Genomic DNA, 115,343 nt, shown 5'->3' with positions numbered 1-115,343 from the left:
GCACTCTGAAAAGGGGTCGACTGAGTATAGGCAACCGTGCGCCATCCGCCTGGCCGACTACAGTTGGCTGCGCAGCGGCTGTTTACACGGGTGGACCGCGAACGACAGTAGCGCGAACACAGCATTTGCACATTAAATTGTGTACTGTTTTTAGAATTATCTGGAACAACCTGTGTGTTTCTTGAGAACATCCTGTTCTTCTACATGACCAGACCTTTAAAAATGGTCGTGGAACGACGTGATTAGTCTGATTTTCACATCTGCAATTGATCATGTAGTATGCCTCGGCGAGCACTACATAATTCGTAACACGGTTCGCCAAAGCGTCTGCAATACCCCGTACAACCCCGCAAGCATGAGCCACGCGGTGTTTTGAGAAGCGCTCCAGGCTTTAAATAAAAATGAGTGAGGCAAGCAATGACTGAACACGTTCACGTCGGTGGCCTGCAGGTCGCCAAAGTCCTGTTCGACTTCGTAAACAACGAAGCTATCCCCGGTACCGGTCTGAATGCCGACCAGTTCTGGGCCGGTGCCGACAAGGTTATTCACGACCTGGCACCCAAGAACAAAGCACTGCTCGCCAAACGCGATGATTTGCAGGCGCGCATCGACGCCTGGCACCAGGCTCAGGCCGGCAAGGCCCATGACGCCGTGGCTTATAAAGCCTTCCTCCAAGACATTGGGTATCTGCAGCCAGAAGCCGCGGATTTCCAGGCAACGACGCAAAACGTCGATGACGAAATCGCTCGCATGGCCGGCCCGCAGTTGGTGGTGCCCGTGATGAATGCGCGCTTTGCCCTCAACGCGTCGAACGCCCGCTGGGGTTCACTGTATGACGCGCTGTACGGCACCGATGCCATCAGCGAAGCCGATGGCGCCGAAAAGGGCAAAGGCTACAACAAGGTACGTGGCGACAAGGTGATTGCCTTCGCCCGCGCCTTCCTCGACGAAGCCGCACCGCTGGCCAACGGCTCCCACGTGGACTCGCTGGGTTACGCGGTGGTCAATGGCGCACTGCGCGTGGCCCTCAAGGGCGGTGCCAGCAGCGGCCTGCGCGACGCGGCGCAACTGATTGGCTACCACGGCGAAGCCGCCGCACCGACCGCCGTGCTGCTCAAGCACAACGGCCTGCACTTTGAAATCCAGATCGACGCCTCAAGCCCCGTCGGCCAGACCGATGCCGCGGGCGTCAAAGACGTGCTGATGGAAGCCGCGCTGACCACCATCATGGACTGCGAAGACTCCGTGGCCGCCGTCGATGCCGACGACAAAGTGGTGATCTACCGCAACTGGCTGGGCCTGATGAAAGGCGACCTCAGCGAGCAAGTGTCCAAGGGCGGCCAGACCTTCACCCGCACCATGAACCCGGACCGCGAGTACACCGCCCCCAACGGCGGCACCGTGAACCTGCATGGCCGCTCGCTGTTGTTCGTGCGCAACGTGGGTCACTTGATGACCATCGACGCGATCCTCGACAAAGACGGCAACGAAGTGCCAGAAGGCATCCTCGACGGCCTGATCACCAGCCTCGCGGCGATCCACAGCCTCAACGGCAACACCTCGCGCAGCAACAGCCGCACCGGTTCGGTTTACATCGTGAAACCCAAAATGCACGGTGCCGAAGAAGCCGCGTTCACCAACGAGCTGTTCGGCCGTATCGAAGAAGTCCTGAACCTGCCGCGCAACACCCTCAAAGTCGGGATCATGGACGAGGAGCGCCGCACCACGGTCAACCTCAAGGCCTGCATCAAGGCTGCCAGCGAGCGCGTGGTGTTCATCAACACCGGCTTCCTGGACCGCACTGGCGACGAAATTCATACCTCGATGGAAGCCGGCCCGGTCGTGCGCAAGGCCGACATGAAAGCCGAGAAGTGGATCTCGGCCTACGAGAACAACAACGTCGATGTCGGCTTGAGCACAGGCCTGCAAGGCCGCGCCCAAATCGGTAAAGGCATGTGGGCCATGCCGGACCTGATGGCCGCCATGCTGGAACAGAAAATCGCTCACCCGCTGGCAGGCGCCAACACCGCCTGGGTGCCGTCGCCCACGGCCGCGGCCCTGCACGCGCTGCACTATCACAAGGTCGACGTGTTCGCCCGCCAGGCCGAACTGGCCAAGCGCGCCAAAGCGTCGGTGGACGACATTCTGACCATCCCGCTGGCCGTGAACCCGCAGTGGACGCCCGAGCAGATCCAGAACGAACTGGACAACAACTCGCAGGGCATCCTGGGTTACGTGGTGCGCTGGATCGACCAGGGCGTGGGGTGTTCGAAGGTGCCGGACATCAATGACATCGGCCTGATGGAAGACCGCGCCACGCTGCGTATTTCAAGCCAGCACATCGCCAACTGGCTGCGTCATGGCATTGTCAACGAAGCGCAAGTGATGGCCAGCCTCAAGCGCATGGCGCCGGTGGTTGACCGTCAGAACGCCAACGACCCGCTGTACCGCCCGCTGGCCCCGAACTTCGACAGCAACATCGCCTTCCAGGCGGCGGTCGAACTGGTGATCGAAGGCACTAAACAGCCGAACGGTTACACCGAGCCGGTGCTGCACCGTCGCCGTCGCGAGTTCAAGGCCAAACAGGGTCTGTGAGTCAGCGTTAACGGCGCGTCATCAAAAACCCCGGCCACGTGCCGGGGTTTTTGTGGGCGTTCATTCGATGCGCAACTCGCGCTTGATCAGTTTGAGCAACTGATCGGTATCAATGGGTTTGAGCAGAAAATCCACCACGCTCAAATGCATCGCGGCGATGGTGTCGCGCACCTCGGCATCGCCCGACATGATGATCACCGGCAAATTGGCCCATTGCGAACTGCGCACCTTGCGAATCAGGTGCAAACCGTCGCGCTCGGGCATGCGTAAATCGGTGAGGATCAAGCCAATGGTTTTTTCCGTCATCAACGCGCGAATGGCTTGTCGGGCACTGGCCGCCTTGATGGAGGGGATGCCATGCATCTGCAGCAATTCACTGAGCAGATCGCGTGCAAACTGATCGTCTTCGACAATCAATACACACTGCACAGGCTGTACCGGAGCAGGCGCTTTCATCACCTCACTCAGGGCCTCCCGCTCGGCGTCACTCAAGATGTCGTGTTCGGTCATACGGTTCTCAAACGGCGTGGTTGAGTCAAATATCCCACCGGTGCAGTCAGCTTTCCCTAAGCTCTACGCCCAATGTGCACTCGCAAAGCTGCATTTCCAAGTCTTGCAACACAATAAACGGACCTGTTTTCTGTGAGGTGATTCAAAAATATCAATAGGCCATTACCCCTGTAAGGCCTGCCATAGACTTACGTCCAATGGGCACGTGGGCGCAGACAACCGAGCATGAAGCGCATCAAGACGACAGGGGGCACGACCCCGCCATAACAACAACGGTCAGACGTGCGGTAACGGTCAATGAGTAAATCGGATGCGTTTCTCCAGGCAGGAAAAACCGCGGTGTTGCAAAACATTCACGGCACCATGCAGTTTTTGCAGCGATTCCCGCCCTTCAACCAAATGGAAAACACTCACCTGGCGTTTCTGGTCGAGCAGTGCCAACTGCGCTTCTATGGCCCCGGTGAAAGCATCATTCGACCCGCCGATGGCCCGGTCGAACACTTCTACATCGTCAAGCAGGGTCGCGTGGTGGGCGAACGTACCCATGTGGGGCGTCAAGAGGCCGAGACCACGTTTGAAATCACGGCCGGCGAATGTTTCCCCCTCGCCGCGTTGCTGGGCGAGCGCGCCACGCGCACCGAACATCGCGCGGCCGAAGACACGTTTTGTCTTCAATTAAACAAGCCTGCGTTTATCAAGTTATTCGCCCTGTCCGAAGAGTTCCGTGACTTCGCCCTGCGCGGGGTCAGCAGCCTGCTCGACAAGGTCAATCAGCAAGTTCAGCAAAAGGCCGTCGAAACCCTCGGCACGCAATACTCGCTCAACACCCGCCTGGGCGAACTGGCCATGCGCCATCCGGTGACCTGCCTGCCCGGCACGGCCCTGCGCGAAGCCGTGCGGCTGATGCACGAACAACAGGTGGGCAGCATCGTGGTGGTGGACGAGGACAAAGCGCCGCTGGGGATTTTCACCCTGCGCGATTTGCGCCAAGTGGTGGCCGACGGCACGCAGGATTTTGAGCAAGCCATCGAACAGCACATGACGCCCGGCCCGTTCTACTTGTCCCCCGACCACAGCGCGTTCGATGCCGCCATCGCCATGACCGAACGCCACATTGCCCACGTGTGCCTGGTCAAGGAACACCGCTTGTGCGGCGTGGTGTCCGAACGCGACCTGTTCTCCCTGCAACGGGTCGACCTGGTGCACCTGGCGCGCACCATTCGCCATGCCCCGCGACTGGACAACCTGATCAACCTGCGCGGCGAAATCGGTCAACTGGTGGAGCGCATGCTGGCCCACGGTGCGTCATCGACCCAAATCACCCACATCATCACCCTGCTCAACGACCACACCGTGTGCCGCGTCATCGAGCTGGTGCTGGCCGAAAAAGGCGACCCCGGCGTGCCCTTTACCTGGCTGTGCTTCGGCAGCGAAGGGCGACGGGAGCAGACACTGCACACCGATCAGGACAACGGCATCCTGTTCGAAGCGACCGATGCGGCGCAGGCGGCCGAGATACGTCAGCGCTTGCTGCCCATCGCCCAGCTCATCAACACGCACCTGGCGGCCTGCGGTTTTACCCTGTGCAAAGGCAACATCATGGCTGGCAACCCCGACCTGTGTTTATCCCGAGCCGAATGGGCGCGCCGCTTCGCCGCGTTTATCCGCGAAGCCACGCCCGAAAACCTGCTGGCATCGAGCATCTATTTCGACCTGCGCGTGGTGTGGGGCGACGAAAGCGGCTGCCGGCAACTGCGGCGCGGCATCCTTGAGCAGGTGGCTGACAATCGCCTGTTCCAGCGCATGATGGCCGACAACGCCTTGCGCCATCGCCCGCCCGTGGGGCGCTTCCGCGAATTTGTGCTGGAGCGCAAAGGCAGCGACAAAGCCACCCTCGACCTGAAAGTGCAGGGCCTGACGCCCTTTGTGGACGGTGCCCGACTACTGGCGCTGGCCCATGGCGTCGAGGCCATTAATACGCTGGAGCGTTTGCGCCAGCTGGTGACGCTTGGCGTGATCGAAACACTGGACGGCGCGGCCTACGAAGAGGCGTATCACTTCATTCAGCAAACGCGCATGCAACAGCACCAATTGCAAACGCGGGAAAACCGCCCGTACTCCAACCGGGTCGACCCGGACAACCTCAACCAGCTTGACCGACGCATCCTGCGCGAAGCGCTGCGTCAGGCCCAGCGTCTGCAAAGCAGTCTGGCGCTGCGGTATCAGCTATGAGCCTGTTTTCCTGGTTGCTGCCACGCAAGACCCCGGTCTTGAGCCTTGAACAGCAACAGCGCCTGCTGCAACTGCCGCCCGCGCCGGGGCTGGGTGAGGCGTCATTGCGCAGCCAGCGTTGGGTGGTGGTGGATCTGGAGACCAGCGGGCTGAACCTCAATCGCGACCAAGTGCTGTCGATTGGCGCCATGGTGATTGAGGATGGCGCAATTGATCTGGGCCAAGCGTTTGAGCGCACCTTGCTGCGCACCCACAACCCGCTGAACCCCAGCGTGTTACTGCATGGCCTGGGCCCCGAGGCGATTGCCGCCGGGTGCGACCCCGCTGATGCCTTGCTCGACTTCATGACGTTTGTGGGCGACAGCCCGCTGCTGGCATTCCATGCCCCGTTTGACCAGCACATGCTGGGGCGGGCCTTGAAAGACAGCCTGGGTTATCGCTTGCAGCACCCGTTCATGGACGTGGCGGCCCTGGCGCCCCTGTTGTGCCCGCACGCCGACATGCGGGATGCGGGGCTGGACCACTGGGTTCGGCACTTCAACTTGCAGGTTGAAGACCGTCATAACGCCAGTGCCGATGCACTGGCCACCGCCGAGCTGGCGCTGATCCTGTTCAGCCGCGCCCGCGCTCAACACCTCGACAGCCCCTTGGCCCTGCAACAGCGGCTCAATCAGTGGCAGCGGCGCAAGCAGATGCACAGCTTCTAACCCCCCTTCCCCAGCCTGATGTCGGGGGCGCTTGCACTGACGCCGCCTCTCTTCTTTCCCGTTGCGCGAAGGTCAGCGTGAGGGCGTTCATCCGATGAGCGTCAATTGCGCATGGCTTTTGGCTCTGACACAATCGCGAATAATTATCGTTAGTTAAAACTTGCATTCGGTGATGCCTTTGTCGTCAGTCCAAAATCCCCACAGTGAGCTGGTTGGATCGCTTTATCGCGACCATCGCAGCTGGCTGCTGGCGTGGTTGCGGCGCAATGTCGCCTGCCCGCAGCGGGCTGAAGACTTGAGCCAGGACACCTTTGTGCGCCTGCTGGGCCGACCCCAATTGCAAGCCCCCCGCGAACCGCGCGCCTTTTTGGCGGCCATCGCCAAAGGCCTGCTGTTCGATTACTTCCGGCGCGCCGCACTGGAACAGGCCTACCTCAACGAATTGATGCTGATTCCCGAAGCCGAGCAGCCTTCGCCTGAAGAACAGCAATTGATCCTCGAAGACCTCAAGGCCATTGATCGCTTGCTGGGCAAGCTGTCGAGCAAGTCCCGCGCGGCCTTCTTGTACAGCCGCCTCGACGGCCTGACCCACGCCGACATCGCTGAGCGCCTGGGCGTATCGGTGCCCAGGGTGCGCCAGTACCTGGCCCAAGGCATTCGCCAGTGCTACATCGCGCTGTATGGCGAACCGACATGAGCCAGGCCAACAGCAAACCGGTGTCCGCTCGCGTGCTCGACGCCGCCATTGCCTGGCAGTTATGCCTGGACTGCGGCAACGGCAGTGAGGTTGAACAGGCCGAATTCGCCAAGTGGTACGCCGCCAGTGAAGAACACGCCCGCGCATGGCTGCAGTTGGGCATGCTCGACCACCGTTTCAGCACCGCCAGCGTCCCGGCGCGCAATGCCTTGCTCAAGGCCCGTGACAGCGCCCACCACCGGATGCGCAAAATCGGCAGCGGGCTGGCCAGCCTTGCGCTGGTGGTCGGGTTGACCTTACTGGTGGGCAAAAACCACCTGCCGATTGATTACTGGATGGCCGATCAACGCACCGCCACGGGCGAGCAACGCGTGGTCACACTCGCCGACGGCACCCGGCTCAACCTCAACACCCACAGCGCGGTGGACGTGCGGTTTGACGAAACCACGCGCCTGATCGTGCTGTACGAGGGTGAAATCATGGTGCAAACCGGCCACAACGACGCCCGCCCGTTTATCGTCAAAACCCGCGACGGCAGCCTGCGCGCCCTGGGCACCCGGTTTATGGTCAAGCGCGAAGACGACGGCACCCGCCTCAGCGTCCTGCAATCGCGAGTGGCTGCGCACCCCGAACACAGCGCCGACGAAACAGTCTACGCCGAAGGCCAGCAAGTGGTGATGCACCGCGACGGTCTGGGCCAGCGGCTGGCGCTCAACCCCGGCGCAGACGCCTGGACCCGCGGCATGCTGGTGCTCGACAACGTGCGCCTGAGCGACATGGTCAGCGAGCTCAACCGCTACCGGCGCGGCCACCTGGGGGTTGACCCGGACGTCGCTGACCTGCGCATCACCGGCAGCTTCCCGTTAAACAACATTGAACTGGCACTCAACGCACTGCTGCCGACCCTGCCGGTGCAAATCACCCAACGCACCCCGTGGTGGGTCACGGTCAGCGGCAAACCGGAAGCCCGGTGATCGGGTAACGGCTACCGGCTATCGCCCCAAGGCCACGCGTTAGAGCAGGTTTCGCCTCTGCGGCTAAGCTCGTGCGCGCTGTGTATTCGCAGCGCTAACGTTCAATAGCCGAGGAAGGATCCATGCCGCTATTACCTGAAATCAGCAGTCGACCCATCGTCTTTTTGTACCCCGGCCAAGGCGGGAGCCCACAAGGGAGCTTGCAAGCGTTATATGGCCTGAGTGAGGACATCCGACACACCATCGACGACGTGCTGACAGCCGTCGACAGCGTGGTCGAAGAACGCCAGCAACAGGGCCACGCCCTTGCTCCCGGCATGGTGCGCACGCTGTTGCTCACCCCGGACACCGGCACGGCGCTGCCTTACGGGCTCAAGCAACTGGGCCTCTACACCAGCGCCGTGGCCGTGAGCCAAGTGTTGCGCCGCGCAGGGATTGAACCGGATGCCGCGCTCGGGGAGAGCTTCGGTGAAATCGCCGCCCGCGAATGTGCAGGCAACATAACGATCATCAATGGCGCCCGAACGGCGTGTGCGTTGAACGACGCGTACCGCGCGGTGCTGGATCAAGGCGACATGCTGCTGGTCAGCGCCAGCGAAGAGCAGACCCGCGCCGTGCTGCGTGAAATCAACCACCCGCAGCTGATGCTGGCCACCGTCAACTCACCGACCCACACCGTGGTCAGCGGCCCCCATGACGCGTTGCAAGCCATGATCGACGCCACCCCGGCGGGCGTGCCGCCCCCGCGCGAGCTCAACATCGGCTATGCCGCCCACCATCCGCAGCACTTAGCCATCAAACAGGCTGCGTTGCGCACCATGCCCGGCATTCCCCAAGTGCCGCTCAAACTCACGCTCTACTCCACCGTGCAACAACGGGCCTACACCCCGCAGGATGACTTGGTCGAAGGGATGACCGACAACACGATCAAACCCTGCCACCTGCCCAACACCCTGAGCGTCCTGAGCCGTGCCATCCACAATCCGTTATTCATCGATTTGGGCGGCAACGGCTACATGGCTCGCTGCGTCAGCAAAATCCTGCCCGGTGCGCGGACCTATGCGCCTCTGACCCAAAACGCCCTTGACCTGCGGGCCGACCTCGCGCTTAAACCATAGGCACATCCGCTGGCGCAGGTGCTGTACTGCCTGCGCCAGCGTTTGCGGCTGCGCACGACCCCCCTGCACATTTATTTCGCTTAGCCCTATCACTTTTCCAGACTCGTTCGGCATACAGGCATTGAGAAACATTTCCATTCAGGAATCTGCCGAATGTCCCGTACCCTCGACACGTTGTTGCGCCCCAGCCTGCTAGCCGTCGCCATTGCGTTCAGCGTCCCGTTGACCAGCAGCGTGCTGATGGCCGCCGAACACAGCACAACCGCCCGCAGCTATAACCTGCCCGCCGGCCCACTGGCCTCGACCCTGAACCAGATCGCCAGTCAGGCGGGGATCACGCTGGCCATCGACTCGTCCTTGCTGGCAGGCAAAACCTCGGCGCCGGTCAACGGCCAGTTCGAGCCGACCACCGCACTGCGCGAGGCGTTACAAGGCAGCGGTTTGCAGTTGCAACAAAGTGGCAGCGGCACCTACACCCTGCTGCCCATCGAAACAGGCGCCCTGACGCTGGGTGATGTGAACATCAACGCCACCGCCGCGGCCGAAGGCTCCGAGGCGGCGGGCTATGTCAGTGAAAACGTCAACAATGTCGGCGCGCTGGGCGGGATGAAACTGCAAGACGCGCCCTACTCGATGAGCGTGACCTCACAGGCCTTTCTGAAAAACACGCAGGCCACCTCACTGGATGACGTGTTTAAACGTAACCCCTTCACCCAGGTGTTTTCCCCCACGGGCGCGGGATACGCCAGCGCGGTGAACATTCGGGGGTTTAGCGCACCGGGCAACTTGAGCATTGCCAACGACGGCCTGCGGTTTTCGACCCTGGCCGACGCCGGTAACTTCCTCGAAGAAACCGAACAACTGGAAGTCGTCACCGGCCTCACCGGGTTTCTGTATGGGCCTGCGTCACCCGGCGGTCTGGTCAACTACGTGCTCAAGCGCCCCACCTACCAGACGTACCGCAGCGTGACGCTGGGCAATGCGGGCGGGGATAACTATTACCTGCACGGCGATTTTGGCGGCAAGCTCGACGACGAAGGCCAGTTTGCCTATCGCTTGAACCTGCTCACTCAAGATGGCGAAACCGCCATCGACATGCAGAAACGCCGCCGCGAACTGATCAGCCTGGCGGTCGACTGGAACGTCAGCGACGACCTGCAAATCCAGTTCGACGCCTCGCACAAAAAAACCCAAGTGCGCGGGTTGACCAGTTATTGGTACTTCAGCGACCAAGCGCTGCGCCCTCGGGCTTCAGTGCTGGATAACGACAAACTGTACAGCCAGCGCTGGTCGTTCTCGGACAACGAAACCGACAAGGGCGGCGTTCGCGCCAAATGGCGCTTGAACGACACCTTCACCCTGCGAGCCGCCTTCGCCGCGCAAACATTCACCGAAGAAAACACCTACACCGGGCCGACCGTGTCCAGCGCCGGTGTTTACACCCAGCCGCTGTACGCATTTGCGCCCATCGAGCATCAGGAAAACTCCGGGTATCTGTTCCTCGACGCCGCCTTCAACACGGGCGCTATCGGCCACCAGATGACCCTCGGCTATCAGGGCAACAACTCGCGCGTGCGCATGTACGAGGATCACATTCCTTATCCAGGCCCCCAATACGATGATGTAGGACCAGGAAATTTACCGTTCGGAACAAGTCAGCAAGTCGGTAAACCTAGCTATTCAATCGGACACGGCAACCAACGTCTGGCCAACACTAGCGAAGCAAACAATTTCCTGATCGGCGACATCATCACCTTCAACGATCAATGGTCGAGCATCCTCGGTGTGACCCACACTCAGATCAAGACCTACGCTAACGAGTTCGTCTACGCCAAGGCTTTCGGAACACCTGAGACTGAAACGAGTTACAACGAAAGTAAAACCTCACCCAGTGTTTCGTTGATCTACAAACCCGTGCCCTGGCTGACCACCTACGCCACGTACATCGAAGGGTTACAGGCGGGCGGAACAGCGCCGAATGAAGCCATAAACCGAGGCGAAATCTTCGCGCCGCAAGTCAGCAAACAATACGAAGTGGGCGCCAAAGCGACCGTGGGCGAAACCTTGCTCACCCTTGCGCTGTTCAACATTGAAAAGCCTAACGGCTTCACCAACGGCGATAGGGTCTACAGCGAAAGCGGCAAACAGGTGAACAACGGCCTGGAGTTCAGCGTGACGGGTAAGGTCACGCCCGAACTGACCGTGGTCGGCGGTTTCACCCTGCTGGACCCGAAAATCAAAGACGCCAACGTCAAGTCCAACGACGGCAATGCCCCGGTCGATGTGGCCAAACAACTGGCCAAGGTCTACGCCGAATACGACATCAACGCGGTGCCCGGCCTGGCGCTGACCGGTGGTGCGTTCTACACCGGCAAGCAATACACCGACGAAGCCAATGACTACCAATTGCCCTCGTTCACCACGTTTGACGCCGGTGCGCGCTACCGCATGAAGGTGTCGCAGAACGACCTGACCTTGCGCATGAACGTCAGCAACCTGGCCAACAAAGACTACTGGCTCAACAGCCACTACCTGGGTGATCCGCGTACTGTACAGTTCTCGGCGCAGTTGGAGTTCTAATCACCCCGCCCGCCCTCACCGGGCTGAAGTCTCGATAAACGGGCCGCCAGGCGGCCCCTCGCAGCCTGCGTCATTTTTGGAATGTCATGAAAAGCAAAACCATCCGTCGCTGGTCCTTTATCCACACGTGGACCAGCCTGATTTGCACCGCGTTTTTGCTGTTGCTGGCGCTGACCGGTTTGCCGCTGATTTTTCATCATGAAATCGATCACCTGCTGGGCGACAGCCCGCAGCTTCGGGAAATGCCCGCCGATACCCCGCGCCTGAACCTGCAACAACTGGTCAAGGCCGCCGAGGCACACCGGCCCGGCGAGGTCATGCAGTACTTCGGCAGTGAAGACGACGAACCCAACGCGGTGATCGCCATCATGGCCCCCACGGCGGGCACCGAGCCTAATGCCTCGCACACGTTCATGCTCGACGCCCGTACCGGCGAAGCCCTGGAAATGCCGTCGGCCAATGGCGGCCTGATGATGGTGATGTTGCGCCTGCACGTGGACATGTTCGCCGGGCTGCCGGGCAAGCTGTTGCTGGCCTTCATGGGCATTCTGTTCGTGCTGGCGATTGTCTCGGGCGCGGTGTTGTACCTGCCGTTCATGCGCCGACACACCTTCGCCACCGTACGCACTGACAAATCCACACGCCTGCGCTGGCTCGACCTGCACAACCTGATTGGCGTCGTGACGCTGACCTGGGCCTTGGTGGTCGGCGTCACGGGCGTGATCAGCGCGTGCGCCGACTTGATCATTGCCGCATGGCGCACCGACAGCCTCACGGCCATGGTCGAGCCCTACCGCAACGCACCCCCGTTGACCCAACTGGCCCCGGCCACGCACCTGCTGGACATCGCTGCCTCCGCCGCCCCCGGCATGCGCCCGGACTTCATCGCCTTCCCCGGCACGCGTTTTTCCAGCGAGCACCATTACGCGGTGTTCATGAAAGGCAGCACGCACCTGACCTCACACTTGCTCACGCCGGTGTTGATCGACGCCAGCACCCTGCAGGTAACGGCCGTGGGCACGCGACCGTGGTACATGGACGCCATGGGCATGTCCCAGCCTTTGCACTTCGGTGACTACGGCGGCATGCCGATGAAAATCCTCTGGGCAGCGCTCGACGTGTTGACCGTCATCGTGCTCGGCAGCGGCCTGTATTTATGGTGGGTACGACGCACCGCCGCGAAGGAGCACACGCGATGAAACCGCGTCAGTCGAGTTTCTGGAAAGTCTTCTCCATCCCGCTGACCATCGGCCTGCTCAGCGCCATGGGCCTGTTCAGCGCATTGCTGGACGACGGCGCGTGGGATGTCCTGAGCTGGATCGGCCTGGGCATACCGGTGTGGCTCAGCGTGCGCGGGTTGCTTAAGCGTTGACCGGTGCGCTACCCCTATCGCTTGGCGACCAACGGCACACAAACCTAGCCGTTCTATCAGTACCGCTCACGGCATTTAGCCGCTAACACTGCCTGTTCATTGAGCAAGCAATACGGTAAATGCCATGTCAGCGCAAAAGCCCCTGCAACTGCACCAGTACGCCTTTGACCCGCTAGACCGTCATGTGAGTACCGGCACTGCTGAAGACCCAGCCACTCACCTGTTTTATTGTCGTGAACGTGTGGCCACTGAAATCAGAGGCGATACCCGTGCGCAAGTCTTTGAGTGTGAAGAGGCGGTACTGGCTTATAGAGTCCATCAGGGTGAGGGACTCACGACGTCACTGATCGCCGGGGACACTAAACGTTCAACACTGTCGGTTCTGAACCACAGCCAACAGGCATCAGTGACTTTTACACCATATGGGCATCAGCCCTTAACGCCCGGCACACACAGGGTGCCCGGCTTTAATGGTGAACGCCCGGACCCGCTGACTGGGCATTACTTGCTGGGCAGCGGCTACCGGGCGTTTAACCCGATATTGATGCGCTTTAACAGCCCCGACCGTTGGAGCCCGTTTGGCAAAGGCGGGATTAATGCGTATGCGTATTGCTTGGGCGACCCTATAAACCGTATCGATCCCGACGGTAATATCAGCGCACTGATGCTGAGCCGGGCGTTTACGATTATTACGGATGGTTTAGCAAAGAAACCGCCCCGCACGTGGGCATTTGCCAACAGCCTGGATGCTATTCCAGAGAACGAAGCAGTGACATCTTTCACCACCAGGATTGATAAAAGCCAACTTGAACTGACAAAAGACCTGAGGATTTTTCCGCGAAGCCAAAAACAAAATTTAAAACTTCATACGTTTATCAGGAAAAACAAACCACTACTGGTTGAGTTTGTCGAGTCCAATAATTTAGATAGAAAAAGAGAAATCGTTCTTCAGCTCACCGCTAAAAAATCAAAAAAAGAACGAAAATTGACCCTAAATATCCGACCTTCGCCTGACAATCCCACCGTTAAAACAGAGGGCCTAGCGTCGAGCATTCGCCAGTAATGCTCGACATCGGTTTAACAGTCCGGCTTATCGGCCGTGTAGCGACGGGCCGGGTTGACCGCCGCGCCAAATTCCCTGAGTGCCTTGGCGCCGATCAACAGCGGGTAGTTGAAACTGCTGCGGTCGGTCAGGTTGACCTCCACGGTGCGCTTGACACTACCCAGGCACATTTCAAGGTCAACCACCGGGCGCTTGGCGCTCGCGGGCTCTTCCTTGTCGTCGTCTTCATCGGCGCGGTTTTTGATTTTGCTGATGCGCGCCACTTTGTGCTCGTACACCTTGTCGCTCGCGCCTTTGGTCGCGAGCTGGAAACGCACCCAGGGCTCGCCATCGCGGGTGAAGGTTTCGATGTTCTTGGCCGACAACGACGCCGTCAGCGCGCCCGTGTCCATCTTGGCCTGCAAGGTTTCACCGATTTCCGGGAGCTTGATGTATTCATAACGCCCGTACAGCGTGGGCTCGGCCGCCATCACCGGCAAAGCCAGAACGGACAACAAAACGAAAACGGATTTCATGGTGGCAGTTTCCTGTAGAGGTTGCGGGTTAGACCCCGGTTTGCGCCTAGGTTCCCGCGGGCAAAGGGCAACCGGTCGTTGGGCGTGGTCGCTGGCGATCGCACGCAGCGCGTTTGGGCGGCACGTGTTCGGGTGTGCGCGCAGCCTAGTTCATCGCCTGTGAAACATTTGTCCACACTCCCGTTTGGCGTTCTGTGACGTGCTGCTTATCATTGGCGACCCTCACATCGTCAAGAGTCGCTTATGCGCCGCCTGCTCACCGGCTGTTTGGTCACGTTTTTGCTGCTGTGCAACACCCTGGTTTTATTTGGTCCGCTGATGCTGTTTGCCCTGCTCAAGCTGATCTCGCCGGGGCGTCTGCGCGATTACAACTCGCGGGCGGTCATGTGGATCGCTGAAACGTGGTCCGACATCGACAAGCGCATTTTCGCCCTGTGCCTGCCAACGCAATGGGACATCCGCGGCGCCGAGGGCTTGAGCCGCGACACCTCTTATCTGGTCATCAGCAATCACCAATCGTGGGTCGACATCCCGGCGTTGATGCAGGGCCTGAATCGCCGCACGCCGTTCTTCAAATTCTTTTTAAAGAAGGAACTGATCTGGGTGCCGTTTCTCGGGCTGGCCTGGTGGGCGCTCGATTACCCGTTCATGAAGCGCTATTCCAAAGCGTTCCTGGCCAAGCACCCCGAGGTCAAAGGGCAAGACCTGAAAATCACCCGCGCCGCCTGCGAATTGTTCAAGCGCCAGCCAGTGACGGTGGTCAACTACCTGGAAGGCACGCGCTTCACCCCGGCCAAAAGCGCGCTGCAACACTCGCCCTACACCTACCTGCTCAAGCCCAAGGCGGGCGGCGTGGCGTTTGTGCTGGCGGCGATGGGTGAACAACTGGATGCCGTACTCGACGTGACCGTGGTGTACCCGCAGGCCAGGATTCCGGGGTTTTGGGAGTTGATCAGCGGGCAGGTGCCCAAAGTGATTGTCGACATCCAGACCCGTGAGCTGGACCCGGCGTTGTGGCAGGGAGATTACGAAAACGACCCGGTGTTTCGTGAGGTTGTCCAGAGCTGGGTCAACCAGCTCTGGATCAAGAAGGACCAGCGCATCAGCACCTTGCGTGCCGAGCGCAACTGACCTTTAAGCGCCCCACAGCGTACTCAACGTGGTCAACAGCGGGCTGGCTACGCCCTGTTGGCCCAAGTACTGAGTGATCAACGGCGCGAACTCCTGAATCAGGCTGCTGTTCATGCCCAGCGCTTCGAACGCGCTGTTGAGCTGCGACTGATTCGTCACGTTGCTCACCGCCACTTTGGCATCTTTACCGACCGGGTTCTGCCCGACGATGTCCTTAAGCTGCGGGTTCTTGGCGCTGAACTGGCGCAGTTGGGTCAAGGCACCGGCCCCGGTGACTTTGGTGATGCCCGGCACTTGCTGCGTCAAGGCCGCATAATCATTGGTGGTGAGCTGGTTTTTGGCCAGGCTCAACATCGCGCCCACGCCACCGGCTGCCTGCTCAGGCTTAACACCCATCTGTTGGGCTTTATTCAGCAGGGCCAAGGCCTGAACGGTCTGGTCGGACTTCGCGCTGTTGCCGCCCTGAACCTGATTCAAAATGCCTGCGGCATCGTTCAGGCTAAAGCCCCCTGCAAACACCGGGCTCGCGGCCACGGTCATCCATGTTGCCAGTGCTACGGCGTTCAACTTCTTCATTGCGTCCACCTCTTAAAAGCCAAAGACCACTCCCGGCGGAGCAGTGAAACTGTGTGTAAGACCTGCCGCCCCGGCCGTTGTTCCCAACGCCCGTCGCCGGTCCAACGGCCGGCAAGCTTAATGCAAAAGCGCCACGGCCTACAGCAATTGAGGTTTGCCGGTTGCGGGCCAGCGGCTTATAGTCCGCCGGTCGTCCTCATGACGACCGGGTTTGGCGACCTGACTACCACCATGCGAAAACTCTTGTTTAATTGCAGGACTTTTTGCACCCGCAAAGCTGCTTTATGGCAGCTGCGCGTGGGAGACCTTCGGGTCTGCCGGTGGTGTGTTTCCGGTTCGCCAACCTGCGCGCAGCTGCCACCTATTCGTTTGGCGACGGCTAGGTGGGAGTTTTATCAAACACACAAAGAGCACTGACCATGAACCACTACATCCCGCTGACCGCCATCGACTGCTTGATCCCCAGCCTGCTGATAGACACCCAAAGCCCGCCCGACGTGCTGCATGCCAACGCGGCGGCGCGCATTCTGGCCGTGACCCAGGCGCTCGAAAGCCTTGACCGGCTCGAACTCAACGACGCTGACAGCGTCGACCTCAAACACCTCACCCACGCCTGCGCCATCTTGCTGCGCGACGGCTGCGACCTGCTGGACGTACTGGGCCGGCGTTTGCACGTGTCAACCTGAGTCAAGACAGGCCGTGACTCAGGCAGTGCCCGGCAACGGGCGCTGCTGACCTATCACTTCTGTCAGCTATACACCCCCCGAATACGTGTGGATGCTTGGATCGTATCCAACCTCTGATTCGGTATTGACCATGAAAAAGGCCCCTCCCACGCTTCAAGACAATTACCAATACGACGCACTGGACCGCCTGACCACCCGCAACGCCACGCATCGGTTTTATCAAAACGATCGCATTGCCACCGAGGTTGAAGGGGCCAACACCCGCCGCTTCATCGCGTTCGACGCACAACCTTTAGCCGTGCAAGAAGGGCAGGCCACTAGCCTGTTGGCCACCGACCGGCAAACCTCGGTGCTGCAGCAGGTCAGCGAAGCGGGCACACAGGCCTGTGCCTATACCCCCTATGGCCATCACCCGGCCGAAGATGGCATCACCCCGCTACTGGCTTTCAATGGCGAGCACCCGGAAGCCGTCACCGGGCATTATTTATTGGGTCAAGGTTATCGGGCTTATAACCCGGTGTTAATGCGCTTTAATAGCCCGGACAGTTGGAGCCCGTTTGGGGAGGGGGGGATTAATGCGTATGCGTACAGTCATAAGCCGCTGGACGAAGTGGACCCCTCTGGACACTTCTCATTTAAACCGCTGTTAAGGTCGTTGGGCCTCATGGAAAAATCAAAATTCAAAACCAACAGACTATTGGAACAGTATAAAAATAACTGGGCAGAGATAAAGGTGTTAGAAAATAAAGGCGTAGAACAGTTACCCCTACATCCAGAGCTTCCCCAAAACATTAGTAGCGGTAACGATAGAGCAATAAAATACTATCAAAAGCAAGTGAACATCACTTCAAGACAGATACTCAACTGGAGGCTCGCCAGACCCGAGATAAAAGGCCCCTACACTAAGAACTACGCATATGATGGTATAACACTAAAGCAACAAGCAGAACTCGACCAATACTATAACAACCACAACACCCAATGGAAGAAGCTTGAGGCACGGGCTGAAAGTTCTATCAGCAGACTGGAGAGCGATAACCTATATTACAGACAAAAACTAGACATGGAATATACACGCGTACTAACGCTCCGACTTAGAAGAAAAGGCTTCAATCCTACAATAACGGTTCAAGCTCTCAAGAAAATCAGAAACTCACACTAGCGATCATTAAACAAACTCATTCCTCACCCTCGACCAGCAAGCGCTGAACGACGAATAGCCCAGACGATGTTTATAACTGCCACAGCCGACAGGGGTGGCCGCACGGGCAATAAGGGATGTCTGCTGCTCGCCCGAACGGGAGCAGCACACTCGCCTACAGCACTTGAGCCCGCCCGTGTGGCTCATACCTATCACTTTTGCCAGCTATACATCCCCCGAATACGTATGGATGCTCAAAGCGTATCCAACCACTGATTCGGTATTCAGCATGAAAAAGTCCCCCGCCACGCTTCAAGACAATTACCAATACGACGCACTGGACCGCCTGACCACCCGCAACGCCACGCATCGGTTTTATCAAAACGATCGCATTGCCACCGAGGTTGAAGGGGCCAACACCCGCCGCTTCATGGAATTCGACGCACAACCTTTAGCCGTGCAAGAAGGGCAGGCCACTAGCCTGCTGGCCACCGACCTGCAAACCTCGGTGCTGCAACACGCCAGCGCGGCAGGCACACAGGCGTATGCCTATACCCCTTATGGCCATCACTCGGCAGAAAGTGGCGTCACCCGGCTCCTGGCTTTCAATGGCGAGCACCCGGAAGCCGTCACCGGGCATTATTTGTTGGGCCAGGGTTATCGGGCTTATAACCCGGTGTTAATGCGCTTTAATAGCCCGGACAGTTGGAGCCCGTTTGGGGAGGGGGAGATTAATGCGTATGCGTATCCTACAAACCCTTTAATGATGCAAGATCCAACTGGGCATGTATGGCAATGGATAAGACGCTTATTTGGACGAGGTAACGTATCAAATGAAAAGGTCTCCCAACTATACGTCTCAGCGGTGACAGGAGTAAAAAAGATTAACCCATCACTTGCCGAGCCCAATCTTAATCCAACACCCAGCACATTACCTGAAACCACGTTAATAAGTAACGCCAAGACCTACATCAAGCAAGGCAACATAGTAGCTAAAAAAGCCAGTAAAAAGTTGGCAAAAGTTGGCACCCAAACATCCGACAGAAATTTTATGAGCCCACCCAATCTAAAAAAAGCAAGAGGAACGGAACAAAATCCAATCGACCGGATGTATACAAACAACCAAAGAAATATAGATACAAGCCTAAGGAGTATCGGGAACAGAGAGAAAAACAACGCACTCAATTTATTTTTAAAAGCAAAAGATAATTTAGAGCTCGTCATATCCAATCGCGCAAGGCTTGCTAATGAAGCTGACGCCATAAGAAAGGCGAACAATTAAATCCCCTAACGTCTATCAACCCCCAGGGCTACCGTTGCTGGCCCTGGGGGGGTTCAATCAAATCCCCTTCAACACCCCATGCGGATCAATCACAAACTTCTTCGGCACGCCCGCATCAAACTCCCCGTAGCCGCGAGGTGCCTCATCGAGGCTGATGACTTCGACCCCGACAATGTCGGCAATTTTGATCCGGTCCCACATGATCGCTTGCATCAATTGGCGGTTGTATTTCATCACCGGGGTTTGCCCGGTATGAAAGCTGTGGGATTTGGCCCAGCCCAGTCCAAAGCGGATGCTCAGGCTGCCCATTTTGGCGGCGGCATCCACAGCGCCGGGGTCTTCGGTCACGTACAACCCCGGAATGCCGATTTTGCCCGCCACCCGCACCACGCCCATCAGTGAGTTCAGCACCGTGGCCGGGGCTTCATGTTTCACGCCGTCGTGCCCGTGGCCTCGGGCTTCAAAGCCCACGGCATCGACGGCACAGTCCACTTCAGGCTCACCCAGCAAGTCAGCGATTTGTTCATGCAGCGGGGTGTCTTTGGACAGGTCGGCAATTTCAAAGCCCTGCGCCTTGGCGTGGGCCAAGCGAATCGGGTTCACGTCCCCCACGATCACCACGGCGGCGCCCAGCAAACGCGCGGACGCCGCCGCCGCAAGCCCCACCGGCCCGGCGCCCGCAATGTAGACCGTGCTGCCGGGGCCAACGCCCGCCGTGACGGCGCCGTGGTAACCGGTGGGCAGGATGTCAGAGAGGCAAGTCAGGTCGCGGATTTTCTCCATCGCGGCGTCGCGGTTCGGGAGTTTGAGCAGGTTGAAATCCGCATAAGGGACCAATACATATTCCGCCTGACCGCCTACCCAGTCGCCCATGTCCACGTAACCATAAGCACCGCCGGGACGGGCCGGGTTGACGGTCAGGCACACGCCGGTGTTTTGCTCTTTGCAACTGCGGCACCGCCCACAGGCCACGTTGAACGGCACCGATACCAAATCCCCGACCTTCAAATGCTCCACGTCACGCCCGGCCTCGATCACCTCGCCGGTAATTTCGTGCCCCAGTACGAGCCCGGTTTGCGCCGTGGTACGGCCGCGCACCATGTGCTGGTCTGAGCCGCAAATATTGGTCGACACCACGCGCAAGATCACCCCGTGGTGGATGGGCTTGCCTTGAGGGTTTTGCATCTTGGGAAACGGAATGCTCTGCACTTCAACCTGGCCGTTGCCCAGGTACACCACACCGCGATTGTCCGCCATTGAGTTCACCCTTGTTGTTATGGAGCAGGATGACCGGCCAGCCGCCCGCCGATCTGCTTGCAGCTTAGTGCGCGCTGGCGTGTCACAGCACCACGGTACGACCTCCATTTAGGAAAACGCGCCGCTCTATGTGATAACCCACACCCCGGGCCAATGTCTGGGCTTCAATGTCGCGGCCTCTGGCAATCAAGTCTTCGGGGTAGTAACTGTGGTCCACGACCTCGACGCCCTGAGCGATGATCGGCCCTTCGTCGAGGTCGTTGTTGATGTAGTGCGCCGTGGCGCCCACCAGTTTCACGCCTTTCTCGTAGGCCTGGTGATACGGCTTGGCGCCTTTGAAGCCGGGCAGTAACGAGTGATGAATGTTGATCGCCTTGCCATCGAGCTTGCGGCACAACTCAGGTGAGAGCACTTGCATGTAACGGGCAAGGATCACCAGTTCGGCACCGGTGTCTTCGATCACGCGCCAGACCCGCGCCTCTTGCGCGGGTTTGTCGTTGGGGTCGAGGGCGAAGTGGTGATAGGCGATACCGTGCCACTGCGCCAGCGGCTCCAGGTCCGGGTGATTGGAGACCACGGCCACCACGTCCATCGACAACTGCCCGATGCGCTGGCGATACAGCAAATCGTTCAGGCAGTGGTCGGACTTGGACACCATGATCAGCACTTTGGGCCGGTAATGCGGCGGGGTGAGTTCGAAGGCCATGCCGAAGGATTGACCGCGCTCGCTGAGCCCGCGGCGAAAGGCCGGTTCGTCAAAACCTTGTGGCTGACGAAATTCGACCCGGATAAAGAACCGGCCGGAACGTTGATCGTCGAAGGAATGGTGCTCAGTGACATAGCACTGGTGTTCAAACAGGTGACGCGTCACGGCGTCGACCGTGCCCAGCCTGCTGGGGCAATCGGCGGTGAGAATCCAGGTGTCCGGGGCGCGGCTCATGAAGGGCTCCTTTTAGTGTTCTGATGTGAAAAGCAAAAGCCCCTCACCCTAACCCTTTCCCACAGGGAGAGGCTTAGGGTGAGGGCCAGCCGCGACTCAGGCCTCAACACTTAACCCATATTGCGCCGCCGCATCCTGCAACCAGAGCCACCAATAATCCGAGAAGCTGCGGCGGATCAGCAGTTCCCACGTGTCTTCGGCCGTATGCCGGATCACCAGCTGCGATTTCGCAAACACCGTGCCCACCGCTTTGCCCACCGGGAAGTTGTCAGGGTGGACGTCGTAGCTGGTGGATTTCATCAGCACCTCGCGCACGTTCGGCCCGCGCAGCTCCAGCAGTTGTTGCCCGCCGCTGACGTTCACCACGGCAATGTGCTGACCCGCCAACGCCTCGCGCAACGCCTGTTCCACCTTGAACTCTTCACCGCCCGGCACGATCAGGAGCCATTCGTCCGGGCCCATCCATTGCAAGGACGTTTCGCCGCTGGCCACCAGGCTCAGCGCCACCGGCAGTTCGAGGCCCAGGGACTGGTGTACGCCTTCGCTGAACGCCGGATCGCGCGCGTCGCCACGCAAGGTCAGGTGGCCCAGCAGTTTTTTCTCACGCACCGTGACGCCGGGGTTTTGCCGACCCTGGCCGATGAGCGCCGACAACCGGGCGTGGTGCAAGGATGACTCAGCTTTGGCGCCCGACTCCGGACGCTGTTGGTATACGTTTGCGCTCGTCATGTGATCACCCATCAAATGTTCTGCCGTTCGCCTTTGGGGTCGAAAAACACCGAAGACACGATTTCCGCTTCGATCACGCTGCCATCGGCCAACGGGGCGAATACCCGTTCACCCATACGCTTGAGACCGTCCTTGACCACGCCCATGGCGAATGAATACCCCAGCGAGCCGCAGGTGTAACTGGAGGTCACATGGCCGACCATGCTCATGGGGATCGCCTGCTTGGGGTCGAACACCAGTTGTGCACCTTCCGGCAGCCATTGAGTCGGGTTCACCGGCTTGAGCCCCACCAGTTGTTTGCGCGCCTCGCGCACGCAGTCTTCGCGGTTCATGCCGCGCCAGCCAATCCATGAAAAAGGCTTGTTGCGGCCCACGCACCAGCCCATGTTCAGGTCATCCGGGGTCATGGAGCCGTCGGTGTCCTGGCCGACGATGATGAACCCCTTCTCGGCCCGCAACACGTGCATGGTCTCGGTGCCGTAGGGGGTCAGGTTGTAGGCTTTGCCGGCCTCGACGATGGCTTCCAGCACGCCCATGGCGTAGTCGGCCTGGATGTTGACCTCGTACGACAATTCGCCGGTAAACGAGATGCGGAACACCCGCGCCGGCACGCCGGCCACCCGGCCTTCTTTCCAGCTCATGAACGGGAAGGCGTCGCGGTCCAGGTCGATGTCGGTCACTTCGCTCAGCAGTTTGCGGCTGTTAGGGCCGGACAAGGTCAGGGTCGCGTAGTGGTCGGTGACCGAGGTGAAGTACACCTTCAGCTCCGGCCATTCGGTCTGCTGGTACAGCTCCAGCCATTGCAGCACCCGCGCCGCGCCGCCCGTGGTGGTGGTCATCACGAAATGGTTGTCGGCCAGGCAGGCGGTCACGCCGTCGTCGAAGACCATGCCGTCTTCTTTGCACATCAGCCCGTAGCGCGCCTTGCCCACGTCCAGTTTGGTCCAGGCGTTGGTGTAGATGCGGTTGAGGAATTCCCGCGCGTCCGGCCCCTGAATGTCAATTTTGCCCAGGGTCGAGGCATCCAGCATGCCGACGCTGTCACGCACGGCCTGGCACTCGCGCTTGACCGCTGCGTGCAGGTCTTCACCGGGACGCGGGAAGTACCACGGCCGCTTCCACTGCCCGACGTCTTCAAACGCTGCGCCCTGTTTGACGTGCCACGCCTGCAATGCGGTGTAGCGCACGGGCTCGAAAATGTGCCCGCAATGACGCCCCGCCACCGCGCCAAAGGTCACGGGCGTGTAGTTGGGGCGGAACATGGTGGTGCCCATTTGCGGGATGCTGACGTTCAACGAACGCGCCGCAATGGCCAGCCCGTTGACGTTGCCGAGCTTGCCCTGATCGGTGCCAAACCCCAGCGCGGTGTAGCGTTTGACGTGTTCGACCGACTCAAACCCTTCGCGGGTGGCCAGTTCGATGGCGGCCGCCGTGACGTCGTTTTGCAGGTCGACAAATTGTTTCGGCGCCCGTGCCGTGCCTTTTTCGTGGGGCACGTGAAACAGCGCCAGCGTGGGTTCCTGGTGATGATTGAGGGCTTTGGGCAACACGCCTTCCACGGCGTTGAACCCGGCTTCACAGGCCGCACGCACGCCGCCTTCAAAGCCGTCCGCCAGGCAGTCGCCCAAGCGATAGACGCCATTGATCCCGCCCACGCACACACGTTTTTGCGGTGCGTCACCGGGCACAAACCCGAGGATGTCTTCGCGCCAGACCGGTTTGCCGCCCAAGTGCGACGCCAAGTGCACCACCGGGCTGTAGCCCCCCGAGGTGGCAATCAGGTCGCAATCGAGCAGTTCGCCGGGGCTGGTGACGCGGTGGGTGTTGAGGTCGATCGCCGCCACCCGGGCACCGGTCACGTGTTTGCTGCCACGGGCTTCAATCACGGCGCTGCCGGTCAGAATGCGGATGCCCTTGGCGCGGGCTTCTTCCACCAGCGCACCCCGCGGGTTGCTGCGGGCATCGGCAATGGCCACCACTGGCAGGCTGGCGTCGAGCCAGTCCAGCGCCACGCGATAGGCATGGTCGTTATTGGTGCTCAGCAGCAACGTGCGCCCCGGCGCCACGCCGTAACGCCGCACATAGGTGGACACGGCACCGGCCAGCATGTTGCCCGGTACGTCGTTGTTGCCATACACCAATGGCCGTTCGCAGGCGCCCGTGGCCAGCACCACACGTTTGGCACGCACCCGGTGGATGCGTTGACGCACCAGGCCAATCGGTGCGCGGTCGCCCAGGTGGTCGGTCAGGCGTTCGTGAATCGTCAGAAAGTTGTGGTCGTGATAACCGTTGACGGTGGCCCGTGGCAGCAACACCACGTCCGGCATGCCGCGCAGCTCGGCCACCACGCTGGCGACCCAGTCCATGGCCGGTTTGCCGTCCAGGCTTTCGCGGCTGTCGAGCAGGCTGCCGCCGAACTCTTCCTGTTCATCGGCCACGATCACCCGGGCGCCACTGCGCGCCGCCGCCAGCGCTGCCGCCAGCCCGGCAGGCCCGGCGCCGACAATCAGTACGTCACAGTGACGGTTCATGTAGTCGTAGGTGTCGGGGTCGTTTTGCGTCGGTGAACGGCCCAACCCGGCCGCCTTGCGGATGTACTTCTCGTAGGTCATCCAGAACGACTTCGGGTACATGAAGGTTTTGTAGTAGAACCCCGGCGGCATCAGCTTGCCGCCCACCTTGCCCAAGATGCCCATCATGTCGGTGTTGACGTTGGGCCAGCCGTTGGTGCTGGTGGCCACCAGCCCTTGGTACAGCGCTTGTTGTGTGGCGCGCACGTTAGGGATTTGCGTGGCCTCGGTCGCCCCGATTTGCAGCACGGCATTGGGCTCTTCGGCGCCTGCGGCATAGATGCCCCGTGGCCGGGAATATTTGAAACTGCGGCCGATGATGTGTACGCCATTGGCCAACAACGCGGCCGCCAGGCTGTCGCCTTCGTAACCGGTGTAGGTGTGCCCGTTGAAGGTGAAGGTCAGCACGCGCGTGCGATCAACACGGCCGCCATGGGCCAAGCGATGGGTCTGGCTCATACCTTTTCTCCCAGCTCGCGGGGGGCCGTTGTCGGGGCTGGCGCAGGCGACTGTTCAGTGAACTGCGGCTGGCTGCCGATGCGGTAGGTCTCAAGAATTTCGTACGTCACGGTGTTGCGGGTCGCGTTGAAAAACTGACGGCACCCGGCCACGTGGTTCCACAACTCGTGGTGCAGGCCGCGCGGGTTGTCGCGAAAGAACAGGTAATCGCCCCACTCGGCATCGGTGCAGCTATTGGGGTCCAGCGGGCGCGGGATGTGTGCTTGCCCTGAGGCGTGGAACTCTTCTTCAGAGCGCAACTCGCCGCAGTGGGGACAGAAGATATGCAACATAGGTCTTTCTCCTGTTAGTGAGCGACGGCAGCAGCGCCGTGTTCGTCGATCAGCGCGCCGTTGTGGAAGCGCTCAAGGGAAAACGGGGCGGCCAGCGGGTGCATCTCGCCCTTGGCCAGACTGGCGGCAAACACGTTGCCCGAGCCTGGGGTAGCCTTGAAGCCGCCCGTGCCCCAGCCGCAGTTGAAAAACAGGTTGGGCACCGGGGTTTTGGAGATGATCGGGCACGCGTCGGGCGTGGTGTCGACGATGCCGCCCCACTGGCGGTTCATGCGCACGCGGGACAACACCGGGAACATTTCCACAATCGCCTGGATCGTGTGCTCGATCACCGGGTAGGAGCCGCGCTGGCCGTAGCCGACCCAGCCGTCAATCCCCGCACCGATCACCAGGTCGCCTTTGTCGGACTGGCTGATATAGCCGTGGACGGCGTTGGACATGATGACGCTGTCGATGATCGGCTTGATCGGCTCGGACACCAGCGCTTGCAGCGGGTGCGACTCGATGGGCAGGCGGAACCCGGCCTGACGCGCCATGTGCCCCGAATTGCCCGCCGTGACCACGCCCACGCGCTTGGCGCCGATAAAGCCTTTGCTGGTTTCGACGCCGATGCACACGCCGTTTTCCTTGCGAAAGCCCATCACTTCGGTTTGTTGAATCAAGTCCACGCCCAACGCATCGGCTGCCCGGGCAAAGCCCCAGGCCACGGCGTCGTGACGCGCCACGCCGCCGCGACGTTGCACGGTGGCGCCCAGGACCGGGTAGCGGGTGTTTTTTGAGCAATCCAGGTACGGGATTTCATCGGCCACCTGCTGCGTGTTGAGCAGTTCGCCGTCCACGCCGTTGAGGCGGTTGGCGCTGACCCGGCGTTCAGAGTCGCGCATGTCTTGCAGGGTATGGCACAGGTTGTAGACGCCGCGCTGGGAGAACATGACGTTGTAATTGAGGTCCTGGGACAGGCCTTCCCAGAGTTTCATCGCGTGTTCATACAAGTGCGCCGATTCGTCCCACAAATAGTTGGAACGCACGATGGTGGTGTTACGTGCTGTATTGCCGCCTCCCAGCCAGCCTTTCTCGACCACGGCCACATTGGTGATGCCGTGTGCCTTGGCCAAGTAATACGCAGTGGCCAACCCGTGCCCGCCGCCCCCGACGATGACCACGTCGTAGACCTTTTTCGGCGTCGGTGTGCGCCACATCTTTTGCCAGTTTTCGTGGTGGCTGAGGGAGTGCTTGAAGAGGCCGAAGCCTGAATACCGTTGCATAGGATCTACTCCAAAACCGCGCTCAGCGATAAACCGGGAAGTCTTTGCACAGCGCCGTCACTTGCCGCGCTACGTCCGCCTCAATGTCGGCATCGCCGAGGTGATCGAGGATGTCGCAGATCCAGCCAGCCAGCTCGGTGCATTGCGCCACTTTGAAACCGCGGGTGGTGACCGCCGGGGTGCCGATGCGCAACCCCGAGGTCACGAACGGCGACTGCGGGTCATTGGGCACTGCGTTCTTGTTGACGGTGATGTGGGCGCGGCCCAGCGCGGCATCGGCGTCTTTGCCGGTCAAGCCCTGACGGATCAGGCTGACCAGAAACAAATGGTTGTCCGTACCACCGGACACCACGTCATAGCCGCGTTTGATAAACACCTCGGCCATCGCCTGAGCGTTGTCGATCACGTGCTGTTGATAGGTGGTGAACGCAGGCTCCAGAGCTTCCTTGAAGCACACGGCCTTGGCCGCAATTACGTGCATCAGCGGCCCGCCCTGCCCGCCGGGGAACACGGCGGCATTGAGTTTTTTCTCCAGGGCTTCATTGCCACGGGCCAGAATCAGCCCGCCCCGTGGCCCGCGCAGGGTTTTGTGGGTGGTGGTGGTCACCACGTCGGCGTACGGCACCGGGTTGGGATATAAGCCTGCGGCCACCAGCCCGGCGACGTGGGCCATGTCGACAAACAGGTACGCGCCCACCTTGTCCGCAATCTCACGAAAGCGTGGGAAATCCAGGGTTTTGGAGTAAGCCGAAAAACCGGCAATGATCATTTTGGGCTGGTGCTCGACGGCCAGCCGCTCCACGTCGTCGTAGTCAATCAACCCGGTCGCGGTGTCGATGCCGTACTGCACGGCGTGATAGAGCTTGCCGGAAAAACTCACACTGGCGCCGTGGGTCAAGTGGCCACCATGGGCCAGACTCATGCCCAGCACGGTGTCACCGGCATTGAGCAAGGCCAGGTAGACCGCAGCGTTGGCCTGGCTGCCCGAGTGCGGCTGAACGTTGGCGTAATCGGCGCCGAACAGTTGCTTGGCGCGGTCGATGGCCAATTGCTCGACTTTATCCACATGCTGGCAGCCACCGTAGTACCGCTTGCCCGGATAGCCCTCGGCATACTTGTTGGTCAGGCCGCTGCCTTGGGCCTGCATGACGCGCTGGCTGGTGTAGTTTTCGGACGCGATGAGTTCGATGTGATCTTCCTGACGCTGATCTTCGGCATTCATGGCCGCTAACAAGGCGTCGTCGTACCCCTGTATCTGATCCTGCTTGCTGAACATCGCGTTCTCCCGGCGCCAGCGCGCCATTGGTCTGGATGAGGGCTTGCCCTGTGAGACCGATGGTAGGGCCGGCGCGGGGCGATCAAATGCCCACGCGCGCCACGCAGTGGTGCGTTTACGACATGCCGGTGAGATTGCCTGGCGAACCCGCGACGCACCGTGCAAGGCAGGCGTGCTCCTACAAGCCAGACCGGTCATTCGCCGGTTTGGGCGTAAGAGATTTCCGCGACTTAAGCAGTGCCTGTGCACCCGCAGATTTCTTGGCTAAAGTGCACGACAACTTTGACCATGGAACCGGAAAATGACTGACAAGAGCCAACAATTCGCCAGCGACAACTACTCCGGTATCTGCCCCGAAGTCTGGTCTGCGATGGAAAAGGCCAATCACGGCCACCAGCGTTCCTATGGCGATGACCAATGGACCCTGCGCGCGGCGGACGACTTTCGCAAACTGTTCGAAACCGACTGCGAGGTGTACTTCGCCTTCAACGGCACGGCGGCCAACTCGCTGGCGCTGTCGGCGTTGTGCCAAAGTTTCCACAGCGTCATCTGCTCCGAAACGGCCCACGTCGAAACTGACGAATGCGGCGCCCCGGAGTTCTTCTCCAACGGCTCCAAACTGCTGATCGCCCGCACTGAAAACGGCAAGATCACCCCCGAATCCATCCGCGAGATCGCCCTCAAGCGCAAAGACATCCACTACCCCAAGCCTCGCGTGGTGACCATCACCCAGGCCACTGAAGTGGGCAGTGTCTACAGCCCGGAAGAAATCCGCGCCATCAGCGCCACCTGCAAAGAACTCGGCCTGTTGCTGCACATGGACGGCGCGCGTTTCTCCAATGCCTGCGCCTACCTGGGCTGCACCCCGGCCGAGCTGTCGTGGAAAGCGGGCGTGGACGTGCTGTGTTTTGGCGGGACCAAAAACGGCATGGCGGTGGGCGAAGCGATCCTGTTTTTCGACCACGACCTGGCGGTGGACTTCGATTACCGCTGCAAACAGGCCGGGCAACTGGCTTCGAAGATGCGCTTTTTGTCGGCGCCGTGGGTCGGCTTGCTGGAAAACGGCGCCTGGCTCAAACACGCCAAACACGCCAACCACTGCGCGCAATTGCTCAGTGAACTGGTGAGTGACATTGACGGGGTTGAACTGATGTTCCCGGTGCAGGCCAATGGCGTGTTCCTGCAACTGTCGGAACCGGCGGTAGCGGCACTGACCGCCAAGGGCTGGCGCTTCTATACCTTCATCGGCAAAGGCGGCGCCCGCTTCATGTGCTCGTGGGACACCGAAGAAGCCCGCGTACGGGAGCTGGCGGCGGATATTCGGGAAGTGATGGCGGGATAAGCGCCGCGGCTGCGGCGCAATCGATCGCAGCCTCGTGTCTCGGGACGGCTACAGGATCAAGTCATGCCTGTGGTCGTGGACGAGTGCCGCGAGGCTGCGTTCAGCGACGTAACCCTCACCTGCATGCTCAGGGGTTACGCGCGCTGTGCACAACATGGCGAATCATCAGGATTGCCCGAGTGTTCGCTCTATCACGTCGACCGTGGCGCTGACTTGCTCTTGATAACGGTCGAGCTCCTGTTTGTGGCTCAGTTGCAGTTCGATCTGTTGCGAACACAGATTCAAGGCTGCCAGCACCAACAGTTTGTCCCCGATCAGGCTCGGGTACTTGCGTTTCGTTTCGGCCAGGGCGGCTTTCAACATCACGGTGGCGGCCATCAGGGTTTGTTGTTCCCCTTCAGGTGCCTTGATCGTGTAGTCGTTACCCAGAATCGAGACGACATTTACACCGTCTCTGTCCACGCTCATGCGTTGACAGGGCTCACGCTCGCGCGCTCAACCAGTGCCTGAATGCGTGCTGCGGTGGCACCTTGCTTCTCTTCCTGTTCCATCAGGCTCAGTTGCAGGCTTTCGTTTTCGTCTTTGGCCTGGGCCAGTTCAGCCGTCAGCTGAGAGTTGGCGTCCAGCAGTTCTTGCTTTTGCTGAACCAGGTCGCTGACCAGTTGTTCAAGTTTGCTAAGGGATGACTCAATCATGGGGAAGATCTCAAGCAGTTTCAGAGGGCGCGTACGATAAAGAAAAGTCACCTTCTAAGCCAGGGTTATTCAGGCCCAAAGGCCCGATTTAGCTAGGGGCGCCGTTCATTTAGCCCCCTAAAGACTGTGGCAGGCCAACTAGGTTCCCGCCCCCGGTCGGCAAAGCCTGCGGCGCAACAATTTCGCGGACGGCATTCAAGACTTTAGTCTTATGACCGATAGGTCATATACACCTCGCATTGACGTCGCACGGAACGCGCCTCATCCCTCAGGAAACATCATGTCTTTACGCAATATGAATATCGCTCCGCGCGCCTTTTTAGGCTTTGCGCTGATCGGCACACTGATGCTGATTCTGGGGGCTGGCGCACTGCTCCAGATGGGCCAGATCCGCTCTGCGGCCGAGGACATCAGCACCACGAGCGTGCCGAGCATCCAGAACCTGGATGAGTTCACCCAACTGGCGTTGCGCCTGCGCGTGCTGTCGTACCGCTTGCTGATTAACCGTGAGCCCGACGTTCAGCAAAAAACCATGGAACTGCTGGACCTGCGCAATCAAGAGATCCGTACGGCCGAAACGCAATACGAGAAGTACATCAGCAGCCCTCAAGAGCAAGCGGTGTACGATCGTTACAAACAACTGATGGGTCAATACGGGCAACTGCAAGACCGCATGCGCAACTACTCGCGCAATGACCAGGTCGATCAATTGCGCGAACTGCTCAACACCGAACTGCTGGAAAACTCCGAAGCGATCAACAAAGAACTCAACAACCTGATGCGCATTAATGGCCAGCAAATCACTGAAGCCAATCAGCGTGCCAGCGACATGTATTCGGCGGCGATCAAGCTGGTGGTGTTCTTGCTGTTACTGGCCACTGCGCTGACCATCGCCTGCGCCCTGCTCCTGACCCGCAGCATCACCCAGCCCATTGCGCAGGCGCTTGAGGCGGCCGAAGCGATTGCCGAAGGCAACCTCACTCGCCCGATCAAGGTCGATGGCAGCGATGAAGCGGGCCGTCTGTTGCAGGCCATGGCCAAGATGCAAGGCAAGCTGCGTGACACCCTGCAACGCATTTCGGGCTCGGCCACGCAATTGGCGTCTGCGGCTGAAGAGCTAAACTGCGTCACGGACGAAAGCGCCAAAGGCCTGACCCAGCAGAACAACGAGATCGAGCAAGCCGCAACGGCCGTCAACGAAATGACCAGCGCCGTGGAAGAAGTGGCACGTAACGCTGTCAGCACCTCCGAAGCCTCGAAAAACGCGACCGCATCGGCCGGTGATGGCCGCGACCTGGTACTCGAAACCGTCAGCGCCATCGAACGCATGAGTGGCGATGTGCAGAGCACCGCGACCCTGATTGGCAACCTGGCCGCTGAGTCGCGGGACATTGGCAAAGTACTGGACGTGATTCGCGGCCTGGCCGATCAGACCAACCTGCTGGCCTTGAACGCAGCCATCGAAGCGGCGCGTGCCGGTGAAGCGGGCCGCGGGTTTGCGGTCGTGGCGGACGAAGTGCGGGCACTGGCACATCGCACGCAGCAGTCGACCAGCGAAATTGAACGCATGATTGGCAGCATTCAGGGCGGCACTGAACAGGCCGTGGACTCGATGCGCAACAGCACCGAGCGCGCCGAATCGACGCTCAACATAGCCAAAGGCGCGGGCCTGGCGCTGGACACCATCAACACGGCGATTGTGGAAATCAACGAGCGCAACCTGGTGATTGCCAGCGCCGCCGAAGAACAGGCCCAAGTGGCCCGCGAAGTGGACCGCAACCTGGTCAACATCCGCGACTTGTCGGTGCAATCAGCGACGGGTGCCAGCCAGACCAGCTCGGCGAGCAATGAGCTGTCGCGCTTGGCGGTAGACCTGAACAGCATGGTTTCGCGCTTCAGCTTGTAAGCCAGACGTCAAAAGCCCCTCACCCAAAGGGAGAGGGGCCTAGCCACCCTAAAACTCGATCCGCACATCCCCCTTCGGCACACTGCAACACGACAGGATGTAGCCTTCGGCCACGTCTTCATCGGTAATGCCGCCGTTGTGCTCCATCTCCACGTTCCCGCCCAGCTTCAACACTTTGCACGTCCCGCAGATCCCCATCCCGCATGCCTTGGGAATCATCAGCCCCAACTTGGCCGCCGCCGCATGCACGGTTTCCGCCGGGCCCACGCGGATGCTCTTGCCCGACGCCGTGAACTCCACCTGATTAAGCTCGGACGCGTCCAGTTCGGGGGCATCGGCCGCCTGCTCGGCCTGCTCTTGCGCATCGGCCCGCACGCCGGGCGGCGTCGCGCCGAATGACTCTTCGTGGTAACGGCTCATGTCAAACCCGCTGGCTTCGAGCAACCGTTTGACCGCCGTCATGTACGGTGTGGGGCCGCAGCAGAACACTTCGCGCTCCAGAAAATCAGGGGCCATCAGTTCCAGCATTTTGTGATTCAAATACCCGCGATACCCCGCCCAGGGTTCGCCCAGGCCGTGCTTTTCGCAGATCAGGTGCAGGCTGAAGTTGTCGATGCGCGAGGCCATGTGCTCCAGCTCGCGGTGGTAAATGATGTCTTTGGGGGACCGGGCGCTGTGGATAAACACCATGTCGACATTGGCATTGGTGTCGTAAAACCAGCGCGCCATCGACATCACCGGGGTAATGCCCACCCCGCCACTGAGGTACAGCACTTTGGGGCTCGGCGCATCGATGGCGTTGAACAGACCCACCGGGCCATGCACGGCCAGCTCCTGACCTTCCTGCAAGGTGTCATGCAGCCAGTTGGACACCCGCCCGCCGGGGACGCGCTTGATGGTGACGGAAAAACTGTACGGCACCGAGGGTGAGCTGGAGATGGTGTACGAGCGCATCACTTGCTCGCCGTCGATGTCCAGTTCCAGTGTCACGAACTGCCCCGGCTTGAAAAAGAACAGGATCGGCTGGTCGGCCATAAAACAGAACGTGCGCACGTCCCAGGTTTCCTGAATCACTTTCACGCAGCGAACGGTGTGGCGGCCGTTGGCCCAGGTCTGGGTGGTTACCGGGTTCAGAAAGCTGTTGGACATGCGCTTCTCCACGGCCGACTGCCGGCCTCTTGCTGGCGATTTTGCGCATGCGCCGTGAGCGCCATTTATCTATTCGCGACATTCACATGCTTATCGCGACCAGCCCCTGAAAACGGGCGCCCGGGCGTCGGGAACAGATTGGGCCATGTCGCTCACAGACAGGGCCGCCGCGCGCTTGAAACGCACACTCAGCGCCATTGGCTTCACCTTGCGTCGCACCCTTGACCCGCCACTTGAAGGCCGCCTCCCATGGCCATGAGGACCACACGATGGACGTCACCGCAACCCTGAGCCTGGGCGATCCACTGGAACCCGCACGCAAGGCCACCGCCGAAATGTTGCACACCCGCGAACGGACGTTTTCCCTGCCCCAGCCGTTCTACAACGATGAGCGGTTATTCGCCATCGACATGCAGGAGATTTTTCAGAAGGAATGGCTGATCGCAGGCATGACCTGCGAGATCCCGAGCAAGGGCAACTTCCTGACCCTGCAAGTGGGCAACAACCCGATCATCGTGATTCGCGGCGCCGAAGGCCAGGTGCATGCCTTTCATAACGTGTGCCGCCACCGGGGGTCCAGGCTGTGTACCAGCGAGAAAGGCAAAGTCGCCAAGCTGGTGTGCCATTACCACCAGTGGACCTACGAGCTGGATGGGCGCCTGCTGTTTGCCGGCACTGAAATGGGCGCTGACTTCGACATGAAGCAGTACGGCCTCAAACCGGTGAACGTGAAAACCGCGGGCGGTTACGTCTTTATCAGCCTGGCCGAGCACCCGCCGGCCATTGATGAGTTCCTCGCCACGCTCGATCACTACATGGAACCCTACGACATGGAAAACACCAAAGTGGCGATCCAGACCACGCTGGTGGAGAAAGCCAACTGGAAACTGGTGCTGGAAAACAACCGCGAGTGTTACCACTGCAACGCCTCGCACCCGGAACTGCTCAAAACCTTGCTGGAATGGGACGACGTCACCGACCCGCGCGCCGATCAGGCGTTCAAGGACCACGTTGCCGCCTCGGCCGCTGCGTGGGATGCCGAACACATCCCCTATGCCCACCAAAGCTTTGGCCTGCGCAACCGCATCGTGCGCATGCCCCTGCTCAAGGGCACGGTGTCGATGACGCTGGATGGCAAACAAGGCTGTGCAAAACTCATGGGCCGCATCAAAAACCCGGACTTGGGTTCAATGCGCATCCTGCACCTGCCGCATTCGTGGAACCACTGCATGGGCGACCACATCATTGTGTTCACGGTCTGGCCGATCAGCGCGCAGGAGACCGTGGTCACCACCAAATGGCTGGTGCACAAGGAGGCCGTCGAAGGTGTGGACTACGACGTGCAGCGCATGCGCACCGTGTGGGACGCCACCAACGATCAGGACCGGCGACTGGCCGAAGAAAATCAGCGCGGGATCAACTCCACCGCTTATCAGCCGGGGCCATACTCCAAAACGTACGAATTTGGCGTGATCAACTTCGTGGACTGGTACAGCGAGCGCATGCTCAGCAACCTCGGTGCCGCGCCTGCGCCCTACCTTAAAGAAGTGAGCGCGCCCTGACGCCCGCCGTCGATCGCCTCGGCGCACGTGTCGCTGAGGCGATCGACCCGGCCCAAGCCAGCGTTACCGGGTCACGGGCCTGCTCATCAGATAGGCCTGCCCGGTCACGCGAAACAGCGGATGAGGGGTGATCTGGCAGGTTTTGACAATGTGAAAGCCGTGGCGCTCATAAAATCGTCGAGCCCCGGTATTGGCGGCGTAATCGATCAGGCTCAGGCCATCGAGCCCCAGTGCGTCACAACGCGCCTGGGCCGCTTGGAGAAAGGTCGTCCCCAACCCCTGATTGCGCCAGCCCTCGTCCAGCGCCAGGCTTGAAATGTAGAGCGTGTCCGGTATTTCCATGTCGGCATAGGGCGCCAACACCGGGTCAGTCACCGGCTCGGCGTGCGGGTCGTGGCGCATCACGTAGCTGTGCATCATGCCGATCACGCGCCCTTGGTGCTCCGCGATCAGGCAGTTCTCATACGAAAAATTCACCCCCTCACGGGCGTAACGCGCCGCCCCCACCTCCAGCAAGTCCTCGCCGGGTTGTGCAATCAGGCTCCAGATGTAATCCGCCCCGCCTTCCGAGGTGATCTGGAAGAAACGTGCAATCTCGCGGGCGTCGCCACGCTGAGCCGGTCTGAATAAAACAGTCATGGGTGCCTCTTACGCCGGGATGGATAGGCTTTTTAGCCCGCGACGGGGGCTGTCACAACGCCTGCTTGCAGGCTATGTATAACGAGGTATTTCCATCCAGTGATCATTATTTGATCAAGCGCACGCACCCCGTGCCTACAAAGGCGCGTAGCCAAGCACGAACACGTTATCCACAGGCACACCCACAGCAATTGTGGGGAAGTTGACACCTCATCCACCCAGCGCCCACTGATCAATTTTTGTACAAAACCCTGCACGCCACGTCCTGCGTGGCCTACAGCGGAAAGCGAACACGTTATCCACACATCCGCCAACAGAGAATGTGCGCAACTTATGCACGGTGCCTGCCGCTGTGGAAAAGCCCTTGAAAGCGCCACGATTCAAGGCTTTAGCGAGCGAGCCGTGGATAAAACCGGTATTTGGCTATTTTTTGATCAAAACCCTGCAAGCCACGTTCTGCATGGCTTGCAGCGGATAGCGAACATGTTATCCACACAAGCGCTAACAGACTTTGTGGGCAAGTCTCACCGCACCACCCCTTCTTCGATCAGCAACGTCAAAATCGCTTGCGCGCCTTCTTCAGCACTCACCCCGCTGAGGACGCGTCCGCTGCCGCCTGCGGCCTTGGCTGTCGCGGCTTTCATGCGGTCGGCGCCGCTCTTGGCCTTGATCACCTTGAGGCGTTTGGGTCGGGGCTTGGCAGGGGATAACGTGGCTGCTGTGGATAACTGATCGTCAACCACCTCAACGTCTTGCGCGTGGATCTCCCCCCGCATGGCCGGGCCATAAGCGCTTTGTCGGCCAATGGGCGCGGCGTTATCCACAGTGGCCAGAAAGGGCAAGCGCACGTGCAGGCGTCGACGCTGCCCACGGGGCAAGGCTTGCAACACACTGGCCACGCCGTCGTGGACAGACTCGATCTGCGCCACCCCTGCCACCAGCGGCCAGCCCAGTTGCTCGGCCAGCAGGTAGGGGAGCATGCCGGAGCCCTCGCCGGTTTCTGCCTGATTGCCGGTGAGCACCAACTGCACACCCGCCTCACGCAGATAGTCGCGCAGCACGGGCACGGCATCGGCCTGTGGGGGTTGTTCGAGCACCTGCAACTGCGCCAGCCCCATGCCCAGATACGCGCGCAATGCGGGCTCATGGGGGTTGCCCGCGTGCAGCACGTGCAGGTCATCGCCGGCCAGTTGCAGGCCCATTTCTACCGCGCGGGCATCTTGTTCGGCGCGGCGTGGGCGCTGTGAGGCGGGGTGGATACCGATGGATACCAATACGACGGTGGGGATGGTCATGAATCACGCTCCAAATCAAAAGCCCTCACCCTGGCCCGCTCGCAGAGGGAGAGGGTTGGGGGTGTGGGCGCGGTTAAGCTGCATCCCGCACGTTGTCTTGCCGCCACTTATCCACAGCCGCCAGCAACGCCTCAAGCACTAACGCCGCATCCCCAATCACCGACAAGTCGGCGCGTTTGATCATGTCGCACGCCGGATCGAGGTTGATCGCCACGACTTTGTCGCACGCCCCCATGCCTTGCAGGTGCTGAATGGCGCCACTGATCCCGACCGCCACATACACGCGGGCGGTCACCCAGGTGCCGCTGGCGCCAACTTGCCGCTCACGCGCCATAAAGCCTGCGTCCACGGCCACCCGGGATGCACCTTCAGTGGCGCCCAACGCCGCAGCGGTCCTGTGGAAAAGCCCCCAGTCTTTGACCCCATTGCCGCCACTGAGAATGAACGGCGCTTCAGCCATCGGGATCACCGACGGATCGACTTCAACCGGCCCTAGGTCTTGTATGCGCGGCACGTTGGCGACAACGGGTGTGGATAACTCAACGGCCAACGCTTGGTGGCGGGTCTCGCTCACCGCATCGGCGCATTCGGCCGCCGCCAAAATCAACCGAGGCACGGGTTGTTGCAGGTCTTGCACACCCGCGCCCGCACGGCCGATGCACAGACCGTCCTTGACCTGCCATACCCGTGTTGCAGGGCGCTCACCGATGCGCGCGGCAAACCGCCGACCCCGCTCACCGCCCCCTTCGCGGCTGTCGGGCAACACCCAATGCCGGGGGGAAAATTGGTTATCCACAGCCTGAAGCCCCAACACCTGCTGCTCCGGTGCATAACCTTGATGGTCGAGCATCAGCAATCGATCCACCCCGGCCTCTGCAAAAGCACGCTCCTTATGCTCACCGAATACCACGGCCAACACCGCGCCTTCGCTGCCTGCCAAGACATGCGCCAAGCCAAGCACGTCGCGATCGTGAGCACTCAACCGGCCTCCAGGCAGGTCGGGCACGACGGCGATGTAGAACGCAGGGCTCGGCACCTGATGCAGCGGCCGTTGAGCCTGCACACTGACCGCACGCCGGGTCGACCCGCCTTGCTGGCCGCCACTGCGGTCAATGCGCTTAAGCCCCTGCGGGCCGATAAACCCCACGCCGTGGACATTTTTGCGCAGCACGCCGTTGGGCCCCATCCAGCGTTCAAGCCGCGGTTGCAAGGCCGCATGCAGCGGGTGCAGACGATTACGGGCAATCCACTCGGCACGCGGGTCACGACGAAGCACGTCACTCATGCGACCACCTCCTGGGGGTTGTGCTTCGCGAGGCCGGGCGCTGTGGCTCGCTCCACCAATGCATCGGCCACCAGTTCGGCCAGGTCTTTGATCTGCGGGCGCGGCGCGACCACGCCTTCGAGCATGGCCGTGCATTGCGGGCAGCCCACGGCCACCCGTTCGACGCCGGTTTCGCGGATGTCGGCCATGCGCATGTCGGGGATGCGCTGTGAGCCGGGGATGTCGGTAATCGGCGCCCCGCCCCCGCCGCCGCAACAGCGGGAACGGAACCCCGAACGTTGCATTTCCTGAACCTCAAGCCCCAGTGCACGCAGCACCTGACGCGGGGCCTCGTATTCGCCGTTGTAGCGGCCCAGGTAACACGGGTCGTGGTAGGTCACGCGGCCTCCGGTGTCCGGTTTAAGCTCAAGCAGCCCGCCCTCGATCAACTCGGCCATGTAGGTGCTGTGGTGCTGCACCCGGTAATCACCGCCCAAGGCGCCGTATTCGTTTTTCAACACGTGAAAGCTGTGGGGGTCGCAGGTGACGATGCGGCTGAAGGCGTATTGCGCCAGGGTCTGGATATTGCGCGTGGCCAACGCTTGAAACGTGGCTTCGTCGCCCAGACGCCGGGCCACGTCGCCACTGTCGCGTTCTTCAAGCCCCAGGACGGCGAAATCAACACCCGCCGCCTTCAGGACGCTGACAAAAGCGCGCAGGGTGCGTTGATTGCGCATGTCGAACGCGCCGTCACCGACCCAAAACAGCACGTGCGCCGAACGCTTGTCGCGCATCAGCGGCAGGTTCAAATCGGCGGCCCAGTTCATGCGCCCGCCCGGTGCGAACCCGCCGGGGTTGTCCGTGGCGATCAGGTTGTCCAGCACCTGCGCACCGGTATTGGGCGTGGCGCCTTTCTCCAGCGTGAGAAAGCGCCGCATGTCGACGATGGCGTCCACGTGCTCGATCATCATCGGGCACTCTTCGACACAGGCTCGGCACGTGGTGCAAGACCACAACGTGTCAGCGTCCACCAGGCCGTTGACGATGGGCTGATGCGCAGTGCCCCCGTGCTCACCGAGGGGCTTGCCGGGGTAAGGGCTGCCCGCAAAGTGAGCATCGGTGCCCCCCGCCATGCCCACCACCATGTCTTGAATCAACTTCTTCGGGTTCAGCGGCTGGCCTGCCGCAAAGGCCGGGCACGCGGCTTCGCACTTGCCGCATTGCACACAGGCGTCAAACCCCAGGAGCTGGTTCCAGGTGAAGTCTTCAGGTTTTTCTACGCCCAAAGGGGCGCGGCGATCGGTCAGGTCCAGGGCTTTCAAACCGGTGGAGCGCCCGCCGCCAAATCGCTCGGGGCGGCGGTGCCAGGCCAGGTGCAAGGCGCCAGCAAACGCATGCTTCATTGGCCCGCCCCAGGTCATGCCGAAGAACAATTCGCCCACGCCCCAGACCACGCCCACAACCAACAGCGCGGCCAGCGACCAGCCCCCAAAGCCTTCAGGCAACACCCCCGCCACGGGCAGGGTCAGGATGAAAAAACTCGCGGCAAACACCAGCAGGCTTTTCGGCAGGCGCATCCACGGGCCTTTGGACAGACGGCTCGGCGGGTTGAGGCGACGTTTGAAGACAAACAGCGCCCCCACCCCCATCAGCGCCGTGGCACACAGCAAGGCGTAGGCGAGGACGCGCTGATGCACGCCCACCCCATGAACCAGAATCGCCAGCACCGCCACCAGCACAAAGCCGCCCGCCGTGGCCACGTGGGTGTTGGCCATGTAGCGGTCGCGGGCCACGACGTGGTGCAGGTCGTTCATGTAGCGCTTGGGCATGGCCAGCAGGCCGCCCAGCAGATCGACGCGGGACGGGCGGCCCTGACGCCAGAGGTGGATTCGCCGAAACGCGCCGATGAGGGTCAGGCCCAGTGCCGCGAAGATCAGGATGGGAAGAACAATAGTCAGCATGGGTGGCTCCCCTCTACAGTCGGTTTAAACACAGGCCCTCACCCCAGCCCTCTCCCGCCGGGAAAGGCGGCGGTACGGTGTATGGCCGCTATGCCGGGGTTTACCTCAGAAGTCCTTGCACAACCTGAGCGCGTCATAGATCGCCGCATGCACATTGCGTTGCGCCACGCAGTCACCAATGCGGAACAACAAGTACCCGTCACCCGCCTCGCTCAGGCACGGCTGCGGCTGTATCGCGAACAACGCTTCTACGTCTATCTGCCCTTTATTGCGCGAAGCGGGCTTGAGCGCGTAGTACAACGCTTCGTCCGGGCGCACGCCGTTTTCCACCACCACCTGGTCCAGCACGCGCTCTTCCCGAGCCCCGGTGTATTCGTTTTCCAGCACGGCAATCAGCGTGTCGCCTTCGCGGTACACCTGCTCCAGCATCATGTCGCCCGTCATGATGACTTCTTTGGGGTACAGGCTGCGGTAGTAGGTGGGGAACGAGGTGCCGCCAATCGCCACGCCGGGTTTGATGTCGTCGGTGACGATCTCGACCTGCGCGCCTTTCTCGGCCAAGAAGTCGGCCACCGACATGCCCGTGAATTCGCAAATGGTGTCGTACACCAGCACGTTTTTACCCGGCGCCACCTTGCCGTCCAGGACGTCCCAACTGCTGACCACCAACCCTTGGGCGGCGCCCCAGTGTTCGTTCTGTTCCACATACGCGTGCCCGCCCACGGCCAGCACCACGATGTCAGGGCGCAGGTCTAAAATCGTGGCCTCATCGGCCGCCGTTCCGAGCCGCACGTCTACGTTCAGGCGCGCCAGTTCCAGCTGAAACCAACGCGTGATGCCGGCCATCTGGTCACGCTGCGGGGCTTTGGCGGCCAGGCTGATTTGCCCGCCCATGGCCTCGCGCTTTTCAAACAGGGTCACGTGGTGCCCGCGTTCGGCCGCCACCCGCGCCGCTTCCATGCCCGCAGGGCCAGCGCCCACAATCACCACGCTGCGTTTGGGGCCGGTGGACTTCTGGATGAGGTGCGGCACGCCCATGTATTCACGGGAGGTGGCGGCGTTCTGGATGCACAGCACGTCCAGCCCCTGGTACTGACGGTCGATGCAGTAGTTGGCACCCACGCATTGTTTGATCTGATCGACCTGGCCCATTTTGATTTTGGCGATCAGGTGCGGGTCAGCGATGTGGGCACGGGTCATGCCGACCATGTCCACATAACCGCCTTCCAGGATGCGCGTGGCCTGGGTCGGGTCTTTGATGTTTTGTGCGTGCAGCACCGGCGCCTTGACCACCTCCTTGATGCCCGCCGCCAGGTGCAGGAACGGCTCAGGCGGGTAGCTCATGTTCGGGATGACGTTGGCCAGCGTGTTGTGAGTGTCGCAGCCCGAGCCGACCACGCCGATGAAATCCAGCATGCCGGTGTCGTCGTAATACTTTGCAATCTGCTTCATGTCCTCATGGCTCAGGCCATCGGGGTGAAACTCGTCGCCGCACAGGCGAATGCCCACACAAAAATCCGGGCCGACTTCGGCACGCACCGCTTTGAGCACTTCAAGGCCAAAACGCATGCGGTTTTCAAAACTGCCGCCCCATTCGTCGGTGCGTTTGTTGACGCGCGGGCTCCAGAACTGGTCGATCATGTGCTGGTGCACCGCCGACAGTTCCACGCCGTCCAGCCCACCTGCCTTGGCCCGGCCCGCGGCGCTGGCGTAGTTACCGATGATGCGCCAGATTTCTTCGGGTTCGATGGTTTTGCAGGTGGCGCGGTGCACCGGTTCGCGCACGCCTGAGGGCGACATCAGGGTCGGCCAGTTAAAACCGTCCCACCGCGAGCGACGGCCCATGTGGGTGATCTGGATCATGATTTTGGCGCCGTGCTTATGCATCGCATCGGCCAGGTTCTGAAAGTGCGGGATGATGCGGTCGGTGCTCAGGTTGACCGAACTCCACCACTCTTGCGGGCTGTCGATGGCCACCACCGATGAACCGCCACAAATAGCCAGCCCGATACCGCCCTTGGCCTTTTCTTCGTAGTACTGCACGTAGCGCTCGGTGGTCATGCCGCCGTCGGTGGCATACACCTCGGCATGGGCCGTGCTGAGCACACGGTTACGGATGGTCAACTTGCCGATTTGAATCGGCTCAAACATCGCTTCGAACGCCATATCCCGATCCTCGACTTACAACGGCTTGACGGTAAACAGGCCGTGGTCGTGGCCTTCTTGCGATCCGCTGTAGACCTGCTCGGCCACGGTGCGTAACTGACTGCCCCGCGCGTGCAGAATCTGGTCCATCGCCCCGGCAAACCAACCGGTGAACATGTAGTCGACCTTGCGCCCGACCTTGCCGTACACGTACACGAAGCACGAGTGTTGGAGCGTGACCGTGGCCGTCCCCGCGTCGAGGTCAATGGCCTGGATGTTGAACAGCCCCCAGCCGCGCTGCGACAGGCGTTTCATGTAGTGCTCGAACACCGCGACGCCTTCAAGGCCGTGGCATTGGGCTTCTTTTTCGCACCAATGCCAGGCGGATGTGTAACCGGCCTTGTAGAGAATCTCGGCGTACGCATCGGCCCCCAGCACGTCCTCGATGCCCCGGTGGTTGTTGACGAAAAAGTGGCGCGGCACGTACAGCATCGGCAAGGCGTCGGAGGTCCAGACGCCGGTTTCGCTGTCGACTTCGATGGGCAGTTGCGGGGCGATTTTAGCCATGGGTACCACTCCAGAAATTGATTCACAGTGTTGCGTGGCGCTGGCGCCTTACCGGTGAGCGCAGCAGGTGTGAGCGCGCGTCACTCGCCCCACACGTCCTTGAGCACGTTGACCCAGTTTTCCCCCATGATCTTGCGCACCAGGCGTTCGCTGTGGCCGCGCTTGAGCAGTGTTTCGGTGAGGTTGGGGAACTCGCCCACGGTGCGGATGCCCAGCGGGTTGATGATTTCGCCGAAGCGGGTCAGGCGCCGGGCGTAGCCTTTGTCGTGGGTCAGCATTTCGAAAAAATCCTGCCCATGGCCCTGGGTAAAGTCGGTGCCAATCCCGATGGCGTCTTCGCCCACGAGGTTGAGGGTGTATTCGATGGCCTCGGCGTAATCGTCGATGGTCGAATCGATGCCCTTGGCCAAAAACGGCGCGAACATGGTCACGCCGACAAAGCCGCCATGGTCGGCAATGAACTTGAGTTCTGCGTCGGATTTATTGCGCGGGTGTTCTTTAAGACCGGACGGCAAGCAGTGCGAATAGCAGACCGGTTTGGTGGAGGCCAGGATCACCTCTTCAGAGGTTTTGGCGCCCACATGGGACAGGTCGCACAGGATGCCGGCGCGGTTCATTTCGGCCACCACTTCATGCCCGAACCCCGACAGCCCGCCATCGCGTTCGTAGCAACCGGTGCCCACCAGGTTCTGCGTGTTGTAGCACAGCTGCACCACGCCGACGCCGAGCTGCTTGAAGATCTCGATATAGCCCAGTTGGTCTTCGAACGCATGGGCGTTCTGGAAGCCGAAAATGATCCCGGTCTTGCCCTGCTCCTTGGCGCGGCGGATGTCGGCCGTGGTCTTGACCGGGATGACCAGGTCACTGTTCTCGCGGATCAGCGTCTGGCTGGCGACGATGTTATTGATCGTCGCCTGAAACCCTTCCCACACGGACACGGTGCAGTTGGCCGCCGTCAGGCCCCCCTTGCGCATGTCTTCGAACAGGTCGCGGCTCCATTTGGCAATGATCAGCCCGTCGATAACGATGCTGTCGGCGTGCAACTCGGCTGGGCTCATCAGGCGTCCCCTTGGTGGCGATTGCGGCGCCGAATCGTCTGCCGGCGCTGTGGGGCCAGCATAGGCCGGGGGTTAAAAGCGGCCGGGTGCAAAAGCGACAGCGCGATTGCCGAAAGCGTCAATCCACGACAAAGCGCATCGCCGCCGCTTGATGGCCTATGCTGCCTGACTGTTATTTGGGGGGCGGTTCAGCCAGAATCGGTCCCAACTCTGGATTAGGAAGGCGCAATGAAATCGATTCTCCTGGCCTTGGCGTTGATCACAAGCGGCGCATACGCGGCCGATGATGCCGACTTCAACCCCTGTGACGCGGTCGAAAACGACCAGCAAACCCTGGCGTGTTCGGTGTTCAGCCGCAACGCTGCCGAGCAGTTGCTGACCGATAACTACGAAGCCCTGCAAGCCCGCATGACCTCGTTGTATGGCAGCAACCCGACCCAACTCAACAACATCACCAGCAAAATCAAAACCGCCCAATCGTTGTGGTTGCACCAGCGCGACGCCGATTGCGCGGTTGCCGTGTTCCCGGCCACGGCAGGCACCGAGGCGTTCAACATTGCGCAGAACGACTGCATTGCCCGCGTCAGCGATGACCGCTCGGAGTTTTTGGAATCGATTGGGCAGGAATGAATGCGACAGCTACCGCCTTGGCTGGCGCGTAAAGGCGGGGGGCTGTCGCGAGCACCTTAATCAACAATCTTGATGCTCAGTGCATCTGAAGTGCCTTGGTCGGTCGTGTACGTCACAGTTGCCGTTTGACCTGAAAATTGGCTGTACCAGCCTGATTCCAGACGTAGCCTCAGTGGCGTTGTGCCGCTCGTGGTGCCACTCACATGCCGATCATGGGTGCCGACCTTGAAGTTGGCGGTCAACTTGGTGTTGTCGGGCAGGCCAGAGACGACCACATTCACGTGGGTTCCATTGCCTTTTATGGAAATTTCCTTCAGTTCAATATTTTGAGAGTTTTGAACGGTAGGCGCTGGCAGATTTTGTTTTTTAGCACTCATGTCAATACATCCTTTGTGTTGAGTTAATACATCGGGGAGTACAACGTGCACGCTGACACTCACGCACTGCCCAGCACTTATCCGTGAATACGGCCCCCTAAAATACTGTCAGAAATAACAGACTCGACGACTGGTTCACGTCACTCACTCAACACAGGTTTTTTATGACTATTTGCGGCATTGATATCAAAGGCAGTGAAGCCATTTTCGCCGTGGCCACCCAAGGCGCCCACGGTCTGGAGCACGTGGCCATTGCCACTAAAAAGATTGCCCTGGACGACGATGAAAACGCCGCTCATGTCAAAGCGTTTGCTGCCTCGATCGCGGCCTTTGTGGACACCCACGCCATCACGCGCATTGCCATCAAAAAAAGGAGTAAAAAAGGCGAGTTTGCCGGTGGCCCGACCACGTTCAAGATCGAGGGCATCATCCAGTTGCTGGACCACTGCGACGTGCAATTGCTCTCGCCGCAAACCCTGACCGCGCAATTCAAAAAACACGCGTTCGACCTGCCTGCGTCGCTCAACAAATACCAACATGACGCTTACAAAACAGCGTGCGCCGCCTTGTTAAAAGCCTGAAAACGACCTGCTTTTAGGCAAACCAGACATCCGGTCAACGTGCGCTTGCCCATCGCCACGAGCACGACCAGACTCACTTCACGTTCATGCCCTGCAGAAGGATAAAACTATGATGCACGCAGACTTGATTGATGAAGTGGACCTGGTCAACCAGTTGCGCTCGCTGGGCTTTGAGGTGTCGGGCAGCGCGGAGCAGGCCTGCAAGAGCGCGGTGTGCGGTTTGAGTGAAACCGGCGCGCAGGCACTCAAACAGATGGTCGAAAAACTCTACACCGGCAACGCCACACTCTTGCCAGCGGTGCGCCAAGCCATCGACCAACAACTGCTACCGGGGCTGGTGCGTTTCAAACGCACCTGATTGCCCCCGACCCAGGCGTGCGGTTACAGCCGCACGCTGGCAAACGTCGATTCATTGCGCGCTTGGTTCAACGCCGACAGCGGCCCCGCCAGCGGGCTGAGCAGCAACGACTGCGGGATCGGCACCAACGTGGTCTGTTGCGCGGTGTTGGAGCCTACGCGCTCATCGCGCGGCGGAATGCCAAAATACTCGCGGTAACATTTCGAAAAGTGCGGCGTTGACACAAACCCGCACACCGCCGCCACTTCGATGATCGACATCGGCGTTTGCTTGAGCAGTTGCCGGGCCCGGACCAGCCGCAGCTTGAGGTAATAACGCGACGGCGAACAATGCAGGTATTTCTGGAACAGCCGCTCCAGTTGGCGACGCGACACCGTCACGTACTCGGCCAGCTCGTCAAGGTCGATGGGCTCCTCAAGGTTGGCCTCCATCAACGCCACGATTTCCTGCAACTTGGGCTGATTGGTGCCGAGCATGTGCTTGAGCGGCACGCGCTGGTGGTCTTGCTCGTTGCGAATACGCTCGTAGACAAACATCTCGGAAATCGCCGCCGACAACTCGCGGCCATGATCGCGGCTGATCAGGTGCAGCATCATGTCCAGCGGCGCCGTGCCGCCCGAGCTGGTAAACCGGCAACGGTCCAAGGTGAACAAACGGGTGCTCATCGACACCCGCGGGAAGGCTTCCTGCATCGACGCCAGGCACTCCCAATGCACGCTGCAATCAAACCCGTCGAGCAAACCGGCGTACGCCAGCGCCCAACTGCCGGTGCACACCGCGCCCAACCGGCGGGACTGACGCGCCTGACTTTGCAACCATGAAACGTGTTCGCGGGTAACAGTGCGTTGAATACCGATACCGCCGCACACAATCACCATGTCCAGCGCCGGGGCCTTGTGCATGCTGGCATCGGGCGTGACTTGCAGGCCGTCACTGGCCCACACCTGACTGCCATCGGCGGTGAGCGTGGACCAGCGATACAACTCGCGGCCGGACAACTGATTGGCCATGCGCAAGGGCTCTATCGCGGAGGCCAGGGAAATGAGCGTGAAATTGTCCAGCAGCAAAAAGCCGATGGATTGAGGCGCACGGTTCTGGGGTTGAGCCCCGGAGTTGAACGACGTCATCGCAGTATCTCCTCACACAATGCAGAGAATGGCCCAGGCGCAGGCTCTTGTTATTGCCCACTTGGCTGGGGGCTTGGCGAAGACAACGCAAATGCCATGCCTAAACTTGAATAGGCATTCAATAAAGCCTGAAAACGACGTCGCAATGGGGCTGGGTGGGAGGCCGAGCCAGTGGGGTTATCGCCTGATCAACTGGCACGTCACCGTGCTTGCACCAACATTGCGCACATCGGTAGCACTTAGGGCAAATCCTGGGAACAACCCCGACAGGCAGTGTCACCGACCTCACAGGTTTCCTTTAATGCTCTCAAAAGAGTCAGTACGCACTGGAAAGAAGCGCCATGCCCGCGCCTCAAGAGTCTCTAATAGGGTTGAAACTAACGGGTTCATAGCCAAGAAACTTCCACCGAGAATCAAGAACTTGCTCTTTCGTTTTGACCAGCACCTCTTTTCTCGGTACAAAAAAACTGTCATCCCAGACAACGTCCTTGCCTTCAAGCTGCCTAAAACTTTTTATTAATCTTTTGGGGCCATAAAAATCATGTACCGGTCCTATGTACCCTTTAACTGGCAACCCCGTAATATTAGATAATTTTTGCCCAAGTGAGGTTGCCCCCCCATCAGCAGAATGGCAAGACAGCAGCCTGATTGATGAGTAACCTTTATAGCCCGCCTCATCCAGAAGCTTGGCTATGCTGTTGGCCCCATGTAATATCGAATTTTTTGCAGCAATATACCCAGCACCACCATGCGCATGTATCGTCAGTCGAGAAGTTCCACCCTTTCTCGTTTCTTTCGCTGCCGCGACACCAGGAGCAATTTCCTTAAGTTCATAAAATTCGGTAAATTTTTTTGAATCTGGAATTTTTTTTGAAAAAAAGCCTTTTCCAATTGGTGTAAACCCTTTGCTCAGTTTCACCATAAAAGAAATATGCCCACTTCGATCCTCTCGGCCAACTGGATCCCCATCACAATACCCATAACTATTAATCCCGCCCCGCCCAAATGGGCTCCAACTGTCAGGACTATTAAACCGCATCAATACCGGATTAAACGCCCGATACCCATTGCCCAATAAATAATGCCCGGTCACGGGGTCAGCACGCTCGCCATTAAACCCCAATAGACTGATTAATCCATTTTCTGCCGGGCGATGGCCGTAAGCGTTATAAGCCATCGAGTGATGTTTATCGGCACCCACTGCGTGCAACACCGATTGCTGTAAATCCGTGCCCAATAAGTGGCACTCATCTTTCGTACGGTCACGTCGCCTTTGAGCCAATAACCGCCCGTCCTGTTGGAACACGCTATAACTCTGCGTGCCCTCAAGCTCCGTCGTCATTCGCGATTGATTGTAGAAGCGTTGAATACCCGCCGTTTGGATCAATCGGTCGAGGGGGTCGTAGTGATAATGGTAGGTTGCCATCGGCTTAGGCTCGGCTCAGGGATACCGTCAAATTGCGCTCGCTCGCCCACGTTGACTACTGGCAATTATGTCAGGTGGGCGCTGGAAACATCCCAGCCTGACACGGGTCGGCAGCCATCAGGTTTAATCGATCGCCACTGTCTTCGGCATACAGCAAGGGCGCTGTATTGAGCACATATCGTTAAGTACCCACTCACTCCTCGTTTTTTTTAAAAAGGTGCTTCCGCTGATCTTGGGAGAATCAAACGACCGGCACCCTCTCCACGCCTAATTAATATTGCATTAGCGATATGGGGTCTCAAAAGCGTTTGAGTGGTGTATTCCTTATCTATGCCTTTGTGAATAGTTGTGACGTAATCAACCTCGGGCTTCATGCGTGAAAAGCTTTCTACAAAAACATTAAAAACCGTCGCATTACCGCCAGATTCTCTCGCGGTTAATTCAGCATACCCTTTTGCCAAAACAGGATCCTGGGTTATATAAAACCCTTTCCCCAGTTGATTTTTTCCTATGCTTAAATCCGTATCTATTCCTTTAAAAAGGTTTTTTTGATGCTTATCCGTAGAACCGTGGTAACCCACAAAATCAAGATTGTCTCTCGTGACTCTCTGCGGTGTAAAAGAAGACTGTCGCTGCAACGCCCTATGAGTCATAGGCCTGCCCACTACAATCCGTTCAAAATTACTGACAGTCTTGCGTTTAATAAAACTTCTTACTAACGACCCCAAGCCCTGAAAAAAAGAGAGCACACCATGCGCATCAGGATCGTAATTATTAACCGGATCATCGCTACAATAGCCATAATTATTAATGCCGCCTCGTTCAAATGGGCTCAAACTGTCAGGACTATTAAACCGCATCAATACCGGATTAAAGGCACGATACCCATTACCCAATAAATAATGCCCGGTCACGGGATCAGCACGCTCACCATTAAATCCCAATAAACTGATCAAGCCATTTTCTACCGGGCGATGGCCGTAAGCGTTATAAGCCATCGAGTAATGCTTATCGGCACTCACTGCGTGCAACACCGATTGCTGTAAATCCGTGCCCAATAAGTGGCACTCATCTTTCGTACGGTCACGTCGCCTTTGAGCCAATAAACGCCCGTCCTGTTGGAACACGCTATAACTCTGCGTGCCCTCAAGCTCCGTCGTCATTCGCGATTGATTGTAGAAGCGTTGAATACCCGCCGTTTGGATCAGGCGATCAAGGGGGTCGTAGTGATAATGGTAGGTTGCCATCGGCTTAGGCTCGGCTCAGGGATACCATCAAATTGCGCTCGCTCGCTGTCAGGTGGGCGCTGGAAACATCCCAGCCTGACACGGGTCGGCGGCCATCAGGTTTAATCGATCGCCACTGTCTTCGGCATACAGCAAGTGCGCTGTATTGAGCACATCGTTAGCACGTTCGTGAAGCAGGCAAGAAGTAACCGTATCACCCAACGTGCAGATGAGAAATGTAAACTGAAAGAGAGCGGGGTACGCTGTAAAAGCGCTGCCCTAATATTCACATTACCCCCATCACTTTCAATCACCATCCCTCTTCATCAAGCCATCCGTCTTGATCAAACCATCTTGACCGATGTCTTTTTTGCACTTTACCCGACGGAAAATATTTCTTCTTCGTGACGTTTTTTCGCAGAACACTTACTTGATCCGTAATAGCCAAGTCTCTGCCCATTTGTTGTCTGAAAGCAAGCGCAATCTGACGCGGCGCAGTACCACTCCATACGCCCCCTTCATAACCTTTAACACGACGTTTGGTGAGTTTGGCAAACATATAAGCAAAGGACCTAAACCCCATATCACCTGAATGACAGCTGATCAGGCGAACCGTATCAAACTCCCCAAAACCGCTTTTTTTAACGGCCTCATACACCCTTTCAGGAAAAATATTTTTATTGCCGCTTTTCATCATGCCCCCAATGCCTTGCGTATAACTTCCGTGCGCATGAATATTGAGCCTCCTTCCAGCAGAATTATAATCACCTGCAATATATATATCAGGCATGATCTCTTGTATCGAATCAAAGGTTTTAATAACTGAGCGATGTCCACTTATCACTTTCGGATCAAGAGACTTCCGTGCACGCCTTAGAAATTTTTCAGTGTTCAACCCTTGTAAAATACGCCCGCCTAAAAATGCAAAAGGTGCATGCCCATCAGTATCGATCAGATTGACAGGATCGTCCAAACCATAGGCATATCTATTAGCCCCCCCTCGTTCAAATGGGCTCCAACTGTCCGGACTATTAAACCGCATCAATACCGGATTAAAGGCCCGATACCCATTACCCAATAAATAATGCCCGGTCACGGGATCAGCACGCTCACCATTAAACCCCAATAAACTGATCAAGCCATTTTCTACCGGACGATGGCCGTAAGCGTTATAAGCCATCGAGTGATGTTTATCGGCACCCACTGCATGCAACACCGATTGCTGTAAATCCGTGCCCAATAAGTGGCACTCATCTTTCGTACGGTCACGTCGCCGTTGAGCCAATAACTGACCGTCATGTTGGAACACGCTATAACTCTGCGTACCCTCAATCTCCGTCGTTATGCGCGATTGATTGTAGAAGCGTTGAATACCCGCCGTTTGGATCAATCGGTCGAGGGGGTCGTAGTGATAATGGTAGGTTGCCATCGGCTTAGGCTCGGCTCAGGGATACCATCAGATTGCGCTCGCTCGCCCACGTTGACTACTGGCAACGTTGACAGGTTGGCGGGGGTTGCTGGCGGGTGAAATCAGGCGATTCGTACGACGCCTCCCTTTCATTCCGAGGAAACTTCCGAGAAAATCCCGCTCGCTTGCGCCGCTCACATTCGGGGTCTAGTCTCGCCCCGTCGCTGCCAAATCAGCGACCGGGTTTAGTAGCCTGAATATCACACGGCGCAATGCGCCACCTCCGCGAGGCGCTTTTTTTCGGCCTCCGCTTTATGGTGGCCGTGCGCAGGGCGCCTTCGGGCGCGCCGGTTTCCGTGTGCTCCGGTCTACTAACCTGCGTACGGCTGCCACCCATTCGTTTAGTAGCGAACGGTGACAGCTCCACTAATGCACACGGAGTTGTTCATGAAAAAAATTGTTCCCGATCCGCCCGCTTTCACCCTGCCGGATGCGGCTGAGTGCACGCCCGAGTCACTGGACCGTGCGGCCGCCAATCGCGCGCTCGACTACTACCTCACCGACCATCGGCCTGTTCGTATTGCGGGCAGTTGCACGTATGCCATCCCCAACAGCGTCAATTTAGAAGCGGCTTTGGCCCAAGCGTCAGACTTGTTGCGCTGCATGGGGGCAACGGCGAACGAGGCGGGGAATGGTTTGCACGGGGCGCAGCGCGATGTGGTGCTGTCGATTGTGCACCTGGCGGAGCTGGCCAGAGCGTATGTCGATAAATCGCTGGATTGTCTGGTGACGCACTAAGCCGCACGCGCCTGCTTGGCGACAGGCGCGTCAAACCGTCCTTGGCCCCGCCGCCGGGGCATTCAGCACTCCACGGCACTCACCGCCAGCCCGCCGCGTGAGGTTTCTTTGTATTTGTCGTGCATGTCGGCGCCGGTGTCGCGCATCGTGCGGATCACCCGGTCCAGTGAAATAAAGTGCTGGCCATCCCCACGCAAGGCCATTTGCGCCGCATTGATGGCTTTCACCGCCGCGATGGCATTGCGCTCGATGCACGGCACTTGCACCAACCCGCCCACCGGGTCGCAGGTCAGGCCCAGGTTGTGTTCCAGGCCAATTTCTGCGGCATTGCACAGTTGCTCGGGCGTCGCGCCGAGGATCTGCGCCAGCCCCGCCGCTGCCATGGCGCAGGCCGAACCGACCTCCCCCTGGCAGCCCACTTCGGCGCCGGAGATCGAGGCGTTCTTTTTGCACAAAATGCCGATGGCCGCCGCGCTTAATAAATAGTCGACCACGTGGGCTTCGCTGACGTCCTCGCTGAATTTCATGAAGTAGTGCAGCACTGCGGGGATGATGCCCGCCGCGCCGTTGGTGGGTGCCGTGACCATGCGCCCGCCTGCGGCGTTTTCTTCGTTGACCGCCAGTGCAAACAGGTTGACCCATTCCATCGCGCTGAGGGTTGAGCCGATGACATTAGGTTTGCCCAGCTCCAGCAGGCTGCGGTGCAACCGCGCGGCGCGGCGGCGCACGTTTAACCCGCCGGGCAGGATGCCTTCGTGGGTGAGGCCCTGTTCGACACAGTCTTGCATGGCGCGCCAGAGGGTCATGAGCCCGCAGCGGATGTCGTCTTCGCTGCGCCATGTGCGTTCGTTGGCCATCATTAGGGCGGCCACGCTCAGGTGGTGCGTGCGGCACAGCTCAAGCAACGCCACGGCGCTGTCAAAGTCATAGGGCAATTGGCTGCGGTCGGCATCGGCCAGGCCGCTGGCGGCTTGCGCTGCGTCCACCACAAAGCCGCCGCCCACCGAGTAATAGGTGTCGCGGTGCAGTTCGCCGTGGTGGGTAGACGCGATCAGGGTCAAGGCGTTGGGGTGAAACGGCAGGTTCTGCTCGATCAAGCGCATGTCCCGCGTCCATTCAAAGGCAATGGGCAGGTCGCCGTTGAGCAACAGGGTGTTGCAATCGCGCACGTGCGCGATGCGCGGAGCGATGCAGGCCGGGTCTATGGTGTCCGGCCATTCGCCCATCAGCCCCATGATGACGGCATTGTCGCTGCCATGGCCCACGCCGGTGGCGGCCAACGAGCCGTACAACTGCACTTCGACGCGTTGCACCTGTTGCAGTTGATCGCGCTCGCGCAACCCTTGCACGAACAACGCCGCCGCCCGCATCGGCCCTACGGTGTGGGAGCTGGAGGGGCCAATGCCAATTTTGAACAGGTCAAACACGCTGATAGCCATGTGCACAAACCTCGGGGGATGAGTGCGCCCATCATCAGCCCTCTTGCGCCGCGCAAAACGCCCACCTGCGACCCACGGTTGCCCGCCAGCGCCTTCGCCGTTTTAAACGCGGGCGCGACGCTAAACACGCGGTTTTCAGGCGATAAATTTCCAGATACGACCTCGCAGGCATCAGATACGACCCTCCCTGTACTGGATGCGACGCTCCCTGTAGGCGTTTGAATTTGACTGTTACATGATCGTTCTTGACTCGATTGCACGATGCCCGGTCAGCCCGGCATTGCCCAACCGCAACTGATACGTACGGTTTCACGCTCGAAACCGCCCCACGAACGCCAGGAGTCGAACCATGAACCACACCCGATCAGTGTTGTTGGCTGCACTGTTGAGTCTGCCGGTCATCACCCACGCCGCCGAACCTGCGCAATGCGCCACAGTGAACTTCTCGGATGTCGGCTGGACAGACATCACCGTCACCACCGCCGTCGCCAGCACGTTGCTGGACGCACTCGGTTACACGACTAAAACCACCATGATTTCGGTGCCGGTCACCTACAAGTCGCTGGCGGACGGCAAGAACATGGACGTGTTTTTGGGCAACTGGATGCCGACCATGGAGAACGACATCAAGCCGTATCGCGACGCCGGGACGGTGGAGACCGTGCGCGCCAACCTGGAGAACGCCAAGTACACGCTTGCCGTCCCTGAAGCGCTCTACAACAAGGGCTTGAAGGACTTTGCCGACTTGCCGAAGTTCAAGCAGGAACTGGGCGCGAAGATCTATGGCATCGAGCCCGGCAATGACGGCAATCGCATGATCCAGACCATGATCGACAAGAACGCGTTCGGCTTGAAAGACGCCGGGTTCAAAGTGGTGGAATCCAGCGAGGCGGGGATGCTGTCGCAGGTCGACCGCGCGCAGCGCCGTGGCACTGACGTGGTGTTTCTGGGCTGGGAACCGCACCCGATGAACACCCGTTTCAAAATGAAATACCTCACCGGCGGTGACGATTTCTTTGGCCCCAATTATGGGCAGGCCACCATCTACACCAATACCCGCAAGGGCTATTCCGAGGAGTGCAGCAACGTGGGTCAGTTGCTGAAAAACCTGGTGTTCAGCCTGGACATGGAAAGCACCTTGATGGGCGAGGTGCTGGATAAAAAGATCAAGCCAAACGTGGCCGCCAAGGCGTGGCTCAAACAGAACCCGCAGGTGCTCGACACGTGGTTAGCGGGCGTGACAACGCTGGATGGCAAACCGGGTCTGGAGGCCGTGAAAGCCAGCCTTGCGCAGTAATTGCGGGCGCCGGGCAACGGGTTTGCCGGGCGCCGTTTCCATTCCCCCTGCATGCGGACGTTCACTACCATGCTGATCGATCAAAAAATCCCTTTAGGCCAGTACATTGCGGGCTTTGTCGACTGGTTGACGCAACACGGCGCCAGCACGTTCGATGCCATCGCGACGTCGCTGGAAACGATGATCCACGGCGTGACGTTTGCGCTGACCTGGTTCAACCCTTTTGTCTTTATCGGGCTGATCGCCCTGCTGGCGCATGTCATCCAGCGCAAATGGGCGCTGACGGTGTTTGTGGCGCTGTCGTTTCTGCTGATCCTGAACCTGGGCTATTGGCAGGAAACCATGGAGACCCTGGCGCAGGTGCTGTTTGCCACGTTCGTGTGCGTGATTATCGGGGTCCCGCTGGGGATTCTCGCGGCGCACAAACCCATGTTCTACACTTTTATGCGACCGGTACTGGATCTGATGCAGACCGTTCCTACGTTCGTTTACTTGATCCCCACCTTGACCCTGTTTGGGCTCGGGGTAGTGCCGGGGTTGATTTCAACCGTTGTGTTCGCCATTGCGGCGCCGATCCGCCTGACCTATCTGGGCATTCGCGACGTGCCACACGAACTGCTGGATGCGGGCAAGGCGTTTGGCTGCTCGCGACGCCAACTGCTGACCCGCATCGAACTGCCCCATGCCATGCCGAGCATCGCGGCGGGCATCACGCAATGCATCATGTTGTCGTTGTCGATGGTGGTCATCGCCGCGCTGGTCGGGGCTGACGGCCTGGGCAAGCCGGTGGTCAACGCGCTCAACACCGCTGACATCGCGCTGGGCTTTGAAGCCGGGCTGGCGATTGTGTTGTTGGCCATCATGCTCGACCGGATCTGCAAGCAGCCGGACGCCAAGAAAGGAGCCGACGCATGAGCATTATTCGCTTCGATAACGTAGACGTGATTTTCGCCAAAGACCCGCGTGAGGCGCTGGGTTTGCTGGATCAGGGGATGACCCGTGACCAGATCCTGAAAAAAACCGGTCAGATTGTGGGCGTCGAAAAGGCCAGCCTGGACATCGACAAGGGTGAAATTTGCGTATTGATGGGCTTGTCCGGCTCGGGCAAATCCAGCTTGCTGCGCTGTATCAATGGCCTGAACACCGTCAGCCGTGGCCATTTGTACGTGGAGCATGAAGGCAAGCAAATCGACATCGCCTCGTGCAGCCCGGCCGAGCTGAAGATGATGCGCACTCAACGGATTGCCATGGTGTTTCAGAAGTTCGCGTTGATGCCGTGGCTGACCGTGCGCGAGAACATCAGTTTTGGGCTTGAGATGCAGGGTCGACCGGAGAAAGAGCGGCGCACGCTGGTGGATGAAAAACTGGAGCTGGTGGGCCTGACCCAATGGCGCAATAAAAAACCGGATGAGCTGAGTGGCGGCATGCAGCAGCGGGTCGGGCTGGCGCGCGCCTTGGCGATGGACGCCGACATTTTGCTGATGGATGAGCCGTTTTCAGCGCTCGACCCGTTGATCCGCCAGGGGTTGCAGGACGAACTGCTGGAGCTGCAACGCAAGCTGAGCAAGACCATTGTGTTTGTCAGCCATGACCTGGATGAAGCGCTGAAGCTGGGCAGCCGCATCGCGATCATGAAAGACGGGCGCATCATCCAGTACAGCAAACCTGAAGAGATCGTCCTCAACCCGGCGGATGATTACGTGCGCACCTTTGTCGCCCACACCAACCCACTGAACGTGTTGTGCGGGCGCAGCCTGATGCGTTCGCTGGACAACTGCAAACGGGTCAATGGTTCGGTGTGCATTGATCCGGGGGATGATTCCTGGATTGACCTGGCGCAGGGCAACACCATCAAGGGTGTACGCCAGGGGGCGACGTCACTGAATTTGCAGCAGTGGCAGCACGGGCAGGCCGTGGAAGGACTGGGCCGCGGCCCGACGCTGGTGGACAGCAACATTGGCATGCGTGATGCGTTGCAGATTCGTTACCAGACGGGCAACAAACTGGTGCTGCATGACAATCAGCAAGTGGTGGGGATTTTGGGGGATACGGAGCTGTATCACGCGTTGTTAGGCAAGAATTTAGGTTAGACGCCGGCCTTCGCCCCAGCCCTCTCCCACAGAGAAAGGGTTGGGGTGGCCAGACGATTTAACTGAATGAACGGGCTCTCGCTAACGCCTCAATCAGCCCCCTCTCCCTGCGGGAGAGGGTTGGGGTGAGGGCAAGGGCCAACACGGCCGACCCTGCCTTGCACCCCGCTCCACTCAGCTATACACCCGGCCAAGGAGTTGGCGATGGCTTTCGAACTGGTCGAGCACGTCACGGGTGATCTGGTCATCCGTGAAGCCCATCAAGTCGTACTCCTGGCTGCCGTTGTGCAAATACACTTCGGCACGGTAGTAACGGCTGCGCACTTCTTCGCTGCTCGCCGCGTTTTGCTCCGACTCGCTTGGAGCCGCCAGGTAGCCGTCCAGGCTGACTTCGTAAACGAACGGGTTGCCCTCGTCCATTTCAACCCGCACACCCATGCAACGCTTGGCTTTGCCCAGCAGGGTTTGTACGTCCAGGCCCTGACTGCGCAAATGCACGGCCGCTTCTTCCAGCGCGGGCGTCACGTGTTTGTCCATGAAGCGCTGAACCACCGCTTGGGTCGGTTGAAGCTCTTGGGCGGTCAAGCGCTCGCTGAAGAAACCACGACGTCCACGCGCCGCCAGTTCGGCCTGTTCCAGTTCCATTTGGGCGTCCTGACGCATCGCTTTGTGCAGGCCGAACATGAACAGGATCAGCACCACCGAGAACGGCAGGCCCGCCAACACCACCATGGTTTGCATCGCCGCAAAGTTACCGGCGAACAACAGACCGATGGTCACCAGCGTAATCACCACCGACCAGAAGATTCGCAGCCAGTGCGGGGCGTCTTCGTCGACGTCGCCGCCTTTGCAGGACAGGTTGGCCATCATCACGGCGCCCGAGTCGGCGGGTGTCAGGAACAACACAAAGCCAACAAAGATCGACACGCCGATCACGATTTTCGACGCCGGGTAGTGCTCAAGCAGTTGGTAAATCGCCATCGACGGCTGTTCCAGCGCGGTTTTGCCCAGTTCCACCGCGCCCTGGTTGACCACCAGATCCAGCGCCGAGTTACCGAAGATCGACAGCCATGCCAGGGTGAAGCCCAGCGGGATCAGCAGCACGCCCGCCACCAGCTCACGCACGGTGCGGCCACGGGAAATACGCGCGATGAACATGCCGACAAACGGGGCCCAGGAAATCCACCAGGCCCAGTAGAACAGGGTCCACAGGCCCAGCCAGCCTTCGGTTTTGCCGGTGTCGCCTGCATACACGTACAGGTCGAAGGTTTTCATGATCAAGCCGTTGAGGTAGTCACCGGTGTTCTGCACAAAGCCGTTGAGCAGGTGCAGGGTCGGGCCGAACAACAACACAAAAATCAGCAAGCCACTGAACAGCACGATGTTCAGGTTGGACAGGCGACGAATGCCGTTTTCAACACCGGAGACCGCCGCGATGGTGGCCACGGTGCTCATCACGATGATGACGATCAGCAGGTTGGTATTGCTGTGTTCCATGCCGAACAGGTTTTCCAGCCCGGAGGACACTTGCATCGCACCAATGCCCAGGTTGGTCACCAGGCCGAGCAAGGTGACGAACATGCCGAAACCGTCCACCGCGTGGCCCGCAGCGCCTTTGACCCAACGCTCGCCCATCAGCGGGTACAGCGCCGAACGCAAGGCCAGCGGCTGGTTGTGACGGTACGCAAAGTACGCCACGGCCAACCCGACCAACGCGTAGATCGCCCAGCCGTGCAGGCCCCAGTGCAGGAAGGTCAGTTGCAGCGCCTGACGCGCCGCTTCATGGCTGCCCGACACGCCTTCAGGCGGGTTGAAGTAGTGGTCCAGCGGCTCGGAGGCGCCGAAGTACAGCAAGGAGATGCCGATGCCCGAGGAGAACAGCATCCCGGCCCAGGCGCCGTAGCTGAAATCCGGGGTGTCTTGCTTGGTCCCCAGTTTCAGTTTGCCGTACGAGGAGAACGCCAGCCCGACCACAAAAATCAGGTAAGCGGCGATCACCACCATGTAGTACCAACCGAAGGTCCGCGACAGCCACTCTTGGGCAACGCCCAACACGCGGCCGGCTTCTTCGGGAGCGGCGATCAAGATGGCAGTCAACAACAGTATCAAGGCAGTGGAGGTGTAAAACACCCAACCGTTGACCGTCACCTTTTGCGGTGGGGTCTTTATAAGAGAGGCAGAACTCATTGCACGGATGCTCCAGGCAGTGCGAGAGAAGAACGATCAGCAACGCACCACCCGACTATTCGCTTAGATAGCGACCAACGGTCGGGTGATATAAAGACACCGCAAAAAAAACGGCCCCTGTGAACGCAACCTTTGTCGCAGCACGCAGGCTGGCGAAAATCCCAAGAGCGCCGCGCCTGTGCCTCTGGCGCGTCTATCGGTCATGACCTTCGCGAGCCGGTGTGCTCCTGCAAAATCAGGGGGTTTGGTGATGTTTGCCGTGCCGAATTGCGCCATTCATGCGTAGGAAACCGGCATCAATCGCGACGAATTGTCGCAGATAGTATTCTTTGTTGATTGAACGTTCAATCAAAACAAAATAGACTGGCCGCCGTTCAGTGAGCTTCCCTGCACTGTCCGCCGGCCCAAGGAGATGAGCAAAAATGCCCAAGGTCGGTATGCAACCCATACGCCGTCAGCAGTTGATTGAAGCCACGTTACAGGCCGTCGATCAGGTTGGTATGGCGGATGCCAGCATTGCGCTGATTGCCCGTTTGGCCGGCGTGTCGAACGGCATCATCAGCCACTACTTTCGAGACAAGAACGGTCTGATTGCCGCCACCATGCGGTACTTGATGAACGTCTTGATCGACAACGTCACCGAGCGCCGCCAAGCGTTGGGTGACGACAGCCCCAGGGCGCACTTGCAGGTCATCGTTGAAGGCAACTTCGACGCCAGCCAGGTCAGTGGCCCGGCAATGAAAACCTGGCTGGCCTTTTGGGCCGCCAGCATGCATCAGCCGTCGTTGCACAGATTGCAGCGGATCAACGATCACCGCCTGTATTCCAATCTGTGCTGCCAGTTCCGTCGTGTATTGCCGTTGGCCGAAGCCCGCTCGGCAGCCCGCGGACTGGCGGCTCTCATCGATGGTCTTTGGTTGCGGGGTGCCCTGTCGGGAGACGCTTTCGACACCGAGCAGGCGCAACGCATCTGCTACGAATACATGGATCTACAACTGGCGAAACAGGTGAGTTAGGCCTCAATGACTGCTTAACCCCTGAACTGTCGTGAATCTGAGTTGCCCCAGTCAGATGGCATCCAGTGACACGATCAACGCCAACCACTTATGCACTTGCGAGGATTTTATGGCCCGTTTCGAACTGCAAAAACTTTACATCGACGGCGGCTACACCGACGCCAGCAGCGATGCAACCTTCGATGCCATCAACCCGGCTAACGGCGAAGTCCTCGCCCAAGTGCAGCGTGCGACCAAAGAAGACGTCGAACGCGCCGTTGTCAGCGCTGAAAAAGGCCAGAAGATCTGGGCCGCCATGACCTCCATGGAGCGTTCGCGCATCCTGCGCCGTGCCGTGGACATCCTGCGCGAGCGCAACGATGAACTGGCCGCACTGGAAACCCTGGACACCGGCAAGTCGTACTCCGAAACCCGTTACGTCGACATCGTGACCGGCGCCGACGTACTGGAATACTACGCGGGCCTGGCCCCGGCCATTGAAGGCGAGCAAATCCCGCTGCGTGACACCTCGTTCGTCTACACCCGTCGCGAGCCGCTGGGCGTTGTGGCCGGTATCGGCGCGTGGAACTACCCGATCCAGATCGCCCTGTGGAAATCGGCTCCGGCATTGGCCGCGGGCAACGCGATGATTTTCAAGCCAAGCGAAGTGACGTCGCTGACCACCCTGAAACTGGCTGAAATCTTCACCGAAGCCGGCCTGCCGAACGGTGTGTTCAACGTTCTGACCGGCAGCGGCCGCGAAGTCGGCACCTGGCTGACCGAGCACCCGCGCATCGAGAAGATCTCGTTCACCGGCGGCACCGACACCGGCAAAAAAGTAACGTCCAGCGCCACCAGCTCTTCCTTGAAGGAAGTGACCATGGAACTGGGCGGCAAGTCGCCGCTGATCATTTTCGACGACGCCGATCTGGACCGCGCTGCCGATACCGCAATGATGGCCAACTTCTACAGCTCGGGTCAGGTCTGCACCAACGGCACTCGCGTGTTCGTACCGACGTCGCTCAAAGCCGCCTTCGAAGCCAAAATCCTGGAGCGCGTTGCGCGCATCCGCATCGGTAACCCGGAAGACGAGAACATCAACTTCGGCCCGCTGGTCAGCTTTGCTCACATGGAAAGCGTGCTGGGCTACATCGCCAAGGGTAAAGAAGAAGGCGCCCGTCTGCTGTGCGGCGGCGAACGTCTGACCGAAGGCGCACTGGGCAAAGGCGCCTACGTGGCCCCGACCGTGTTCACCGATTGCACCGACGAGATGACCATCGTTAAAGAAGAAATCTTCGGCCCGGTGATGAGCATCCTGACGTACGACACCGAAGAGGAAGTCATCCGTCGCGCCAACGACACCGAGTTCGGTCTGGCCGCCGGTCTGGTGACCAAGGACCTGAACCGCGCGCACCGCGTGATTCATCAGCTGCAAGCCGGTATTTGCTGGATCAACGCCTGGGGCGAGTCCGACGCAAAAATGCCAGTAGGCGGCTACAAGCAGTCGGGCATTGGCCGCGAAAACGGCATCAGCTCGCTGGCGCAGTACACACAGATCAAATCGGTACAGGTCGAGCTGGGCGATTACGTTTCGGTGTTCTAAGCCTGGCACAAGGCTGCGAGCACGCCTGTACGGCCTCTGCAAAAACGGGTTGGCGCACAACCCTTCGCAGCCTTGGGCAGCGACTTCGGTTTATCTATTTCAAAGAGGGTGCATTTTATGTCCCAAGAATTCGACTACATCATTATTGGTGCCGGCTCTGCCGGTAACACCCTGGCGACCCGTCTGACTGAAGACCAGGGCGTCACCGTGCTGCTGCTTGAAGCGGGCGGCCCGGACTACCGTTTCGACTTCCGTACCCAGATGCCTGCGGCACTGGCGTACCCGCTGCAAGGCCGTCGCTATAACTGGGCGTTCGAAACCGATCCAGAGCCGCACATGGACGGTCGCCGCATGGAATGTGGCCGTGGCAAGGGCCTGGGCGGCTCATCGCTGATCAACGGCATGTGCTACATCCGTGGCAACGCGATGGACTACGACGGCTGGGCGAAAAACCCGGGCCTGGAAGACTGGAGCTACCTGGATTGCCTGCCGTATTTCCGCAAGGCAGAAACCCGTGACATCGGCCCGAACGACTACCACGGTGGCGACGGCCCGGTGAGCGTGACCACGCCAAAAGCCGGTAATAACGTGCTGTTCCACGCCATGGTTGAAGCCGGTGTGCAAGCGGGCTACCCGCGCACCGAAGACTTGAACGGCTACCAGCAGGAAGGTTTCGGCCCGATGGACCGTACTGTGACGCCGAACGGCCGTCGCGCCAGCACCGCACGCGGCTACCTGGACACGGCCAAACAGCGTTCGACGCTGAAAATCGTCACCCATGCCCTGACCGACAAAATCCTGTTCGAAGGCAAGCGCGCAGTGGGCGTGGCGTACATGGTGGGCGACAGCGATACGCGCATTGAAGCCAAGGCACGCAAAGAAGTCCTGCTGTGCAGCGGCGCCATAGGTTCCCCAACCGTGTTGCAACGTTCCGGTGTGGGCCCCGCCGAGCTGTTGAACAGCCTCGACATTCCCGTGGTGCATGACCTGCCGGGCGTTGGCCGCAACCTGCAAGACCACCTTGAGCTGTACCTGCAATACGCGTGCACGCAGCCGGTTTCGCTGTACCCGTCACTGTTGTGGTGGAACCAGCCGGCGATCGGTGCCGAGTGGCTGTTCATGGGCAAAGGCATTGGCGCGAGCAACCAGTTCGAAGCCGGTGGTTTTATCCGCACCCGTGAACATTTCGAATGGCCGAACATTCAGTACCACTTCCTGCCGGTCGCGATTAACTACAACGGCAGCAATGGCGTGAAAGAACACGGTTTCCAGGCACACATGGGTTCCATGCGTTCGCCAAGCCGTGGCCGGATCAACGTGAAGTCCAAGGACCCGCGTGAGTACCCGAGCATCCTGTTTAACTACATGTCCACCGAGCAGGACTGGCAGGAGTTCCGCGACGGCATCCGCCTGACCCGTGAAATCATGCAGCAGCCGGCTCTGGACGCGTACCGTGGCCGCGAAATCAGCCCCGGTATCGACAAGCAGACGGACGAAGAGCTGGACACGTTCATCCGCGAACACGCCGAGACCGCGTTCCACCCGTCGTGCTCGTGCAAGATGGGCACCGACGAGATGGCGGTTGTAGACGGCGAAGGCCGCGTGCATGGCATGCAAGGTCTGCGTGTGGTCGATGCCTCGATCATGCCGCTGATCACCACCGGCAACCTGAACGCGCCAACGATCATGATCGCCGAGAAAATCGCCGACAAGATCCGTGGCCGCGCACCGTTGCCACGCAGCACCGCCGATTACTACGTGGCAGGCGACGCACCAGTGCGTGGCAAGCCGCTGCGTGATGTGAGCCGTACGGCGCAGTAAGCAAGCCTGAACCTGCAACCGCTGGCGCAACCTGTGCCAGCGTTTGCAGGTTTTTTCCCGCATGTGTTTCATCCTCCCCCGCTTGCCCCGGCCTCAACGCAGGCCTACTCTAATGCCTCGTTTCGCGCCACACCCCCCCGCCCCACCCGACATGCCAGCACCTGCCTGGCCACGAGGTTTTCTATGTTTGATGTTGTTTCTTCGAGCAAATGGCCAACCGGCTTCCTGATTAATCCAAACGCAGAACCTCTCGATCCGAAGTGGCTGACCGAGTTCAGCAAAATCCCTGCCGCCGCCGTGAGCGACTGCCTGGGCCGCAATGTCGGCGGCCTGGGCCTCAAGTCTTTCCACGGCAACCGCCCGATGCTGGGCAGCGCGTTGACGGTGCGCGTGCGCCCCGGCGACAACCTGATGATCCTCAAGGCCATGCAAATGGCGCGTCCCGGCGATGTGCTGGTGATCGACGGCAGCGCTGACCTGACCCGCGCCGTGTTCGGCGGCATCATGCGCGCCATGGCACTCAAGGCTGGCATCGTCGGGGTGGTCATCAACGGCGCCCTGCGTGACCTGGACGAGTGGCAAACCGGCGAGTTGCCCGCCTACGCCATCGGCGGCGTACACCGTGGCCCGAGCACCGACGGCGGCGGCGAAATCAACGTGCCGATCTCTTGTGCCGGGATGCTGGTGATGCCTGGCGACCTGATGATTGGCGATGGCGACGGTGTGGTTGCCGCGTCGCGCAGCGAACTGCCTGAACTGCTGATCCGCTGCCATGACCTGCTGGCGCGTGAGCAAGCCACGCTCAAAGCCATCGAAGAAGGCACCCTGGACCCGGACCGTTTCGACGCCATCCTGCGCGCCAAGGGCTGCCCGGTTTAAAACGCTACGCTGCGTTGTCCTGACCCTCGCCGGCGCGAGAGGGTCAGGGTGAAGGCCGGTTCGCTCTCAGTCAGGAGTTCTGTGCATGTTCGATTTCTACCCTCAGCTCAAGCGATGCTTTGCCGCGTTGCACACCCGGGCCGAGTTCCATTCGTTGCGGTATGTGCGCGAATCCGGGCAATTTCTGTCGGTGCGCAAGAATGTCGCAGAACCTCCTTACTTCAGTCAGGACCAGGGCGTGATGCTCACGGCGCGGGTCAACGGGGTCGAGGCCTATGCGGCCACTCATGACTTGACGCCCGCCGGTTTGCAGGCAGCGCTCGAACGCGCCGAGCAACTGGCGCGCCTGATCGCCAGCCACGCCTTGCTCGATTTGACGCAGGAGCCGGTTTCCAGCGAGTGCGCCGATTACTGCTCGCCCGACCTCCATCAGCCCTTCCCTTCCCTGAGCGATTGCTACGCGCTGCTGGGCGCCGAGTCCGCTGCGGTGCCGAAGGACGAACGACTGGTGAGTTGGGACGTCAGCCTGGGGCTTACCCACGTCGAGCAGATCTACCTCAACAGCGCGGGGGCCGAGGTGCGCCAGGCGCAGCGGTTTGTCTATCCGGGGATGTCAGTCACGGCGTTCGACGGCCACGACAGCCAGACCCGCAGCCTGGGCCGCGAGAACTTTGGCCAGCAGGGTGGCGCCGATGTCATCCACCGCAGCGGGCTGGTGGGCGCTGCGCCCAACGTGGCGGAACAAGCGCTGCAACTGCTGTTGGCACCCAATGCGCCTCAAGGCAAACGTGACCTGCTGCTGATGCCGGACCAAATGATCCTGCAAATCCACGAATCCATCGGCCACCCGCTGGAACTGGACCGCATCCTGGGTGACGAGCGCAATTACGCGGGCACCAGCTTTGTCAAAACCAGCGACTTCGGGCAGCTGCAATACGGCTCGCCGTTGTTGAACGTGACCTTCGACCCCACCCTGCCGGAGCAACTCGCCAGCTACAGCCACGATGACGACGGCACCCCGGCTCACAAGGCATTCCTGATCCGCGAAGGGCTGTTGCTGCGCCCGCTGGGCGGTGCGCTGTCGCAGTTCCGCTCCGGACTGGAGGGTGTGGCCAACAGCCGCGCTTGCAGTTGGAACCGACCGCCGATTGACCGCATGGCCAACCTCAACGTGGAGCCCGGTGACCAAAGCCTGCCCCAACTGATTGGCGGCATTGAGCGCGGCATTCTCATGGCCACCAACCGCTCGTGGTCGATTGACGATGCCCGCAACAAATTCCAGTTCGGCTGCGAATGGGGCCAGTTGATCGAAAACGGCGAACTCAAGGGCGTGGTGAAAAACCCCAACTACCGGGGCATTTCCGAACAGTTCTGGCGCAGCCTCAGCGCGGTGGGCGACCTCAGCACCTTCAAAGTGCTGGGCACACCCAACTGTGGCAAAGGCGAACCCAATCAGGTCATCCGCGTCGGGCATGCTTCGCCAGCGTGTGTATTCAGTGATATCGATGTCTTTGGAGGGGATGCCTGATGGATCAATCAATGCGTGAAGCCAGGCATTTCGAAGGGCTGGTCGACGGGTTACGGGCAGCGTTGCGCGGCCCAGAGCGGTTCACCCTGAACTACAACGCCGAAACTTCGACGTTCATCCGTTTCAACAAGGGCAAGGTGCGACAGGCCGGAAACGTGCAACAGGCCAGCCTGAGCCTCAAGTTGATTAACGAAGGCCGGCATGCCGATATCCGCGTGACCCTCAGCGGTGAGGCCGAGGTTGACCAATCGCGTCTGGCCCTGGCGTTGCAGCAACTGCGCGAGACCTTGCCGCTGCTGCCGGTGGACCCGTATTTGCTGCTCAGCGCCGAGTCCTGGCAGAGCCGCAATGTACAAGACTCGCCTTTGCCGGACACCGCACAGGTGCTGGACGAAATCCGCAGTGCGTCGCACGGCGTCGACCTGGTGGGCTTTTACGCCAGCGGGCCGATCAGCTATGGCTATGCCAGCTCCGAAGATGCGTTTGGCTGGCATCAGGCCAACAGCTTCAATTTCGACTGGAGCCTGTTCCACAGCAACGGTCAGGCGGTGAAAGCCAGTTACGCGGGCGCCCAATGGGACAGCCAACGCTTCGCCCGGCGCATGCAACTGGCGCGCGAACAACTGGCGTTTCTTGGCCGCCCGGCCCACGTGTTGGCCCCCGGCCAATACCGTGCCTACCTGGCCCCGGCGGCGCTGGAAGAAGTCATGAGCATGCTGAGCTGGGGCGGGTTTTCGGCCCAGGCGTTCGCCAGCAAGGCCAGCCCGCTGCAAAAGCTCTACGCCGGTGACGCCCGCCTCAGCCCGCTGGTGTCGCTGGACGAACAGGTGAGCCAGTCCCTGAGCCCGGCGTTTTCCGGGGAAGGGTATCCGCGCCAGGACTTGTCACTGGTCAGGCACGGCATGGCCGATCAACAACTGGTGGGCTCACGCAGCGCGGCCGAGTATGGCTTGCAGGTCAACGGCGCGCTGCCGGGCGAGTCCCCGAGTGCGCTGGCAATGGCGCCGGGCACGCTGGAACAGGCCGATATCCTCACGCAACTGGGCACCGGGCTGTACATCAGCAACCTGTGGTACTTGAACTACTCGGACCAGCCTGCCGCGCGCATGACCGGCATGACCCGTTTCGCGACATTCTGGGTCGAAGACGGCCAGATCATCGCCCCAGTGAACACCATGCGTTTTGATGACAGCGTCTATAGTCTGCTGGGTTCGCAACTGGAAGCGCTGACGGTGGAGCGCGAATGGCTGGTGTCGGCCAGCACGTACGACCAACGCCAGACGGCATCGAACCTGTTGCCCGGCGCACTGGTCAAAACACTCACGTTGACGTTGTAACCTTGCGCGCCATCGCTGCCGCTGGCCCCATGCCGCCTGCGGCAGCGGCGAAACCGCTGACTTTTCACACGACGAGGTCTTATGCCCGCTCGCCCGGTTCTCAGTCCTGAAACATTGCGCTGGTTGCCGTGGGTGGTCGCCATCGCGTTCTTCATGCAGTCACTCGATGGCACGATCCTCAACACGGCGTTGCCCGACATGGCCCGCGACCTCGACGAGAACCCCTTGCGCATGCAGGGCGTGATCGTCGCTTACATGCTCACGGTGGCCTTGCTGATCCCGGCTTCCGGCTGGATTGCCGACCGCTTCGGCACCAAGAAAATCTTCTTCAGTGCCATCCTCCTGTTCAGCCTCGGCTCTTTGCTGTGCGCGTTGTCCGGCACCCTCAATCAACTGATCGGCGCCCGCGTGATTCAAGGGCTGGGCGGCGCTCTGATGCTGCCGGTGGGGCGGCTGGTGGTGCTTAAGGCGTATCCGCGCTCGGAGCTGGTGCGGATCATGGGTTTCATCACCATTCCCGGCCTGCTCGGCCCGTTGATCGGCCCGACCATGGGCGGCTGGATGGTGCAGTACCTGAGCTGGCACTGGATCTTCCTGATTAACCTGCCGGTCGGCGCGTTCGGCTGTTGGGCGGTCTGGCACTTCATTCCGGATTTGCGCGGCGACGAACGCACCCGCTTCGATGGCCTGGGCTTTTTGCTGTTTGGCGCGGCGATGGTGTTCATCACCATTGCCATGGAAGGGTTGGGCGAACTGCACATGCCGCACTTGCGGGTGATGTTGCTGCTGTTCGCGGGCATGGCGTGTCTGGCGGCGTATTGGCTGCGCGCCGGTAACATCGCCAACCCGCTGTTTTCGCCCAGGCTGTTCAAGACCAAGACCTTTGCCGTAGGCATCCTCGGCAACCTGTTTGCGCGTCTGGGCAGTGGCGCGCTGCCGTTTCTGGTGCCGTTGCTGCTGCAAGTGGCGTTGGGGTATTCGCCTTCTCAGGCCGGGATGAGCATGCTGCCGCTGGCAGGCGCCGCGATGCTGGCCAAATGGGTCGCACGGCCGCTGATCGAGCGCCTCGGCTATCGCAAAGTACTGACCTTCAACACCTTCGCGCTGGGCATCATGCTGGCCAGCATGGGGTTGGTGACGGCACATACGCCCTACCCGCTGTTGCTGTCGATGCTGGCCGTGCTCGGCGCCATCAACTCGTTGCAGTTCACGGCCATGAACACCGTGACCCTGATCGACCTCGACGACGCCAGCGCCAGCAGTGGCAACAGCTTGCTGTCGGTGGTGGCGCAGTTGTCGCTCAGCCTAGGCGTGGCCTGTGCCGGTGCGCTGCTCGGCGGTTTCACGGGCGATGGCGGCGGGGATGGGGTCGACACGGTGCTGGGGGCGTTCCAGCTGACCTTCCTGACGGTGGGCATCATGGCCATGCTGGCGGCGGCGATCTTCCTGCAACTGTCGCCTCAGGATGGCCGTAAGCCCAAAGCCCACTCGGAGCACGAACTGGAACACTGATCGTTGCCGCAGGTTCTGGGCGACAACTCGTCCAGAATCTTCAGGCGAAGGGCCTTGGGCTGTTACACTGCGCGACATTTTGTTTTGCAGGCCAGTCCCGTGACCACCATCGCCACCGCTTTTAATACTTTGCCCTTGTCCGCCGCCATGTTGGCTAACCTCGACTCCCTCGGTTATGCCCAGATGACGCCGATTCAGGCGCAGAGCTTGCCGGTGATCCTCAAAGGCATGGACCTGATCGCTCAGGCCAAGACCGGCAGCGGCAAGACCGCCGCCTTTGGTATCGGCATGCTGAACCCGATCAACCCGCGCTTCTTCGGCTGTCAGGCGTTGGTGATTTGCCCGACCCGCGAACTGGCTGACCAGGTCGCCAAAGAAATCCGCCGTCTGGCCCGCGCCGAAGACAACATCAAAGTGCTGACCCTGTGTGGTGGCGTGTCCTTCGGGCCGCAGATCGGTTCGCTGGAGCACGGCGCGCACATCATCGTCGGCACCCCGGGCCGCATCCAGCAGCACTTGCGCAAAGGTTCGCTGGTCCTCGACGGCCTGAACACGCTGGTGCTGGACGAAGCTGACCGCATGCTCGACATGGGCTTCTACGACGCCATCGAAGACATCATCGTGCAAACCCCGGAGCGTCGTCAGACCTTGCTGTTCTCGGCCACGTACCCGGTCGGCATCAAGCAGTTGTCGTCCAAGTTCATGCGCAACCCGCAGCAGGTCAAGGCCGAGGCGTTGCACACTGACAGCCAGATCGAGCAGCGTTTCTACGAGATCTCCCCTGAAGAACGCATGAGCGCCGTGACCAAGGTGCTGGGCCATTTCCGCCCGCAATCGTGCGTGGCCTTCTGCTTCACCAAGCAGCAGGTTCAGGAAACCGTCGATCACCTGACCTCCAAAGGCATTTCGGCGGTCGGCCTGCACGGCGATCTGGAACAGCGCGACCGGGATCAGGTACTGGCCATGTTCGCCAACCGCTCGACGTCGGTGCTGGTGGCCACGGACGTAGCCGCCCGTGGTCTGGACATCGATGCCCTGGACATGGTCATCAACGTCGAACTGGCGCGCGATTCCGAAATCCACATTCACCGTGTAGGCCGTACCGGCCGTGCCGGTGAAAAAGGCATCGCCATCAGCCTGGTCGCACCGTCCGAAGCGCACCGCGCCCAGGCCATCGAACAATTGCAGAAAGCCCCGCTGAACTGGGACACCCTCGACACCCTCACCTCGCAGGGTGGCGCGCCGCTGCTGCCGGCCATGAGCACGTTGTGCATCGGTGCCGGTCGTAAAGACAAAGTGCGTCCGGGCGACATTCTTGGCGCGCTGACAGGCGACGCCGGAATCCCGGGCGCTCAGGTCGGCAAAATTGCGATTTTCGACTTCCAGGCGTACGTGGCCGTGGATCGCACCATCGCCAAGCAGGCCGCTCAGCGCCTGAGCGACGGCAAGATCAAAGGCCGTTCGCTGCGCGTTCGGGTGTTGTAAAACGCTTTAAAAAACTCCCTCGCCCCAACCCTCTCCCGGAGGGCGAGGGGGCAGAATTCAAGATCGTCTCATCTCAGGCCTCCCCCACCGGGAGAGGCCGGGGTGAGGGTAGCTTTTAGTGAGGACTGCGCTGTGCGCTCTACCGACGTTGTAATCATTGGCGCTGGCGCCGCAGGCTTGATGTGCGCGCTGACCGCTGCCGGACGTGGGCGCAAGGTGATGTTGATCGACCACGCCAACAAGGCGGGCAAAAAAATCCTCATGTCCGGCGGTGGACGTTGCAACTTCACCAATATGTACACCGAACCCAACAATTTTCTGTCGCAGAACCCGCACTTCTGCAAGTCGGCATTGGCCCGTTACACCCAGTGGGATTTCATCGCGATGGTGGCCAAGCATGGCGTGCCGTACCACGAGAAAAAACTCGGCCAACTGTTTTGCGACAACAAGTCCAGCGACATCCTTGAGATGCTCCTGGACGAATGCCAGCACGCGGGGGTCAGCCTGCACCTGGACACGTCCGTCGAGCAGATCGAGAAAACCGAAGCCGGCTACACCGTGAATACCACGCTCGATGCGTTGCAGTGCCAATCGCTGGTGATCGCCACCGGCGGCTTGTCGATCCCGACCCTCGGTGCGACCGGTTTCGGCTATCAAGTGGCCAAGCAGTTCGGGCATACCCTGCTGCCGACCCGCGCCGGGCTGGTGCCGTTCACCATCACCGACCAGTTGAAAGCGATCTGCACCGAACTGTCCGGCACCTCGGTGGATTGCCTGGTGAGCTGCAACGACCAGAGCTTTCGCGAAAACATCCTGTTCACTCACCGTGGCTTGAGCGGCCCGGCGATTTTGCAGATTTCATCGTTCTGGAACCCTGGCGATACGGTTGAAATCAACCTGCTGCCCGACCTCGACGCCCTCGACTGGCTGCACAGCCAGCAGGCCGAACGCCCGAACAGCGAGCTGAAAACCCTGCTGGGCGAGATTTTCACCAAGAAGATGGCCAACCTGCTGGCCGAACACTGGTTTGTGTCCAAGCCAATGAAGCAATACACGCCCGGTGAGCTGGCGGACGTGGCGGACAAACTGGCGAGCTGGAAGGTCGTACCGGCGGGCACCGAAGGCTACCGCACCGCCGAGGTGACGCTGGGGGGTGTGGACACGCGCGAAGTGTCGTCCAAAACCATGGAATCGCTGAAAAGCCCTGGCCTGTATTTCGTGGGCGAGGTGCTGGATGTCAGCGGCCACTTGGGCGGCTTCAATTTTCAGTGGGCCTGGGCTTCGGGCTACGCGGCAGCGCAATACGTCTGACCGCGTTGACAGCCCCTGAATTTTTTTGGGGGCGATGTGAACAGTGTCATTGCACTGTCGTCATAACTGGCTCAATTTAGCGAAACGACTCGCAAGGCAACGCCACTTCAATGTCATCGAAAACCGTTCGACAGTCTCTGCGCCGCCTGTGGGCACAGGACAAGTTCAGTTACAGCGTGCGGGTGTTTATCGCCCTGACCGGCAGCATGGCCTTTTGCTGGTATCAGAATGAAATGAAGCTGCTGATCCCGCTGTTTTTGGGGATCATCGCCAGCGCCCTGTCCGAAACCGATGACAGCTGGCAAGGCCGTCTGAATGCCTTGCTGGTGACGCTGGTGTGTTTCACCGCCGCTGCGACCACGGTTGAACTGTTATTCCCCTACCCGCTGTTGATGGTGTGCGCGCTGGCGCTGGCCAGCTTTGGCCTGACCATGCTCGGGGCCTTGGGTGAGCGCTATGGCGCCATTGCCTCTGCCACGCTGATTCTGGCGGTGTACACGATGATCGGTGTGGATCAGCGTGGCGGCGAAGTGACCGACTTCTGGCACGAACCGCTGCTGCTGGTGGCGGGCGCCGCCTGGTATGGCGTGCTGTCGGTACTGTGGCAGGCGCTGTTTTCCAATCAGCCGGTGCAGCAAAGCCTGGCGCGGCTGTTTTGGGAATTGGGGCTGTACCTCAAGCTCAAATCGTCGTTGTTCGAACCGATCCGCACGCTGGACGTGGAAGCCGGTCGCCTTGAGCTGGCCCGTCAGAACGGCAAAGTGGTGGCAGCGCTGAACACCGCCAAGGAAATCATCCTGCACCGGGTCGGCAACTCGCGGCCGGGCTCCACCCTCAGTCGCTACTTGAAGCTGTACTTCCTGGCCCAGGACATTCACGAGCGCGCCAGCTCCTCGCACTACCCTTACAACGCGCTGGCCGATGCCTTCTTCCACAGTGACGTCATGTTCCGCTGCCAGCGCCTGCTGCGCCAGCAAGGGGTCGCCTGCCAGCGGTTGTCCGAATCGATCAAGCTGCGCCAAGCCTTTGTCTATGACGACAGTTTTGCCGAAGCGCTGGGCGACTTGCATGCCTCGCTCGAACACTTGCGCATCCAGAGCAATCCGGCCTGGCGCGGGCTGTTGCGCTCCCTGCGGGCGCTGGCCGCGAACCTCGGCACCCTCGACCGGTTGCTGAGTGACGCCAGCAACCCCGACACCTTGGCGGACGCCACCGACAGCAGCTTGCTGGACCGCTCGCCGCGCAACCTGAAGGATGTGTGGTCGCGTCTGCGCCAGAACCTGACGCCCACGTCGCTGATCTTTCGTCACGCCCTGCGCCTGCCGTTGGCACTGTGCATCGGCTTTGCCATGGTGCACTGGATTCACCCGACCCAAGGCTACTGGATCATCCTGACCACATTGTTTGTGTGCTCGCCCAGCTACGGGGCTACGCGGCGCAAGTTCAGCCAGCGCATCATCGGCACGGCCATCGGCCTGGCGGTGGGCTGGGCGCTGTTCGATCTGTTCCCCAACCCGCTGATCCAGTCGATGTTTGCGGTGGCGGCCGGGGTGGTGTTCTTTATTAACCGCACCTCGCGCTACACCTTGAGCACCGCGGCCATCACCTTGATGGTGCTGTTTTGCTTCAATCAGGTGGGCGACGGCTACGGGTTGTTCCTGCCGCGCCTGTTCGACACCTTGGTGGGCAGCGTGATTGCGGCTGCCGCCGTGTTCCTGTTCCTGCCCGACTGGCAAGGGCGGCGCCTGAATAAAGTGCTGGCCAACACCTTGAGCTGCAACAGCCAGTACCTGCGCCAGATCTTGCAGCAATACGCGCAGGGCAAAAGCGACGACCTGGCCTATCGGCTGGCCCGACGCAATGCCCACAACGCGGATGCCGCGCTGTCGACCACGCTGGCCAACATGCTGATGGAACCGGGGCACTTCCGTAAGGATGCGGACATGGGCTTCCGCTTTCTGGTGTTGTCGCACACCTTGCTCAGTTATCTGTCAGGGCTGGGTGCGCACCGCGACACGCAGTTACCGCCCGAGGTGCGCGAACAGTTGATCGAAGGGGCCGGGCGCACGATTGCCGACAGCATTGACCTGATCGCCCAAGGGCTGGTCAACCGTCAACCGGTGGCGGTGCAAAGCGATGACGAGGAAGCGCTGGCCAGCGCGCTGGAGCAGATGCCGGATGACATCGACGAAAGCCAGCGACTGGTGCAAACCCAACTGGCGCTGATCTGCCGCCAGCTCGGGCCTTTGCGCACACTGGCTGCGCACTTGATCAAAACCCCGTAAAGCCGTTTAGCGCCTCGGGCGATTAATACGGCCTACATGCCATGGGCTTTGAGCAGGCGCTCAAAACTGCCGTCGGCTTTCATGGCGGTGATTTCACGGTCGAAATCCGAGACGATTTTGGCGTGATCGGGGTTTTGCAGGCTGACCAGAATATGCAGCTGGTTTTCGCTCAAGGCCTTGGGCATGAACTCCACCGCGTTGCGCACCCGCGCCGATTCGCGCGACAGCCGGTAGCGCGCCACATACTCGTCTTCCAGCGTCAGGCTCACCCGGCCTGCCACCAGCATGCGCACAGCCATCGCAAAGTTATGCACAGGGACTTTGTTGAGCTGGGTGCTGTTGTCGAACTCGGGGGTATAGGCGTAACCGGGCACATAGGCGATGGCATAACCGGTCAACTGCCCCAGCGTGTCGTATTCAACGGGGGAGTCTTTGCGGCGGATAAAACGCAGGCGGTTTTGCAGATACGGCGCTGAAAACTGCCCGATTTTCTGACGATCTTCATGGAACCAGGCGTTAACCAGCACGTCGTAACGACCGTTTTGTATCCCTTGCAACGCCCTGGCCCACGGCACTTGCTCAAAAGCGCTGGGGTAACCGGCCCGCGCAAGGGCCGTGCTGACCAGATCGGTGGCCAGCCCGCCATTGACCAGCGTGCCATCGGTAAACGGCGGCCAGTGATCGCCCACCAGGCGCAGCGTGTCGGCGCTGGCGTGATGAGCCCATAAGGTCAATCCAGACACAATCAAAGCTCTGCGCAAGCGAGACATGCAAGATCCTTAAGGGGCTGCCCACTATTATTTAGCTGCCATTTATTGGGTCTCATCCTGATCAGCGTCAAGGGATGAAGGCCCGGGCCACTTAAAGATAACCCCCAATCGCGGTAGGTTGATATCAAAAAGCCTTATCTGCTGACACTTTTACGCTTGGCCTGCTTTGCCATTCGCGCCTAGTATCTGGCGATTGCCACTCTTTCAGGACAACACCGTGACCACTGACTGGATCTGTAAACACCACTCTGACCTGGGTAAAGAACAGCTGTACGCCATTTTGAAGCTGCGCTGCGAAGTGTTCATCGTTGAACAGGAATGCGCCTATCTGGACATCGACGGGCAGGATCTAGAAGGTGACACGCTGCACCTGATGGGCTGGCAAAACGATCAACTGGTGGCGTATGCCCGCTTGCTCGACCCTGAGTCCCATGCCGGGGATGTGGTGATTGGCCGGGTAATTGTTGCACCGCAGGCACGTGGGCAGAGCCTGGGCCATGATTTGATGGACCAGGCGCTGCATAACATCAAAGAAAACTGGCCGCAGGAGCCTGTCTTCCTGTCCGCCCAGGCGCACCTGCAATCGCTGTACGCCAAGCACGGTTTTAACGCCGTGGGCGAGCCCTACTTCGAAGACAACATCCCGCATATCGGCATGCGCCTGAACGCCGACGCTCAGGGGTAATTCAATACCTGCTTGATCTGCTCCACCTGTCGGGCGACCCAACTTTTATCAATCGGGCCCCAACTGCGGATCACATAGCGCCCGGCGTGATTGCGGGCGCCGTCCTCTTGTTCGAATTCGCACAGGATGTCCAGGTCAGCGAGCGCTGCAAGGGTGTCCTGCGCCGTGCGGCGGGGCATGCCGGTCACTTCGGTGAGCGCCGGCACATTGCTGGCCCGTTGGGTATCAATCAACCAGGCCACATACAGGCGCCGGTAAAAGCTGCTTTTGGTTTTACTGACGTCCATTGATCACTCCTGTCACACGTTGGATTGCCGATTGCGCGAACCGGTGTGCGGCCGCCGGTCAAGTCAGGGTTTGCCCTGCATGTCACGCCACGTCAGGTACACCCGCAAGTCGAATTCCAGCTGGTGGTAGTCGGGCAGCATGTACTGGCACAGTTTGTAGAACGCTTTGTTGTGGTCCGATTCTTTCAAGTGGGCCAACTCGTGGACGACGATCATCTTCAGGAACGCGGGCGCGGTGTCCTTGAACAAAGAGGCCACGCGCAGCTCTTTCTTGGCCTTGAGCTTGCCGCCCTGTACCCGTGAAATGGTGGTGTGCAAGCCCAGTGCGCGGTGGGTCAGGTCGAGGCGGTTATCGAACAGCACCTTGTCGAAGGACGGCGCATTGCGCAGGTGTTCCTGCTTGAGTTCGAGCGCGTACGCGTACAGGGCCTTGTCGCTTTGCACGGCATGTTTGCCGGGGTAGCGTTCGTTCAGGTACGCGCCTAACTGATCGCGCTCGATCAATTGCCGCACTTGATCCTGCAAGGTCTGAGGGTATGCCTGGAGGTATTTGAGAACAGTCATGGGGCCCGCGCGACGCGTAAAGGTGCGCCAGTGTAGCGGCGCACCGGCCCTTACTTCCAGTGGGCAGGGCTGAGCAGCGCCTGGGTGCTGATCAGCGCGTCATAAAAACGGTACTGCTGACGCCCTGCCCGCTTGGCTTCATACATGGCCGCGTCGGCTGCGCGCATCAGGGTTTCAAGGCCGGTCTCGCCGCCGGGGTAAACCGCAATGCCAATGCTGACGCCGAGGCTGACATCCAGCCCCTGGATGAGCTGATGCACTGCAATCCGCTCGATCAGTTGCTCGGCAATCTGCGCGGCTTCCTGCGGCTCATCGACGTTCAACAACAGGGTGAATTCATCCCCGCCAATGCGGCCCAGAATATCGCCGGGGCGGGCGCACTGCTCCAGCTGTTCGGAGACCCAGCTCAGGGCGTGGTCTCCGACCTCATGCCCCAGCGAGTCATTGATGCGTTTGAACCCATCCAGGTCCAGGTACAACAACACGCGCAGTTGCGCATCGACGTCATCGCGCATCAGCAATGCGTCGACAGCCCGTTGAAAACCGCGCCGGTTCAACAACCCCGTGAGCGAATCGGTGATGGCTTGCAGTTCAAGCTGCTGATGCAGATGGCACACTTCGGACATGTCCAGCACCGTCACCACCATGGCGTGTTGCTGCCCGGAAAGCGGCGCACAGGACAAGGTCACGGGGAGCAACTGGTCGTGGGCCGAACGCAGGATGGCGTCATGCACCCGGTAGGTTTCGCCCCGCTGGTAGCCGTGGTAGATGGCAGATTCATACCAGTCCGGTACGTGGGGCTTTTGCAGAAAATCCAGCAGCGGCACGCCTTCGAGCCCCGCCACCGAGACCTTGAGCAGGCGCGAAATGGCCGGGTTGGCAAAGCGGATACGGCCGTCTTCGTTGACCACCAGAATCCCCTCGGCGGCGTTTTCCAGTACCGAAGCATTGAACGCCTGGGCAATTTCCAGATCGCGGCTCAGGCGACGCAACGCCCTGGCATTGCTTTGATGCTCCAGCAGCGCCTGCACTTTGGGTTTGAGAATTTGGGAATCAAAAGGCTTGAGCAGGTAGTCAACGGCACCGCATGCGTAGCCCTCCAGGACGGCATCCCGCGATTGCGCGTTGGCGGTCAGGAAAATAATGGGGGTAAAACGCGTACGCTGGCTGCCACGCATCAAACGCGCGACTTCAAACCCGTCCATGACGGGCATCTGAACGTCCAGCAGCACCAGATCGACCTCGTGGCGCAGCAACATGTCCAGGGCTTCAACACCTGACGCGGCGGTCAGAATGTGCCAGTCGGGGCGCTGCAACAACGCCTGCATGCTGATCAGATTTTCAGGGTAATCATCCACTACCAAAAGAACTGAACCAGCCTCAGCCGGTTTCTCGGGCACGCATTCCATGCTGCTTCTCTATATGACTGTCCTGAACTCAGGTGAAAACCGGACTAAAACTGAAGTTCAACTCTAAACCCGGGCACTGCAAAGCAGAAGCGACCTTGCGCTACGCAATTAGACATAAGTGGATCCAACCGACTAACGGTATGCCCGTTTATCCCCACGTGTAATGCGGGCTTTACGGTTATAACGTTTTTTTTTGACGTCAAATAAAAGTGCCATCATTTAACTGGCCATACCGTTCGTCCTATAAAGACCTCCCGTCAAAGCCTTGGTCCAGACACCACCCCGGTGTGTGTGGCCTGTAAGCGCAGCAGCACAAGGCCCGAAACATGATCGATCTGGCAACCTGGAACCTGAGCGTTCCGGTCGGCTCCACTCCGACGACCATCGACACTCCCCGCCTGCTTAAGGGTTTCAAAAATGTGTATTTCCATGCCGATTCCGGCACGCTTTTTTTCTGGGCGCCGGTGACCGGAAGCACCACCGTCAACGCCATTTACCCGCGCAGCGAATTACGTGAAACCCGCGCCGATGGCTCTTTGCGCAATTGGCTGTACCCCAGCGCCAACCATTTTTTGAACGCCACGCTGGCCGTCAATCAAGTGCCCTCCTCCGGCAAGGTCGTGATCGGGCAGATCCATGCGTTTCAAAGTCAGCAGCCCCTGCTCAAGCTGGAATACCAATACAAGACCAGCAAACTCAGCGGCAACCTGGTGGCCAAGGTGCGCATCCGGCCCAACGACACCACCATCAAGACCGTAACGGTGGCCGAGAATGTGCCTCTGCAAAAGAGCTTCACCTATGTCATCAACCTGACACCCGACGGCACCTTGAACGTCAAGGGCGCCAATAAAGTCTGGAACACGCCCATCAGCGCTACATGGCGCGACAAACCGTTGTACTTCAAGGCCGGGGCGTACGTGCAGGACAACACAGGCAATAGCAAAGAAGGCGGGCAAGTCACGTTCAGCAAGCTGGACATCGACCACAACGCGCCCTGAGTTAAGCGCAGAGCCGCCGTGGCGGCTCTGTCTTCAATGCATCACTGGCCGAATGGCACGGGGTGCGGGGTGTGTGCAGAGGACGGCGGCAACTGCGGCAACATAAAGCTCGGCTGATCGCCCGTCAGGGTTTTAAGGAAGGCCACTATCTGCCCCACCTCCTCCTGGCTCAGTTTGCGACCCAATTGCAGACGGGCCATCACATCTACCGCTTCATCCAGATTCCAGTACGCACCGTCATGGAAGTACGGATAAGTCAGCTCGACGTTGCGCAAGGTGGGCACCTTGAACAGCATGCGGTCGGTGTCTTTTCCCGTCAGCCCGGCGACACCTTCGGACGGGTTCTTGGTGACATAGGGCTCGATCATCCCCATTTTCTGCATCGATGCTCCGCCCACGGCCTCGCCGTTATGGCAAGCAATGCAGCCCGTGTTTTTAAACAGTTCATACCCTTTAACCGCGGCCGGGCTGATGGCGTCTTTTTCACCTTTTAACCACCGGTCAAACGGCGCATTGGGTGTGACCAGCGTCTCCTCGAATGCCGCCAGTGCATCGGTGATGTGGTCGATACTGACCGTGTCATCGCCATACACCGCTTTGAATGAATCGCGATATTGCGGGATCGAGCGCACCACGTCAGAGGCCAGGTTGTGGGTAAACCCCATTTCACCGGGGTTGGCAATCGGCCCGCCCGCCTGTTCCTTGAGGGTTTTGGCGCGCCCGTCCCAAAACTGCACGACGTTCAGGCTGGAGTTAAGCACCGTGGGCGAATTGATCGGCCCTTGATGCCAGTTGTGACCAATGGACGTCGGTAAATTATCGCTACCGCCCATGCTCAAGTTGTGGCACGAGTTACAGGAAATAAATCCGGACTTGGACAACCTCGGGTCAAACCACAACTGCTTGCCCAGTTCCACCTTCGCCGGGTCAGTTATTTTTGCCGGTTGTATCGGCTGTATCGGTTCATTGATCGGCACGGCGGCCCACGCCTGCACCCCCAGCATCAAACTGCACAGTGCAACCCACGGTTTAATCACGGTGTTCTCCTTCACGTTATGGTTTTTTAACCACTATGGGTTACGTAACGTGATGGCCAGATGATGCGAGTCAACGGATCCATCCCCGGTCAAAAGTGGGATGTTTCCGTATGTAAGTGAAGGGCACTTCTGAGATGACGATCCCCCCGCAGGCACTGCTTGCGGCCCTGAAAGTCACAGGGCTATCTTCTTGAGTCGCCAAGCGGCCTGGCCCAATTGATGCTCCCAGTGGAATCGACATGAAGAAAAAGCGCGACGATCACCAGCACGATGAAAAAACTCGACGCCTGCTTGATGACCTCAACGCTGCACCCGCTCCGCTGGACGAACTCAACCCGACTCAACCCGCCGAGGTCAGCCCGGCCTCGCCTTTCGCCGTGCGCGGTGACGTGCGGGCGTTGGAAGCCTTGAAGCATATGTCGATCATGCTCAAAAGCACCGAGGAGGTTTCGGACGAGATCACCGAACGCGCCAGCGGCATAGAGCGAGGGCTGATCTGGTCGATGCTGCATTCCGTCGAGATGACCCGCTCGCTGGTGGACGCACTGCTCAGGGGCAATGGCGTGGACCCTGATTCGTTGTAGGCAGGCAGATCCAGACCCTTTTTAGCCCCAACTCAAAACCAGTTGCGCTGGCAGTGCTGTCAACCTTGAGCAACGATCACTCTCTGCTCACTGACCGTCACTCATTGGTTTTTTTTCCACAGTCAGGGGCAAGGTGAGCCCCTGACCGTCAGGCTCAGAAGTCCCAGCGCGTGGTCACCATAAAGTTGCGTGGCTCGCCATAAATCGCCGAGTTATAGAACCCGATGTTGGTGAAGTAGTACTTGTCGAACACGTTATTGACGTTAAGGGTGGTCGACAGGTTTTCCGTGAATTGATAACGGGTCATCAGGTCGACCAGCCAATAGGGCTTCTGCGAGAAATCCTCGTAGCGGTTTTTCGGGCCGTTGTACATTTCTTGCCAGGCCGTGCTCTGCCAACGGGCACCACCGCCCACGGAGACTTTGCTCAGGTCGCCCTTGAGTTTGTAAATGGTGTAGAAGCTGAGCTGGTCTTCGGGCTCAAAGGTCGAGATTTTCTTGCCTGTGTCATCGCGTACTACCTTGTGCGTGTAGCCACCTTGCAAGCTCCAGCCGGGGCTCAACTCCCCGGATATTTCCAGCTCATAGCCCTTGGTCCTCGCGGCAGTGCCCTTGAAGGCATAGTTGGGTGGCGTGGGCGACAGGTTGTTCCAGGCGTCGTCGGGGATGGGGCGATTGCTTTCCTTGATCTCAAAGTACGCCAGGCTGGCATTCAGGCGGCCCTCGAACATTTCGCTCTTGAGGCCGATTTCATAGTTTTCACCCTGGTCCGGGTCGAGCATCTTGCTGTGGCGATCCAGGTTGTAGAACTCCTGCGGCATGAACACGTCGGTGTAGCTGGCATACGCCGTGAGGGAGTCGGTCAGGTCATACGTGATGCCCGCATAGGGGATCACGCGGCCAGATTCATGGTAGGTCGTGGTGGTGCCGGTCAGGGTGTAGTCCACCACTCGCGCACCGAGAAACACATTCAGGTCGTCGGTGATAGAGAGCCGGGTGGTCCCGTACATGCCCGTCTGACGCACCGTGTCATCGCTGATTTGTGATGCCCTGCCCCAATCAGGTTTGGCCAGGTGCCCGTTCCAGTTGAAGTAATCGACCAGGTTGGGCGTGGAGAACTTAACGTCCCAGAAACCTTTGCCTTGCCAGTTTGCCTTGCTGATCGAGCCGCCCAGCACCAGTTGGTGTTCACGCCCCATCATGCTGTAAGGGCCACTGATATAGAGGTCAGCCGCATCGCTGGTGGTTTCACCCTTGTAGCGTTGCGCATTGATGGTCGCCGTGCCATCGGCTGCCGGCTGGTTGAACTGGATGGCGCCCAACTGGGCGTCGTAGCCATTGAGCTTGTGATCGAGTTGCAGCTTGCCGACCCAGCCACCGCCGAGGTCTTGTTCCAGCGTGGCAAAGACGGTGCGGGTGTATTGCTGCCAACTGCTCCAGTCGGTGGCATTGCTGAATGAACGCTTGGCGTCGTTGATCTCGCCAGCGTAGTTGTACAGCGGAAAACTCCCCGACCAGGTTGACCCCTGAGGCCGGTTGTCCTGATAGTCGGCGCCCACGGTCAGCAACGTGTCAGGCGTGAGGTCGGCTTCGAGGATGCCGTAGAACACCGAACTCTGGTTGGAGTAGCGGTCGATATAGGACTGGCGGTCCTGATAGGCCGCCACTGCGCGGCCACGTACGTTGCCGCTGTCGGTCAACGGGCCGCTGACGTCCGCTTCCGTGCGGTAGTTGTCCCAGGAGCCGGCGCCCGTGGTGATATGGCCATGAAAATCATGGGTGGGCTTCTTGCGCACCAGGTTGATGGTGCCGCCCAGCGAACCGGCGCCGCTCAACAATCCGGAAGCCCCCTTGAGCACCTCGATACGGTCATAGATCGCCATGTCGCTCAGGGTGTTGCCCGCCGAATAGGCAACGTTGCGCACCGCCGACGGAATGCCGTCGTACTGGAAGTTGTTGATCGAGAAACCGCGCGAGTAGTAATTGGTCCGGTCCGTGTCGTACGCCGAGACGGTGATGCCGGGGGTGTGACGCATCACATCGTCAACGTTGTCGAGCGCGAAATCATCCATATGCTGGCGGGTGATGACGCTGATCGATTGCGGTGTCTCGCGGGTCTTGAGCACCATGCGCGTGGCCGTGGCGATGTAGCCCGGCGTGTAAGAGCCAGTGCCTTCGGTCACTGAACCCAACTGGTTGGTCACCACTTCAGTGGCACCCAGCTCCAGGCCGGACTGAAGGCTGCGCGCGACCAGCACATAGCCCCCGTTCGTCTGACGCTCGGCGTGCAGCCCGCTGCTGGCCAGCAAGCGGTCCAACGCCTCTTCAATGCTGTATGACCCTTCAAGCCCGGCCGTGGTGAGCTGACGAGCCTGCTCGGTATCAAACGAAATCGTCACCCCCGCTTGCACGCCAAATTGGGTCAAGGCGCTGCCCAGCGGGCCAGCCGGTATCTGGTAGGTCGTTTGGCTGTGCGCATAACTCAGCGCGGGCATCATCGCCAGCGCAGACAGGCTGGCCAGGGACGCGCCCAGCACCGACAGGCGCACAGCGCGGGTGATTTTATGGGTGGCAGTGAGGGGGAGCGGGTGCATTGGGTGATCCTTGCGTTGTCATGGCAGTAACTCGCTGCGATCGCGGCTTATGTCATTGACGGATGAGAATCAAAATCAGCAAGGTTCAACAGGAAACCTTTTAAGCGGGCTCGATGCTGGCCCAATAGCGGGTCATGAAACGCACCTTTACTGGCAGGGTTTTACTCAGGTTCTCCAGTACGGTTTCGGTGTCATCGATACGAAAAGCGCCCGATATGCGTAGGTCCTGAACCGCTGTCGCACACTGCAACACGCCGGGCCGATAGCGGTTCAGTTCCTCGACAAAGTCCCCCAGCCGCCAGTCGTCCACACGCAGCATGCCGTGGACCCAAGCCGTCGACCCTGCTGCTAAAGGGCTAATGTCCTCGATCGCCTCGCGGTCAAACGTCACTTGCTGCCCAGCCTCCACCCGCACAGGATGACCGGATGACCGACGGGCCGTCACTTCAACCGCGGCCTGCAACACGCCGACACGGGTGCGCCCGCGCAGTTGGCGCACGCTGAATTGCGTGCCCAATGCCCGCACGCGCCCTTCTCCGGTATCCACAATAAAAGGCCGCTGGGCCGTGTCTTTGGCGGTCTGAACCAGAATTTCCCCGCCGTGCAGCTGGATCAGGCGCTGGGCGGAATCGAAGCGGATGTCCAGCGATGTGTGGGCATTCATCTGCACCTGCGAGCCATCGTCCAGGCGCAGCGAACGCCGCTCGCGGCTGCCCGTACGTTGCCCGGCGAGCATCGAACGGTAGGGCAGCTCTTCAACCGCCAGCCAGGAACAGGCACCTGCGGCCAGCAGCAGACTGAGTATTTTCAAGACCTCCCGGCGCTGCGCCTTGGCTGCACTGAGGCTGGACAAGGCCGTTTGACGGGGCACGCGGGCCCATTGTTGCTGAAGTTTCTCGACACGTGCCCACGCCGCCGCATGCTGGGGGCTGGCGTGCAGCCAGGTTTGCCAGGCGCGGGACGTGGCGTCGCAGCAGGTGTCGTCATTCAATTGCACGTACCACGTTGCGGCGGCCTCAAGGACCTTGAGGTCGGGAGCACCGCTCATTCGTGCTCCATCAGTAACAGGCAGCGGGTCATGGCCCGAATCAAATGATTTTTCACCGTGGTGACGGACACGCCGTAGCGTTCGGCCGTCGCCACGTAGCTGAGCCCTTCAAGTTGTACCGCGAGGAAAATATCCCGTGTCCGGCTGCCCAGTTCATCGAGCAGCGTATCGATTGAGACCAGCATTTCGATGATCGACAGCCGCGTTTCCGGCGAAACATCGACCGGTTCAGGGCGCAGCGATAAAGCCTGCAAATAGGCCTGCTCGATGGTGCGGCGACGGGATTTATCGATTAACAGCGACCGCGCGATGGCGCTCAGATAACCGCGTGGCTCGCGGATTGGCGTGTCGATCCGGGCCGTCATGACCCGCACAAACGTATCCTGCGCCAGATCGGCGGCATCGGCCGCATTGCCCAACCGAACCCGCAACCAGCCCTTCAGCCAACTGTTGTGGTCGCTGTACAACTGATGAAGTGCTGAGCGATCAAGCGCTGACATGAACATGCCACCCATGCGTAAATGGTAATCGCTCGCATTGTCGTGATGGCAAGCTGATTATGCAAGGGTCATTTGATGGCAGGGTGACTTGAGGCGGTGGCCAGAACGCCGCTGATGAAACGCTACGGGTGGGGTAAAACCCGAACAACAGGCAAAAAAAATCCGACGCCCCTGAGAGACGCCGGATGTTTTTGCTGACTGAGCACGGACCAACCGGCCTTCACTCAACAGCAGGACGCGCAGGTCTTAGTTGACCTTGGCGTTCAGCTCACCTTTGAGGTAACGCTGGTACATGGCTTCCAGAGAGATCGGCTTGATCTTCGAAGCGTTACCGGCGGTGCCGAAGGCTTCGTAACGGGCGATGCAGACATCACGCATGGCCGTTACCGTGGCGCCGAAGAATTTGCGCGGGTCAAACTCGCTCGGGTTGGTGGCCATCAGGCGACGCATGGCGCCCGTCGATGCCAGACGCAGGTCGGTGTCGATGTTGACCTTGCGCACGCCGTGCTTGATGCCTTCAACGATTTCTTCAACCGGCACGCCGTAGGTTTCTTTGATGTCGCCGCCGTACTCGTTGATGATTTTCAGCCACTCTTGCGGCACCGAGGACGAACCGTGCATCACCAGGTGAGTGTTCGGAATGCGCTTGTGGATTTCTTTGATGCGATCAATCGCCAGCACGTCGCCAGTCGGCGGCTTGGTGAATTTGTACGCGCCGTGGGATGTACCGATGGCAATGGCCAGGGCGTCCACTTGGGTGCGTTTTACAAAGTCAGCGGCTTCTTCAGGATCGGTCAGCATTTGGCTGTGATCCAGCACGCCTTCCGCGCCGATGCCGTCTTCTTCGCCGGCCATACCGGTTTCCAGCGAACCCAGGCAGCCCAGCTCGCCTTCTACCGACACACCACAGGCGTGAGCCAGGGCCACGGTTTGCTGAGTCACGCGCACGTTGTAGTCGTAGTCAGTCGGGGTCTTGCCGTCTTCACCCAGCGAGCCGTCCATCATCACCGAGCTGAAGCCCAGCTGGATGGAACGCTGACACACGTCAGGGCTGGTGCCGTGGTCCTGGTGCATGCACACCGGGATATGCGGGAATTCTTCGATCGCGGCCAGGATCAGGTGACGCAGGAACGGAGCACCTGCGTATTTGCGCGCACCGGCCGAAGCCTGAACGATCACCGGGGAGTCAGTCTTGTCAGCGGCTTCCATGATGGCGCGCATCTGCTCAAGGTTGTTGACGTTAAAAGCTGGAACGCCGTAGCCGAATTCGGCGGCGTGGTCCAGCATCTGGCGCATGCTGATAAGTGCCATTGTGCGTGTCTCTCCCGGACGAGGGTCGTTAATCGTGCAAGCCTGCCGGAGCGGCGGCTGCTATTCAAGTTTTTGCAGATCGGGGGTAACCGCTCTGCGCGTCATTAGCCTCATCTGTAGTCGCTGCCGCAGTCGGCTCAAAGCCCATCACTGAATCAGCCACGCCTACAGCTCAAAGCGTTACGGGCACCCGCGCTCTTTAGAAGGCGTGGGTGACTCGTATTTCTCCAGTGCCTCAGGCCCTGATCGTTTATTAACCAATGGCACGCTCTGCGCCTGCCAGTCAGCCTGGTAGCAGCCGCTCTCTTCAGGCGTGGCCGCTTCAGGCGCGGGCTTGGGCGAGCCGGAACACCCGGCCACGAAGCCTGCAATCATCAACAGCGGTAACAACTTGAGCATGTCCATGCTTCCTTTCAGGGCCTGATTCACGTTCAGGCTTTCGCGCGGCTTTCCAGAACGTCCACGGCAGGCAATACCTTGCCTTCAACGAATTCCAGGAACGCACCGCCACCGGTCGAGATGTAAGAGATTTTGTCAGCAACGCCGTACTTGTCGATGGCGGCCAGTGTGTCACCACCGCCTGCAATCGAGAATGCAGCGCTGTCAGCGATGGCGTGGGCCAACACTTTGGTGCCATTGCCGAACTGGTCAAACTCAAAAACGCCGACCGGGCCGTTCCACAGAATAGTCTTGGATGATTTCAGCAGCTCGGCGAAGTGCGCAGCCGTCTGCGGGCCGATGTCCAGAATCATGTCGTCTTCTGCCACGTCAGCAATCAGTTTGACAGTGGCTTCAGCGCTTTCAGCGAATTCCTTGGCCACCACCACGTCGGTCGGCAACGGCACATTGACCTTGGCGGCGATGGCGCGCGCGGTGTCCAGCAGGTCGGGTTCGTACAGCGACTTGCCCACCGGGTGGCCGGCCGCCGCGAGGAACGTGTTGGCAATGCCGCCGCCCACGATCAGCAGGTCGCAAATCTGGCTCAGGCTGTTCAGGACGTCGAGTTTGGTCGACACCTTGGAGCCCGCGACAATCGCAGCCATGGGTTTGGCCGGGGCGCCCAGGGCTTTGCCCAGCGCTTCCAGCTCGGCAGCCAGCAACGGACCTGCCGCTGCAACCTTGGCGAACTTGGCCACGCCGTGGGTCGAACCTTCGGCGCGGTGCGCGGTGCCGAAAGCGTCCATCACGAACACGTCGCACAAGGCCGCGTATTGCTTGGCCAGTTCATCGGCGTTCTTCTTTTCGCCCTTGTTGAAGCGCACGTTCTCGAACAACACGATGTCGCCGGCGTTCACGTCGACGCCATTGAGGTAGTCGCTCACCAGCGGCACTTCACGGCCCAGCGCCTTGCTCAGGTAGTCAGCCACGGGCTTGAGGCTGTTTTCAGCGGAGAATTCGCCTTCAGTCGGGCGGCCCAGGTGCGAGCAGACCATGACCGCCGCGCCTTTTTCCAACGCCAGCTTGATGGTCGGCAGCGAAGCAAGGATGCGCGCATCGCTGGTGACAACACCGTCCTTGACTGGGACGTTGAGGTCTTCGCGGATCAGTACGCGCTTACCTTGCAGATCGAGGTCGGTCATCTTCAACACGGTCATGGGTCGCAGTTCCTGAGTTTCTAATGTGAGAGAACGGTTTTTGGGTGAGTTACATGCAGATAGTGCTCTGCCACATCGATCATTCGATTGGCAAAACCCCATTCGTTGTCAAACCAGGCCAGCAGGTTAACCAACCGCGGGCCGGACACACGGGTCTGGCTGGCATCGACAATCGCCGAATGCGGGTCATGGTTGAAATCACAGCTGGCATGGGGCAATTCGGTATACGCCAACAAGCCTTTGAGCGGGCCGCTGGTCGCGGCCTCGCGCAACATCCGGTTCACTTCCACCGCGGTGGTGTCGCGCGCGGTGACCAACGTGATATCCAGGCATGACACATTCAAGGTCGGCACCCGTACGGCTTTGGCTTGAATTCGGCCAGCAAGTTCCGGCAGCAAACGTTCAATACCTTTGGCCAGACCGGTGGACACCGGAATCACTGACTGAAACGCCGAGCGTGTACGACGAAGGTCTTCGTCATGGTAAGCATCAATCACCGGCTGATCGTTCATCGCCGAGTGAATGGTGGTGATCGACACGTACTCCAGACCAAACGCCTGATCCAGCAGACGCAACAGCGGCACGCCGCAGTTGGTGGTGCATGACGCGTTGGAAATCAGGCGCTCGGTGCCGGTCAGGCTGTGCTGGTTCACGCCGTACACGATGGTGGCGTCGGCATCGGCCTCGCTGGCCATCGGTTGCGAAAACAATACAGCGGGGGCCCCGGCGTCGAGAAAACGCTGGCCATCGGTGCGCGTGTTGTAGGCACCGGAACATTCCAGTACCAGATCAACACCGAGCGCGGCCCAGTCGATCCCTTCAGGGGTGGCACTGCGGAACACTTTCACGCAGTCGCCATTGATATGCAGGCAGTCGCCTTCGATCCGGATCTCGCCGGGAAACCGGCCATGCGTGGAGTCGAAGCGCGTCAAATATTCGAGGCTGGCCATATCGGCCAAGTCATTGAGGGCAACAATTTCAAACCCGGCAGCCGCTCCCCGCTCACACAACGCACGCAAGACGCAACGACCAATGCGGCCGTAGCCGTTGAGTGCAACTTTGTAAGGACGCGGTTGAGGCATGGGGTTCTCTTATTCTTCAAAACCTGCAGTCGCTGCCCAAAGCTGCGATCAGGCCCGCAGGCCTTCAGCAAAGGGTTGCACAGCGCCCCTTCACAACCATGGGCAACGACGACGGGAAGCGCGGCAGCCAAAGGGCCGCCGCGTCGGGCGTTTAGTCTTCGAGCAGTTCTTCAGCCTGACCCAGGATGTTTTCCAGGGTGAAACCGAACTCTTCGAACAAGGCAGGCGCAGGCGCCGACTCGCCGTAGGTGGTCATGCCGATGACGCGACCTTCCAGGCCAACGTACTTGTACCAGTAGTCTGCGTGGGACGCTTCGATGGCAATACGCGCGCTGACCTGCAACGGCAGAACCGATTGCTTGTAGCCTGCGTCCTGCGCTTCATACACGCTGGTGCATGGCATCGACACCACGCGGACCTTGCGGCCTTGCTCGGTCAGCTTCTCGTAAGCCTGAACCGCCAGACCGACTTCGGAACCGGCCGAGATCAGGATCAGCTCAGGCTCGCCTGCACAGTCCTTGAGCACGTAACCACCGCGGTTGATGTCGGCAATTTGCGCGGCATCACGGGTTTGGTGGTTGAGGTTCTGACGCGAGAAGATCAGCGCCGACGGGCCGTCCTTACGCTCCAGAGCGAACTTCCAGGCCGCTGCGGATTCCACCGCGTCAGCCGGGCGCCAGGTGTCCAGGTTCGGCGTGGTGCGCAGGCTGGTCAGTTGCTCGATGGGCTGGTGCGTCGGGCCGTCTTCGCCCAGACCGATGGAGTCGTGGGTGAACACGTAAATCACGCGCTGCTTCATCAGGGCCGACATGCGAATGGCGTTGCGGGCGTATTCCATGAACATCAGGAAGGTCGCGCCGTAAGGCACCAGACCGCCGTGTACTGCCACGCCGTTCATGATGGCGCTCATGCCGAACTCGCGCACGCCGTAGTACACGTAGTTACCGTTGGCGTCTTCAGCCGACACACCTTTGCAGCCTTTCCACAGGGTCAGGTTGGAACCGGCCAGGTCGGCCGAGCCGCCCAGCAGTTCCGGCAGCAGCGGGCCGAAGGCATTCAGAGTGTTCTGGCTGGCTTTACGGCTGGCGATGGTCTCGCCTTTGGCCGCGACTTCGTTGATGTAGGCCGTGGCCTTGGCATCGAAGTCAGCGGGCAGTTCGCCGCTCAGGCGACGGGACAGCTCTGCCGCCAGTTCCGGGAACTCGGCCGCATAGGCTGCAAAACGTTTTTCCCACTCGGACTCAACGGCAGCACCGGCTTGCTTGGCGTCCCATTCGGCGTAGATATCAGCCGGGATTTCAAACGGGCCGTGGTTCCAGTTCAGCGCCTGGCGGGTCAGGGCGATTTCGTCGTTGCCCAGCGGAGCACCGTGGCAGTCTTCTTTGCCCTGCTTGTTCGGCGAACCGAAACCGATGGTGGTCTTGCAGCAGATCAGCGTTGGCTGGTCGCTTTTGCGCGCGGTTTCGATGGCGGTCTTGATCTCTTCCGGATCGTGGCCGTCAACATTGCGGATCACTTGCCAGTTGTAGGCTTCGAAACGCTTTGGCGTGTCGTCGGTGAACCAGCCTTCAACTTCGCCGTCGATGGAGATGCCGTTGTCGTCGTAGAACGCGATCAGCTTGCCCAGACCCAACGTACCGGCCAACGAGCCGACTTCGTGGGAGATGCCTTCCATCATGCAGCCATCACCCAGGAATACGTAGGTGTGGTGGTCGACTACCGTGTGGCCAGGGCGGTTGAACTGCGCGCCCATGACTTTTTCTGCCAGGGCAAAGCCCACGGCATTGGCCAGACCCTGACCCAACGGGCCGGTGGTGGTCTCAACACCCGGCGTGTAGCCCAGCTCCGGGTGACCCGGGGTGCGGCTGTGCAGTTGGCGGAAGTTTTTCAGGTCGTCGATCGACAGGTCGTAGCCGGTCAGGTGCAGCAACGAGTAGATCAGCATCGAACCATGGCCGTTGGACAGCACGAAGCGGTCACGGTCAGCGAACGACGGGTTGCTCGGGTTGTGCTTCAGATAATCGCGCCACAGTACTTCGGCGATATCCGCCATGCCCATCGGGGCACCCGGGTGGCCGCTGTTGGCTTTTTGCACGGCATCCATGCTGAGTGCACGAATGGCGTTGGCACGCTCACGACGGCTGGGCATCGCTGTTCTCCTGGGAATTGGTAAATAAAAACGAATCGGAAAAAGGCGAGCATTTTCCCTCAGGCAGCGCCCTCGGGCAATGACAGATAGTCACTTGAATCATTTTTCCTGTGCTTAACCGTTCAATCTGTTGAGGATTGGACCGCTGCGCTCGTCATTACACTTAAGCCGTCCGACCAACGTGCCAGTTATCGACCAATATCAAAATGTTTTGATATTGGCCTTGCGACGACAGAACGGGGTAACTAGACTGCGACCCCATGAACTTACGCGTGCCTTCAATTCGCCATGACGATTGCGATGAGCTCTCCGCCTTGTGCAAGGCTGGAGGCGACCCGCTGCGACTGAATGTGCTGCGCGCGTTGGCCAACGATTCATTTGGTGTGCTGGAGCTGACCCAGATTTTCGCGACCGGCCAATCTGGCATGAGCCATCACCTCAAGGTGCTGTCCCAGGCCGGGCTGGTGGCTACACGGCGTGAAGGCAACGCGATCTTTTATCGCCGCGCCCTGCCCCACACCGAACAATTGGGCGGCACGTTGCACGCCGCGTTACTGGGTGAGGTCGACAACCTGACCCTGCCCGCCGACGTACAGGCACGTATCAGCGCCGTACACGGGCAACGCGCTGCCGCTAGCCAAGACTTTTTCTCGCGCATTGCCGAGAAATTTCGCGCCCAGCAAGACCTGATTGCAGGCTTGCCGCAGTACCGGGACAGCGTATTGGCATTGCTCGACAAACTGAGCTTCACTGCGCCCGCCACTGCGTTGGAGGTCGGCCCCGGCGATGGCAGCTTCTTGCCTGATCTGGCCCGACGCTTTGACCAGGTCACGGCACTGGACAACAGCCCGGCGATGCTTGAACTGGCGCGTCAGGTGTGTGAGCGCGAATCACTGAACAACGTCAGCCTGATCCTGGCCGACGCGCTCAACGGTTCGCAGATTCAAGTCGATTGCGTGGTGGTGAACATGGTCCTGCACCATTTCGCCGCACCGGCCGAAGCAGTGAAGCAACTGGCCACCTTGCTGCAACCTGGCGGTAGCCTGCTGGTAACAGAGTTGTGTAGCCATAATCAGGCGTGGGCCCGCGAGGCGTGCGGCGATTTGTGGCTAGGTTTTGAACAAGATGATCTGGCCCGTTGGGCCACCGCTGCGGGACTCGTTCCCGGGGAAAGCCTCTATGTAGGCTTACGTAATGGTTTCCAGATTCAGGTCCGCCACTTTCAGCGACCTTCTGGCGACACTCACCATCGGTAAATATTAGGAAACCGTCGAGATGAGCGAATACTCCATTTTCACCTCCGAGTCCGTGTCTGAAGGGCATCCGGACAAAATCGCCGACCAGATTTCTGACGCGGTGCTGGACGCCATCATTGCTGAAGACAAGTTCGCCCGTGTGGCGTGCGAGACTCTGGTGAAAACCGGCGTAGCGATCATCGCCGGCGAAGTGACCACGTCGGCCTGGGTTGACCTGGAGCAGATCGTTCGTGACGTGATCACCGACATCGGCTACACCAGCTCTGACGTCGGCTTCGACGGCGCTACCTGCGGCGTGATGAACATCATCGGCAAGCAGTCCCCTGACATCAACCAGGGTGTTGACCGCGCCAAGCCTGAAGATCAGGGCGCCGGCGACCAGGGCCTGATGTTCGGCTACGCCAGCAACGAAACTGACGTGCTGATGCCAGCGCCGATCACCTTCTCGCACCAGCTGGTTCAGCGCCAGGCCGAAGCCCGTAAATCCGGCCTGCTGCCTTGGCTGCGTCCGGACGCAAAATCCCAGATCACGTGCCGCTACGACAATGGCAAGGTGGTGGGCATCGACGCAATCGTGCTGTCGACCCAGCACAACCCGGACGTCAGCGCAGCCGACCTGCGCGAAGGCGTGATGGAGCTGATCGTCAAGCACGTACTGCCTGCCGAACTGCTGCACAAAGACACCCAGTTCCACATCAACCCGACTGGCCAGTTCATCATTGGCGGCCCGGTGGGTGACTGCGGCCTGACCGGTCGCAAGATCATCGTTGACACCTACGGCGGCATGGCCCGTCACGGCGGCGGCGCATTCTCGGGTAAAGATCCTTCCAAGGTTGACCGTTCGGCGGCTTACGCGGGTCGTTATGTGGCCAAGAACATTGTGGCTGCCGGTCTGGCCGAGCGTTGCGAGATTCAGGTTTCCTACGCAATTGGCGTCGCTCAACCGACTTCGATCTCGTTGAACACCTTCGGCACTGGCAAAATCTCTGACGAGAAAATCATCAAGTTGGTGCGTGACGTGTTCGACCTGCGTCCTTATGCCATCACCAAGATGCTCGACCTGCTGCACCCGATGTACCAGGAAACCGCCGCTTACGGCCACTTCGGCCGCACGCCGCAGACCAAAACGGTCGGCGACGACACCTTCACCACGTTCACGTGGGAGCGCACTGACCGCGCTGAAGAGCTGCGCGCTGCCGCTGGCGTGTAACCGCGCCCCGCTGCACCCAAAAGCCCCGGAAAGGCAACTGTCCGGGGCTTTTTTGGTGCTGCGCCCGGTGAACGTGTTGCCCGCGAAACATGCGGTAAAGCTGCGGCACGGTCCGACTGAGAACCTGCACTAGCCTTAAGCATTCTTACCGGGCAAGGACCCTCATGATGCTGGTCACACTTCGTCTTCTAAGCGGGCTTGCGCTCGCGTTTCTCACGGCCTGTGCAGGCGCCGCCACCTGCCCCGACGGGTCACCGGCCCAGGCCAACCTGTCCATCAGCCGTCTCGAACAACAAGTGCAGATCTGGGATGACAGCTACCATCGCCTAGGCGTTTCCCTCGTGACGGATGCTCAATACGATCAAGCACGTGCGCGCCTGGAACAGTGGCAACGTTGCGTCGGCGCAACGCCTGCGAGTGACCCGCTGCACACAGCACGGGGCAAGGTGGCGCACCCCGTGCCCCACACCGGTCTGAGCAAACTGCCCGACGACCAGGCCGTTAAACGCTGGCTGGCCAACCGCCGGGGGATTTGGGTGCAACCCAAGGTCGACGGCGTGGCCGTGACGCTGACCTATCGACAAGGCCAACTGCAACACGTGATCAGCCGGGGGGACGGAGAGAAAGGTCAGGACTGGACAGCCTCGACCCTTACCCTCAATGCCATTCCCCGCACCTTGGCGCACCCCGTCACGCTGGTGCTGCACGGCGAACTCTACTGGCGCTTGCCCGGCCATGTCCAAGCCACCTCTGGCAGCCTGAATGCGCGCAGCCTGGTTGCAGGCCTGATGGCACGCCACACCCTCGCCCCTGAGCATGCCGAGCGTATTGGCCTGTTTGTCTGGGACTGGCCCGACGGCCCGGCCACGCTGAACGAGCGTTTGCAGCACCTGACCCGCCTGGGGTTTGTCGACAGCCAGACCTACAGCCAGCCAGTCGAACACTTCGAACAGGCGCGAGATTGGCGCCAGCGCTGGCACACCACGGCGTTGCCGTTTGCCACCGATGGCGTTGTGTTACGCCAGAGCGAACGCCCCGACGCCAAGCGCTGGCAGGCAAAACCCCCAAACTGGGCCGTTGCCTGGAAATACCCCCACGCCCAAGCCATCTCCGAAGTGCGCAGGGTGACGTTCAATATCGGCCGCACCGGGCGCATCACGCCGATGCTGACGCTGGCCCCCGTGACACTCGATGACCGGCGCATCCAGCGCATCAGCGTCGGCTCACTGCAACGCTGGCAAACCCTGGATATTCGCCCCGGAGACCACGTGGCCATCAGCCTCGCAGGCATGACCATTCCTCGCCTGGACAGTGTGGTGCTGCGCGTACCCGAGCGCCTTGAAGTCAACGCCCCCAACCCCCACAACTTCCACAGCCTGAGCTGCTGGCAGCCGACGCCGGGCTGCGAAAGCCAATTTTTGGCGCGACTGAACAGGTTGAGCAGCAAGCAGGGTCTGGCCCTACCGTTTGTCGGGCCCGGAACGTGGAAAAAGTTGATCCAGAGCGGACAAATCAACAGCCTGACCGATTGGTTGACCCTGGATGCTTCCCGGCTTGTTAAGATTGCGGGCTTCGGCGAGCGCAGCAGTGAACGTTTATTGACCAGTTTTCAGGGCGCCCGGCAACAACCGTTCGAGCGCTGGGTCAAAGCAATCGGGTTGCCGCCCACGGGGGACGCGGCGTTGGGCCACTCGTGGCAGGCGCTGGTTGCGCGTGATACCGACGCCTGGCGGGCAGAGCCGGGCATTGGCCCACGCCGTGCCGAACAATTGAGTGCGTTCCTGCAAGACCCGAACGTACGGGCAATAAGCGAAACATTACGGGCTGCTGCAGTGCCGGGCTTCGACTAGCCTGCTTCAGACTTATTCAACACCCATGCTGCGTTTCGCATTTTTGAACTGTGTGTATTGTCACTTTTTGTTATGGAGCTATTCATGAAATTTCTTTCACCGCTCGCCCTGTTTACTGTTTGCGGCCTGATGGCTGCCCCGCTGATGGCTGCGGATCAAGCGCCCGAGTTGAAGGGCTGCGCTGCCAAGATCAAAGAAATCGAAACTCAGCTGGAATACGCCCGCGCTCACAACAACAGCGGGCAGATTGCCGGTCTTGAAACAGCCCTGGAAAAAGTCAAAAAGTATTGCACCGATTCAAGCTTGAAGAAGGAGCGCGAAAGCAAGGTGCTCGATGCCAAGCATGAAGTCAGCCGGCGTCAGGCCGATCTGGACAAAGCCATGAAGAAAGGCGACCCGGAAAAAATCAACAAGCGCAAAGACAAGCTGGCTGAGTCGCGCAAAGAATTGCAAGAAGCGCTGGATCAACTGGACCAGTAAGCCTCACGCCAGCCTCGCACGGCCCTTTCACGCAGTGAGAGGGCCGGCCAAGCTGGGAATGTGAAGGCCTGATCAGTGGTTGCGAAATTCCTTGTGACACGCGCTGCACGTGTCTTCGACTTTCTGCACCGCAGGCGCGAGGTGGCTGGCCTTGTACGGTTGAACCTGACTGGCAATGACCAACTCACCCGTGGCCGCTTCCAGTTGACGGGCCAGGTCTTGAAAACGTGCCTGTTTTTGCCACACATCATCGGTCGCGCTGGTCTGGTCGGACTCTTTCACCTGCGGGAAATGCTTCCACGGCTCATGGGCCAATGCATCCAGCTTGATCGCGCCCTCGGCAAAACGCGGGCCATCAAACGGAATTCGCCCACGCAACATGCCGCCCAGGTCTTCACTGGTCTTGAGCATTTGTTTGAAAATCGCTTTGCGCTGGCCCAGCGGCGAATTGGGATCAACCCCACCACACGCCGACAGCGTCAGGCAGGCCAGCAGTACAACAGTCAATCGTTTCAGAGTCATGGTCGCTTCACATCACGAAAATCGGTCGCCAGTATCCTCGCGTCACCTGTAAAGACCAATACCCCTAATGAATATAAGGATTGCCCTGACGGTTCTCGAACCCCGGCAACCGCAAAGGAACATCGCAGATGAGTCGTCTTTTAAAGCCATGGGTGTGGGCCTTGCCCGTCGTCATGTTGTTGGCCGGCTGCAACGGCACCGATCAGGACGCCAAACAGCCTGAAGCCCCTCACACCACGTACAGCAAAGCGGACTGGAGTGCATTGCCCGAAGTGACCGGTACGGATCTGCAAGGCGGGTTCGCCTCTTGGCGCAGCGCCTGCACCCGGCTCAAGGCCGACGCCAACTGGGGCCGCATTTGCAGCGAGGCGGCCCAATTACCGGCCAGCCCGAGCGTGGCCCAGATCAGCGATTTTCTGCAAACCCACCTGGATGTCTACAGCCTGCGTTCGGCGCAGGGCAGCAGCGACGGCCTGATTACCGGTTATTACGAACCCGTCTACCCCGGCAGCCTGACAGCCAACGAGGTCGCCAAGGTGCCGGTTTACGGCGTGCCGTCCGACCTGATCGTGGTCAACCTCGACAGCCTCTACCCGGAACTCAAGGGCAAGCGTCTGCGCGGTCGCCTTGAAGGCCGTGTGATCAAACCCTACGACACCGCGGCCACCATCAATGCCCAAGGCCTGAACGCGCCTGTGATTGCGTGGTTGACCGACCCGATGGACCTGCAGTTCCTGCAGATCCAGGGTTCGGGCCGCGTGCAACTGGATGACGGCCGCCAATTGCGCATTGGCTACGCCGACCAGAATGGCCATCCCTACAAACCGATCGGCCGCTGGCTGGTGGAACAGGGGCAATTGAAGAAAGAAGACGTGACCATGGGCACCATTCACGCCTGGGCCATGGCGCACCCCGAGCGCGTCAACGAACTGCTGGCCAGCAACCCGAGCTACGTGTTCTTCACCCAAAATCCCGACAGCAACGAAGGCCCGCGCGGCTCGCTGAACGTGCCCCTGACCGCAGGCTACAGCGTGGCGGTGGACCGCAAGGTGATTCCACTGGGTAGCCTGTTGTGGCTCTCCACCACTCAGCCAGATGGCCAGCCCATCGTGCGCCCGGTAGCCGCACAAGACACCGGCGGTGCGATAGCAGGTGAAGTGCGTGCCGACTTCTTCGTCGGCACAGGCCCCGAGGCGGGCAAACTGGCGGGCGACATGAAGCAGAAAGGCAATATCTGGCTACTGTGGCCCAAAGGTGCAGCGCTGCCGGAGTGAAACCGGCGTTGACCCACCGTCTGTATCGCTGTCGAGCACTCGCTGATGCCGCTCGACAGCGACAGATCGGCGTTACTCCACCGGATCACTCACCGGCTTTGCGATGATTTGCTTTAACTCAGCGGTCATCGGGAACTCAAGGTTCAGGTTATTGGGCGCAATCGGTTGCTCGAACCAGCGCTGGTAGATGCCGTTGATTTCACCCGAGCTGTAGAGGTCGGCCAGGGTTTGATTCACCACCGCCAGAAATTGCGGGTCATCTTTGCGCACCATGCAGCTGTAGATTTCCCGCGATTGTTCGTCCCCGACCACCACCCAGTTATGCGGGTCGCGCGCCTTGGCGCGTTCGCCGTACAGCAATGCATCATCCATATAAAACGCCACGGCACGGCCGGTTTCGAGCATTTTGAACGCTTCGCCATGGTCTTTGGCGCTGATGACGTTCATGCCCATTTTGTGATCGGCGCTGTAGCTTTTGATGAAACGCTCATTAGTGGTGCCCGCGGTGGTCACTACGTTTTTCTCGCGCAGGTCATCAAACCCCTTGATGCCACTGTCCTTGGCGGTCAGCAACTGGCCTTTGACGTAGATAAACCCGTAGGAAAACGCCACCTGCTTCTGACGTTCAGCCGTAACGCCAGTTGAGCCGCACTCCAGATCCACCGTGCCGTTTTGCACCAGCGGGATGCGGGTTTGCGACGTCACCAGGTTGTATTTGATGTTCAGGGGCTTGTCGCCCAGCTTCTTTTGCACGTTTTCGACGATTTTATTCGCCAGATCCACCGAGTAGCCCATGGGCTTGCCCGAATTGTCGCCGACATACGAGAACGGCACCGACGCGTCCCGATAGCCGAGGGTGATGCGCCCCGAATCCGCGATCTTTTTCAACGTGCCCTGCAACGGTGCGTCATTGGCGGATACTGCCTGACTGATCAGCAGGCCCAGCGTGCAACTGATCAAGGTGAGTTTTTTCATCTTCTTATTTCCCCTTTAAAACAGATTAACGACGTACAGCAATCACGCTGATTTCCACCAGCACTTCGGGCCGCGCCAGCTCGGCTTGCAGCGTGGTACGGGTCGGCGCCTTGCCAGCCGACAGCCAGGCCGACCACACCGCATTCATGGCCGCAAAATCACGCTGGATGTTTTGCACATAAATAGTGGCGTTGAGAATGTGGTCTTTGTCACTGCCTGCTTCGGCCAACAGCGCATCAATCTTGCCCAGCACTTCTTCGGTTTGCGCGGCAATGTCCTGAGTGTGCGTGGGAACTTGCCCGGACAAAAACACCAACGCCTCAAACGTCGCGGCGGCGCTCAAACGGTCATTGCTGTTAATTCGGTGAATCGTCATCGGGTGGTTCCTTGTTGTGGGTACAGATTCAAGCGGCATGGGGCGCAAGGCCCTGCATGTCGATGGAAGGTTGGCGCTGCGCGATCAATTCCGTCAGCAATCGGCCGCTGCCACAGGCCAGCGTGAAGCCCAGGGCGCCATGCCCCAGGTTGAGCCACAAGTTGCGATAGCCGCTGGCCCCCAGGATCGGCACACCCGTCGGTGTTGCAGGGCGCATGCCAGCCCATTCGATGGCGTCGCCATAGTCACCGGCCTCAGGGAAGGTGCTTTGCGCCAACTGGCGCATTTGAGCCAGGCGCTTGGGGTCCGGCGCTGCGTCGAACCCGACGATGTCGACCATCGCGGCGATACGCAACTGGTCGCCAATGCGTGCGTACACAATCTTGCGGTCGTAGTCGGTGAGGCTCACATCCGGGGCTTTTTTCACATCGGCCAAGGGCAAGGTCAGGCTGTAGCCCTTGAGCGGGTACATCGGCAGGTCCAGTCCGGGTAAGCGCAGCGCAGGGCTGTTGTGGCCCGCAGCCAGTACCAGTTGACTGACCGGCAACAGGTCATGCCCCATCTCAACCGCGGTCACGGCACCCTGATGGTGCACGAGACGCGTCACGGTTTTGCCCAACAAAAACGTGCAACGGCCAGAGGCGTGCAAGCGCGCCACCAACTGCTGACAAAACAGATGGCAATCGCCCACCTCCTCGTCCGGGGTGTAAATACCGCCGACAAAGGGAGCGCCTTGCAGACCCGGCTCCAGCGCCGCGCACTCACTGGCTGACAGCGCCTGTTGAAACGAGCTGTGGATAACCTTTTGCCGCGCCTTATCGAAGTGCGCGGGTTCACGAAAGGCCACGAGTTTGCCATTGCGCCGCCACTCGAAGCCGTCGAGCTGATCTTCTTCGCGCCACTGCTGCAAGGTGGCCTGGCTAAGCAGCGCCAAGCGCAGCAGGTGCGCACCGTTGCGCTGATTGACCGAGCCCCGGCAAGCGCCGACAAACGAGGCCAGCCAACGCCATTGAGCAGGGTCCATGCGCGGGCGAAGTTTGAGGGGCGAATCGGCGCGCAGCATCCACCCCAAGGCTTGCCACGGCACCCCGGCGTCGGCCAGGGGCGCCACATAGCGATACGACAACTGGCCACCATTGGCGAAACTGGTCTGACTGCCGAGGGTGGGCTGGGCTTCGATCAGCGTCACGTCAAAACCTTCGCGCACCAGCGCATACGCTGTTGCCAGCCCGATAACGCCGCCGCCGATGATGCAAACCCGCTGTGCCATGTCAGTCCTTAACCCAAAGTTATGCGGCTTTCAGATTAGGGGCAGGTGACAGGCCGCGAACAATGAATAAAGATGCTCATCCCATAAACAAAGGTTATGGACGACTGCCATGCGTTTGCGACATATCGAGGTTTTTCAGGCCATCCGCCAAACCGGCTCGGTGAGTGCCGCTGCCCAGTTGCTGCACGTCTCGCAACCGGCGGTCAGCAAGGTGTTGCAGCACGCCGAATTACAACTGGGGTTTGCGTTATTCCTGCGGGTACGCGGCAAACTCCAGCCCACGCCCGAAGCGCTGTTGCTGGAGCGTGAGGTTGATAAAGTCACCGAAAGCCTGCAAGGCGTGCAGCGCCTGGCCGCCAGCCTGCGCCGCGAGCCGGGGCATCGTTTGCGCATCGGCAGCACCCCGGCGCTGGCCCTGTCGCTGATGCCGCCGGTCATCAATGAATGGACCCGGCGCTACCCCGACACCCGGTGCGAACTGGCCAGCGCGCATACCCGCGAATTGGTGCAAAACCTGCTGATGCGCGAACTCGACGTCGCCCTGACCTTCAAACAACCCGATCACCCCGGCATCAAGGCGCAGGCGCTGGCCCACGGCGTGCTGGTGGCACTGGCACCACGGGATTACTGGCCCGACGCCGAGCTCGGGTTGCCGCTGGCACTGGATGAGTTGGCGAATGCACCGCTGATTGGCCTGAGCAGCGCAGACCCGCTGTTTGCGCGATTTGAACGTTACCTGCAAGCCATCGAACCGCCGCCCCGTATCCGGCTGGCGGTGCAGACCTATTCACTGGCCAGCGCCATGGTGGAGTCGGGTGCCGGGCTTGCCGTGATTGACCCGTTTACCGCGTTGGGGGCATCACGCGAGCGCACCAGGATCCGGCCCCTGACCCCCGCCTTGCCGATCACGCTGTACGCCCTGACCCGAGCCGACGAACCGGGCCCGCATACGCTGGAGGGATTGCTGCAATTGTTCGCGCAACACGCCAGCGAACAGTTGCAGCGTTTGTCGCTGTAGACGTACTGCCACCCCGCGACGGGCTTTAAACCTCAAAGCCCGCCGCAGGGCGGCAGCCACTGCGCATGCAGGTGTCAGGCATTACTTCGGCAATGCGTACACCACCACCTGATCGCCCACTTGATCCTTGAGGATCGAGTTGCCCCCCGCGACGAAGGCCACGTATTGCCGGCCTTTGTATTCGTATACCGCAGGGTTGGCCACGGCGGGGGCCATGACGATGTCGGACCACAGCTCCTTGCCGTCATCCAGCGCGTAGGCACGGACTTTGGCGTCCATCGAGGCACCGATGAAGATCACGCCGCCCGCCGTCACCGCCGGGCCACCGATGGTGGGTGAGCCCATGTCTTGCGGCATGTACCAGCCCCACTGCTGAACCGCGCCCATCGGGCGACGCCACTTGACGTCGCCGGTGCGCATGTCCAGGGCCACGATTTCGCCGAACGGCGGCGCCCAGCATGGCATGCCGGCCCAGTTCTGCGCGTTCAGCAAGGACATGCCATACGGCGCGCCGATCTGCGGGTAGAAGCCGTTTTCGTTACCGGCGTCCTTGGGCTGTTTGTCGTACGCGGCGCGGTCCCACAGTTTGATCATCTGCACGATGTGCGAGGTGTTCACGATGGCCACCTGGTTGACCGGGTCAAACGCAACCCCGCCCCACTGCACGCCACCGGCACTGTCCGGGTAGGCGAGCACGCCATTGCCTTTGGTGCTCGGCGGCGAGTACATGCCGTTGTATTCCAGACCGTCCCACATCTTCGAGCACTGGCCAAAGCCAACGATGTCCGCGACTTTCCAGATCGCCGGTTTCTTGGACTGGTCCATCAACGGCGCAGGTTTGGTCGGGAACGGCTGGGTCGGTGAGTACACTTCGCCATCGGCATCGCCCTGCGGCACCGGACGCTCCTCGATCGGCCACACGTCTTCGCCGGTACGCCGGTCAACCGTGAACAGGAAGCCCATCTTGGTCGCTTGCACCAAGGCAGCCACCGGTTTGCCATTCACCGTAATGTCCATCAACGTCGGTGCCGAGTTGATGTCGTAATCCCACAGGTCATGGTGAACCCACTGACGCGACCAGACGACTTTGCCGGTGTTGATATCCAGCGCGGTGGTAGATGTGCCCAGCGGGATCGGCTTGGTGCGGTTGCCGCCCCAGTAGTTGGGCGACGGCGAGGACACCGGGATGTACAGCAAGCCCAGCGCCGGGTCGTAGGACATGGCCGTCCAGATGTTGGCCGTACCGGTTTTACCCTCTTCTTCAGGCGGAATCGGTTTGAACTCCCATTCCAGCTCGCCAGTGCGGGCGTTCAGGGCGAACAGCGAGCCCGGTGATTCGACTTCGTATTCCCAGTCTTTGCCCGCCCAGCCCACGATCAGTTTGTCGCCAATCACGGTAGGCGGTTGCAGGACCGACAGCGGCCATTTGGCGTTGAGGGTGTTCCACTGGTTGATGTCTACGACGCCATTTTTGCCGAAGTTTTCGCACGGCTTTCCGGTGTCGGCATCGACCGCAAACAGCTGCGCCGTCATGTTGCCCAGATACACGACTTTCTGGCAGGCCACCCCCGCTTGCGGGGTTTTCTCCTGCCAATAGGCCACGCCCCGGGATTTCAACGCAGGCTGGGTTTCGGCCACCAGAGGCGACTTGGTATCAAACACCCATTTCTCTTTGCCGGTCTCGGGTTCGAGGGCAATGATTCGGTAAAACGGCGTGCCGATGTACAAGGTGTCATTGGCAAAAATCGGCGTGGCCGACCAGACAGATGGCGGGATTTTGCCGGTGCCGGTGGACATGTCCCCGGTGAAGTACTGCCAGACCTTGGTCAGGTTGCCGACGTTATCCTTATTGATTTGCGTGAGGGGCGAATACTTTTGCGCACTCAACTGGCCGTGAAAGCTGTCCCATTCCTTGCCGTTCGGCGTCGGCAGCCTGGCGCTCTCGGCCGATACGCTCGACGGGGCCAGCAGCGGCGCGGGTACGGTGTAGGTGTCGGCCTGGGCCGTGGAAAAGCCCGCGAGCATGCACAAGGCCGGGGCGCTCAAAAGGTGTTTTTTCATTCCAGTCATGTCACGCGCTCCTGGTTGCCGGGGTGAAGGTTTCAATCACGACACCCACCGCGCCCACCGCCAGCACGGCGGCAGTCCACCACCCGTGCAAAAACAGGGCGGCGATAAAGGTCCCGATAATCCCCGCCCAACTCAAAAACAGGAGAAAGCCTCGCAGCCCGCCTGCATGGCTTTTGAGCAGTAACAGCCCGAGTACAACCATCACCAGTTCGGCAAACATCGCCGTCATCGCTCCGCCCGAGCCATCAATGCCCGACAGCGGGGTGAAGAAGCGCCACGCCGTGATGACCAGTGCCACCAGGGCCGCAACGATCAAAATATAAGCACCCACGTGACGCCTGGGCGTTGCCGCGGGTGACGCATAAGCAGATGTACTCATCCCTTTCCCCTTTTCCGTTATGTACACATTGGGTATGTAAGGAAAACCCGAACGAACAGGCGCACTCAGGCCATTGCCGAAAGCACCTTCAGCCAAACGAGATTCAGTGTAGTCAACGTGCAAGGAAGCACCCACAAGGATGCAAGAAGGGTCTTACGTAGTCGCTGTTGAGGGGCGAGGCTGCATGTGCAGCCTCGCACGGTTCGTCAGCGACCAGAGGGACTGTGCCGGGTGGCGGGGTTAATGCGCGCTGTCGCCCGCGGCGGGGGCAGGCGCATCTTGGGTCACGTGTCTGACCAGTTTGCCGATGGTCAACCCTTGGAACAGGATCGACGACAGCACCACGATGTAGGTGATACTCAGGATCAGGTCACGCTCCGGGCCCAGCGGCAACGCTAGTGCCAGAGCAACCGATACCCCGCCCCGCAGGCCGCCCCAGGTCAGGATGCGGATGGTGCCACGGGGCACGGCGCGCCAGCGGCGCAGCAACACAATGGCCGGGGCGACGGTGAGCAGGCGCGACAGCAGAATCGCCACGGCCAACGCACTGGCAGCCAGCAAATGCAGCCACGAGAACGGCAGCAGCAACAACTCCATGCCGATCAGCGCAAACAGCAGCGCGTTGAGCATGTCATCCAGCAACTCCCAGAAACCGTCCATGTAACGACGGGTCATCTCGTTCATGGCTTTGTTACGGCCCAGATTGCCGATAATCAGACCGGCCACCACCATCGCAATCGGCGCCGACACGTGCAGCTCGCTGGCCATGGCCGAGCCGCCGATCACCAGCGCCAGGGTCAGCATGACTTCGATCTGGTACTGCTCGATGCTTTTGATCATCCGGTACACCAGATAACCGATCAGCCCGCCAAACACCACGCCGCCAATGGCTTCGTGGGCGAACATCATGGCCGTGGCGCTGACACTGGGGGTTTCGCCCAATTGGACAATGCCCAGCAACACGGTGAACACCACAACGGCGGTGCCATCATTGAACAGCGACTCGCCCACGATGGTGGTTTTCAGGGGTTTGGAGGCGTTGGCGGTCCGCAGCACACCGAGTACTGCAATCGGATCGGTGGGGGAAATCAGCGCGCCGAACAGCAGGCAGTAGAGGAAGCTGATGTGCCAGCCGAACAGGCCAAAAATCCAGTACGCCAGGCTGCCGATCACCGTGGTGGCAATCAAGACACCCACGGTGGCCAACAAACCGATCGGCCAGCGGTAGCTGCGCACGTCGTTGAAGTTAACGTGCAAGGCGCCCGCAAACAGCAAAAAGCCCAGCATCCAGTTCATGAGCAGATCGCCAAAATCGATCTGGCCGATCAACTGTTGCACGCGGTCTTCGAGGCCCGGGTAGCCGAGTACGCTCAACCCTTGCAACAGCAGGGAAAATAATAGGGCGGTGACCATCACGCCAATCGTGGGCGGTAGGCCGATAAAACGGTAATTCACATACGTCAGCAACGACGTCAGGCAGATAAACGCAGCAACAAGCTCAAGCATCCGAGTTCCTGTGGTGGCGAGATGGAGGGAGGCCCGATCAGGCCGGGCGTTGGTTTGATGCAAAAGCCGGGTGCAGCGGCACATGGCCAAGCGTGACAAACCGACGCAACGCCCGGCCAGCATTGACCACAAAAGGCCTGCCAGGTTGCACGATCAGCCGGATTTACGGTTCTTTGTGCAAGTCGGCCAGCCAGCGCAACACTTCGGCCGTGGGCTCGATCAAATCGGCCGGAATGTACTGATCCACATGACCGCCCTGATACAACGCGCGCGCCAGCGGGATGCGCTGCAAAACCGGGATGCCTTCTTCCTCAGCGATGCGCCGCACCTGAAGCGCTTGGGCGTCGGTGTATTTGAGGGTAATCAGCGGCAACGGCGTCTCGCCCCGCACATATCGAATGCCAATGGCGATGTGCGTAGGGTTGGCGACGATGACCGACGAGCGCTGCACGTCAGCGCGCAGGTTGCTGGTCTGTAGCTCCTGGTGAAACTGCCGCCGTTTGCTCTTGATCTCGGGGCTGCCTTCCATTTCCTTGTACTCACGCTTGATCTCGTCCTTGCTCATGCGCAACTGCTTGTTGTGCTGATAGCGCTCAAACGCATAGTCCGCGGCTGAAATCAGCACAAAGCCGACACCGCACACCAGCATCAACTGCTCAAGCATCAGGCCGATGACCGGTGCAATGCAGCCCAGGCCGCAGGCGGGCAAGCGAATCAACGCGTTGAGGTTGCCCTCCAGCGTGACCCACACCAACAGCGTCAACAGCGCAACCTTGAGGGTGGACTTGAGAAACTCCACCAGGCTGCGAACCGAAAAGATCTTCTTCGCCCCTTCCACCGGGTTGATCTTTTTGAGGTCAGGCTTGATTGCGTCGCCACTGAGCAGAAAGCCGTATTGCGCCAGGTGCGAGGCGATCACCACCAGCGCGGCCACGGCCAGTATCGGCAGGCACAGGTACACCAGCTCCTGCATGAGGTTTTCCAGCACCAGCTCGAAGGCTTGGCCAAAGGGCAGGTTCAGGTAGGTGGCGGGCATCAGCATCAGGCCGCCCAAGTGTTCCATGTAGTACGACGAGGCGCCCATGAACAACGCGACCAAGGCCAGAATCAACGCCGTGGACACCACTTCACGGCTTTTGACCACCTGCCCCTTGACCCGCGCATCGCGCAGTTTCTTGGGCGTGGGCTGTTCGCTTTTTTCACCGCTCATCGCCCCTCCAGCACCGGCGTCAGTAACTGCACCGGGTCCAGCGCCAGCAACAGGCTGTCATAGGCGTGGGTCATCAGGACGTTGAGGTAAATCACCAGCAAAAAACTGGCGATGATGCTTTTGATCGGCATGGCCAGAATGAACACGTTGAGCGACGGCGCAAATCGGCTGATCAGGGCCAGTCCGAACTCTGCCAGAAACATCGCGATCAACAGCGGCGCGGCCAGCAGCACGCACAGGCTGAGCAGCTGGCTGAACTGGCTGTAGAAAAAAACCACCCATTGCTCGCCCACGTGCGGAAAAAACGTCGCCACCGGCCAGCTCACGTAGCTCTGGAACAGCGCCCCGAGCAACATCAAAAACGCGCCGCCGGAGAAAAACAACGTGATCAGGGTTTGCGTCAGCAATAACCCGGTGGGGCTCGTCTGGCTGCCCAGCGTCGGGTTCAGGGTCGAGGCAATCGAGGCGCCGCGCTGGTTGTCAATGATGAAACCGGTGGCCTCAATGGCCCAGAACGGAATGGTCGCCACGAAGCCGATCAACAGCCCCAGCAGGATTTCCTTGCCGATCACCAGCGCCAGCTCCAGCCCCGTCAGGGTCGCAGGCAGCGTGCCGGCCACGGCCGGGTAGATGAACAGCGCCAGCGAACAGGCCACGCCGTTGCGCACCAGCCCGCCACCGAGCATCTGTTTGCTCAGGATCGGCATCACCACAAAACAGCACAGGATGCGCGGCAACAGCAGCGTGTAGGCCAGCAGCAGCTGTTGCAGGTCCTGAATGCTCATCGGACCAGCGCCACCTTATGCAGCGTCATGTCCGCGAACGTGAACAGCTCGTTGCCCATCCAGCCCGCCGTGGCAAACAAAGTCACCACCACCGCCACCAGCTTGGCGACGAAGCCCAGGGTTTGTTCCTGGATTTGCGTCAGGGCTTGCAGCAGCGACACCAGTGTGCCGACGGCGGCGGCAATCAGCACCGTGGGCAGCGACAACACCAGCACCAGCCACAGGCTCTGGCTGGTGAAGTGCAGGATGTCGGCGTTGTTCACGGCCACACCCCGTAACTGATGACCAGCCCATGGGTCAGGCGCGCCCAGCCGTCGAGCAATACAAACAGCAACAGTTTGAACGGCAGCGAAATGGTCATCGGCGACACCATCATCATCCCCATCGCCAGCAGGATGTTGGAGATGATCAGGTCGATGGCAATAAACGGCAGGTAGATCAAAAAGCCGATTTCAAACGCGCGGGTCAGCTCACTGACGGTGAACGCAGGCAGCAGGATCAGCAGGCTGTCGGGTTCCAGACGGTCGGCGTATTCGGCGGGCCAGATCTGCCGCGTGCTGTCGACGAAAAACGCGTGCTCGCGGGTCTGGATCTGACGCTTGAGAAAATCGCGGTACGGCTGCATGCCTTCATCGAGAAACAGCTCGACCGATTCGGTTTTACTCAGGCTCACCTCATGGGTTTTCAGGTAGTCGCGGGTGGCGAACCCCACGGGAGCCATCACGTACACACTCAAAATAATGGCCAGCCCATACATCGCCATGTTGGGCGGGATTTGTTGCACGCCCAGCGCGTTGCGCAGCAGCGAAAACACCACCGTCATTTTGATAAACGATGTGGCCATCACCGCGATAAACGGCAACAGGGCCAGCAAGGCCAGCCCCATGATGAGGCTGAGTTCGTCCGGTAACTGAATCATGCGGCGCTGCCCGGCAACAGGCGGGTGACGCGCACCCCCAACCGATCCTGAATGCGCACCAGCTCACCGGTGCCGACGCAGCGCTGATTGGCCAGGATGCGCACCTCGCCTTCCAGCCCGCAGGCCAGATCAATCAGCGCGCCCGGCTCCAGCGCTGCCAGCGTGTGCAGGTCGAGGGTTTGACGACCCACCTCAAAACTGACCTGCACGTCGAGTTGATCGAGGCCTGCCAGGGCGTGGTCGGGGTCAGTCGGGGGCGGTGTGTGCATGGCGAGTACCTTGAGGTGAGAGTCTTCAGGAAGAACGTGCGCCCACGGGCGCCCTTCGATATGGGCCAGCAACGGGCTTTGCGCGTCGTGGTGCGCAGGCAACAGCAGCACATCGCCGGGGCAGACCGAATTCAACAGCGCGGGGGTCAGCGCCACGGGGCCCCACTGCAACGACAACACCAGCGCCACAGGCTGCATTTCGCGCAATGGCCGGGGCGCGAGCATGGCCAGCAGCGCGTCGGGATCTCCCTCAAGCCACCCCACTAACTGCTCGCTGCCACGGGACAGGCTGAGGCTCAAGCAAGGGGTTCGTGCGGTCGGCACACACGGCTCGACGGCTTCCCACACCAGGCCGTTGAACGACGCCGCTTCCACTTCCAGCAACGCCAGTTGCAGGGCGGGGGGCAAACTGGCGAAAGCCGCCTCCTGCAAGCGCGGCGCCAGCCATTGCGCCAGACAGGCGCGGTGGCACAACCAGCGCAGCGGCACGCCGCGCCAGTGAACCCGCAGCGCCATATCAAGACCCGCCGGAGGATGGCTGACCGCCAATTGCGCGTGCCCGTCCTCAAACGGGTAGCGGCTGCGGCACACCGCCAGGCGTTGCTGCAACGCCCACTCCTGCGGCTCGACCGCCTTAAGTCCCAGGCCGTTCATGGCTGCGGCTCCCACTCGTCATACACACTGCGTCGCTGACGCGAGCGCTGATCGCCGTCCTGGGCATTGCTGAATGACAGGTGCACCGGTTGCTCCGGGCTGACCCGTTGCAGACGCTCCAGCAGCTCATGGCGCGCCAGTTGCAACTGCAACAGGCTGCCGGGGCTGGCCTGAATATCGACTTGTAACTGACCGTGAATCGTCACCAACTGCACCTCCACATGCCCGAGCTGCGGCAAATGCACCTGCACCACACTGGCACTGCCGGTGGGGGTGACAGCGCACTGGATGTGCGGCTGCAACGCGCTGAGCAACTGCTGCACGTCCCGCGTCAAAACGGGGGCGGCCGGGGTGGGCTGTAAACGGGCGAGCAGCTTGTCGCCGGGGGTCATCAAGGCGGCGAACGCGTCAGGCGGGTCATCCACCAGGGGCAGATCGCGAGTCGGCTCGTCCTGAGGCGGGTCATCCTGAGCGCGGCTGTCGTTCGCAGGCGCAACCGGCGCCGCTGCGCCGTGGGAATCGACAGGGTGTACGTCACCTGCGGCGATGGACACGATGGTTTTCAACGCCTCCCGCAGCGTCAGCGGTGCGGCGGTGAGCGGCTGGGTATCGCCTTCAGGCTTGACGTGCTTCGCCGGTTCGGCAGCGACGGCAGCGGTGTGAAAGGGCGGTATCTGCGCCGGTTGTTGGGCTGCAAAAGGGAGGCTAACGCCCTCGGGCATGACGTCTCTGGCAGGTTCGGCAGGTTCGGCAGCGTCCGCAACGGTATTTAACGTGTCGATGGCAGGGTGTCGGGCAGGCAGTTGCGCGGCGGTGAGGGGCTGAGCATGATCGTGCGTCTTGGCGTGTACCGCTGCAGGTTCGCAGCCCTCGGCAACGTCGACAGCAGGTTTTAAGGTCTCCATCGCACGCACGGGCGGGCGCTGCGCCCTGTCCTCGACATTGAACGCTTCTGCGGCGTGCTGCCTGTGCTGTTCGTCGGCCGGGGGCGCAGGTGTCGCCTGGGGTTCAGGCCCTCTGAGCAACTGGGCGAACGCGTGATGAGCCTGTTGAAAGGATCTGCCCAGCGCCGACAGCGTCGGGCGCAACGGTGTCGGCACGTTCACTCGCGGTGCAAGCAGTGCCTGTTCAAAGTGCTGTTGCAGCGCTTTTTCAGGGGGCATCGGGGTTGGCGCCTCACCCGGCAGCGAAGGTTCGACCGGGCTGATGCGGGTCATGACACCACGTCCGGACGACGGAATTCATCGAGTTCCATTTCTTCTTTCAACTCATTCATGTGGCGTTCTTCGTCCAGTGCATGGCGGCTCAATTCGGTGAATTTTTCCACCTGTTGCTGCGCGTCCAGCAGCTTGCGCTGGCTCAAGCGCCACAACTCGCGCTCTTGCACCAGCACATGCGTGCGCTCGGCAATCGCTTGTTCGAGGCGGGCTTCTTCTTCACGCAACAGGGCCACCTGTTGTTGCCACCGCTCCAGTTTTTGCCGGTTGAACGGCTGCTCCTTGCACTGCTCGAACAGGCGCGCTTCCTCGGCCTGACGCCACTGTTGGTACTGCTGATGCTCGGTCACGCTCAAGGCCTGGGCGTGTCGGCAGGCCTTTACCCGCAGTTGATGGCGATGTTGTTCCTGCTCCGCCCGCCGGGCGCGCAAGGACTTGATGGTTAACAGCGTGTGCAAGGTCACTGGGCAAGGGCCTCCAGTTGGGCAAGGCTGTGCGGCAAGTTGCTGAGTTCGTGAGTCCCCTGACGCAACCAGTCCCGGATCGCAGGCATCTTGTCGATGGCGCGGTCGGCAATCGGGTCCTGGCCTTTCTGGTACTCACCGATCTTGAGCAGCAATTCCACTTCTTCGTATTTGGCCATCCACTCGCGCACCTGACTGGCCGCGTGCCGATGACTGGGGGTCACAATCTGGTTCATCACCCGGCTCACCGAGCGCAACACATCGATGGCCGGGTAGTGATTGGCCGCCGCCAGCTTGCGCGACAGGATGATGTGCCCGTCGAGGATCGAGCGGGTTTCATCGGCCACCGGCTCGGTCATGTCGTCGCCCTCCACCAGCACCGTGTACAGCGCGGTGATCGAGCCGGTGTCCGATTGCCCGGCGCGCTCCATCAACCGCGGCAAGGCGGCAAACACGGACGGTGGATAGCCACGGCGCGTGGGCGGTTCGCCCGCTGCCAGACCGATCTCCCGTTGGGCACGGGCAAAGCGGGTGACCGAGTCCATCAGCAGCAACACCCGCTTGCCCTGATCGCGAAAGTACTCCGCGATGCTGGTCGCCACGAAGCCCGCCTTGGCCCGTTCCATGGCGGGTCGGTCGGAGGTCGCCACCACCAGCACCGAACGCCGCAGGCCCTCTTCGCCCAGGTCGGACTCAATGAATTCGCGCACTTCGCGCCCGCGCTCACCCACCAGCGCGAGTACGATCACGTCCACTTCAGCGTTACGCATCAGCGTCGCCAGCAACGTGCTTTTGCCGCCGCCCGCCGCTGCAAAAATCCCCATGCGCTGGCCTTCGCCGCAACACAACAGCCCGTCCAGGGTGCGCACGCCCAATGAAATCGGGCGGGTAATCAGTTGGCGGCTCATGGGCGCGGGCGCGTCGCGATACACCGGATACCAGGCGGCCGGTTCGCCCAAGGGTCCGCCTTGCAAAGGCTGACCCAAGCCATCGAGCACCTGCCCGAGCAAATGTTCGCCCACGCCCACTTGGTGCATGGTGCCGGTCGGGCTGACCTCGGTGTTTGAGGAAATCCCGTGCATTTCTCCCAGCGGTGTCAGCAACGCCTGATGCTGCTGAAAACCAATGACCTCCGCCATCAATGACAACGAATGGTCCGGGTTGCGCAGGTGACACAACTCGCCAATGCGCACGCCCGGCACCACGGCCTTGAGCAACGTGCCGGTGACTTGCGTCACCCGGCCACGGATCTGAATCAGCCGGCATTGTTCAATGACGTGCTGCATCTGATCGGCGATGGGGTCAAAAGAGAGGGGCATGGTCGGCTTGGGTGTGGGGCTGGCCGCCATTTTAAAGAGAAGTTTCTGTAGGAAATTTCAGTCTCGGCCGAGAGTTTTTATAAATTGGTTGGGCCAGTCGTTTAAACGGGCAGCCTAAAAAAATGCGACGGATTTTGGCAGCCGCCGCCAGCCGCGCATTTTTACAATGGCGCTCTTCTTCACAGCTGCACGAGAGCGAGTGCCTCTATGGCCAACATCCAGAACCTGCTGGCACCCACCGCGCCACGGGATCGCGAGGTCGAACCGTCGCGCAGCCCCGACCCACGCTTGAGCGGCAGTTTTCAGGGCGAGCGGGTGCACTACGTGTCCACCAGCCAGTCGATGGCCGATGCCGCTGAAGAACTGACGTTCGCGTTTTCCGAGCGGGTGGAAAAGTCACTGGCCAAAAGCAAGATCAGCGACGGGCAAGCGCGCCTGAGCGAAGTTCAGGAGATGCTCGAAGAGTACCTGCACAAGGTGCCCGACCTCGACCGCCAGCAAAAACTCGACACCCTGGTGGCGCAACTGTCCAGCGGGCAGCTCACCCACATGGCGCAGTTCAAGGCCTACCTCAACAGCTTTTCCGGCGAGGTCAGCCACCAGTTTGTGGCGCTGTCGTTTGCGCGTCAGACGCTGGCCGCCAAAACCGACGCCCGCGCGCTGTTGGCGTTGATCGATCAAGCCCTGTTGCAGATGGCCGAAGAACACGGCGCCGCAATTGAAACCGGCCTGAGCATCGGCCCGCTGGCCTTTGAGGCACACGCCCAAGGGCTGGGCGAAGTGCAGGCGCTGCGCGACACCTACCGCGATGCCGTCCTTGATTACAAAGGCCTGTCTGCGGCCTGGCAGGACATTCAGACGCGCTTCGCCAGCTCCGCCATCGAAGGCGTGACAGGGTTCATGATGAAAGCCCTGAGTGCCGATCTGGACAGCCAGCAAGCTCACCTCGACCCGGTCAAGCTGGAGCGGGTGATGAGCGACATGGCCAAGCTGCGAGTGCTGTGCGGCCTGTCGGATCAGGTTCATGCGCTATGGAAAGCGTTGGTCACGGGAGAGCAAGGGCATGGCATACGGGCCTTCTGAACTGATGGGCGATCTGGTCTCACTGGTGGATAAACGCTGGGTCACGGTGCAGGACATTCAGCGCATGGGCCAGTCGATGCCGCTGCACAGCGTGGCCGAACTCATCACCTTCTACCGTGAAATCAAACGCCTGCTGCGCCTGTTGCCCATCGAAACATTTGCCGATGAGGAACAGCGGCACAACCTGCTCAACGCCTGTCAGCTGGCCATGGATCTGGCCATCGATCAGGAAGAGGACGAATGGCAAGCCCAATGAGAACACAGCATGCAGTGGATTGATCAGGCGCTGACCCGGTTCTGTCAGGACATGGGCGTGGCGTTGCCGTCGCCGTTGAGTGACCTGGTGCAGCTGGAATTCGAGCACGCAGGCACCCTGCAACTGGAGCGGCATGCCCACGGGCTGACGCTCTGGCTGGCGCTGGAGCTGCCGTGGCATCAGGCGCATCAGGGCATGCTGCGCGCCCTGTCGCGTTGTTACAGCCGGGCCGCGCCCCCGTTGCCGCTGCGCTGTGGTTGGGCGGGCGAATCGCGCCTGCTGCTGTTTATCACCCTGGAGGCGCGGCGGGTCACGGTGCCGGTGTTGCATCAAGCACTGCGCACGCTGATCGCCGTGCGTGAAGAAGTGCTGGCCCCGTGAGTCGCATCAGCGGCCTGCATATCGGGATCGAGCACCTCAGCGAAGTCGACAGCGCCCATGACCTGGCCGGGCTGCCCGAGCGCTATGTGTTGCCGCCGGACGGCCACAGTGTGGAGGCGCATTTCGATGCCTTGTACCCGGCCCGTCGTGCCGAACAGCAATGGCTGGATCTGGCACGCCCCTCCCGGCATTTTCACGAACTGCTGCGCCCCCAGGCGTTTCGCCAGGCCCTCGCCCAATTACGCCAGACCCTGGAAGCGTCGCCGGACCCTCACCTGCACGCGGCGGCACAGCTGATTGCCGCGCGCAGTGACGACGAGCAACTGCTGCACGTGGCGCTGAATTTGTTGCACAAGGTATGAGTGACATGAGCTTGAAACCGGTTGAGCAAACCCTGCTGTTGCTGCTCGGATGGGTGCAACTGCAATGCGCCCAACCGGGCCGCGCCCGCACGTTTTTTGAAGCCCTGCTCAGTGCAGAACCCCGCCAACGCGACGCGCGCAAGGCGCTGGTGGTGGCATTGCTGCAACTGGACCTGGGCGCCCAGGCCCAACAGCACTGTGAGCAATTGCTGGCCGACGGCGAACAGGACCCGGCACTCTGGGCCTGCCTGAGCCGTGCGCGCCAGCTGCAAGGCCAACTGGAACAGGCCCGCGCCGATTACGAGCACTTCCTTGCCCTGCGGGATACCCATGCCTGAACTCACGGAGTTTCTGACCCGCCTCGGCGCCCGTAAAGACATCATGCTGGCAATCATGCTGCTGGCGGTGGTGTTCATGATGGTGTTGCCGCTGCCGCCGTTTTTGCTGGACATCCTGATCGCGATGAACATCACCATTTCGGTGGTGCTGATGATGATGTCGGTCTACATAAACTCGCCCTTGCAGTTCTCGGTGTTCCCCGCAGTGCTGCTGATTACCACGCTGTTCCGGCTGGCGCTGTCGGTCAGCACCACGCGGATGATCCTGCTCGAAGCGGACGCCGGGAAGATCGTCGAAACCTTTGGCAACTTCGTGGTCGGCGGCAACCTCGTGGTGGGCTGCATTCTGTTTTTGATCATCACCATCGTGCAGTTTCTGGTTATAACCAAAGGCGCGGAACGCGTGGCCGAAGTGAGCGCACGCTTCTCGCTGGACGCCATGCCCGGTAAGCAAATGAGCATCGACGGCGACATGCGCGCCGGGGTCATCGACGTCAACGAAGCCCGCGAGCGACGCTCGATGATCGAGAAGGAAAGCCAGATGTTCGGCTCGATGGACGGCGCCATGAAGTTCGTCAAAGGCGACGCCATCGCCGGGCTGATCATCATCTTCGTCAACATCCTGGCCGGCATCACCATCGGCGTCACACAAAAAGGCATGACCGCCGCCGATGCCTTGCAGCTGTACTCGGTACTGACCGTGGGCGACGGCATGGTCACGCAGATCCCGGCGCTGTTGATCGCCATCACGGCGGGGATCATCGTCACCCGCGATTCGTCAGACACGTCAACCGATCTGGGCAGCGACATCGGCGATCAGGTCGTGGCGCAGCCCAAGGCATTGATGATCGGGGGCGTACTGTTGGTGCTGTTCGGGCTGATTCCGGGCTTCCCGACCGTAACCTTTTTCGCCCTGGCATTACTGGTGGGCGGCGGCGGTTACTGGATGGTGCTGCGCCAGCGCAGTGCCGCGGCGGCAGGCGAAGCCCACGACCTGCCCACGCTGCTGGCACAAGGGGCGGGCGCGCCTTCGGTCAAGCCTCGCGGCAAGCCTTCGCCCGGCAAAACCAAGGGCGGGCGCCTGAGTGACAAGGAAGAGTTCGCCATGACCGTGCCGTTGCTGATCGACGTCGACGCCAGCCTGCAGCAGAGCCTGGAAGGCTACTCGCTCAATGAAGAACTGGTGCGGGTACGGCGCGCCCTGTACCTGGATTTCGGGGTGCCGTTTCCAGGGATTCACCTGCGTTTCAATGAAGGCTTGAAAGACGGTGACTACCTGATCCAGCTTCAGGAAGTGCCTGTCGCGCGGGGCCGCCTGCGCCCGGCGCAGCTGTTGGTGCAGGAACGCAGCAACCAGTTGGAACTGTTGGGGGTGCCGTTCGAAGAAGGCGACCCGGTGCTGCCGGGCCAGCCCACGCTGTGGGTTGGCGAAGAACACCGGCCACGCCTTGAGCGGGCAGGTTGCAGCGTGTTGAGCATGGACCAGGTGCTGACCTGGCACTTGTCCCACGTGCTGCGCGAATACGCCGAAGACTTTATCGGGATTCAGGAGACCCGCTACCTGCTCGAACAGATGGAGCACAGCTACGCCGAACTGGTGAAGGAAGCCCTGCGCATCATCCCCTTGCAGCGCATGACCGAAATCCTCCAGCGGCTGGTGGGCGAAGACATTTCCATCCGCAACCTGCGTTCGATCCTCGAAGCCATGGTGGATTGGGGACAGAAGGAAAAGGATGTGGTGCAGCTCACCGAATACATCCGCAGCAGCCTCAAGCGCTACATCTGCCACAAGTACTCGAGCGGCAACAACATCTTGCCCGCCTACTTGCTCGACCAGCAGGTGGAGGAACAGATTCGCGGCGGCATCCGCCAGACCAGTGCGGGCAGTTACCTGGCGCTGGACCCGGCCGTGACCCAGGCGTTTTTACAGCAAGTGCGCCAAACCGTAGGCGACCTGTCCGGCATGCAGAGCAAGCCGGTGCTGATTGTTTCAATGGA

103 protein-coding genes and 2 pseudogenes (1 of these 105 running past the window's edge) are annotated in these 115,343 nt (G+C 60.2%); 50 read left to right on the top strand and 55 right to left on the bottom strand.

Translation table 11 applies throughout. The features are described 5' to 3' along the window. Positions 1-417 precede the first annotated feature (417 nt). Positions 418-2,595: a malate synthase G gene (locus IF654_RS02670; protein ID WP_094988173.1), complete on the top strand. Its 2,178-nt coding sequence runs from the start codon at positions 418-420 to the stop codon at positions 2,593-2,595. 60 nt (positions 2,596-2,655) lie between these two features. Here the strand turns inward: IF654_RS02670 and IF654_RS02665 are convergent, their stop codons facing one another. Continuing rightward, positions 2,656-3,105: a response regulator gene (locus tag IF654_RS02665; protein ID WP_047278095.1), complete on the bottom strand. Its 450-nt coding sequence runs from the start codon at positions 3,103-3,105 to the stop codon at positions 2,656-2,658. 297 nt (positions 3,106-3,402) lie between these two features. Here IF654_RS02665 and IF654_RS02660 point away from each other — a divergent pair, with 297 nt between their 5' ends. The 9 genes from IF654_RS02660 to IF654_RS02620 all read left to right on the top strand — a co-directional run bounded on the left by IF654_RS02660 (position 3,403) and on the right by IF654_RS02620 (position 13,848). Continuing rightward, entirely contained in the window at positions 3,403-5,337 is a 1,935-nt protein-coding gene (locus IF654_RS02660) for a putative nucleotidyltransferase substrate binding domain-containing protein (protein ID WP_094988174.1), read from the top strand. Then, on the top strand, positions 5,334-6,044 hold the full coding sequence (locus IF654_RS02655) for a 3'-5' exonuclease (protein WP_047279348.1): 711 nt from the start codon (positions 5,334-5,336) through the stop codon (positions 6,042-6,044). The genes IF654_RS02660 and IF654_RS02655 overlap by 4 nt, the downstream gene beginning before the upstream one ends. Positions 6,045-6,216: 172 nt before the next feature. After that, a complete protein-coding gene (locus IF654_RS02650) occupies positions 6,217-6,741 on the top strand; it encodes an RNA polymerase sigma factor (protein WP_162493712.1) in 525 nt (174 codons plus the stop codon). Continuing rightward, on the top strand, positions 6,738-7,715 hold the full coding sequence (locus IF654_RS02645; protein ID WP_094988175.1) for a FecR family protein: 978 nt from the start codon (positions 6,738-6,740) through the stop codon (positions 7,713-7,715). The genes IF654_RS02650 and IF654_RS02645 overlap by 4 nt, the downstream gene beginning before the upstream one ends. 122 nt (positions 7,716-7,837) lie before the next feature. After that, entirely contained in the window at positions 7,838-8,833 is a 996-nt protein-coding gene (locus IF654_RS02640; RefSeq protein WP_194862781.1) for an acyltransferase domain-containing protein, read from the top strand. Positions 8,834-8,986: 153 nt separating this feature from the next. Beyond that, positions 8,987-11,413 (top strand): TonB-dependent receptor, encoded by a 2,427-nt coding sequence (locus IF654_RS02635; protein ID WP_194862782.1) that lies wholly within the window; start codon positions 8,987-8,989, stop codon positions 11,411-11,413. Between the two features lie 86 nt (positions 11,414-11,499). Beyond that, positions 11,500-12,612, top strand: a complete 1,113-nt coding sequence (locus IF654_RS02630) for a PepSY-associated TM helix domain-containing protein (RefSeq protein ID WP_047278105.1) — start codon at positions 11,500-11,502, stop codon at positions 12,610-12,612. Then, a complete protein-coding gene (locus IF654_RS02625; protein ID WP_194862783.1) occupies positions 12,609-12,785 on the top strand; it encodes a hypothetical protein in 177 nt (58 codons plus the stop codon). Before IF654_RS02630 ends, IF654_RS02625 begins: the two co-directional genes overlap by 4 nt. A gap of 124 nt (positions 12,786-12,909) precedes the next feature. Further along, on the top strand, positions 12,910-13,848 hold the full coding sequence (locus IF654_RS02620; RefSeq protein WP_194862784.1) for an RHS repeat-associated core domain-containing protein: 939 nt from the start codon (positions 12,910-12,912) through the stop codon (positions 13,846-13,848). Between the two features lie 14 nt (positions 13,849-13,862). On the opposite strand, the gene rloA2 is transcribed toward IF654_RS02620, so the two are convergent. Then, complete coding sequence (gene rloA2, locus IF654_RS02615) at positions 13,863-14,363, bottom strand: retropepsin-like aspartic peptidase RloA2 (protein ID WP_047278107.1); 501 nt, start codon at positions 14,361-14,363, stop codon at positions 13,863-13,865. Positions 14,364-14,606: 243 nt separating this feature from the next. Between rloA2 and IF654_RS02610 the strand changes: the two genes are divergently transcribed. After that, complete coding sequence (locus IF654_RS02610) at positions 14,607-15,494, top strand: acyltransferase (RefSeq protein WP_194862785.1); 888 nt, start codon at positions 14,607-14,609, stop codon at positions 15,492-15,494. 3 nt (positions 15,495-15,497) lie between these two features. On the opposite strand, the gene IF654_RS02605 is transcribed toward IF654_RS02610, so the two are convergent. Further along, positions 15,498-16,070, bottom strand: coding sequence for a DUF2780 domain-containing protein (locus tag IF654_RS02605; protein WP_194862786.1), 573 nt, complete (start codon positions 16,068-16,070; stop codon positions 15,498-15,500). Between the two features lie 419 nt (positions 16,071-16,489). Here IF654_RS02605 and IF654_RS02600 point away from each other — a divergent pair, with 419 nt between their 5' ends. The 3 genes from IF654_RS02600 (at position 16,490) to IF654_RS02590 (ending at position 19,179) form a co-directional block, all read left to right on the top strand. Further along, positions 16,490-16,756 carry a short-chain dehydrogenase gene (locus IF654_RS02600; protein WP_095009933.1) on the top strand — a complete coding sequence of 89 codons (267 nt, stop codon included), beginning with the start codon at positions 16,490-16,492 and terminating at the stop codon, positions 16,754-16,756. Between the two features lie 130 nt (positions 16,757-16,886). Next, complete coding sequence (locus IF654_RS02595) at positions 16,887-17,918, top strand: RHS repeat-associated core domain-containing protein (protein WP_194862787.1); 1,032 nt, start codon at positions 16,887-16,889, stop codon at positions 17,916-17,918. A 268-nt stretch (positions 17,919-18,186) separates the two neighbouring features. Continuing rightward, complete coding sequence (locus IF654_RS02590; protein WP_194862788.1) at positions 18,187-19,179, top strand: RHS repeat-associated core domain-containing protein; 993 nt, start codon at positions 18,187-18,189, stop codon at positions 19,177-19,179. 57 nt (positions 19,180-19,236) lie between these two features. Here IF654_RS02590 and fdhA read toward each other — a convergent pair whose 3' ends face one another. The 7 genes from fdhA to glyA form a co-directional block, all read right to left on the bottom strand. Further along, on the bottom strand, positions 19,237-20,436 hold the full coding sequence (fdhA, locus tag IF654_RS02585; protein ID WP_194862789.1) for a formaldehyde dehydrogenase, glutathione-independent: 1,200 nt from the start codon (positions 20,434-20,436) through the stop codon (positions 19,237-19,239). Positions 20,437-20,518: 82 nt separating this feature from the next. Then, on the bottom strand, positions 20,519-21,376 hold the full coding sequence (purU, locus tag IF654_RS02580) for a formyltetrahydrofolate deformylase (RefSeq protein ID WP_047278116.1): 858 nt from the start codon (positions 21,374-21,376) through the stop codon (positions 20,519-20,521). Positions 21,377-21,472: 96 nt separating this feature from the next. Next, positions 21,473-22,105 (bottom strand): sarcosine oxidase subunit gamma, encoded by a 633-nt coding sequence (locus tag IF654_RS02575; protein ID WP_094988188.1) that lies wholly within the window; start codon positions 22,103-22,105, stop codon positions 21,473-21,475. An 11-nt stretch (positions 22,106-22,116) separates the two neighbouring features. Next, entirely contained in the window at positions 22,117-25,134 is a 3,018-nt protein-coding gene (locus IF654_RS02570; protein ID WP_047278118.1) for a sarcosine oxidase subunit alpha, read from the bottom strand. Then, positions 25,131-25,466, bottom strand: coding sequence for a sarcosine oxidase subunit delta (locus tag IF654_RS02565; RefSeq protein WP_047278120.1), 336 nt, complete (start codon positions 25,464-25,466; stop codon positions 25,131-25,133). Before IF654_RS02565 ends, IF654_RS02570 begins: the two co-directional genes overlap by 4 nt. Positions 25,467-25,480: 14 nt before the next feature. Beyond that, positions 25,481-26,731 (bottom strand): sarcosine oxidase subunit beta family protein, encoded by a 1,251-nt coding sequence (locus IF654_RS02560; protein WP_194862790.1) that lies wholly within the window; start codon positions 26,729-26,731, stop codon positions 25,481-25,483. Between the two features lie 22 nt (positions 26,732-26,753). After that, positions 26,754-28,007 (bottom strand): serine hydroxymethyltransferase, encoded by a 1,254-nt coding sequence (glyA, locus tag IF654_RS02555; protein WP_047278124.1) that lies wholly within the window; start codon positions 28,005-28,007, stop codon positions 26,754-26,756. A 301-nt stretch (positions 28,008-28,308) separates the two neighbouring features. Here glyA and IF654_RS02550 point away from each other — a divergent pair, with 301 nt between their 5' ends. Then, positions 28,309-29,349: a threonine aldolase family protein gene (locus tag IF654_RS02550; RefSeq protein WP_047278126.1), complete on the top strand. Its 1,041-nt coding sequence runs from the start codon at positions 28,309-28,311 to the stop codon at positions 29,347-29,349. A gap of 165 nt (positions 29,350-29,514) precedes the next feature. Here IF654_RS02550 and IF654_RS02545 read toward each other — a convergent pair whose 3' ends face one another. Further along, positions 29,515-29,817: a cell division protein ZapA gene (locus IF654_RS02545; RefSeq protein ID WP_047278128.1), complete on the bottom strand. Its 303-nt coding sequence runs from the start codon at positions 29,815-29,817 to the stop codon at positions 29,515-29,517. Next, complete coding sequence (locus tag IF654_RS02540) at positions 29,814-30,044, bottom strand: hypothetical protein (RefSeq protein ID WP_047278131.1); 231 nt, start codon at positions 30,042-30,044, stop codon at positions 29,814-29,816. Before IF654_RS02540 ends, IF654_RS02545 begins: the two co-directional genes overlap by 4 nt. 211 nt (positions 30,045-30,255) lie before the next feature. Between IF654_RS02540 and IF654_RS23220 the strand changes: the two are divergent. Both IF654_RS23220 and IF654_RS23215 read left to right on the top strand, forming a co-directional pair. Beyond that, a pseudogene (locus IF654_RS23220) lies at positions 30,256-31,095 on the top strand (MCP four helix bundle domain-containing protein); the annotation flags it as partial. Continuing rightward, positions 31,078-31,950: a methyl-accepting chemotaxis protein gene (locus tag IF654_RS23215; protein ID WP_371057938.1), complete on the top strand. Its 873-nt coding sequence runs from the start codon at positions 31,078-31,080 to the stop codon at positions 31,948-31,950. The pseudogene IF654_RS23220 and the gene IF654_RS23215, both read left to right, overlap by 18 nt. Before the next feature lie 48 nt (positions 31,951-31,998). Here IF654_RS23215 and gbcB read toward each other — a convergent pair whose 3' ends face one another. Further along, positions 31,999-33,099, bottom strand: a complete 1,101-nt coding sequence (gbcB, locus tag IF654_RS02530) for a glycine-betaine demethylase subunit GbcB (RefSeq protein ID WP_047278136.1) — start codon at positions 33,097-33,099, stop codon at positions 31,999-32,001. Positions 33,100-33,368: 269 nt separating this feature from the next. Here gbcB and gbcA point away from each other — a divergent pair, with 269 nt between their 5' ends. Further along, positions 33,369-34,661 (top strand): glycine-betaine demethylase subunit GbcA, encoded by a 1,293-nt coding sequence (gene gbcA / locus IF654_RS02525; RefSeq protein WP_047278139.1) that lies wholly within the window; start codon positions 33,369-33,371, stop codon positions 34,659-34,661. A 63-nt stretch (positions 34,662-34,724) separates the two neighbouring features. Here gbcA and IF654_RS02520 read toward each other — a convergent pair whose 3' ends face one another. From IF654_RS02520 to IF654_RS02490, 7 genes are all read right to left on the bottom strand, one after another. Next, positions 34,725-35,300, bottom strand: coding sequence for a GNAT family N-acetyltransferase (locus IF654_RS02520; protein WP_047278141.1), 576 nt, complete (start codon positions 35,298-35,300; stop codon positions 34,725-34,727). A gap of 524 nt (positions 35,301-35,824) precedes the next feature. Continuing rightward, on the bottom strand, positions 35,825-36,595 hold the full coding sequence (gene etfB, locus IF654_RS02515) for an electron transfer flavoprotein subunit beta (protein WP_194862791.1): 771 nt from the start codon (positions 36,593-36,595) through the stop codon (positions 35,825-35,827). A 73-nt stretch (positions 36,596-36,668) separates the two neighbouring features. Continuing rightward, positions 36,669-37,880, bottom strand: coding sequence for an electron transfer flavoprotein subunit alpha (gene etfA / locus IF654_RS02510; RefSeq protein WP_094989821.1), 1,212 nt, complete (start codon positions 37,878-37,880; stop codon positions 36,669-36,671). Continuing rightward, on the bottom strand, positions 37,877-39,820 hold the full coding sequence (dgcB, locus tag IF654_RS02505; RefSeq protein WP_194862792.1) for a dimethylglycine demethylation protein DgcB: 1,944 nt from the start codon (positions 39,818-39,820) through the stop codon (positions 37,877-37,879). Before dgcB ends, etfA begins: the two co-directional genes overlap by 4 nt. 105 nt (positions 39,821-39,925) lie before the next feature. Further along, the gene (dgcA, locus tag IF654_RS02500; protein WP_070414801.1) at positions 39,926-41,986 is read right to left on the bottom strand and encodes a dimethylglycine demethylation protein DgcA; all 2,061 of its coding nucleotides are present in this window, start codon (positions 41,984-41,986) and stop codon (positions 39,926-39,928) included. A 15-nt stretch (positions 41,987-42,001) separates the two neighbouring features. Next, the gene (locus IF654_RS02495; protein ID WP_047278151.1) at positions 42,002-42,532 is read right to left on the bottom strand and encodes a DUF5943 domain-containing protein; all 531 of its coding nucleotides are present in this window, start codon (positions 42,530-42,532) and stop codon (positions 42,002-42,004) included. 80 nt (positions 42,533-42,612) lie between these two features. Next, positions 42,613-43,590, bottom strand: coding sequence for a dipeptidase (locus IF654_RS02490; protein ID WP_047278152.1), 978 nt, complete (start codon positions 43,588-43,590; stop codon positions 42,613-42,615). A 228-nt stretch (positions 43,591-43,818) separates the two neighbouring features. Here IF654_RS02490 and IF654_RS02485 point away from each other — a divergent pair, with 228 nt between their 5' ends. Then, positions 43,819-44,220, top strand: a complete 402-nt coding sequence (locus IF654_RS02485) for a lysozyme inhibitor LprI family protein (RefSeq protein ID WP_047278154.1) — start codon at positions 43,819-43,821, stop codon at positions 44,218-44,220. A 56-nt stretch (positions 44,221-44,276) separates the two neighbouring features. Here the strand turns inward: IF654_RS02485 and IF654_RS02480 are convergent, their stop codons facing one another. After that, positions 44,277-44,597, bottom strand: coding sequence for a hypothetical protein (locus IF654_RS02480; RefSeq protein WP_070414799.1), 321 nt, complete (start codon positions 44,595-44,597; stop codon positions 44,277-44,279). A 164-nt stretch (positions 44,598-44,761) separates the two neighbouring features. Here IF654_RS02480 and IF654_RS02475 point away from each other — a divergent pair, with 164 nt between their 5' ends. After that, a complete protein-coding gene (locus tag IF654_RS02475) occupies positions 44,762-45,178 on the top strand; it encodes a DUF3010 family protein (RefSeq protein WP_047278158.1) in 417 nt (138 codons plus the stop codon). 109 nt (positions 45,179-45,287) lie between these two features. Beyond that, positions 45,288-45,536: a hypothetical protein gene (locus IF654_RS02470; protein ID WP_047278159.1), complete on the top strand. Its 249-nt coding sequence runs from the start codon at positions 45,288-45,290 to the stop codon at positions 45,534-45,536. A gap of 23 nt (positions 45,537-45,559) precedes the next feature. Here IF654_RS02470 and gbdR read toward each other — a convergent pair whose 3' ends face one another. The 4 genes from gbdR to IF654_RS02450 form a co-directional block, all read right to left on the bottom strand. Next, positions 45,560-46,663: a choline metabolism transcriptional regulator GbdR gene (gene gbdR / locus IF654_RS02465; protein WP_047278161.1), complete on the bottom strand. Its 1,104-nt coding sequence runs from the start codon at positions 46,661-46,663 to the stop codon at positions 45,560-45,562. 352 nt (positions 46,664-47,015) lie between these two features. Beyond that, entirely contained in the window at positions 47,016-48,089 is a 1,074-nt protein-coding gene (locus tag IF654_RS02460) for an RHS repeat-associated core domain-containing protein (RefSeq protein ID WP_080960256.1), read from the bottom strand. 209 nt (positions 48,090-48,298) lie between these two features. Then, the gene (locus IF654_RS02455; protein WP_194862793.1) at positions 48,299-49,336 is read right to left on the bottom strand and encodes an RHS repeat-associated core domain-containing protein; all 1,038 of its coding nucleotides are present in this window, start codon (positions 49,334-49,336) and stop codon (positions 48,299-48,301) included. 289 nt (positions 49,337-49,625) lie between these two features. After that, positions 49,626-50,744 carry an RHS repeat-associated core domain-containing protein gene (locus tag IF654_RS02450; RefSeq protein ID WP_052959710.1) on the bottom strand — a complete coding sequence of 373 codons (1,119 nt, stop codon included), beginning with the start codon at positions 50,742-50,744 and terminating at the stop codon, positions 49,626-49,628. A 426-nt stretch (positions 50,745-51,170) separates the two neighbouring features. Between IF654_RS02450 and IF654_RS02445 the strand changes: the two genes are divergently transcribed. After that, entirely contained in the window at positions 51,171-51,521 is a 351-nt protein-coding gene (locus tag IF654_RS02445; protein ID WP_095022853.1) for a DUF6124 family protein, read from the top strand. Positions 51,522-51,583: 62 nt separating this feature from the next. On the opposite strand, the gene IF654_RS02440 is transcribed toward IF654_RS02445, so the two are convergent. Beyond that, positions 51,584-52,960 (bottom strand): L-serine ammonia-lyase, encoded by a 1,377-nt coding sequence (locus IF654_RS02440; protein ID WP_047278165.1) that lies wholly within the window; start codon positions 52,958-52,960, stop codon positions 51,584-51,586. Positions 52,961-53,309: 349 nt separating this feature from the next. Between IF654_RS02440 and IF654_RS02435 the strand changes: the two genes are divergently transcribed. The 3 genes from IF654_RS02435 (at position 53,310) to choV (ending at position 56,347) form a co-directional block, all read left to right on the top strand. After that, a complete protein-coding gene (locus IF654_RS02435; RefSeq protein ID WP_047278167.1) occupies positions 53,310-54,257 on the top strand; it encodes a choline ABC transporter substrate-binding protein in 948 nt (315 codons plus the stop codon). A gap of 69 nt (positions 54,258-54,326) precedes the next feature. Continuing rightward, positions 54,327-55,172 carry a choline ABC transporter permease subunit gene (choW, locus tag IF654_RS02430; RefSeq protein WP_047279166.1) on the top strand — a complete coding sequence of 282 codons (846 nt, stop codon included), beginning with the start codon at positions 54,327-54,329 and terminating at the stop codon, positions 55,170-55,172. Then, entirely contained in the window at positions 55,169-56,347 is a 1,179-nt protein-coding gene (gene choV, locus IF654_RS02425; RefSeq protein WP_047278170.1) for a choline ABC transporter ATP-binding protein, read from the top strand. Before choW ends, choV begins: the two co-directional genes overlap by 4 nt. 174 nt (positions 56,348-56,521) lie before the next feature. On the opposite strand, the gene IF654_RS02420 is transcribed toward choV, so the two are convergent. Then, complete coding sequence (locus IF654_RS02420; RefSeq protein WP_230683794.1) at positions 56,522-58,477, bottom strand: BCCT family transporter; 1,956 nt, start codon at positions 58,475-58,477, stop codon at positions 56,522-56,524. A 479-nt stretch (positions 58,478-58,956) separates the two neighbouring features. Between IF654_RS02420 and betI the strand changes: the two genes are divergently transcribed. From betI to yccS, 10 genes are all read left to right on the top strand, one after another. Then, complete coding sequence (gene betI / locus IF654_RS02415) at positions 58,957-59,550, top strand: transcriptional regulator BetI (protein WP_047278174.1); 594 nt, start codon at positions 58,957-58,959, stop codon at positions 59,548-59,550. A gap of 109 nt (positions 59,551-59,659) precedes the next feature. After that, positions 59,660-61,132, top strand: coding sequence for a betaine-aldehyde dehydrogenase (gene betB, locus IF654_RS02410; protein ID WP_047278176.1), 1,473 nt, complete (start codon positions 59,660-59,662; stop codon positions 61,130-61,132). A gap of 117 nt (positions 61,133-61,249) precedes the next feature. Next, the gene (gene betA, locus IF654_RS02405; protein ID WP_047278178.1) at positions 61,250-62,953 is read left to right on the top strand and encodes a choline dehydrogenase; all 1,704 of its coding nucleotides are present in this window, start codon (positions 61,250-61,252) and stop codon (positions 62,951-62,953) included. 183 nt (positions 62,954-63,136) lie between these two features. Then, complete coding sequence (locus IF654_RS02400; protein WP_047278180.1) at positions 63,137-63,832, top strand: RraA family protein; 696 nt, start codon at positions 63,137-63,139, stop codon at positions 63,830-63,832. 85 nt (positions 63,833-63,917) lie between these two features. After that, the gene (locus IF654_RS02395; protein WP_094987240.1) at positions 63,918-65,360 is read left to right on the top strand and encodes a TldD/PmbA family protein; all 1,443 of its coding nucleotides are present in this window, start codon (positions 63,918-63,920) and stop codon (positions 65,358-65,360) included. Continuing rightward, a complete protein-coding gene (locus IF654_RS02390; protein ID WP_094987241.1) occupies positions 65,360-66,697 on the top strand; it encodes a TldD/PmbA family protein in 1,338 nt (445 codons plus the stop codon). Before IF654_RS02395 ends, IF654_RS02390 begins: the two co-directional genes overlap by 1 nt. Positions 66,698-66,778: 81 nt before the next feature. Next, the gene (gene mdtD, locus IF654_RS02385; protein WP_047278187.1) at positions 66,779-68,209 is read left to right on the top strand and encodes a multidrug transporter subunit MdtD; all 1,431 of its coding nucleotides are present in this window, start codon (positions 66,779-66,781) and stop codon (positions 68,207-68,209) included. 147 nt (positions 68,210-68,356) lie between these two features. After that, positions 68,357-69,694 (top strand): ATP-dependent RNA helicase DbpA, encoded by a 1,338-nt coding sequence (gene dbpA, locus IF654_RS02380; protein WP_230683793.1) that lies wholly within the window; start codon positions 68,357-68,359, stop codon positions 69,692-69,694. A 132-nt stretch (positions 69,695-69,826) separates the two neighbouring features. Further along, positions 69,827-71,005, top strand: coding sequence for a BaiN/RdsA family NAD(P)/FAD-dependent oxidoreductase (locus tag IF654_RS02375; RefSeq protein WP_047278189.1), 1,179 nt, complete (start codon positions 69,827-69,829; stop codon positions 71,003-71,005). A gap of 110 nt (positions 71,006-71,115) precedes the next feature. Further along, positions 71,116-73,290 carry a YccS family putative transporter gene (yccS, locus tag IF654_RS02370; RefSeq protein WP_047278191.1) on the top strand — a complete coding sequence of 725 codons (2,175 nt, stop codon included), beginning with the start codon at positions 71,116-71,118 and terminating at the stop codon, positions 73,288-73,290. 32 nt (positions 73,291-73,322) lie between these two features. On the opposite strand, the gene IF654_RS02365 is transcribed toward yccS, so the two are convergent. Beyond that, positions 73,323-74,060: a substrate-binding periplasmic protein gene (locus IF654_RS02365; protein ID WP_047278193.1), complete on the bottom strand. Its 738-nt coding sequence runs from the start codon at positions 74,058-74,060 to the stop codon at positions 73,323-73,325. A gap of 217 nt (positions 74,061-74,277) precedes the next feature. Between IF654_RS02365 and IF654_RS02360 the strand changes: the two genes are divergently transcribed. Beyond that, positions 74,278-74,745: a GNAT family N-acetyltransferase gene (locus tag IF654_RS02360; RefSeq protein WP_047278195.1), complete on the top strand. Its 468-nt coding sequence runs from the start codon at positions 74,278-74,280 to the stop codon at positions 74,743-74,745. Here the strand turns inward: IF654_RS02360 and IF654_RS02355 are convergent. The 3 genes and pseudogenes from IF654_RS02355 to IF654_RS02345 all read right to left on the bottom strand — a co-directional run. Beyond that, the gene (locus tag IF654_RS02355; RefSeq protein ID WP_047278197.1) at positions 74,736-75,032 is read right to left on the bottom strand and encodes a winged helix-turn-helix domain-containing protein; all 297 of its coding nucleotides are present in this window, start codon (positions 75,030-75,032) and stop codon (positions 74,736-74,738) included. The two genes, IF654_RS02360 and IF654_RS02355, sit on opposite strands and share 10 nt — an antisense overlap. 63 nt (positions 75,033-75,095) lie before the next feature. Further along, complete coding sequence (locus tag IF654_RS02350; protein ID WP_047278199.1) at positions 75,096-75,596, bottom strand: M48 metallopeptidase family protein; 501 nt, start codon at positions 75,594-75,596, stop codon at positions 75,096-75,098. Between the two features lie 98 nt (positions 75,597-75,694). Then, positions 75,695-77,005: pseudogene (locus IF654_RS02345) on the bottom strand (diguanylate cyclase domain-containing protein); the annotation flags it as partial. A gap of 326 nt (positions 77,006-77,331) precedes the next feature. On the opposite strand from IF654_RS02345, the gene IF654_RS02340 reads away from it, so the two are divergent. Beyond that, a complete protein-coding gene (locus tag IF654_RS02340; protein WP_047278201.1) occupies positions 77,332-78,003 on the top strand; it encodes a polysaccharide lyase family 7 protein in 672 nt (223 codons plus the stop codon). 41 nt (positions 78,004-78,044) lie between these two features. Here IF654_RS02340 and IF654_RS02335 read toward each other — a convergent pair whose 3' ends face one another. Then, positions 78,045-79,040: a cytochrome-c peroxidase gene (locus IF654_RS02335; protein WP_269468885.1), complete on the bottom strand. Its 996-nt coding sequence runs from the start codon at positions 79,038-79,040 to the stop codon at positions 78,045-78,047. Between the two features lie 239 nt (positions 79,041-79,279). Between IF654_RS02335 and IF654_RS02330 the strand changes: the two genes are divergently transcribed. Continuing rightward, positions 79,280-79,624, top strand: coding sequence for a hypothetical protein (locus tag IF654_RS02330; RefSeq protein ID WP_047278203.1), 345 nt, complete (start codon positions 79,280-79,282; stop codon positions 79,622-79,624). A gap of 154 nt (positions 79,625-79,778) precedes the next feature. Here IF654_RS02330 and IF654_RS02325 read toward each other — a convergent pair whose 3' ends face one another. From IF654_RS02325 to tkt, 8 genes are all read right to left on the bottom strand, one after another. After that, positions 79,779-82,217: a TonB-dependent siderophore receptor gene (locus tag IF654_RS02325; protein ID WP_094987244.1), complete on the bottom strand. Its 2,439-nt coding sequence runs from the start codon at positions 82,215-82,217 to the stop codon at positions 79,779-79,781. Between the two features lie 100 nt (positions 82,218-82,317). Then, on the bottom strand, positions 82,318-83,265 hold the full coding sequence (locus tag IF654_RS02320) for a FecR domain-containing protein (RefSeq protein WP_094987245.1): 948 nt from the start codon (positions 83,263-83,265) through the stop codon (positions 82,318-82,320). Continuing rightward, on the bottom strand, positions 83,262-83,765 hold the full coding sequence (locus tag IF654_RS02315) for a sigma-70 family RNA polymerase sigma factor (protein ID WP_194862795.1): 504 nt from the start codon (positions 83,763-83,765) through the stop codon (positions 83,262-83,264). Before IF654_RS02315 ends, IF654_RS02320 begins: the two co-directional genes overlap by 4 nt. 246 nt (positions 83,766-84,011) lie before the next feature. Next, complete coding sequence (gene fba, locus IF654_RS02310) at positions 84,012-85,076, bottom strand: class II fructose-bisphosphate aldolase (RefSeq protein WP_047278209.1); 1,065 nt, start codon at positions 85,074-85,076, stop codon at positions 84,012-84,014. 180 nt (positions 85,077-85,256) lie between these two features. Then, the gene (locus IF654_RS02305; protein WP_047278211.1) at positions 85,257-85,475 is read right to left on the bottom strand and encodes a hypothetical protein; all 219 of its coding nucleotides are present in this window, start codon (positions 85,473-85,475) and stop codon (positions 85,257-85,259) included. A 32-nt stretch (positions 85,476-85,507) separates the two neighbouring features. Beyond that, complete coding sequence (locus tag IF654_RS02300; RefSeq protein ID WP_047278213.1) at positions 85,508-86,671, bottom strand: phosphoglycerate kinase; 1,164 nt, start codon at positions 86,669-86,671, stop codon at positions 85,508-85,510. Positions 86,672-86,691: 20 nt separating this feature from the next. Beyond that, positions 86,692-87,753: an erythrose-4-phosphate dehydrogenase gene (gene epd / locus IF654_RS02295; RefSeq protein ID WP_047278215.1), complete on the bottom strand. Its 1,062-nt coding sequence runs from the start codon at positions 87,751-87,753 to the stop codon at positions 86,692-86,694. Between the two features lie 151 nt (positions 87,754-87,904). Further along, entirely contained in the window at positions 87,905-89,902 is a 1,998-nt protein-coding gene (gene tkt, locus IF654_RS02290) for a transketolase (protein ID WP_047278217.1), read from the bottom strand. 260 nt (positions 89,903-90,162) lie between these two features. On the opposite strand from tkt, the gene IF654_RS02285 reads away from it, so the two are divergent. The 4 genes from IF654_RS02285 (at position 90,163) to IF654_RS02270 (ending at position 94,698) form a co-directional block, all read left to right on the top strand. Next, positions 90,163-91,158, top strand: coding sequence for an ArsR/SmtB family transcription factor (locus tag IF654_RS02285; protein WP_047279390.1), 996 nt, complete (start codon positions 90,163-90,165; stop codon positions 91,156-91,158). A gap of 19 nt (positions 91,159-91,177) precedes the next feature. Further along, the gene (gene metK, locus IF654_RS02280; protein ID WP_194862796.1) at positions 91,178-92,368 is read left to right on the top strand and encodes a methionine adenosyltransferase; all 1,191 of its coding nucleotides are present in this window, start codon (positions 91,178-91,180) and stop codon (positions 92,366-92,368) included. Between the two features lie 167 nt (positions 92,369-92,535). Beyond that, on the top strand, positions 92,536-94,218 hold the full coding sequence (gene ligB / locus IF654_RS02275; RefSeq protein WP_194862797.1) for an NAD-dependent DNA ligase LigB: 1,683 nt from the start codon (positions 92,536-92,538) through the stop codon (positions 94,216-94,218). 84 nt (positions 94,219-94,302) lie between these two features. Further along, positions 94,303-94,698, top strand: a complete 396-nt coding sequence (locus IF654_RS02270; protein WP_047278226.1) for a DUF1090 domain-containing protein — start codon at positions 94,303-94,305, stop codon at positions 94,696-94,698. Positions 94,699-94,770: 72 nt separating this feature from the next. Here the strand turns inward: IF654_RS02270 and IF654_RS02265 are convergent, their stop codons facing one another. Then, positions 94,771-95,220: a c-type cytochrome gene (locus IF654_RS02265; protein WP_047281449.1), complete on the bottom strand. Its 450-nt coding sequence runs from the start codon at positions 95,218-95,220 to the stop codon at positions 94,771-94,773. 128 nt (positions 95,221-95,348) lie between these two features. Here IF654_RS02265 and mltA point away from each other — a divergent pair, with 128 nt between their 5' ends. Continuing rightward, positions 95,349-96,494: a murein transglycosylase A gene (gene mltA / locus IF654_RS02260; RefSeq protein ID WP_047279394.1), complete on the top strand. Its 1,146-nt coding sequence runs from the start codon at positions 95,349-95,351 to the stop codon at positions 96,492-96,494. A gap of 72 nt (positions 96,495-96,566) precedes the next feature. Here mltA and IF654_RS02255 read toward each other — a convergent pair whose 3' ends face one another. The 3 genes from IF654_RS02255 to IF654_RS02245 are packed head-to-tail and all read right to left on the bottom strand — an operon-like array spanning position 96,567 to position 99,115. Next, the gene (locus IF654_RS02255; RefSeq protein ID WP_047278232.1) at positions 96,567-97,469 is read right to left on the bottom strand and encodes a transporter substrate-binding domain-containing protein; all 903 of its coding nucleotides are present in this window, start codon (positions 97,467-97,469) and stop codon (positions 96,567-96,569) included. A 25-nt stretch (positions 97,470-97,494) separates the two neighbouring features. Next, complete coding sequence (locus IF654_RS02250) at positions 97,495-97,845, bottom strand: RidA family protein (protein WP_047278234.1); 351 nt, start codon at positions 97,843-97,845, stop codon at positions 97,495-97,497. Positions 97,846-97,873: 28 nt separating this feature from the next. Beyond that, positions 97,874-99,115: a D-amino acid dehydrogenase gene (locus IF654_RS02245; RefSeq protein WP_047283222.1), complete on the bottom strand. Its 1,242-nt coding sequence runs from the start codon at positions 99,113-99,115 to the stop codon at positions 97,874-97,876. A 109-nt stretch (positions 99,116-99,224) separates the two neighbouring features. Between IF654_RS02245 and IF654_RS02240 the strand changes: the two genes are divergently transcribed. Next, positions 99,225-100,133 carry a LysR family transcriptional regulator gene (locus IF654_RS02240; protein WP_048375389.1) on the top strand — a complete coding sequence of 303 codons (909 nt, stop codon included), beginning with the start codon at positions 99,225-99,227 and terminating at the stop codon, positions 100,131-100,133. An 81-nt stretch (positions 100,134-100,214) separates the two neighbouring features. Here IF654_RS02240 and IF654_RS02235 read toward each other — a convergent pair whose 3' ends face one another. From IF654_RS02235 to sctN, 11 genes are all read right to left on the bottom strand, one after another. Further along, positions 100,215-102,203 (bottom strand): pyrroloquinoline quinone-dependent dehydrogenase, encoded by a 1,989-nt coding sequence (locus IF654_RS02235; RefSeq protein WP_094987249.1) that lies wholly within the window; start codon positions 102,201-102,203, stop codon positions 100,215-100,217. A gap of 1 nt (position 102,204) precedes the next feature. Continuing rightward, positions 102,205-102,582: a hypothetical protein gene (locus IF654_RS02230; protein ID WP_047278243.1), complete on the bottom strand. Its 378-nt coding sequence runs from the start codon at positions 102,580-102,582 to the stop codon at positions 102,205-102,207. A gap of 240 nt (positions 102,583-102,822) precedes the next feature. Beyond that, positions 102,823-104,088: a cation:proton antiporter gene (locus IF654_RS02225; RefSeq protein ID WP_194862798.1), complete on the bottom strand. Its 1,266-nt coding sequence runs from the start codon at positions 104,086-104,088 to the stop codon at positions 102,823-102,825. 163 nt (positions 104,089-104,251) lie between these two features. After that, complete coding sequence (sctU, locus tag IF654_RS02220) at positions 104,252-105,298, bottom strand: type III secretion system export apparatus subunit SctU (protein ID WP_047278247.1); 1,047 nt, start codon at positions 105,296-105,298, stop codon at positions 104,252-104,254. After that, positions 105,295-106,083 (bottom strand): type III secretion system export apparatus subunit SctT, encoded by a 789-nt coding sequence (gene sctT, locus IF654_RS02215; protein ID WP_047278249.1) that lies wholly within the window; start codon positions 106,081-106,083, stop codon positions 105,295-105,297. Before sctT ends, sctU begins: the two co-directional genes overlap by 4 nt. After that, positions 106,080-106,346 (bottom strand): type III secretion system export apparatus subunit SctS, encoded by a 267-nt coding sequence (gene sctS / locus IF654_RS02210; protein ID WP_047279175.1) that lies wholly within the window; start codon positions 106,344-106,346, stop codon positions 106,080-106,082. The genes sctT and sctS overlap by 4 nt, the downstream gene beginning before the upstream one ends. Continuing rightward, on the bottom strand, positions 106,343-107,002 hold the full coding sequence (gene sctR / locus IF654_RS02205) for a type III secretion system export apparatus subunit SctR (RefSeq protein WP_047278251.1): 660 nt from the start codon (positions 107,000-107,002) through the stop codon (positions 106,343-106,345). Before sctR ends, sctS begins: the two co-directional genes overlap by 4 nt. Next, positions 106,999-107,925, bottom strand: coding sequence for a type III secretion system cytoplasmic ring protein SctQ (gene sctQ, locus IF654_RS02200; protein ID WP_194862799.1), 927 nt, complete (start codon positions 107,923-107,925; stop codon positions 106,999-107,001). The genes sctR and sctQ overlap by 4 nt, the downstream gene beginning before the upstream one ends. Next, positions 107,922-109,142 carry a type III secretion system needle length determinant gene (locus IF654_RS02195; protein ID WP_169859485.1) on the bottom strand — a complete coding sequence of 407 codons (1,221 nt, stop codon included), beginning with the start codon at positions 109,140-109,142 and terminating at the stop codon, positions 107,922-107,924. The genes sctQ and IF654_RS02195 overlap by 4 nt, the downstream gene beginning before the upstream one ends. Next, a complete protein-coding gene (gene sctO / locus IF654_RS02190; RefSeq protein ID WP_179765324.1) occupies positions 109,139-109,606 on the bottom strand; it encodes a type III secretion system stalk subunit SctO in 468 nt (155 codons plus the stop codon). Before sctO ends, IF654_RS02195 begins: the two co-directional genes overlap by 4 nt. After that, on the bottom strand, positions 109,603-110,925 hold the full coding sequence (gene sctN / locus IF654_RS02185) for a type III secretion system ATPase SctN (RefSeq protein WP_047279179.1): 1,323 nt from the start codon (positions 110,923-110,925) through the stop codon (positions 109,603-109,605). The genes sctO and sctN overlap by 4 nt, the downstream gene beginning before the upstream one ends. A gap of 207 nt (positions 110,926-111,132) precedes the next feature. Between sctN and sctW the strand changes: the two genes are divergently transcribed. The 6 genes in view from sctW to sctV are tightly spaced (at most 9 nt apart) and all read left to right on the top strand, a layout consistent with a single transcriptional unit that may run on beyond the window. Further along, positions 111,133-112,008 (top strand): type III secretion system gatekeeper subunit SctW, encoded by an 876-nt coding sequence (gene sctW, locus IF654_RS02180; protein WP_194862800.1) that lies wholly within the window; start codon positions 111,133-111,135, stop codon positions 112,006-112,008. Then, the gene (locus tag IF654_RS02175) at positions 111,989-112,264 is read left to right on the top strand and encodes a TyeA family type III secretion system gatekeeper subunit (protein ID WP_047278258.1); all 276 of its coding nucleotides are present in this window, start codon (positions 111,989-111,991) and stop codon (positions 112,262-112,264) included. Before sctW ends, IF654_RS02175 begins: the two co-directional genes overlap by 20 nt. A gap of 9 nt (positions 112,265-112,273) precedes the next feature. Then, positions 112,274-112,645 (top strand): type III secretion chaperone SycN, encoded by a 372-nt coding sequence (gene sycN, locus IF654_RS02170; protein WP_047278260.1) that lies wholly within the window; start codon positions 112,274-112,276, stop codon positions 112,643-112,645. Then, a complete protein-coding gene (sctX, locus tag IF654_RS02165) occupies positions 112,642-113,007 on the top strand; it encodes a type III secretion apparatus assembly protein SctX (protein ID WP_047278262.1) in 366 nt (121 codons plus the stop codon). The genes sycN and sctX overlap by 4 nt, the downstream gene beginning before the upstream one ends. Positions 113,008-113,012: 5 nt before the next feature. Continuing rightward, positions 113,013-113,345 (top strand): type III secretion apparatus assembly chaperone SctY, encoded by a 333-nt coding sequence (gene sctY / locus IF654_RS02160; protein ID WP_047278264.1) that lies wholly within the window; start codon positions 113,013-113,015, stop codon positions 113,343-113,345. Continuing rightward, positions 113,338-115,343, top strand: the 5' portion of a protein-coding gene (gene sctV / locus IF654_RS02155) for a type III secretion system export apparatus subunit SctV (protein ID WP_194862801.1). The gene runs 118 nt beyond the window's last position; only the first 2,006 of its 2,124 coding nucleotides appear in the window; it begins with the start codon at positions 113,338-113,340; its stop codon lies beyond the right edge, outside the window. Before sctY ends, sctV begins: the two co-directional genes overlap by 8 nt.

This window comes from Pseudomonas lundensis (assembly GCF_015377145.2).
GTDB classification, from domain to species: domain Bacteria; phylum Pseudomonadota; class Gammaproteobacteria; order Pseudomonadales; family Pseudomonadaceae; genus Aquipseudomonas; species Aquipseudomonas lundensis.
This window is presented reverse-complemented; position numbering and strand designations above follow the sequence as displayed.

Excerpts from the sequence above, each read along its gene's own strand:
- sctN (WP_047279179.1), bottom strand. The coding sequence starts at position 110,925 with ATGCCCCTCTCTTTTGACCCCATCGCCGATCAGATGCAGCACGTCATT.
- IF654_RS02630 (WP_047278105.1), top strand. The coding sequence starts at position 11,500 with ATGAAAAGCAAAACCATCCGTCGCTGGTCCTTTATCCACACGTGGACC.
- IF654_RS02285 (WP_047279390.1), top strand. The coding sequence starts at position 90,163 with ATGAACTTACGCGTGCCTTCAATTCGCCATGACGATTGCGATGAGCTC.
- IF654_RS02325 (WP_094987244.1), bottom strand. The coding sequence starts at position 82,217 with ATGCACCCGCTCCCCCTCACTGCCACCCATAAAATCACCCGCGCTGTG.
- metK (WP_194862796.1), top strand. The coding sequence starts at position 91,178 with ATGAGCGAATACTCCATTTTCACCTCCGAGTCCGTGTCTGAAGGGCAT.
- ligB (WP_194862797.1), top strand. The coding sequence starts at position 92,536 with ATGCTGGTCACACTTCGTCTTCTAAGCGGGCTTGCGCTCGCGTTTCTC.
- gbdR (WP_047278161.1), bottom strand. The coding sequence starts at position 46,663 with ATGACGTCGTTCAACTCCGGGGCTCAACCCCAGAACCGTGCGCCTCAA.
- IF654_RS02340 (WP_047278201.1), top strand. The coding sequence starts at position 77,332 with ATGATCGATCTGGCAACCTGGAACCTGAGCGTTCCGGTCGGCTCCACT.
- IF654_RS02355 (WP_047278197.1), bottom strand. The coding sequence starts at position 75,032 with ATGGACGTCAGTAAAACCAAAAGCAGCTTTTACCGGCGCCTGTATGTG.
- IF654_RS02605 (WP_194862786.1), bottom strand. The coding sequence starts at position 16,070 with ATGAAGAAGTTGAACGCCGTAGCACTGGCAACATGGATGACCGTGGCC.
- IF654_RS02665 (WP_047278095.1), bottom strand. The coding sequence starts at position 3,105 with ATGACCGAACACGACATCTTGAGTGACGCCGAGCGGGAGGCCCTGAGT.
- IF654_RS02175 (WP_047278258.1), top strand. The coding sequence starts at position 111,989 with ATGGCATACGGGCCTTCTGAACTGATGGGCGATCTGGTCTCACTGGTG.
- IF654_RS02560 (WP_194862790.1), bottom strand. The coding sequence starts at position 26,731 with ATGCAACGGTATTCAGGCTTCGGCCTCTTCAAGCACTCCCTCAGCCAC.
- IF654_RS02640 (WP_194862781.1), top strand. The coding sequence starts at position 7,838 with ATGCCGCTATTACCTGAAATCAGCAGTCGACCCATCGTCTTTTTGTAC.
- IF654_RS02440 (WP_047278165.1), bottom strand. The coding sequence starts at position 52,960 with ATGGCTATCAGCGTGTTTGACCTGTTCAAAATTGGCATTGGCCCCTCC.
- IF654_RS02330 (WP_047278203.1), top strand. The coding sequence starts at position 79,280 with ATGAAGAAAAAGCGCGACGATCACCAGCACGATGAAAAAACTCGACGC.
- sycN (WP_047278260.1), top strand. The coding sequence starts at position 112,274 with ATGCAGTGGATTGATCAGGCGCTGACCCGGTTCTGTCAGGACATGGGC.
- fba (WP_047278209.1), bottom strand. The coding sequence starts at position 85,076 with ATGGCACTTATCAGCATGCGCCAGATGCTGGACCACGCCGCCGAATTC.
- IF654_RS02480 (WP_070414799.1), bottom strand. The coding sequence starts at position 44,597 with ATGAGTGCTAAAAAACAAAATCTGCCAGCGCCTACCGTTCAAAACTCT.
- fdhA (WP_194862789.1), bottom strand. The coding sequence starts at position 20,436 with ATGGCGGACAATCGCGGTGTGGTGTACCTGGGCAACGGCCAGGTTGAA.
- IF654_RS02625 (WP_194862783.1), top strand. The coding sequence starts at position 12,609 with ATGAAACCGCGTCAGTCGAGTTTCTGGAAAGTCTTCTCCATCCCGCTG.
- IF654_RS02595 (WP_194862787.1), top strand. The coding sequence starts at position 16,887 with ATGAAAAAGGCCCCTCCCACGCTTCAAGACAATTACCAATACGACGCA.
- IF654_RS02195 (WP_169859485.1), bottom strand. The coding sequence starts at position 109,142 with ATGACCCGCATCAGCCCGGTCGAACCTTCGCTGCCGGGTGAGGCGCCA.
- IF654_RS02600 (WP_095009933.1), top strand. The coding sequence starts at position 16,490 with ATGAACCACTACATCCCGCTGACCGCCATCGACTGCTTGATCCCCAGC.
- IF654_RS02620 (WP_194862784.1), top strand. The coding sequence starts at position 12,910 with ATGTCAGCGCAAAAGCCCCTGCAACTGCACCAGTACGCCTTTGACCCG.
- sctQ (WP_194862799.1), bottom strand. The coding sequence starts at position 107,925 with ATGAACGGCCTGGGACTTAAGGCGGTCGAGCCGCAGGAGTGGGCGTTG.
- IF654_RS02565 (WP_047278120.1), bottom strand. The coding sequence starts at position 25,466 with ATGTTGCATATCTTCTGTCCCCACTGCGGCGAGTTGCGCTCTGAAGAA.
- sctW (WP_194862800.1), top strand. The coding sequence starts at position 111,133 with ATGGCCAACATCCAGAACCTGCTGGCACCCACCGCGCCACGGGATCGC.
- IF654_RS02305 (WP_047278211.1), bottom strand. The coding sequence starts at position 85,475 with ATGCTCAAGTTGTTACCGCTGTTGATGATTGCAGGCTTCGTGGCCGGG.
- IF654_RS02435 (WP_047278167.1), top strand. The coding sequence starts at position 53,310 with ATGAACCACACCCGATCAGTGTTGTTGGCTGCACTGTTGAGTCTGCCG.
- IF654_RS02645 (WP_094988175.1), top strand. The coding sequence starts at position 6,738 with ATGAGCCAGGCCAACAGCAAACCGGTGTCCGCTCGCGTGCTCGACGCC.
- glyA (WP_047278124.1), bottom strand. The coding sequence starts at position 28,007 with ATGTTCAGCAAGCAGGATCAGATACAGGGGTACGACGACGCCTTGTTA.
- etfA (WP_094989821.1), bottom strand. The coding sequence starts at position 37,880 with ATGAGTGACGTGCTTCGTCGTGACCCGCGTGCCGAGTGGATTGCCCGT.
- IF654_RS02300 (WP_047278213.1), bottom strand. The coding sequence starts at position 86,671 with ATGACCGTGTTGAAGATGACCGACCTCGATCTGCAAGGTAAGCGCGTA.
- IF654_RS02240 (WP_048375389.1), top strand. The coding sequence starts at position 99,225 with ATGCGTTTGCGACATATCGAGGTTTTTCAGGCCATCCGCCAAACCGGC.
- IF654_RS02495 (WP_047278151.1), bottom strand. The coding sequence starts at position 42,532 with ATGGCTAAAATCGCCCCGCAACTGCCCATCGAAGTCGACAGCGAAACC.
- IF654_RS02250 (WP_047278234.1), bottom strand. The coding sequence starts at position 97,845 with ATGACGATTCACCGAATTAACAGCAATGACCGTTTGAGCGCCGCCGCG.
- IF654_RS02670 (WP_094988173.1), top strand. The coding sequence starts at position 418 with ATGACTGAACACGTTCACGTCGGTGGCCTGCAGGTCGCCAAAGTCCTG.
- IF654_RS02655 (WP_047279348.1), top strand. The coding sequence starts at position 5,334 with ATGAGCCTGTTTTCCTGGTTGCTGCCACGCAAGACCCCGGTCTTGAGC.
- IF654_RS02460 (WP_080960256.1), bottom strand. The coding sequence starts at position 48,089 with ATGGCAACCTACCATTATCACTACGACCCCCTCGACCGATTGATCCAA.
- yccS (WP_047278191.1), top strand. The coding sequence starts at position 71,116 with ATGTCATCGAAAACCGTTCGACAGTCTCTGCGCCGCCTGTGGGCACAG.
- IF654_RS02445 (WP_095022853.1), top strand. The coding sequence starts at position 51,171 with ATGAAAAAAATTGTTCCCGATCCGCCCGCTTTCACCCTGCCGGATGCG.
- IF654_RS02270 (WP_047278226.1), top strand. The coding sequence starts at position 94,303 with ATGAAATTTCTTTCACCGCTCGCCCTGTTTACTGTTTGCGGCCTGATG.
- betB (WP_047278176.1), top strand. The coding sequence starts at position 59,660 with ATGGCCCGTTTCGAACTGCAAAAACTTTACATCGACGGCGGCTACACC.
- gbcB (WP_047278136.1), bottom strand. The coding sequence starts at position 33,099 with ATGTCCAACAGCTTTCTGAACCCGGTAACCACCCAGACCTGGGCCAAC.
- IF654_RS02230 (WP_047278243.1), bottom strand. The coding sequence starts at position 102,582 with ATGAGTACATCTGCTTATGCGTCACCCGCGGCAACGCCCAGGCGTCAC.
- IF654_RS02265 (WP_047281449.1), bottom strand. The coding sequence starts at position 95,220 with ATGACTCTGAAACGATTGACTGTTGTACTGCTGGCCTGCCTGACGCTG.
- sctY (WP_047278264.1), top strand. The coding sequence starts at position 113,013 with ATGAGCTTGAAACCGGTTGAGCAAACCCTGCTGTTGCTGCTCGGATGG.
- purU (WP_047278116.1), bottom strand. The coding sequence starts at position 21,376 with ATGAGCCGCGCCCCGGACACCTGGATTCTCACCGCCGATTGCCCCAGC.
- choW (WP_047279166.1), top strand. The coding sequence starts at position 54,327 with ATGCTGATCGATCAAAAAATCCCTTTAGGCCAGTACATTGCGGGCTTT.
- betI (WP_047278174.1), top strand. The coding sequence starts at position 58,957 with ATGCCCAAGGTCGGTATGCAACCCATACGCCGTCAGCAGTTGATTGAA.
- IF654_RS02660 (WP_094988174.1), top strand. The coding sequence starts at position 3,403 with ATGAGTAAATCGGATGCGTTTCTCCAGGCAGGAAAAACCGCGGTGTTG.
- IF654_RS02540 (WP_047278131.1), bottom strand. The coding sequence starts at position 30,044 with ATGATTGAGTCATCCCTTAGCAAACTTGAACAACTGGTCAGCGACCTG.
- IF654_RS02235 (WP_094987249.1), bottom strand. The coding sequence starts at position 102,203 with ATGACTGGAATGAAAAAACACCTTTTGAGCGCCCCGGCCTTGTGCATG.
- IF654_RS02390 (WP_094987241.1), top strand. The coding sequence starts at position 65,360 with ATGGATCAATCAATGCGTGAAGCCAGGCATTTCGAAGGGCTGGTCGAC.
- IF654_RS02395 (WP_094987240.1), top strand. The coding sequence starts at position 63,918 with ATGTTCGATTTCTACCCTCAGCTCAAGCGATGCTTTGCCGCGTTGCAC.
- IF654_RS02475 (WP_047278158.1), top strand. The coding sequence starts at position 44,762 with ATGACTATTTGCGGCATTGATATCAAAGGCAGTGAAGCCATTTTCGCC.
- gbcA (WP_047278139.1), top strand. The coding sequence starts at position 33,369 with ATGGACGTCACCGCAACCCTGAGCCTGGGCGATCCACTGGAACCCGCA.
- IF654_RS02590 (WP_194862788.1), top strand. The coding sequence starts at position 18,187 with ATGAAAAAGTCCCCCGCCACGCTTCAAGACAATTACCAATACGACGCA.
- sctU (WP_047278247.1), bottom strand. The coding sequence starts at position 105,298 with ATGAGCGGTGAAAAAAGCGAACAGCCCACGCCCAAGAAACTGCGCGAT.
- IF654_RS02400 (WP_047278180.1), top strand. The coding sequence starts at position 63,137 with ATGTTTGATGTTGTTTCTTCGAGCAAATGGCCAACCGGCTTCCTGATT.
- IF654_RS02455 (WP_194862793.1), bottom strand. The coding sequence starts at position 49,336 with ATGGCAACCTACCATTATCACTACGACCCCCTTGATCGCCTGATCCAA.
- IF654_RS02520 (WP_047278141.1), bottom strand. The coding sequence starts at position 35,300 with ATGACTGTTTTATTCAGACCGGCTCAGCGTGGCGACGCCCGCGAGATT.
- IF654_RS02575 (WP_094988188.1), bottom strand. The coding sequence starts at position 22,105 with ATGACGAGCGCAAACGTATACCAACAGCGTCCGGAGTCGGGCGCCAAA.
- IF654_RS02225 (WP_194862798.1), bottom strand. The coding sequence starts at position 104,088 with ATGCTTGAGCTTGTTGCTGCGTTTATCTGCCTGACGTCGTTGCTGACG.
- IF654_RS02450 (WP_052959710.1), bottom strand. The coding sequence starts at position 50,744 with ATGGCAACCTACCATTATCACTACGACCCCCTCGACCGATTGATCCAA.
- IF654_RS02610 (WP_194862785.1), top strand. The coding sequence starts at position 14,607 with ATGCGCCGCCTGCTCACCGGCTGTTTGGTCACGTTTTTGCTGCTGTGC.
- epd (WP_047278215.1), bottom strand. The coding sequence starts at position 87,753 with ATGCCTCAACCGCGTCCTTACAAAGTTGCACTCAACGGCTACGGCCGC.
- rloA2 (WP_047278107.1), bottom strand. The coding sequence starts at position 14,363 with ATGAAATCCGTTTTCGTTTTGTTGTCCGTTCTGGCTTTGCCGGTGATG.
- betA (WP_047278178.1), top strand. The coding sequence starts at position 61,250 with ATGTCCCAAGAATTCGACTACATCATTATTGGTGCCGGCTCTGCCGGT.
- IF654_RS02550 (WP_047278126.1), top strand. The coding sequence starts at position 28,309 with ATGACTGACAAGAGCCAACAATTCGCCAGCGACAACTACTCCGGTATC.
- IF654_RS02490 (WP_047278152.1), bottom strand. The coding sequence starts at position 43,590 with ATGAGCCCAGCCGAGTTGCACGCCGACAGCATCGTTATCGACGGGCTG.
- IF654_RS02485 (WP_047278154.1), top strand. The coding sequence starts at position 43,819 with ATGAAATCGATTCTCCTGGCCTTGGCGTTGATCACAAGCGGCGCATAC.
- dbpA (WP_230683793.1), top strand. The coding sequence starts at position 68,357 with ATGTTGGCTAACCTCGACTCCCTCGGTTATGCCCAGATGACGCCGATT.
- IF654_RS02650 (WP_162493712.1), top strand. The coding sequence starts at position 6,217 with ATGCCTTTGTCGTCAGTCCAAAATCCCCACAGTGAGCTGGTTGGATCG.
- sctR (WP_047278251.1), bottom strand. The coding sequence starts at position 107,002 with ATGATTCAGTTACCGGACGAACTCAGCCTCATCATGGGGCTGGCCTTG.
- IF654_RS02545 (WP_047278128.1), bottom strand. The coding sequence starts at position 29,817 with ATGAGCGTGGACAGAGACGGTGTAAATGTCGTCTCGATTCTGGGTAAC.
- IF654_RS02315 (WP_194862795.1), bottom strand. The coding sequence starts at position 83,765 with ATGTCAGCGCTTGATCGCTCAGCACTTCATCAGTTGTACAGCGACCAC.
- IF654_RS02570 (WP_047278118.1), bottom strand. The coding sequence starts at position 25,134 with ATGAGCCAGACCCATCGCTTGGCCCATGGCGGCCGTGTTGATCGCACG.
- IF654_RS02470 (WP_047278159.1), top strand. The coding sequence starts at position 45,288 with ATGATGCACGCAGACTTGATTGATGAAGTGGACCTGGTCAACCAGTTG.
- etfB (WP_194862791.1), bottom strand. The coding sequence starts at position 36,595 with ATGACCATCCCCACCGTCGTATTGGTATCCATCGGTATCCACCCCGCC.
- dgcB (WP_194862792.1), bottom strand. The coding sequence starts at position 39,820 with ATGCTGACTATTGTTCTTCCCATCCTGATCTTCGCGGCACTGGGCCTG.
- mltA (WP_047279394.1), top strand. The coding sequence starts at position 95,349 with ATGAGTCGTCTTTTAAAGCCATGGGTGTGGGCCTTGCCCGTCGTCATG.
- dgcA (WP_070414801.1), bottom strand. The coding sequence starts at position 41,986 with ATGGCGTTCGAAGCGATGTTTGAGCCGATTCAAATCGGCAAGTTGACC.
- choV (WP_047278170.1), top strand. The coding sequence starts at position 55,169 with ATGAGCATTATTCGCTTCGATAACGTAGACGTGATTTTCGCCAAAGAC.
- IF654_RS02245 (WP_047283222.1), bottom strand. The coding sequence starts at position 99,115 with ATGGCACAGCGGGTTTGCATCATCGGCGGCGGCGTTATCGGGCTGGCA.
- tkt (WP_047278217.1), bottom strand. The coding sequence starts at position 89,902 with ATGCCCAGCCGTCGTGAGCGTGCCAACGCCATTCGTGCACTCAGCATG.
- IF654_RS02320 (WP_094987245.1), bottom strand. The coding sequence starts at position 83,265 with ATGAGCGGTGCTCCCGACCTCAAGGTCCTTGAGGCCGCCGCAACGTGG.
- sctT (WP_047278249.1), bottom strand. The coding sequence starts at position 106,083 with ATGAGCATTCAGGACCTGCAACAGCTGCTGCTGGCCTACACGCTGCTG.
- IF654_RS02635 (WP_194862782.1), top strand. The coding sequence starts at position 8,987 with ATGTCCCGTACCCTCGACACGTTGTTGCGCCCCAGCCTGCTAGCCGTC.
- IF654_RS23215 (WP_371057938.1), top strand. The coding sequence starts at position 31,078 with ATGGCCAAGATGCAAGGCAAGCTGCGTGACACCCTGCAACGCATTTCG.
- IF654_RS02350 (WP_047278199.1), bottom strand. The coding sequence starts at position 75,596 with ATGACTGTTCTCAAATACCTCCAGGCATACCCTCAGACCTTGCAGGAT.
- IF654_RS02365 (WP_047278193.1), bottom strand. The coding sequence starts at position 74,060 with ATGTCTCGCTTGCGCAGAGCTTTGATTGTGTCTGGATTGACCTTATGG.
- IF654_RS02255 (WP_047278232.1), bottom strand. The coding sequence starts at position 97,469 with ATGAAAAAACTCACCTTGATCAGTTGCACGCTGGGCCTGCTGATCAGT.
- mdtD (WP_047278187.1), top strand. The coding sequence starts at position 66,779 with ATGCCCGCTCGCCCGGTTCTCAGTCCTGAAACATTGCGCTGGTTGCCG.